Source organism: Pseudomonas sp. MF6396 (assembly GCF_002018915.1).
In the GTDB taxonomy this organism is placed as follows: domain Bacteria; phylum Pseudomonadota; class Gammaproteobacteria; order Pseudomonadales; family Pseudomonadaceae; genus Aquipseudomonas; species Aquipseudomonas palmensis.
Genome location: NZ_MVOK01000002.1, coordinates 1 through 115,343, shown reverse-complemented (window position 1 = coordinate 115,343; position 115,343 = coordinate 1). Strand labels below are relative to the sequence as shown.

92 protein-coding genes, 1 tRNA gene and 1 pseudogene (1 of these 94 running past the window's edge) are annotated in these 115,343 nt (G+C 64.5%); 41 read left to right on the top strand and 53 right to left on the bottom strand.

Going from position 1 to position 115,343, the window contains the following annotated elements; genetic code table 11:
* From topA to MF6396_RS02105, 5 genes are all read right to left on the bottom strand, one after another.
* On the bottom strand, positions 1–2,508 hold the 5' portion of the coding sequence (gene topA / locus MF6396_RS02125; protein WP_043864567.1) for a type I DNA topoisomerase. Its footprint begins 99 nt before the window's first position; 2,508 of the gene's 2,607 nt are visible here — the first part of the coding sequence; it begins with the start codon at positions 2,506–2,508; the stop codon falls past the left edge of the window.
* A 100-nt stretch (positions 2,509–2,608) separates the two neighbouring features.
* Positions 2,609–2,860, bottom strand: a complete 252-nt coding sequence (locus MF6396_RS02120) for a DUF1653 domain-containing protein (RefSeq protein WP_054916193.1) — start codon at positions 2,858–2,860, stop codon at positions 2,609–2,611.
* A 79-nt stretch (positions 2,861–2,939) separates the two neighbouring features.
* Complete coding sequence (gene fadA / locus MF6396_RS02115) at positions 2,940–4,115, bottom strand: acetyl-CoA C-acyltransferase FadA (RefSeq protein WP_043864569.1); 1,176 nt, start codon at positions 4,113–4,115, stop codon at positions 2,940–2,942.
* Between the two features lie 29 nt (positions 4,116–4,144).
* Complete coding sequence (gene fadB / locus MF6396_RS02110) at positions 4,145–6,292, bottom strand: fatty acid oxidation complex subunit alpha FadB (protein ID WP_043864570.1); 2,148 nt, start codon at positions 6,290–6,292, stop codon at positions 4,145–4,147.
* A 438-nt stretch (positions 6,293–6,730) separates the two neighbouring features.
* Positions 6,731–7,168, bottom strand: a complete 438-nt coding sequence (locus MF6396_RS02105) for a hypothetical protein (protein WP_043864571.1) — start codon at positions 7,166–7,168, stop codon at positions 6,731–6,733.
* Between the two features lie 108 nt (positions 7,169–7,276).
* Between MF6396_RS02105 and MF6396_RS02100 the strand changes: the two genes are divergently transcribed.
* Complete coding sequence (locus MF6396_RS02100; RefSeq protein WP_043864572.1) at positions 7,277–7,720, top strand: universal stress protein; 444 nt, start codon at positions 7,277–7,279, stop codon at positions 7,718–7,720.
* A gap of 42 nt (positions 7,721–7,762) precedes the next feature.
* Here MF6396_RS02100 and MF6396_RS02095 read toward each other — a convergent pair whose 3' ends face one another.
* On the bottom strand, positions 7,763–9,682 hold the full coding sequence (locus MF6396_RS02095) for an ATP-binding cassette domain-containing protein (protein ID WP_078479601.1): 1,920 nt from the start codon (positions 9,680–9,682) through the stop codon (positions 7,763–7,765).
* Positions 9,683–9,892: 210 nt separating this feature from the next.
* Here MF6396_RS02095 and MF6396_RS02090 point away from each other — a divergent pair, with 210 nt between their 5' ends.
* The gene (locus MF6396_RS02090) at positions 9,893–11,821 is read left to right on the top strand and encodes a transglycosylase SLT domain-containing protein (protein WP_043864574.1); all 1,929 of its coding nucleotides are present in this window, start codon (positions 9,893–9,895) and stop codon (positions 11,819–11,821) included.
* 97 nt (positions 11,822–11,918) lie between these two features.
* Here the strand turns inward: MF6396_RS02090 and MF6396_RS02085 are convergent, their stop codons facing one another.
* Together MF6396_RS02085 and MF6396_RS02080 are read right to left on the bottom strand one after the other, a co-directional pair.
* Positions 11,919–12,722: an MOSC domain-containing protein gene (locus tag MF6396_RS02085; RefSeq protein ID WP_078479600.1), complete on the bottom strand. Its 804-nt coding sequence runs from the start codon at positions 12,720–12,722 to the stop codon at positions 11,919–11,921.
* Between the two features lie 75 nt (positions 12,723–12,797).
* Entirely contained in the window at positions 12,798–13,733 is a 936-nt protein-coding gene (locus MF6396_RS02080; RefSeq protein WP_043864576.1) for a chemotaxis protein CheV, read from the bottom strand.
* A 397-nt stretch (positions 13,734–14,130) separates the two neighbouring features.
* Between MF6396_RS02080 and MF6396_RS02075 the strand changes: the two genes are divergently transcribed.
* From MF6396_RS02075 to MF6396_RS02065, 3 genes are all read left to right on the top strand, one after another.
* Positions 14,131–14,592 carry a hypothetical protein gene (locus MF6396_RS02075; RefSeq protein ID WP_043864577.1) on the top strand — a complete coding sequence of 154 codons (462 nt, stop codon included), beginning with the start codon at positions 14,131–14,133 and terminating at the stop codon, positions 14,590–14,592.
* Between the two features lie 459 nt (positions 14,593–15,051).
* Complete coding sequence (locus tag MF6396_RS02070; RefSeq protein WP_043864578.1) at positions 15,052–15,948, top strand: sensor histidine kinase; 897 nt, start codon at positions 15,052–15,054, stop codon at positions 15,946–15,948.
* Positions 15,938–16,597, top strand: a complete 660-nt coding sequence (locus MF6396_RS02065; RefSeq protein WP_043864579.1) for a response regulator — start codon at positions 15,938–15,940, stop codon at positions 16,595–16,597. Before MF6396_RS02070 ends, MF6396_RS02065 begins: the two co-directional genes overlap by 11 nt.
* On the opposite strand, the gene yegS is transcribed toward MF6396_RS02065, so the two are convergent.
* A complete protein-coding gene (gene yegS / locus MF6396_RS02060; RefSeq protein ID WP_078479599.1) occupies positions 16,581–17,480 on the bottom strand; it encodes a lipid kinase YegS in 900 nt (299 codons plus the stop codon). The two genes, MF6396_RS02065 and yegS, sit on opposite strands and share 17 nt — an antisense overlap.
* Positions 17,481–17,779: 299 nt before the next feature.
* Here yegS and MF6396_RS02055 point away from each other — a divergent pair, with 299 nt between their 5' ends.
* Entirely contained in the window at positions 17,780–19,234 is a 1,455-nt protein-coding gene (locus tag MF6396_RS02055; protein WP_078479598.1) for a mannose-1-phosphate guanylyltransferase/mannose-6-phosphate isomerase, read from the top strand.
* A 65-nt stretch (positions 19,235–19,299) separates the two neighbouring features.
* Positions 19,300–20,544: a glycosyltransferase family 4 protein gene (locus tag MF6396_RS02050; protein ID WP_043864582.1), complete on the top strand. Its 1,245-nt coding sequence runs from the start codon at positions 19,300–19,302 to the stop codon at positions 20,542–20,544.
* On the opposite strand, the gene MF6396_RS02045 is transcribed toward MF6396_RS02050, so the two are convergent.
* Both MF6396_RS02045 and moaB read right to left on the bottom strand, forming a co-directional pair.
* A complete protein-coding gene (locus tag MF6396_RS02045) occupies positions 20,533–21,759 on the bottom strand; it encodes a molybdopterin molybdotransferase MoeA (RefSeq protein ID WP_043864583.1) in 1,227 nt (408 codons plus the stop codon). The genes MF6396_RS02050 and MF6396_RS02045 overlap by 12 nt on opposite strands.
* Positions 21,743–22,282, bottom strand: coding sequence for a molybdenum cofactor biosynthesis protein B (gene moaB / locus MF6396_RS02040; RefSeq protein ID WP_043864584.1), 540 nt, complete (start codon positions 22,280–22,282; stop codon positions 21,743–21,745). Before moaB ends, MF6396_RS02045 begins: the two co-directional genes overlap by 17 nt.
* Before the next feature lie 200 nt (positions 22,283–22,482).
* On the opposite strand from moaB, the gene MF6396_RS02035 reads away from it, so the two are divergent.
* Together MF6396_RS02035 and MF6396_RS02030 are read left to right on the top strand one after the other, a co-directional pair.
* Positions 22,483–22,704 carry a YgdI/YgdR family lipoprotein gene (locus tag MF6396_RS02035; RefSeq protein ID WP_043864585.1) on the top strand — a complete coding sequence of 74 codons (222 nt, stop codon included), beginning with the start codon at positions 22,483–22,485 and terminating at the stop codon, positions 22,702–22,704.
* Between the two features lie 79 nt (positions 22,705–22,783).
* A tRNA-Pro gene (locus tag MF6396_RS02030) sits at positions 22,784–22,860 on the top strand.
* A gap of 142 nt (positions 22,861–23,002) precedes the next feature.
* Here the strand turns inward: MF6396_RS02030 and mqo are convergent.
* From mqo to MF6396_RS02015, 4 genes and pseudogenes are all read right to left on the bottom strand, one after another.
* The gene (gene mqo / locus MF6396_RS02025) at positions 23,003–24,589 is read right to left on the bottom strand and encodes a malate dehydrogenase (quinone) (RefSeq protein WP_054916197.1); all 1,587 of its coding nucleotides are present in this window, start codon (positions 24,587–24,589) and stop codon (positions 23,003–23,005) included.
* Between the two features lie 363 nt (positions 24,590–24,952).
* Positions 24,953–25,657 carry a methyl-accepting chemotaxis protein gene (locus MF6396_RS29370; RefSeq protein ID WP_373870438.1) on the bottom strand — a complete coding sequence of 235 codons (705 nt, stop codon included), beginning with the start codon at positions 25,655–25,657 and terminating at the stop codon, positions 24,953–24,955.
* 225 nt (positions 25,658–25,882) lie between these two features.
* Positions 25,883–25,996, bottom strand: a pseudogene (locus tag MF6396_RS29365) (hypothetical protein); the annotation flags it as partial.
* 792 nt (positions 25,997–26,788) lie between these two features.
* Positions 26,789–28,552 (bottom strand): ABC transporter transmembrane domain-containing protein, encoded by a 1,764-nt coding sequence (locus MF6396_RS02015; protein ID WP_043864588.1) that lies wholly within the window; start codon positions 28,550–28,552, stop codon positions 26,789–26,791.
* Positions 28,553–28,800: 248 nt separating this feature from the next.
* Between MF6396_RS02015 and MF6396_RS28755 the strand changes: the two genes are divergently transcribed.
* On the top strand, positions 28,801–28,971 hold the full coding sequence (locus MF6396_RS28755; RefSeq protein ID WP_167400204.1) for a PA1571 family protein: 171 nt from the start codon (positions 28,801–28,803) through the stop codon (positions 28,969–28,971).
* 119 nt (positions 28,972–29,090) lie between these two features.
* Here the strand turns inward: MF6396_RS28755 and pdxB are convergent, their stop codons facing one another.
* Entirely contained in the window at positions 29,091–30,233 is a 1,143-nt protein-coding gene (gene pdxB / locus MF6396_RS02010; RefSeq protein WP_078479596.1) for a 4-phosphoerythronate dehydrogenase PdxB, read from the bottom strand.
* Between the two features lie 145 nt (positions 30,234–30,378).
* Here pdxB and MF6396_RS02005 point away from each other — a divergent pair, with 145 nt between their 5' ends.
* Complete coding sequence (locus MF6396_RS02005; RefSeq protein ID WP_414602818.1) at positions 30,379–31,779, top strand: MATE family efflux transporter; 1,401 nt, start codon at positions 30,379–30,381, stop codon at positions 31,777–31,779.
* Here MF6396_RS02005 and tusA read toward each other — a convergent pair.
* Both tusA and rlmM read right to left on the bottom strand, forming a co-directional pair.
* Positions 31,776–32,018, bottom strand: a complete 243-nt coding sequence (gene tusA / locus MF6396_RS02000; RefSeq protein WP_043864590.1) for a sulfurtransferase TusA — start codon at positions 32,016–32,018, stop codon at positions 31,776–31,778. The genes MF6396_RS02005 and tusA overlap by 4 nt on opposite strands.
* Before the next feature lie 59 nt (positions 32,019–32,077).
* Positions 32,078–33,142, bottom strand: a complete 1,065-nt coding sequence (rlmM, locus tag MF6396_RS01995) for a 23S rRNA (cytidine(2498)-2'-O)-methyltransferase RlmM (RefSeq protein ID WP_043864591.1) — start codon at positions 33,140–33,142, stop codon at positions 32,078–32,080.
* A 251-nt stretch (positions 33,143–33,393) separates the two neighbouring features.
* On the opposite strand from rlmM, the gene acnA reads away from it, so the two are divergent.
* Both acnA and MF6396_RS01985 read left to right on the top strand, forming a co-directional pair.
* Positions 33,394–36,135, top strand: coding sequence for an aconitate hydratase AcnA (acnA, locus tag MF6396_RS01990; RefSeq protein WP_078479595.1), 2,742 nt, complete (start codon positions 33,394–33,396; stop codon positions 36,133–36,135).
* Between the two features lie 312 nt (positions 36,136–36,447).
* Positions 36,448–38,013, top strand: a complete 1,566-nt coding sequence (locus tag MF6396_RS01985) for a methyl-accepting chemotaxis protein (protein ID WP_043864593.1) — start codon at positions 36,448–36,450, stop codon at positions 38,011–38,013.
* A 40-nt stretch (positions 38,014–38,053) separates the two neighbouring features.
* Here the strand turns inward: MF6396_RS01985 and MF6396_RS01980 are convergent, their stop codons facing one another.
* The 4 genes from MF6396_RS01980 to MF6396_RS01965 all read right to left on the bottom strand — a co-directional run bounded on the left by MF6396_RS01980 (position 38,054) and on the right by MF6396_RS01965 (position 40,165).
* Positions 38,054–38,938 (bottom strand): pseudouridine synthase, encoded by an 885-nt coding sequence (locus tag MF6396_RS01980; RefSeq protein WP_043864664.1) that lies wholly within the window; start codon positions 38,936–38,938, stop codon positions 38,054–38,056.
* A gap of 50 nt (positions 38,939–38,988) precedes the next feature.
* The gene (locus tag MF6396_RS01975) at positions 38,989–39,300 is read right to left on the bottom strand and encodes a transcriptional regulator (protein WP_078479594.1); all 312 of its coding nucleotides are present in this window, start codon (positions 39,298–39,300) and stop codon (positions 38,989–38,991) included.
* Positions 39,301–39,370: 70 nt separating this feature from the next.
* A complete protein-coding gene (locus MF6396_RS01970) occupies positions 39,371–39,802 on the bottom strand; it encodes a D-Ala-D-Ala carboxypeptidase family metallohydrolase (protein WP_078479593.1) in 432 nt (143 codons plus the stop codon).
* A 126-nt stretch (positions 39,803–39,928) separates the two neighbouring features.
* The gene (locus MF6396_RS01965) at positions 39,929–40,165 is read right to left on the bottom strand and encodes a glutaredoxin family protein (RefSeq protein WP_043864595.1); all 237 of its coding nucleotides are present in this window, start codon (positions 40,163–40,165) and stop codon (positions 39,929–39,931) included.
* 160 nt (positions 40,166–40,325) lie between these two features.
* On the opposite strand from MF6396_RS01965, the gene MF6396_RS01960 reads away from it, so the two are divergent.
* The 8 genes from MF6396_RS01960 to MF6396_RS01925 all read left to right on the top strand — a co-directional run bounded on the left by MF6396_RS01960 (position 40,326) and on the right by MF6396_RS01925 (position 50,743).
* A complete protein-coding gene (locus MF6396_RS01960) occupies positions 40,326–42,284 on the top strand; it encodes a monovalent cation:proton antiporter family protein (protein ID WP_043864596.1) in 1,959 nt (652 codons plus the stop codon).
* Between the two features lie 261 nt (positions 42,285–42,545).
* Positions 42,546–42,851, top strand: coding sequence for a DUF883 family protein (locus MF6396_RS01955; RefSeq protein WP_078479592.1), 306 nt, complete (start codon positions 42,546–42,548; stop codon positions 42,849–42,851).
* Positions 42,852–42,861: 10 nt separating this feature from the next.
* Complete coding sequence (locus tag MF6396_RS01950; protein ID WP_043864598.1) at positions 42,862–43,230, top strand: phage holin family protein; 369 nt, start codon at positions 42,862–42,864, stop codon at positions 43,228–43,230.
* The gene (locus tag MF6396_RS01945; protein ID WP_043864599.1) at positions 43,227–43,562 is read left to right on the top strand and encodes a hypothetical protein; all 336 of its coding nucleotides are present in this window, start codon (positions 43,227–43,229) and stop codon (positions 43,560–43,562) included. Before MF6396_RS01950 ends, MF6396_RS01945 begins: the two co-directional genes overlap by 4 nt.
* A 97-nt stretch (positions 43,563–43,659) precedes the next feature.
* Entirely contained in the window at positions 43,660–44,823 is a 1,164-nt protein-coding gene (locus MF6396_RS01940) for an EAL domain-containing protein (protein WP_078479591.1), read from the top strand.
* Positions 44,824–44,885: 62 nt separating this feature from the next.
* On the top strand, positions 44,886–46,217 hold the full coding sequence (locus MF6396_RS01935; protein WP_078479590.1) for a deoxyguanosinetriphosphate triphosphohydrolase: 1,332 nt from the start codon (positions 44,886–44,888) through the stop codon (positions 46,215–46,217).
* A gap of 237 nt (positions 46,218–46,454) precedes the next feature.
* On the top strand, positions 46,455–47,081 hold the full coding sequence (locus MF6396_RS01930; protein WP_043864602.1) for a response regulator transcription factor: 627 nt from the start codon (positions 46,455–46,457) through the stop codon (positions 47,079–47,081).
* An 8-nt stretch (positions 47,082–47,089) separates the two neighbouring features.
* Complete coding sequence (locus MF6396_RS01925; protein WP_078479589.1) at positions 47,090–50,743, top strand: transporter substrate-binding domain-containing protein; 3,654 nt, start codon at positions 47,090–47,092, stop codon at positions 50,741–50,743.
* A 42-nt stretch (positions 50,744–50,785) separates the two neighbouring features.
* Here MF6396_RS01925 and MF6396_RS01920 read toward each other — a convergent pair whose 3' ends face one another.
* Entirely contained in the window at positions 50,786–51,130 is a 345-nt protein-coding gene (locus MF6396_RS01920; RefSeq protein ID WP_043864604.1) for a YggL family protein, read from the bottom strand.
* Between the two features lie 215 nt (positions 51,131–51,345).
* Between MF6396_RS01920 and dacB the strand changes: the two genes are divergently transcribed.
* Positions 51,346–52,809: a D-alanyl-D-alanine carboxypeptidase/D-alanyl-D-alanine endopeptidase gene (gene dacB, locus MF6396_RS01915; protein ID WP_043864605.1), complete on the top strand. Its 1,464-nt coding sequence runs from the start codon at positions 51,346–51,348 to the stop codon at positions 52,807–52,809.
* 85 nt (positions 52,810–52,894) lie between these two features.
* Here the strand turns inward: dacB and rlmKL are convergent, their stop codons facing one another.
* Positions 52,895–55,093, bottom strand: a complete 2,199-nt coding sequence (gene rlmKL / locus MF6396_RS01910; protein ID WP_078479588.1) for a bifunctional 23S rRNA (guanine(2069)-N(7))-methyltransferase RlmK/23S rRNA (guanine(2445)-N(2))-methyltransferase RlmL — start codon at positions 55,091–55,093, stop codon at positions 52,895–52,897.
* A gap of 540 nt (positions 55,094–55,633) precedes the next feature.
* Here rlmKL and rmf point away from each other — a divergent pair.
* A complete protein-coding gene (gene rmf / locus MF6396_RS01905) occupies positions 55,634–55,849 on the top strand; it encodes a ribosome modulation factor (RefSeq protein WP_078479587.1) in 216 nt (71 codons plus the stop codon).
* A 94-nt stretch (positions 55,850–55,943) separates the two neighbouring features.
* Here the strand turns inward: rmf and MF6396_RS01900 are convergent, their stop codons facing one another.
* From MF6396_RS01900 to ppsA, 9 genes are all read right to left on the bottom strand, one after another.
* Positions 55,944–56,969, bottom strand: a complete 1,026-nt coding sequence (locus tag MF6396_RS01900) for a quinone-dependent dihydroorotate dehydrogenase (RefSeq protein ID WP_043864607.1) — start codon at positions 56,967–56,969, stop codon at positions 55,944–55,946.
* A gap of 154 nt (positions 56,970–57,123) precedes the next feature.
* Positions 57,124–58,167 (bottom strand): OmpA family protein, encoded by a 1,044-nt coding sequence (locus tag MF6396_RS01895; RefSeq protein ID WP_043864608.1) that lies wholly within the window; start codon positions 58,165–58,167, stop codon positions 57,124–57,126.
* A gap of 109 nt (positions 58,168–58,276) precedes the next feature.
* On the bottom strand, positions 58,277–58,843 hold the full coding sequence (sigX, locus tag MF6396_RS01890; protein WP_010223317.1) for an RNA polymerase sigma factor SigX: 567 nt from the start codon (positions 58,841–58,843) through the stop codon (positions 58,277–58,279).
* Between the two features lie 112 nt (positions 58,844–58,955).
* Positions 58,956–59,780 carry a mechanosensitive ion channel family protein gene (locus tag MF6396_RS01885; protein ID WP_043864609.1) on the bottom strand — a complete coding sequence of 275 codons (825 nt, stop codon included), beginning with the start codon at positions 59,778–59,780 and terminating at the stop codon, positions 58,956–58,958.
* Between the two features lie 2 nt (positions 59,781–59,782).
* The gene (locus MF6396_RS01880) at positions 59,783–60,031 is read right to left on the bottom strand and encodes a hypothetical protein (protein ID WP_043864610.1); all 249 of its coding nucleotides are present in this window, start codon (positions 60,029–60,031) and stop codon (positions 59,783–59,785) included.
* Positions 60,032–60,129: 98 nt separating this feature from the next.
* Complete coding sequence (locus MF6396_RS01875) at positions 60,130–61,125, bottom strand: zinc transporter ZntB (RefSeq protein ID WP_043864611.1); 996 nt, start codon at positions 61,123–61,125, stop codon at positions 60,130–60,132.
* A 27-nt stretch (positions 61,126–61,152) separates the two neighbouring features.
* Positions 61,153–61,641 carry a ribonuclease E activity regulator RraA gene (gene rraA, locus MF6396_RS01870; protein ID WP_043864612.1) on the bottom strand — a complete coding sequence of 163 codons (489 nt, stop codon included), beginning with the start codon at positions 61,639–61,641 and terminating at the stop codon, positions 61,153–61,155.
* Between the two features lie 91 nt (positions 61,642–61,732).
* A complete protein-coding gene (locus tag MF6396_RS01865) occupies positions 61,733–62,725 on the bottom strand; it encodes an alpha/beta fold hydrolase (RefSeq protein ID WP_078479586.1) in 993 nt (330 codons plus the stop codon).
* Positions 62,726–62,833: 108 nt separating this feature from the next.
* Complete coding sequence (gene ppsA, locus MF6396_RS01860) at positions 62,834–65,209, bottom strand: phosphoenolpyruvate synthase (protein WP_078479585.1); 2,376 nt, start codon at positions 65,207–65,209, stop codon at positions 62,834–62,836.
* Positions 65,210–65,386: 177 nt separating this feature from the next.
* Here ppsA and ppsR point away from each other — a divergent pair, with 177 nt between their 5' ends.
* Positions 65,387–66,205 (top strand): posphoenolpyruvate synthetase regulatory kinase/phosphorylase PpsR, encoded by an 819-nt coding sequence (gene ppsR, locus MF6396_RS01855; protein WP_043864615.1) that lies wholly within the window; start codon positions 65,387–65,389, stop codon positions 66,203–66,205.
* Between the two features lie 90 nt (positions 66,206–66,295).
* Here ppsR and MF6396_RS01850 read toward each other — a convergent pair whose 3' ends face one another.
* Positions 66,296–71,161: an NAD-glutamate dehydrogenase gene (locus MF6396_RS01850; RefSeq protein WP_054916210.1), complete on the bottom strand. Its 4,866-nt coding sequence runs from the start codon at positions 71,159–71,161 to the stop codon at positions 66,296–66,298.
* A 248-nt stretch (positions 71,162–71,409) separates the two neighbouring features.
* Here MF6396_RS01850 and MF6396_RS01845 point away from each other — a divergent pair, with 248 nt between their 5' ends.
* The 14 genes from MF6396_RS01845 (at position 71,410) to MF6396_RS01780 (ending at position 88,596) form a co-directional block, all read left to right on the top strand.
* Positions 71,410–71,763 (top strand): hypothetical protein, encoded by a 354-nt coding sequence (locus MF6396_RS01845; protein WP_043864617.1) that lies wholly within the window; start codon positions 71,410–71,412, stop codon positions 71,761–71,763.
* Positions 71,764–71,781: 18 nt separating this feature from the next.
* Complete coding sequence (locus MF6396_RS01840) at positions 71,782–72,549, top strand: amidohydrolase family protein (RefSeq protein ID WP_054916211.1); 768 nt, start codon at positions 71,782–71,784, stop codon at positions 72,547–72,549.
* A gap of 56 nt (positions 72,550–72,605) precedes the next feature.
* Positions 72,606–73,316, top strand: coding sequence for a FadR/GntR family transcriptional regulator (locus MF6396_RS01835; protein WP_078479584.1), 711 nt, complete (start codon positions 72,606–72,608; stop codon positions 73,314–73,316).
* Positions 73,317–73,413: 97 nt separating this feature from the next.
* Positions 73,414–74,607: an L-2-hydroxyglutarate oxidase gene (gene lhgO, locus MF6396_RS01830; RefSeq protein WP_054916212.1), complete on the top strand. Its 1,194-nt coding sequence runs from the start codon at positions 73,414–73,416 to the stop codon at positions 74,605–74,607.
* 69 nt (positions 74,608–74,676) lie between these two features.
* Positions 74,677–76,005, top strand: a complete 1,329-nt coding sequence (locus MF6396_RS01825; protein ID WP_043864621.1) for an MFS transporter — start codon at positions 74,677–74,679, stop codon at positions 76,003–76,005.
* Positions 76,006–76,225: 220 nt separating this feature from the next.
* A complete protein-coding gene (locus MF6396_RS01820; RefSeq protein ID WP_078479583.1) occupies positions 76,226–77,185 on the top strand; it encodes an AAA family ATPase in 960 nt (319 codons plus the stop codon).
* A gap of 4 nt (positions 77,186–77,189) precedes the next feature.
* Complete coding sequence (locus MF6396_RS01815) at positions 77,190–78,134, top strand: DUF58 domain-containing protein (RefSeq protein ID WP_078479582.1); 945 nt, start codon at positions 77,190–77,192, stop codon at positions 78,132–78,134.
* Entirely contained in the window at positions 78,131–78,625 is a 495-nt protein-coding gene (locus MF6396_RS01810) for a DUF4381 domain-containing protein (protein WP_078479581.1), read from the top strand. The genes MF6396_RS01815 and MF6396_RS01810 overlap by 4 nt, the downstream gene beginning before the upstream one ends.
* Positions 78,618–79,694 (top strand): vWA domain-containing protein, encoded by a 1,077-nt coding sequence (locus MF6396_RS01805; RefSeq protein WP_078479580.1) that lies wholly within the window; start codon positions 78,618–78,620, stop codon positions 79,692–79,694. The genes MF6396_RS01810 and MF6396_RS01805 overlap by 8 nt, the downstream gene beginning before the upstream one ends.
* Positions 79,691–81,409, top strand: a complete 1,719-nt coding sequence (locus MF6396_RS01800; protein WP_078479579.1) for a vWA domain-containing protein — start codon at positions 79,691–79,693, stop codon at positions 81,407–81,409. The genes MF6396_RS01805 and MF6396_RS01800 overlap by 4 nt, the downstream gene beginning before the upstream one ends.
* Positions 81,406–83,028 carry a BatD family protein gene (locus MF6396_RS01795; protein ID WP_078479578.1) on the top strand — a complete coding sequence of 541 codons (1,623 nt, stop codon included), beginning with the start codon at positions 81,406–81,408 and terminating at the stop codon, positions 83,026–83,028. The genes MF6396_RS01800 and MF6396_RS01795 overlap by 4 nt, the downstream gene beginning before the upstream one ends.
* Positions 83,029–83,120: 92 nt before the next feature.
* Positions 83,121–84,362, top strand: a complete 1,242-nt coding sequence (locus MF6396_RS01790) for an exonuclease SbcCD subunit D C-terminal domain-containing protein (protein ID WP_078479577.1) — start codon at positions 83,121–83,123, stop codon at positions 84,360–84,362.
* Complete coding sequence (locus MF6396_RS01785) at positions 84,359–88,006, top strand: AAA family ATPase (protein WP_078479576.1); 3,648 nt, start codon at positions 84,359–84,361, stop codon at positions 88,004–88,006. The genes MF6396_RS01790 and MF6396_RS01785 overlap by 4 nt, the downstream gene beginning before the upstream one ends.
* Entirely contained in the window at positions 88,003–88,596 is a 594-nt protein-coding gene (locus MF6396_RS01780) for a glutathione S-transferase (protein ID WP_078479575.1), read from the top strand. Before MF6396_RS01785 ends, MF6396_RS01780 begins: the two co-directional genes overlap by 4 nt.
* A gap of 48 nt (positions 88,597–88,644) precedes the next feature.
* Here MF6396_RS01780 and MF6396_RS01775 read toward each other — a convergent pair whose 3' ends face one another.
* The 11 genes from MF6396_RS01775 to MF6396_RS01725 form a co-directional block, all read right to left on the bottom strand.
* Positions 88,645–88,824 carry a hypothetical protein gene (locus MF6396_RS01775; RefSeq protein WP_078479574.1) on the bottom strand — a complete coding sequence of 60 codons (180 nt, stop codon included), beginning with the start codon at positions 88,822–88,824 and terminating at the stop codon, positions 88,645–88,647.
* 121 nt (positions 88,825–88,945) lie between these two features.
* Positions 88,946–90,064, bottom strand: a complete 1,119-nt coding sequence (locus MF6396_RS01770) for a lactonase family protein (protein WP_078479573.1) — start codon at positions 90,062–90,064, stop codon at positions 88,946–88,948.
* On the bottom strand, positions 90,030–90,320 hold the full coding sequence (locus tag MF6396_RS01765) for a DUF5629 family protein (RefSeq protein WP_058541348.1): 291 nt from the start codon (positions 90,318–90,320) through the stop codon (positions 90,030–90,032). Before MF6396_RS01765 ends, MF6396_RS01770 begins: the two co-directional genes overlap by 35 nt.
* A gap of 132 nt (positions 90,321–90,452) precedes the next feature.
* Positions 90,453–92,849: an efflux RND transporter permease subunit gene (locus MF6396_RS01760; RefSeq protein WP_043864634.1), complete on the bottom strand. Its 2,397-nt coding sequence runs from the start codon at positions 92,847–92,849 to the stop codon at positions 90,453–90,455.
* Positions 92,846–93,853, bottom strand: a complete 1,008-nt coding sequence (locus MF6396_RS01755; protein WP_229590342.1) for a WD40/YVTN/BNR-like repeat-containing protein — start codon at positions 93,851–93,853, stop codon at positions 92,846–92,848. Before MF6396_RS01755 ends, MF6396_RS01760 begins: the two co-directional genes overlap by 4 nt.
* A 241-nt stretch (positions 93,854–94,094) precedes the next feature.
* Positions 94,095–96,752, bottom strand: a complete 2,658-nt coding sequence (pepN, locus tag MF6396_RS01750) for an aminopeptidase N (protein WP_078479572.1) — start codon at positions 96,750–96,752, stop codon at positions 94,095–94,097.
* A 12-nt stretch (positions 96,753–96,764) separates the two neighbouring features.
* A complete protein-coding gene (locus MF6396_RS01745; protein WP_058541350.1) occupies positions 96,765–97,595 on the bottom strand; it encodes a DUF2797 domain-containing protein in 831 nt (276 codons plus the stop codon).
* The gene (locus tag MF6396_RS01740; protein WP_054916681.1) at positions 97,592–97,852 is read right to left on the bottom strand and encodes a YeaC family protein; all 261 of its coding nucleotides are present in this window, start codon (positions 97,850–97,852) and stop codon (positions 97,592–97,594) included. The genes MF6396_RS01745 and MF6396_RS01740 overlap by 4 nt, the downstream gene beginning before the upstream one ends.
* 14 nt (positions 97,853–97,866) lie before the next feature.
* Entirely contained in the window at positions 97,867–98,739 is an 873-nt protein-coding gene (locus MF6396_RS01735; protein ID WP_078479571.1) for a rhomboid family intramembrane serine protease, read from the bottom strand.
* Complete coding sequence (locus tag MF6396_RS01730; protein ID WP_078479570.1) at positions 98,736–99,707, bottom strand: metallophosphoesterase; 972 nt, start codon at positions 99,705–99,707, stop codon at positions 98,736–98,738. The genes MF6396_RS01735 and MF6396_RS01730 overlap by 4 nt, the downstream gene beginning before the upstream one ends.
* Positions 99,707–100,597, bottom strand: coding sequence for an NAD(+) kinase (locus tag MF6396_RS01725; RefSeq protein WP_043864641.1), 891 nt, complete (start codon positions 100,595–100,597; stop codon positions 99,707–99,709). Before MF6396_RS01725 ends, MF6396_RS01730 begins: the two co-directional genes overlap by 1 nt.
* 134 nt (positions 100,598–100,731) lie before the next feature.
* On the opposite strand from MF6396_RS01725, the gene MF6396_RS01720 reads away from it, so the two are divergent.
* From MF6396_RS01720 to cybB, 3 genes are all read left to right on the top strand, one after another.
* Positions 100,732–101,676, top strand: coding sequence for a DUF1853 family protein (locus MF6396_RS01720; RefSeq protein ID WP_043864665.1), 945 nt, complete (start codon positions 100,732–100,734; stop codon positions 101,674–101,676).
* 136 nt (positions 101,677–101,812) lie between these two features.
* A complete protein-coding gene (locus tag MF6396_RS01715; protein WP_078479569.1) occupies positions 101,813–102,676 on the top strand; it encodes a hypothetical protein in 864 nt (287 codons plus the stop codon).
* Between the two features lie 113 nt (positions 102,677–102,789).
* Positions 102,790–103,341, top strand: a complete 552-nt coding sequence (gene cybB, locus MF6396_RS01710) for a cytochrome b561 (RefSeq protein WP_058541353.1) — start codon at positions 102,790–102,792, stop codon at positions 103,339–103,341.
* Here cybB and MF6396_RS01705 read toward each other — a convergent pair whose 3' ends face one another.
* The 8 genes from MF6396_RS01705 to MF6396_RS01675 all read right to left on the bottom strand — a co-directional run.
* Entirely contained in the window at positions 103,342–104,238 is an 897-nt protein-coding gene (locus tag MF6396_RS01705) for a 1-aminocyclopropane-1-carboxylate deaminase/D-cysteine desulfhydrase (protein ID WP_078479568.1), read from the bottom strand.
* A gap of 57 nt (positions 104,239–104,295) precedes the next feature.
* Positions 104,296–106,332 carry an NADPH-dependent 2,4-dienoyl-CoA reductase gene (locus tag MF6396_RS01700; protein ID WP_054916686.1) on the bottom strand — a complete coding sequence of 679 codons (2,037 nt, stop codon included), beginning with the start codon at positions 106,330–106,332 and terminating at the stop codon, positions 104,296–104,298.
* Between the two features lie 165 nt (positions 106,333–106,497).
* Positions 106,498–106,998: a DUF2199 domain-containing protein gene (locus MF6396_RS01695; RefSeq protein ID WP_043864646.1), complete on the bottom strand. Its 501-nt coding sequence runs from the start codon at positions 106,996–106,998 to the stop codon at positions 106,498–106,500.
* A gap of 64 nt (positions 106,999–107,062) precedes the next feature.
* Positions 107,063–107,836 (bottom strand): alpha/beta fold hydrolase, encoded by a 774-nt coding sequence (locus MF6396_RS01690; protein ID WP_058541356.1) that lies wholly within the window; start codon positions 107,834–107,836, stop codon positions 107,063–107,065.
* 110 nt (positions 107,837–107,946) lie between these two features.
* Positions 107,947–108,246, bottom strand: coding sequence for a hypothetical protein (locus tag MF6396_RS01685; RefSeq protein ID WP_078479567.1), 300 nt, complete (start codon positions 108,244–108,246; stop codon positions 107,947–107,949).
* Between the two features lie 301 nt (positions 108,247–108,547).
* On the bottom strand, positions 108,548–108,832 hold the full coding sequence (locus tag MF6396_RS28350) for a hypothetical protein (RefSeq protein WP_153046055.1): 285 nt from the start codon (positions 108,830–108,832) through the stop codon (positions 108,548–108,550).
* A 21-nt stretch (positions 108,833–108,853) separates the two neighbouring features.
* Positions 108,854–113,620 carry an RHS repeat-associated core domain-containing protein gene (locus MF6396_RS01680; protein ID WP_078479566.1) on the bottom strand — a complete coding sequence of 1,589 codons (4,767 nt, stop codon included), beginning with the start codon at positions 113,618–113,620 and terminating at the stop codon, positions 108,854–108,856.
* Positions 113,617–115,343, bottom strand: a 1,727-nt coding sequence (locus MF6396_RS01675) for a DUF2345 domain-containing protein (protein ID WP_153046054.1), incomplete at its 5' end; no start/stop codon positions are given. The genes MF6396_RS01675 and MF6396_RS01680, both read right to left, overlap by 4 nt.

Sequence of the window (115,343 nt, the reverse complement as noted above, 5' to 3'; positions counted from 1 at the left end):
CTTGCGGCTGTAGCGGATCACCGTCGGGCGACCGTCCGGGTCCTTCTTCGGCGCTTCACAGAGGAAGTGATACTTCGGATCGATCTCGTCCTTGTGCGGCACGATCTCCATCACCAGGGGGGCGCGGGTCTCGCGGTTCTTCGGGAACTGGCTGGCGGCCAGGAACAGACCCGAAGCCCCGTCACGCAGCACATAGGTGTCGTTGACCTTCTCGCACTTGAGCTCGGGCATCTTCACCGCGTCCATCTTCGGCGGCGCCGCCTCGCCGCTCTTGAGCAGCTTGCGGGTGTTCTTGCACTCCGGGTTGGTACAGCCGAAGAACTTGCCGAAACGACCGGTCTTGAGCTGCATCTCGCTGCCGCACTTGTCACACTCAAGGCTCGGGCCCTCGTAGCCCTTGATGCGGTAGCTGCCTTCCTCGATCTCGTAGCCCGTGCAATCGGGGTTGTTGCCGCAGATGTGCAGCTTGTGTTTCTCGTCGAGCAGGTAGGCGTCCATCGCCGTGGCGCAGATCGGGCAGCGGTGCTTGCCCAACAGCACGCGCGACTCGGACTCGCCCTCGTCGTCGGCGGCAATCTCGTCACCTGGCACCAGGTTCACGGTGGCCTTGCAACGCTCTTTGGGCGGCAGGCTGTAGCCCGAGCAACCGAGGAACACACCCGTGGAGGCTGTGCGGATCATCATGTGCCTGCCGCATTCCTTGCAGGCAATGTTGGTCGGGGTCGGCTGGTTGGCACGCATGCCCTTTTCGGCATCTTCAGCCAGTTGCAGCTTCTTGCTGAAGTCGCCATAGAACTCGTCCAGCACGTTTTTCCAGTCGCGCTCGCCCTGGGCCACATCGTCGAGGTTCTCTTCCATGCCGGCGGTGAAGCCGTAGTCCATCAGGTTGGAAAAGCTCTCGGACAGACGCTCGGTCACGATGTCGCCCATCTTCTCGGAGTAGAAGCGGCGGTTGTGCAGGGTCACATAGCCACGGTCCTGGATGGTGGAGATGATCGCCGCGTAGGTCGATGGACGACCGATACCGCGTTTTTCCATTTCCTTGACCAGGCTCGCTTCCGAGAAACGTGCCGGCGGCTTGGTGAAGTGCTGGCTCGGATCGAGCTTGATGAGCTTGAGCACTTCGCCCTGGTTCATTTCCGGCAGTACATCGTCATCGCCCGGCTTGCTCTGCTGCGGCAACACACGGGTGTAACCGTCGAACTTGAGGATACGGCCCTTGGCACGCAACTCGAACTCGCCCGCCGTGACGCTGACGGTGGTCGACAGGTACTGCGCCGGCGGCATCTGGCAGGCCAGGAACTGGCGCCAGATCAGCTCGTACAGGCGCTCGGCATCACGTTCCATGCCGCTGAGCTTGGTCGGGTGCGTGGCCACGTCCGAAGGTCGGATCGCTTCGTGCGCTTCCTGTGCGCCTTCCTTGCTGCCGTAGACGATCGGCGCTTCTGGCAGGTACTTCTTGCCGAACTCGCTTTCGATGTAGCTGCGCGCCATTTCCACCGCATCGACCGAAAGGTTGGTCGAGTCGGTACGCATGTAGGTGATGTAGCCGGCTTCGTACAGGCGCTGGGCCATCATCATGGTCTTCTTCACGCCGAAGCCGAGGCGATTGCTCGCCGCCTGCTGCAGGGTCGAAGTGATGAACGGCGCCGAGGGCTTGCTGCTGGTCGGGCGGTCTTCACGCTTGGCAATGGTGTAGCTGGAAGCCTTGAGCTTCTCCAGCGCGGCCATGGCCTGGGCTTCGTTGAGCGGCTTGAAGGCCTCGCCGTTCTGGCGAGCCACCTCGAAGCGCACCTTGGCGTCCTTGGCAGTACCCAGGTCGGCGTGCACTTCCCAGTACTCTTCGGGGATGAATGCGCGAATCTCGCGCTCACGCTCCACCACCAGCTTCACGGCCACCGACTGCACCCGGCCGGCCGACAGGCCACGGGCGATCTTCTGCCACAGCAGTGGCGAGACCATGTAGCCCACCACGCGGTCGAGGAAGCGACGCGCCTGCTGTGCATTGACACGGTCGATGTCCAGCTCGCCCGGCTGGGAGAAGGCCTCCTGGATGGCCTTCTTGGTGATTTCGTTGAACACCACGCGCTTGTAGCGGCTGTCATCCCCACCGATGGCTTCGCGCAGGTGCCAGGCAATGGCTTCCCCCTCGCGATCCAAGTCGGTTGCGAGATAGATGGTGTCGGCATCCTTGGCCAGGCGGCGCAACTCCTCGATGACCTTTTCCTTGCCCGGAAGGATCTCGTACTTGGCCTTCCAGCCGTGGTCCGGGTCGACGCCCATGCGCGCCACCAGTTGCTTGCGCGCCTTTTCTTTCGGCGACAGCGCGGGTGCCTCGCCGGCAGCAGCCTTGCCGCGCTTGGCAGCAGGCTCCTTGCTGGCGGAACCGCTGGTGGGCAGGTCTCGGATATGGCCGATACTCGACTTCACCACGTACTGGTTGCCCAGGTACTTGTTGATGGTCTTGGCCTTAGCCGGGGATTCCACAATGACCAGCGATTTGCCCATGGATCGGAAAATTCCTGAATAACGAAAATAAAAACACGGCAGGTACCTGACGTGGCACCGCTATATATAGTGGCAACAGAGTGAGGTCAAGCGCCGAAGGTTAGCCCACTTGCGCATCGGCACGCGAAAACAGCTCGGGTTCGGCCTCGACCAAAGCAAAGCGCGGCACGTGCTCGCCGTCAACCTCGACCGACTCGGTGAACATCGAAAGCGGCCGTACCCACAGGCCGAAATCGCCGTACAGGGCCTGGTAGAACACCACCCACTCCTCGGTCTCGGAATGGCGCGCGGCACCGAATACACGATACTCAGGCCCTTTGTAATGCCGGTATACGCCTGGTTGTATCTGCATGCTGCCAACCCTCTTGAAAAAAAATCTGCAAAAAGCAAAAAACCGGGGCACAAGGCCCCGGCTTCCGACAACGAAACGCTTAGATGCGTTCGAAGACGGTGGTGATCCCCTGACCAAGGCCGACGCACATGGTCGAAACACCCAGGGTACCGCCATTCTGCTTCATGACATTGAGCAGAGTGCCGGAAATCCGCGCACCGGAGCAACCGAAAGGGTGACCCAGGGCGATTGCGCCGCCGTGCAGGTTAACCTTCTCATCCATCTTGTCGAGCACTTTCAGATCCTTGAGCACTGGCAGGGCCTGTGCAGCGAAGGCTTCGTTGAGCTCGAAGAAGTCGATATCGGCAATGCTCAGGCCCGCACGCTTGAGGGCTTTCTGGGTTGCCGGCACCGGGCCGTAGCCCATGATCGCAGGGTCCACGCCGGCCACCGCCATCGAGCGGATCACCGCCAGCGGCTGGATGCCCAGGTCCTGGGCACGCTGGGCCGACATCACGATCATGCACGAGGCGCCGTCGGTGATCTGCGAGGAGGTACCCGCTGTCACGGTGCCGCCCTTGGGGTTGAACGCCGGCTTCAACGCCGCCAGGCTTTCCAGGGTAGTGTCCGGGCGAATGGTTTCGTCGTAGTCGAAGACCTTGAGGAAGCCGTTCTCGTCATAGCCCTGCATCGGGATGATTTCGTCCTTGAACTTGCCTTCGACCGTCGCCTTGTGGGCGAGCTGGTGCGAACGCAGACCGAAGGCGTCCTGCTGCTCACGGCTGATGCCATGCATCTTGCCCAGCATCTCGGCGGTCAGGCCCATCATGCCCGAGGCCTTGGCCGCATACAGCGACATGTGCGGGTTGGGGTCCACGCCGTGCATCATGCTCACGTGGCCCATGTGCTCGACACCGCCGACCACGAACACATCGCCGTTGCCGGTCATGATCGCCTGGGCGGCCGTGTGCAGCGCGCTCATCGACGAACCGCACAGGCGGCTGACAGTCTGGCCGGCCGCAGTGTGCGGGATCTGGGTCATCAGCGAAGCCATGCGCGCGATGTTCCAGCCCTGCTCCAGGGTCTGGTTCACGCAGCCCCAGATCACGTCCTCGACTTCACTCGGGTCGACCTTGACGTTGCGCTCCAGCAGCTTGCTGATCAGGTGCGCCGACATGTCTTCGGCGCGGGTGTTGCGGTGCATGCCGCCCTTGGAGCGGCCCATCGGCGTACGACCGAAGTCGACGATCACGACGTCTCTTGGATTCAAGCTCATACAATATTCTCGCTCTAGTCGTTGGGCGCTTAACCGAAGAAGCTCTGGCCGTTCTTGGCCATCTCGCGCAGCTTCTCGGTGGGGTGGTACAGCGCGCCCAGGTCGGCGTACTGGTCAGCCAGGGCAACGAACGCAGCCACACCGATCGAATCGATGTAGCGCAGTGCACCGCCACGGAACGGAGGGAAACCGATGCCGTAGACCAGGCCCATGTCGGCCTCGGCCGCCGTCTCGACGATGCCGTCTTCCAGGCAGCGCACGGTCTCCAGGCACAGCGGGATCATCATCCAGTTGATGATGTCCTCGTCGCTGACTTCACGCTGCTCGTAGACGATCGGCTTGAGCACTTCGAGCACCGACGGGTCGGCAACCTTCTTCTGCTTGCCGCGCTTGTCGGCCTCGTAGGCATAGAAACCCTTGCCGTTCTTCTGGCCCAGGCGCTTGGCTTCGTAGAGCACGTCGATGGCCGAGCGACGGTCATCCTTCATGCGGTCCGGGAAGCCCTCGGCCATCACGTCGCGGCCGTGGTGGCCGGTGTCGATGCCGACCACGTCCATCAGGTACGCCGGGCCCATCGGCCAGCCGAATTTTTCCATGATCTTGTCGATGCGCACGAAGTCCACACCGGCGCTCACCAGCTTGGCGAAACCGCCGAAGTACGGGAACAGCACGCGGTTGACCAGAAAGCCCGGGCAGTCGTTGACCACGATCGGGTTCTTGCCCATCTTCTTGGCATAGGCAACGGTAGTGGCCACCGCCAGTTCGCTGGACTTCTCGCCACGGATCACTTCCACCAGCGGCATCATGTGCACCGGGTTGAAGAAGTGCATGCCGACGAAATTTTCCGGACGCTTGAGGGCCTTGGCCAGCAGGCTGATGGAAATGGTCGAGGTGTTGGAAGCCAGGATGGTGTCCGCCTTGACCTGGTCTTCGACCTCGGCCAGCACGGCCTGCTTGACCTTGGGGTTTTCGACCACGGCTTCCACCACCAGGTCCACATGACCGAAGTCGCCGTAGGACAGGGTCGGACGGATGCCGTTGAGCACTTCAGCCATTTTCGCGGCGGTCATGCGACCCTTGTCGACGCGGCTGACCAGCAGCTTGGCGGCTTCGGCCAGGCCCTGCTCGATACCGTGCTCGTTGATGTCCTTCATCAGGATCGGCGTGCCTTTGGAGGCCGACTGATAGGCGATGCCGCCACCCATGATGCCGGCACCGAGTACGGCGGCCTGCTTCACGTCCTGGGCGATCTCGTCGTAGGCCTTGGCCTTTTTCTTCAGTTCCTGATCGTTCAGGAACAGGCCGATCAGGCTCTGGGCTGCCGAGGTCTTGGCCAGCTTGACGAAGCCGGCGGCTTCGACTTCCAGTGCCTTGTCACGCCCGAAGTTGGCGGCTTTCTGAATGGTCTTGATGGCTTCGACCGGCGCCGGATAGTTCGGGCCTGCCTGACCTGCCACGAAACCCTTGGCGGTCTCGAAGGCCATCATCTGCTCGATGGCGTTGAGCTTGAGCTTTTCCAGCTTCGGCTGGCGCTTGGCCTTGTGGTCGAGCTCGCCGCTGATGGCGCGCTTGATCAGTTCCAGGGCAGCTTCCTGAAGTTTCTCCGGGACCACCACTGCATCGACGGCACCGACTTTCAGTGCGTCTTCAGGACGGTTCTCCTTGCCGGCGGCAATCCATTCGATGGCATTGTCGGCGCCGATCAGGCGCGGCAGGCGTACGGTACCGCCGAAGCCCGGGTAGATACCCAGCTTGACTTCAGGCAGGCCGATCTTGGCCTTGGTCGACATGACGCGGAAGTCGGCCGCCAGGCACATTTCCAGGCCGCCGCCCAGCGCGATGCCGTTGATGGCGGCAACAGTCGGTACATCGAGATCTTCGAAATCGCTGAAGATTCTGTTGGCTTCGAGGTTGCCTGCAACCAGCTCCGCATCCGGCAGCTTGAAGTTGTCGACGAATTCGGTGATGTCGGCGCCGACAATGAACACGTCCTTGCCGCTGCTGACGATCACACCTTTGATCGACGCATCTGCCTTGATGGTGTCTACGGCCTGACGCAATTCATTCAGGGTAAGACGGTTGAACTTGTTGACGGACTCACCCTTGAGGTCGAACTTCAGTTCGACGATGCCGCTTTCAAGAGCCTTAACCGTGATGGCTTTACCTTCGTAAATCATCAACTGATCTCCACGATATGGAAGCTGAACTGTACACGCCGAACGCTGGCACGAAATTCGGCACCAGGCACACCCGTCAGCGCGATAGTCGGGATTCTGCGAGCGTCATGTGACATACAAACGCTCAATTCATACGCCCGTTTGATTTGGGTACGGACACATTCACCGAAAAGCCTGCCGTTGTCAAATACCCAAAAGCACGAGCAAAACGCGACTTTACGGTCATTTTGAGCGAAGGGGTGCGGGTTCAGCCTGTAGGTGATTGGCCATCATTCATGCAGGTGATCGGCCATGGATACGCACGAGAGAGGCGGCGAAGGGATAAAGCGCAGCTACACTGAGGGCATCGAAGAAGTTTCCGGCCTGCCTGGCCTTTTTTATTCAGTTGCCGGCCCCGCCATGGGGCTGGCGCTGGCGTTCAATCACACGACTCACGGGTCACGCCAGCGCCTTGAGCAACCGGGCAATGTCCTGCAACGCTGCGGCATCCCCCTTCTCTCCCCAGCACAACGCGATCATCTGCGGGTTGGCCTCGACCTTGTAGACACTCGCCGGCAGGCGCGACAGGTGCTCGAGCACGCGCGCATCTTCGCAGGGCTCGCGCCACTGGTTGAGCCACACCCCTGGTGTCACCTGCCAGTAGCTCCAGCTGTCGGCATGCCCGCGACGGCGCGCGCAATGATACTGCGCGCAGGTATGCGGCGGCTCTTCGGGCAGCCAGTGCGGCCAGGTCTGCGGGGTGAGCTGCATGGCCAGCCCCATGCGCCGCGCCTCCAGGCGCAGGGCCATGCGCCCGCTGGTGCGACGCGAGGGCAACAGCCAGACCATGGGGCTGAGCATCAGCGCAAGGATTGACACTACTACCCAGAACGTCATATCTGTTATTCCTATAAAGACTTTGCAAATGAGCTGGTTAGCCGACATCGATGCGATCAGCCTGAAACCGACCATACTTTAACTATCGCGATTGTCAGGAGAGCCCTCATGCCCTACGAACACATTCTGGTCGCCGTCGACCTGACCGAAGAATGCGACCCGGTGATCAAGCGCGCTCGCGAGCTGGCCACGCCCAACGGCACCAAGGTTTCCCTGGTACATATCGTCGAGCCCATGGCCATGGCCTTCGGCGGCGACGTGCCGATGGACCTGTCGCAACTGCAGCAGCAACAGTTCGACCAGGCCAAGGAGCGCATGGACCGCCTGTTCAACAAGTATCCGGAGATCAACCGCGGCGATTCCCACCTGACCTACGGCCAGCCTCGCCAGGAGATCCACCAGTTGGCCAAGGACCAGAAGTGCGACCTGATCGTGGTCGGCAGCCATGGCCGCCACGGCCTGGCGCTGCTGCTGGGCTCCACCGCCAATGACGTGCTGCACGGCGCACCGTGCGATGTGCTGGCGGTACGCCTGCAGAAGAAGGCCGACTGATACCAGAAGGCCCGCTGTTGGACACAGCGGGCCTTCTTCATATCAGCTGTCGAGCTCGGCCCAACGCTCCACCAGTGTGTCCAGCTCGCCCTGCAGCTTCTCGAGGCTGGCCAGCACGGCGGTGGTCTGGTCGATTGGCCGCTGATAGAAGCCTGCATCGGAAATCTCCGCCTGCACCGCAGCCATCTTCTGCTCCAGGGCATCGATCTGCCCCGGCAGCGCCTCCAGCTCGCGCTGCAGCTTGTAGCTGAGCTTCTTCTTGCCTTCATTGACCACCGGCGCTGCCGCAGGCTCGGGTGCAACGGCCTCGACCACCGCACTGTTGAGCTCGGACTTGCCCGACTTGCTTTCGGTCACGCCGAGCAGCTTGGGCGAACCGCCCTGGCGAATCCAATCCTGATAGCCGCCCACGTACTCACGCACCTTGCCCTCGCCTTCGAACACCAGGGTGCTGGTGACCACGTTGTCGAGGAACGCCCGGTCGTGACTGACCATCAGCACGGTGCCCTTGAAACCCGCCAGCACCTCTTCGAGCAGCTCCAGGGTTTCCACGTCCAGGTCGTTGGTCGGCTCGTCGAGCACCAGCAGGTTGGCCGGCTTGCTGAACAGCTTGGCCAGCAGCAGGCGCGCACGCTCGCCACCGGACAACGCCTTGACCGGCGTGCGTGCACGCTGGGGGCTGAACAGGAAGTCGCCCAGGTAGCTCAGTACGTGACGGTTCTGCCCATCGATCTCGATGAAGTCACGGCCTTCGGCCATGTTCTCGATCACGGTCTTTTCCAGGTCAAGCTGATGGCGCAACTGGTCGAAGTAGGCCACTTCGAGACGCGTGCCCGACTCCACCTTGCCCGAGCTTGGCTCCAGGTCGCCCAGCATCAGCTTGAGCAGCGTGGTCTTGCCGGTACCGTTGGCACCCAGCAGGCCGATACGGTCCTCGCGCTGCAGGACCATCGAGAAATCCTCGACCAGGTAAGGGCCATCGGGGTGGGCGAAGCTGACGTTTTCCAGCACCATCACCTGCTTGCCGGACTTTTCCGCCACGTCGAGCAGGATGTTGGCCTTGCCCTGGCGCTCGCGACGCTCGCTGCGTTCCACACGCAGTGCCTTGAGGGCGCGCACGCGGCCTTCGTTGCGGGTACGCCGGGCCTTGATGCCCTGGCGGATCCACACCTCTTCCTGGGCCAGTTTCTTGTCGAACAGCGCGTTGGCAGTCTCTTCGGCAGCCAGCGCAGCTTCCTTGTGCACCAGGAAGCTGGCGTAGTCGCCGTTCCAGTCGATCAACCCGCCTCGGTCCAGTTCGAGGATGCGCGTGGCCAGGTTCTGCAGGAAGGAACGGTCGTGGGTAATGAACAGCACGGCGCCGCCAAAACCGCTCAGGGCATCTTCAAGCCAGGCGATGGCACCGATGTCCAGGTGGTTGGTCGGTTCGTCGAGCAGCAGCAGGTCGGGCTCGGACACCAGCGCCTGGGCCAGCAGCACACGCCGACGCCAACCACCGGACAGCTCGGCCAGGGTCTTGTCGGCCGGCAGCTGCAGGCGGCTCAGGGTGCTGTCGACCAGTTGCTGCAAGCGCCAGCCATCGCGCGCCTCAAGGTCGCTCTGCACGTGCATGAGCTTTTCCAGGTCGGCGTCGGTGTGAATGTTCTGGCTCAGGTGGTGATACTCGGCGAGCAATGCACCGACACCGTCCAGGCCTTCGGCAACCACATCGAACACGGTGCGCCCGTCGGCCACCGGCAGTTCCTGCGGCAGCTCGCCGATCTTCAGGCCCGGGGCACGCCACACATCGCCTTCGTCGGGCTTCTGGTCGCCCTTGACCAGGCGCAGCATGCTCGACTTGCCCGTGCCGTTGCGGCCGATGATGCAGACCCGCTCACCACGGGCGATCTGCCAGGACACCTTGTCCAGCAACGGCATGGCGCCGAACGCAAGGGACACATCGCTTAATTTGAGCAGGGTCATGATCTTCTCCAAAAACCGGGGGCGCATTCTACCTGAGTTGCGCCTGCTTCACATTAAGCGCGACCGGCGTGCCGACCGCAGTCCTGCATTACATGCCGATACAAGCACAATGCTTTCTTCCGCCCCCGGCAAACGGCTAAGCTTAAGCACGTAATCCCACCAGTGCTGGCGCCGCCGACACTCGTTTTGGTCAAACTGTCCGGAAGTATCATGCGCCGCAGCCTGCTCAGCCTCGTATCCTGTCTGCTTTTTTCCGCCACCGCGGCCAGCACCGTCCAGGCCGCCGATCTCACCCAGCAACGCCAGTACTACGATGAAGCCAAGCGTGCCCTGGCCAAGGGCGACAGCGGCCCTTACCGCCGTTACGAACAGGCCCTGCGTGATTATCCGCTGGAGCCCTACCTGGCCTACGACGAACTGACGGCGCGCCTCAAGAGCGCCAGCAACGCCGAGATCGAGAAGTTTCTTGCCGAGCATGGCGACCTGCCCCAGGCCAACTGGATGAAACTGCGCTGGTTGCGCTGGCTGGCAGAGCGCGGCGACTGGCAACCCTTCGTCAAGTACTACGACCCCAAGCTGAACTTCACCGAGCTCGACTGCCTCAACGGCCAGTATCAGCTCAGCCACAACCTGCGCGCCGAGGGCTATGCCACCGCCGACAAGCTGTGGCTGGTGGGCAAGTCGCAGCCGGCGGCCTGTGACGTGCTGTTCGACCGCTGGGCCGCCGAGGGCCAGCTGACCGAACAGAAGCGCTGGGAGCGCATCAAGCTCGCGGCCCAGGCGCGCAACTACGCCCTGGCCAACACCCTGATCAAAGGCCTGAACACCCTGGGCCCGCAAGGCCGCCTGCTGGTGGATGTGGCGCAGAAGCCCGAACTGCTCAACAACCCCGGGCGCTTCACCCCGGTCAACGAAGCGATGTCCGACGTGGTCAGCCTGGGCCTGCGCCGCCTGGCGCGCCAGGACCCGGAGCGGGCCATGGCGCTGCTCGACGACTACGCCAATCGCATGCATTTCTCCCGCGACGAGAAGGTGGCGATCGCCCGCGAAATCGGCCTTACCCTGGCACGGCGCTACGACCCCCGCGCCCTGGGCTTGATGACCCAGTACGACCCCGAGCTGCGCGACAACACCGTGACCGAATGGCGCCTGCGCCTGCTGCTGCGCCTGGGCCGCTGGGAAGATGCCTACGAGCTGACCAAACGCCTGCCCCAGGACCTGGCCACCACCAACCGCTGGCGCTACTGGCAGGCGCGCAGCCTGGAGCTGGCGCAGCCGAAGAACCCGCAGATTCCACTGCTGTACAAGACGGTAGCGCGAGAGCGCGACTTCTACGGGTTCCTGGCCGCCGATCGTGCACAGACCCCCTACCAGCTCAACAACAAGCCGTTGGTGCTCAGCCAGCAACTGATCAACAAGGTACGCAACACCCCCGGCGTGCGGCGCGCGCTGGAATTCCATGCCCGCGGCCAGATCGTTGACGGGCGCCGCGAGTGGTACCACGTCAGCCGTCATTTCAGCCGCGACGAGATGGTCGCCCAGGCGCGCCTGGCCTATGAAATGCGCTGGTACTTCCCGGCCATCCGCACCATCAGCCAGGCCCAGTACTGGGACGACCTGGATATCCGCTTCCCGATGGCCCACCGCGATACCCTGGTACGCGAAGCCAAGGTACGCGGCCTGCACTCGAGCTGGGTATTCGCGATCACCCGCCAGGAAAGCGCCTTCATGGACGACGCCCGCTCCCACGTGGGTGCCAGCGGCCTGATGCAGCTGATGCCGGCCACCGCCAAGGAGACGGCGCGCAAGTTCAACATCCCGCTGGCTTCGCCGGCGCAGGTACTGAACCCGGACAAGAACATCCAGCTGGGCGCCGCCTACCTGAGCCAGGTGCACGGCCAGTTCAACGGCAACCGGGTGCTGGCCTCGGCCGCCTACAACGCCGGCCCCGGACGCGTGCGCCAGTGGCTGCGCGGCGCCGATCACCTGAGCTTCGACGTATGGGTGGAGTCGATTCCGTTCGACGAGACCCGCCAGTACGTGCAGAACGTGCTGTCGTATTCGGTGATCTACGGGCAGAAACTCAATTCACCGCAGCCACTGGTGGATTGGCACGAGCGGTTTTTCGACGATCAGTAAGCGGTAATCAGCGCTTCGCCGGCAACGTCGAAGCGCAACCTTGTGGAGGCGACGGTGCGTGTGCAGGGGCCAGCCTTGCTGGCGAAGCGGCCCGTCGCTATTCCAGCACCTCGACCGCCATGCCCACCTCCAGCATGCCCTCGCCGTCGGCCACCAGGTTCTGGCCGAACAGCACATCCCCCTCCTTCTGCCGATAGGTCTTGAGCGTGGTCAAGGGTTCGCGATCGGGGCTGCGCTCGCCGGTCTGCGGGTCGAGGGTGGTGAGGATGCAGCGCGTGCACGGGGAAAGCACCCGAAAGGTCTGCTGGCCAATGCGAATGCGCTTCCAGCCATCCTCGGCATATGCCGCACTGCCCTCGACCACCAGATTGGGCCGAAAGCGCAGCATCTCCAAGGGGCGCCCAACCCGCTGTACCAGGTCGTCGAGCGACGCCTGGCCGATCAGCAGCAAGGGGAAACCATCGGCGAAGGCCACACGGTCGCTGTTCTCACCGTAGCCGGCCGGCAGATAGCGGGTACGCGGCTCGGGCACATGCACCAGGCGCACCGGCTTGCCGATGAAGCGACTCAACCAGTCGGCCGCCGCATCGCCTGCATCCGGTACGCGCAGGGTGTCGCGCCAGATGGTCGCCCCACGCAGATTGGCGTCCGCTTGCGGCACCGCCACCTGCAAGGGGTCAAAACCCGGGGCACTGAGCACCAGACCGCCATCGGCGTCGTACAGCGCCGATAACTGGCTCATCTGCGGGTAGGCGCGCTGGGTCAGGAAACGTCCGTTGTCCTGCTCCACCAGCATCCAGCGCCGGTCACCCAGCAAGCCCAGCAGGCCGCACGGCGACTGGCCCATGGCTTGCGCCTGGGCCGACTTGAGTGGGTAACGATACAACGCGCTCAGACGCATGGGCCGGCTCCGGATGATAAAGGCGCAAGCTTACACCGAAGGCCGGGCAACCGCTGCCCGGCCCTTGGTGCCGGCTCAGACGGTCGCTTCGTCCAGCATCAGGCGCTGGCGCACCACATCCACCAGCTTGTCGGGCTGGAACTTGGACAAAAAGTTGTCACAACCGACCTTCTTCACCATCGACTCGTTGAAGCTGCCCGACAAGGACGTGTGCAGTACCACGTACAGGCTGCGCAGGCGCGGGTCGTTGCGGATCTCGGTGGTCAGGCGGTAGCCGTCCATTTCCGGCATTTCGGCATCGGTGAAGACCATCAGCAACTTCGAGCACACGTCCTCACCGGCATCCGCCCAGCCTTTGAGCAGGTTGAGTGCCTTGAGGCCATCGCTGGCCACATGCATCTTCACCCCCAGCTGGCTCAGGGTTTCACGCAACTGCGCCAGGGCCACGGTGGAGTCGTCCACCAGCAGCACCTCCCGCCCTCGCGCCTGCGCCAGTACCGGGTCTTCCAGCTTGTCGCGGGACACCTTGGCGTTGTACGGCACGATTTCGGCCAGTACTTTCTCCACGTCGATGATTTCTACCAGTTGCTCGTCGACCTTGCTGATGGCCGTCAGGTAATGCTGACGCCCGGCACTGGTGGGCGGCGGCATGATCGCCTCCCAGTTCATGTTGACGATACGGTCCACGCCTCCCACCAGGAACGCCTGCACCGAACGGTTGTACTCGGTGACGATGATGGTGCTGTTGGGCCCCGGCTCCAGTGGGCGCATGCCGATGGCCTGGGACAGGTCGATCACCGGCAGGGTCTGCCCACGCAGGTTGACCACGCCGCACACATACGCATGGCGTTGCGGCATCAGGGTCAACTTGGGCATCTGCAGCACTTCCTGCACCTTGAACACGTTGATCGCGAACAGTTGGCGCCCGGCCAGGCGAAACATGAGGATTTCCAGACGGTTCTCGCCTACCAGCTGCGTCCTTTGGTCTACCGTGTCGAGAATGCCAGCCATTAAACAACCCCCAGGCGTGTCGCAAAAATTGAATTATCAACCGTGTATCGGCCGCGTTCGTCTTGGCTTGACCCCCCAAAATAAAATGCTGCGGGGGGCATTGATGTCACTTTAGCATCATGGTTTACTGCGCTGACAGTTTTGCAGTCGCGGCAGGTCATCAGCGATCACACCAAGCCAATGCCATCAGGGAAACCCCTAGCCACAATCGGGCGAGACCTGATGTTCGCAATATCCTTTAGCCATTAATGTGACGCCATTCTCATTGCATGAATGGAGTCAGGCTTTTGCTCGCTACTGCCTTGTTGTCCACAACCAATGCTAGCGTCTTGCCAAAACACCGGCTCCAGGGCGTTTCAGCCCCCATCCGCAGTCTGCGCCTGGCAGGAAACGACTGATGTCCGACACCACTGCGGACATCAGCGCCCTACACGACTTTCAGGTCGATGCCCACGTACTGCTGACCCGCGCTCAGGAGTGCCTGTCGCACCTTGACCTGATCGGCCACGATACCGACGCGTGCGACTGCCTGCTGAACACCCTCGGCACACTGGCCGAGCGTGCCCACCTGCAGGCCCAGACGCAGATCGCCGACTTCTGTCGCCAACTCTGTCATGTGCTCGAACCGCAGCAATGCCGCGCGCGCCTTCACGCTGCACTGCCCAAGCTGAAAGCCTGCCTGAGCCTGCTGGCCTGGCAGCTTGAACTGATCGACCCGCACACCGGCCAATTGAACCTCGACCCCCAGGAGCAACTGGCCTTGCTGGAGGAACTGGAACAGACCTTCCGGCAGTTGCACGCAGAACCGGCCAAGGCGACCGCCACACCCGCCGCCCCTGCACCCGCCCTGGGCGCATGAAGTTGCACAACTAACCGGCGTGGGAAATTTCCCCGCCGCACATCATTTCAAAGCACTTTCCCACAACACTAAGCATTAACTTACGCGTGGGCGGCGAGTTTCTGTCAGCTGTATACAAAAACAATATCAGCGCATATAGGACAAGTTGTGTATCGCCACCAGTGATAGCAAAGTGCTAGACTTTGCGTCATCCGGAACGACCGTACCAGCCCGTAAAACTGACAGTTCGGACATCTTTCACGCCCCGCGACCATTTCCAAGCGAAGTGATACTATGCCCGACGCAAATTGCACACCGACAATGCACGGTGCTGAAGTTTGGCGTTTTCAGCACACTTGAAATCGTCTGATTCCAGTGTTGGCAAAACTGCACAAAGTTAAATCCAGGCGTTGCCCCAAACGCCTGTTGGGCGATATTCGACCGGCTTTCAACAGCGATACTTCAGTGGCTTCATTCCCTATGCTCTCAAGCCTCAAGACACTCAAGCGCGGCCCTCCGGGCGCTTCTCTGCTGCATTGGCTGAGCGCCCTGCTGTGCCTGGTGTCGGCGGCGGCCAACCTGTACCTGTACCTGCGTGCGGCACCGATGCCCGGCAGCCTGCTGGCACTGCAGCTGGCCGCCCTGCTCGGAATTGGCTGGCAATTGCGCCAGGCCGCGCGCTCGATCGCCATGCGCCCCCAGGAGCTGGCCCACCGCCTGCTCGAGGTGCAGGAGAGCGAACGCCAGCGTCTGAGCCGCGAACTGCATGACGATATCGGCCAACTGCTGACAGCCGCCAAGCTGCAGGCAGACTGGCTGCAACGGCGCATGCCGGCCGACCTGCAGGAACACTGCGCCACATTGCGCAGCACCCTGGACGACACCCTGGCCAACGTGCGTGATGTGTCGGCGATCCTCAACCCACGCCAACTGGCCAGCCTGGGGCTTGAAGCGAGCCTGCGCGCGCACCTGCTGCGCACCCTGGAAAACACCGACGTGCACTGGAGCCTGGAGTGCAGGCAGCGCCTGGGTGGTATTCCGGAAGACATGGCCATCGCTGCCTTTCGCATTACCCAGGAAGCCGTCACCAACATTCTGCGACACGCCCGGGCACGCAACCTGAGCGTGCGCATCGAGCGCACCCCCGAAGGCCTGGCGCTATCGATCAGCGACGACGGCCAGGGCTTCACGCCTGCTGCCGCCCCCGGCGAGGAGGGCCAGCGCGGCATGGCCGGCATGAGTGAACGGGTCAACCTGCTCAATGGCCGGCTGAGCGTGAACAGCCAACCCGGCCAGGGCACCCACATCGACGTACTGTTCCCCTGGCCACCGCGTGCCCGTGAACGCGCCAATACAAGTAAACCCCATGATCTGTAATCTGTTGCTGGTGGATGACCACTCCCTGATTCGCGCCGGCGTACGCGCCCTGGTCGCCGACATACCCGGCTACGCCGTGGTAGGCGAGGCCAACGACGGTAGCCAACTGCTCGAACTGGTGCAGCGCCTGGACCCGGATATCGTGCTGCTGGACATCTCGATGCGCTCGACCGGGGGCCTGGAGGCCCTGGGCCGCCTGAAGGCTGCCGGCTGTCGCAGCAAGGTGCTGATCCTGTCGATGCACACCGACCCCGAGCTGATCATGCGCGCACTGGAAATCGGCGCCCATGGCTACCTGCTCAAGGACACCACCGCCACCGAACTGGAGCAGGCACTGGCCGCGCTGCGCAGCGACGAGCGCTACCTGAGCCCGGCCATCGCGCATACCGTGATCAACCAGGCGTTACTGCGCGCCCAGAGCAGCAAGCCCGAGGCCGTCGAGAACCACAACCTCACGGCGCGCCAGCTGGAAATCCTGCGCCTGATCGTGCGCGGCAAATCCACCCGTGAAATCGCCAACGGCCTGGGCCTGAGCATCAAAACCGTCGAGACCCACCGCTCGCAGATCATGAAACGCCTGCAGATCTACGACGTGGCGGGCCTGGTGCTGTTCGCCGTGCGCGAACAGATCATCAGCCTGGACGACTGAGCAGCGGAGACTCGGCGGGCCGGTGCACGCGCAACGCCCCCGGCAGCGCACTGAAGCGCCAGCTGTCGCCTTGCAGCGGCTCGCCATCGAGGTTGATATCCAGGCCTTCGGCGCTCTTGATCTCGACCCACGGCAGGCGCGCGCGAACGAACAGATTGTCCAGCCCCAGGCCCTCGCTCAGCAGGTCACGCAAAGTGCCGACCACCTCCTGCGGCGCCGGCAGGATGCTGATATCGAGCAGCCCGTCGTCCACCTGCGCCTGCGGGCACAGCACATGCCCGCCGCCGGCCTGGCGGCCGTTGCCGATTCCCAGGGCCAGCAACTGACCTTGCCAGTGAAAATCCGGACCTTGCAGCTCCACCGAGGCCGCACGCAGCTCGCTGAAACGCGACAGCCCGGTGAACAGATAGGCCGCGGCACCGATCACCTTCTTCAGGTCCTCGGAAGTGCTGGCCGTGACCTGGCTGCCGAAACCGCCGGTGGCCATGTTGAGGAACACCTGCCCGCCCACCTCGCCCAGGTCGATCGCCCGCGCCGGCAACTCCAGCAGGTTCAGAGCCTGGTCCGGCTCCAGCGGCACACCGGCAGCCCGTGCGAAATCGTTGGCGGTACCCAGCGGCAATAGCGCCAGGCTGGCATCACCCCGGGCCTGGGCCAGCGCCTCTGCCACATCGCGCAGGGTACCGTCGCCACCACCGGCCACCAGATGCGGGTACCCCGCCGCCAGCGCCTCGTGCACCAGGCGCTGGGCATCGCCCCCCTCCCAGGTGAGTCGAACATCGAGCTGCCAGCCGCGCTCGCGCAAGCCCATTACCGCCGCGCGCACCTCGTCGTTCATGGCCTGCTTGCCATGCAGAATCAACAATGCCCTGCGCTCACCCATAACTGCTCCCCCGCATTGATCACCGCCGACGGCGGTGCCGCGTCAGATGACGCCCGTGTATATCGACCGATTACAACACGGTTCCGTTGCATGCGGACCACGTCAAAAACAGCGCTTTCACACAATTGCCATTGAAAGATTCTCAATCGATGTGCATCATTCGACAAATATTTGGCCTTCACGGACGATGCCAGTGATAAAAGTCACTTTTTTGACTCATTGAGCAAAGCGCCTGCCAGGTTCACCTTTTCCCTGTTATCACACCGCCTAGCGGTGCCCAGAACACGAGGCTGAGTGAAATGAGCACACTGATCCCTTGCATCATTGCCGGTGGAGCCGGCACCCGATTGTGGCCGGTTTCACGCGAGGCCATGCCCAAGCCCTTCATGCGCATGCCCGATGGCCAGAGCCTGCTGCAGAAAACCTTCCTGCGTGCCTGCGCACTCAAGGATGTGGCCCGCGTACTCACCGTCACCAATCGCGAAGTGTTCTTCCGCACCCAGGATGAATACCGCCAGCTCAAACAGCCCGGCATCGCGCTGGACTTCATTCTCGAGCCCTGCGGGCGCAACACGGCCCCGGCGATTGCCGCCGCCGCCCTGCACTGCGCCCGTGAATACGGCGAAGACGCCCACCTGCTGGTGCTGCCCGCCGACCACCTGATCACCGACCAGGCAGCCTTCGAAGAGGCCGTGGAGCGCGCCCGCGCCCTGGCCGAGCAAGGCTGGCTGACCACCTTCGGCCTGGTGCCCACTCAACCGGAAACCGGCTTCGGCTACATCGAGAAGGGCCAGGCCCTGGATGCCCATGGCTATCGCGTGGAGCGCTTCGTCGAAAAGCCGAACGCAGAGACCGCCCAGCGCTATGTCGAGGGCGGCCAGCACCTGTGGAACGCCGGCATGTTCTGCATGCGTGCAGATGCCATCCTGCGCGAACTGCAGCAGCACGCACCGCAGGTTCTGGATGCGGTCGGCGAATGCCTGGGGCTGAGCCAGAGCAAACAGGGCAGCAACAGCCTGCAACTGGAACTGGATGCCACCAGCTTCGCGCAGGTTGCCGACATCTCCATCGACTACGCCGTGATGGAGCGTTCCACCCAGGTGGCAGTGCTGCCCAGCCAGTTGGGCTGGAGTGACATCGGCTGCTGGCGGGCGGTGCGCAGCCTGGCCCAGGGCGATGCCCAGGGCAACCAGTGCAACGGCGAGACCGTGCTGCACGACGTGAGCAACTGCTACATCGATTCGCCTCGCCGCCTGGTGGGCGCCATCGGCCTGGACAACCTGATCATCATCGACACCCCCGACGCCCTGCTGATCGCCGACGCGAACCGCAGCCAGGAGGTCAAGCTGATTGCCCAGCAGCTCAAGCGCCAGGACCACGACGCCTATCGCCTGCACCGCACCGTGACGCGCCCCTGGGGCACCTACACCGTGCTCGAGGAAGGCCCGCGCTTCAAGATCAAGCGCATCATGGTACGCCCGCAGGCCTGCCTGTCCCTGCAGATGCACCATCACCGCAGCGAACACTGGATCGTGGTCAGCGGCATGGCCTGCGTGACCAACGGCGAAGAGGAATTTCTGCTCGACACCAACGAGTCGACCTTCATCAAGCCGGGGCGCGAGCATCGCCTGAGCAACCCCGGGGTGATCGATCTGGTAATGATCGAGGTGCAAAGCGGCGAATACCTGGGCGAGGACGACATCGTGCGCTTTACTGATATCTATGGACGCGCCCCGGCAGCAGCGATCGGCTGAGGCCCGCCAGGCGCGTTTTCGCATTCAGCCTGTCGACGCCCCTGCGGCAAGAGAGGAAGTGGGTCATGCGCGTACTCTGGACACTGCCTTACCTGCCCTGGCCCACCACCAGCGGCAGCAAGGCCCGGCAATACCACCTGTTGCGTGGCCTGGCTGAACGCGGGCACAGGATCACGCTGCTGGTGCACTCGAAAGTTCCGCTTGGCGAGGCAGCCCGACAGGCACTGGAGCCACTGCTCGAGCGCCTGATCGTGTTGCCGCGAAGGCCTTTGCGCAGCCCGCTCAACCTGCTGGCGGCGCTGTACGTCGGCTACCCGATGCGGGCCAGCACCAACGGCCTGGCCCCCCACCTGCGCCACTGCTTCGAAACGTTGCTGCGCGAGCAGTGGGATGTGATCCAGATCGAGCACAGCTACAGTTTCCAACCCTTCGAAAAGGCCCTGCAAGCCAGCGGCCTGCCTTTCATGGTCAGCGAGCATCATGTGGAGTCGGACACCGGCGCGGTGTGCCAGGACCGCCTGCCCCTGTGGCTGCGACCGTTCAACAGCTTCGACCGCTGGCGCTACCGGCGCTGGGAGTCGCGGGTGCTGCGCCAGGCCAGCGAAGTGGTGGCCGTCAACCCGCGCGATGCCGAACAGATCCGCCAGTTCACCGGCCGCCCTGCCGAGGTGGTGATCAACGGCGTGGACTACGAGTACTACCAGCACATCAGCGCCTGCCCGCACAGCCAGCGCCTGCTGCTGGTGGGCAACTTCGAATACGGCGCCAACCTGGAGGCGCTGGAGTGGGCGCTGGAGGAGATCCTGCCGCAGGTATGGCTGAGCAACCCGGCCGTGCGCCTGGCGGTGGTCGGACATGCCCTGCCCACCCAGTGGAAGCTGCGCTGGAACGACCCGCGCATCGAATGGATCGGCTACCTGCCCGACCTGCGTGAGCTGCAACGCCACTCGGCGCTGTTCTTTGCCCCGCTGCGCCATGCCGGCGGGTGCAAGATCAAGTTGCTCGAGGCCATGGCCGCAGGCCTGCCGGTGGTCACCACCACCCAGGGCGCAGCGGGGTTGGCAGTGCGCAACGGCGAGCATTACCTGGGTGGGGACGACACCGACACGCTGGCACTGATCATCACCCGCCTGCTGAGCCACCCGACGCGCATGCAGCAGTTGTCCGATGCCGCGCGCCAGTTCGTGCGCGAGCAGCATGACTGGAGCAGGGCCGCCGCGCAGCTGGAGAGCGTGTATGCGCGCCTCGCCGCGCAGGCCCCACTGGGCAACGACCGGGTTGCCCGGGGCCTGCTGCCGTCAGCCGAGTAGCTCGCTGAGGGGGATGAACTGCACGCTGTCGCCCTTGCCGGGCGCAGTGCCCTCGCGCACCTCCACCAGGCCCTCGGCCCACGCGGCGCTGCGCAGCACACCCGAGCTCTGGTTCTTGTAGATCAGCGCCTGGCCCTGCTCCATGCGCGCGCGCAGGTATTCGCGGCGATTGCCTGGCTTGGGCCAGTCGAAACCGGCAGGCACGCTGAACTGCAGCGGCGTCACGTCCTGCACACCCTGGCGGCGCAACAGGTACGGCCGGGTGAGCAGGCCGAAGGTGACCAGGGTCGACGCCGGGTTGCCTGGCAGGCCGATCACCGGCACCCCGCGAAAATGCCCGAAGGTCAGCGGCTTGCCGGGCTTGATCGCAAGCTTCCACAGCGACAGCTCACCTTCTTCGCGCAGGGCGATACCCAGGTAATCGGCCTCGCCCACCGATACACCACCGGTGGACAGAATCAGGTCGACGTCCTTGAGCTGGCCCAGGCGCTCACGGGTCAACGCCAGATCATCGGGCAGGATGCCGGCGTCCTTCACCTCGCAGCCCAGGCGCTGCAGCCAGCTGACCAGCAGGCGCCGGTTGCTGTTGTAGATCTGCCCGGGGCCCAGGGGCAGCCCCGGCTCGACCAGTTCGTCGCCGGTGGAAAGCACCGCCACCCGCACCTTGCGCACTACCGACAGCACCGCGCAGCCGAGCGAGGCAGCCAGGCCCAGCTCGACCGGCCCGAGGCGGGTCCCGGCGTCCAGCACGGTTTCACCTGCCCGGGTTTCCTGGCCCTGCGGGCGCACGTTGAGCCCGGCACTGAGCGGCTCGGTGAAACACACGCGTTGATCGGGCTGAACGTCGGCGTTCTCCTGCATCTCGACGCAGTCGGCCCCTGCCGGCAGCGGCGCACCGGTAAAGATGCGCGCACAGGTACCCGGCTCCAGAGGCGCAGGCGCCTGCCCGGCCTGAATGCGCTGGCTCACCACCAGCGGCGTGCCCTGCCAGTCGGCGTGGTGCAGTGCGTAGCCGTCCATGGCGCTGTTGGGCCAGGGTGGCAGGTCAAGGCCGGCGACCAGCGCCGTGGCCAGCACACGGCCCTCGGCAGCAGCCAGTGGCACCTCTTCGCAGTCTTCGATGCGCGCCGCTTCGGCCAGCGCCAGCAAGCGCTCCAGTGCCTGCTCCACGGGCAGCAGCGGCTTTGCCGCAACAGGCTCAGCCACGGCTTTCACACGGCGCCGCCTGCTTGAGGTGCGCGACGAAATTGCACGGGCGATGGCGTACATCCAGTTGCTCGGCAAGAATCCCGTCCCAGCCGGTGCGTACCGCGTTGGTCGAGCCGGGCAGGCAGCACACCAGCGTACCGTTGGCCAGCCCGGCCAGGGCGCGGGACTGCACGGTGGAGGTGCCGATATCGGCCAGGGAGATATGCCGGAACAGTTCACCGAAGCCGTCGACCTGCTTGTCGAGCAGGCAACCGACCGCCTCGGGGGTGCTGTCGCGGCCGGTGAAGCCGGTGCCGCCCGTGATCAGTACCACCTGCACCTGCTCGTCGGCGATCCAGGTGGCGACCTGCGCGCGAATCTTGTAGAGGTCGTCCTTGAGCAGTACACGGGCGGCCAGCGCGTGGCCGGCAGCAGTCAGGCGGTCGACGAACACCTGGCCAGAGGTATCGGTTTCCAGGGTGCGGGTATCGCTGACGGTCAGCACGGCAATGTTCAGCGGCACGAACGGTACATCAGCCTTGGCTTTCATGAGGAAGGTGAATCCATGACAGGGAAAGAATGCCGCCAGTTATATCACAGCCCTCCCCGCGCCCGCCCGCCAGAGGCCGATTGCATTGTTCCCGATCAATGACGCGGTTCAGCCGCTATGCTCAAGTTGCGAGGAACTTGCTGGGACGCGATGCGTCTCAATGACATGACCCGCAACTTCCCCCTCAATGGAGAAAGAATATGATTCAACGGACCCTCCCCGCTTTCCTGCTCGCCCTGGGCCTGGGCACCCTCGCCGGGTGTGCTTCGCCTACCGTGATCACGCTGAATGACGGACGTGAGATCCAGGCGGTCGACACCCCCAAGTACGATGAAGATTCGGGCTTCTATGAAATCGAACAGCTCGACGGCAAGAGCACCCGGATCAACAAGGACCAGGTCCGCACCGTGAAAGAGCTGTAAAAGGCAGTACAGACGGCAAGCTTCAGGCCCCTCGCCGGGGCTTGCCGGTCGCGTTTTTTTTTGAGTAGAATTTTGTCATCGGAGTGTAGCGCAGCCAGGTAGCGCGTCTCGTTCGGGACGAGAAGGCCGCAGGTTCGAATCCTGTCTCTCCGACCAGATCGGCAAAAACCACAAAGCCCGCTTTTGCGGGCTTTGTGGTTTCTGGCTGTACTGCATCCGCTGTGGCTCAAACCCGCCCCCACAAGGATGTCAATCATCCGGTGGGGGCGGGCTCGATCCGCGAAGCGTCAACCCGACGTTACTGCGCGGCCACCGCCGTCTCGTCCGGCAGCACCGGCACGAACAGCAGGTTCAGGCGCGAGCTGCTCCACTCACGGGTCTTGTTGGTCAGCTCGAGGTTGTTGTTGAGCTTCTGACCATAGGTCGGCACGATCTGCTTCAGCTTGGCCTGCCATTCAGGGGTCTTGATACGGTCCTTGAAGGTCTTTTCCAGCACGGTCAGCATGATCGGTGCGGCGGTGGAGGCACCTGGCGAGGCGCCCAGCAGCGCGGCGATGGTGCCGTCCTGCGAAGCCACCACCTCGGTACCGAACTGCAGGATGCCACCGTGCTCGGGATCCTTCTTGATCACCTGGACGCGCTGGCCGGCCTGCAGCAGTTTCCAGTCTTCGTTCCTGGCGTTGGGGAAGTACTCGCGCAGGGCATGCATGCGGTCTTCGAAGCTCAGCATCAACTGGCCCATCAGGTAGGTGCTCAGGTCGATGTTGTCGATACCGGCATGGGTCATCGGCATGATGTTGTGGGTGGTCAGTGCCGAGAACATGTCCAGCAGCGAACCGTTTTTCAGGAACTTGGTGGAGAAGGTCGCGAACGGGCCGAACAGCAGCACTTCCTTGCCATCGATGACACGGGTGTCCAGGTGCGGTACAGACATCGGCGGCGCACCGACCGACGCCTTGCCGTACAGCTTGGCCTTGTGGCGTTTGACGATGTCCTGGTTGTCGGTCATCAGGAACTGGCCGCCCACCGGGAAGCCGGCATAGCCGTCAGCTTCCGGGATGCCGGACTTCTGCAGCAGCTTGAGCGCGCCACCACCGGCACCGATGAACACGAACTTGGCCTTGACGCTGGTTTCGACGCCCTTGTTGGCGAGGTCGGCGACCACCACGGTCCAGGTGTTGTCGGCGTTGCGCACGATGTCGCGCACTTCGTGCGAGGTGTGCAGCTTGACGTTGTCATGCTGGGTCAGCGAAGCGAACAGCTGGCGGGTGATCTCGCCGAAGTTCACGTCGGTACCGATCGGCATGCGCGTTGCGGCAATCTTCTGGTCGGCGGCACGGCCTTCCATCACGATCGGCACCCACTTCTGGATCTGCGCGTGGTCTTCGGAGTACTCCATGCCACGGAACAGCGAACTGTGCTGCAGGGCCGCATGACGTTTCTTGAGGAACTCGACGTTCTTGTCGCCCCACACAAAGCTCATGTGCGGCACGTTGTTGATGAACGAGGTCGGGTTGTTCAGCACCTTCTGCTCGACCTGGTAGGCCCAGAACTGCTTGGAGATCTCGAACTGCTCGTTGACGCCCACCGCCTTGCTGATGTCCATCGAACCGTCAGCCGCTTCGCTGGTGTAGTTCAGCTCGCAGAACGCAGAGTGGCCGGTACCGGCGTTGTTCCAGGCGTTGGAGCTTTCCTCGGCCACCTTGTCCATGCGCTCGTACACGTCGATGGACCAATCCGGCTCCAACTCGTTGAGGTAGGTCCCCAGGCTTGCACTCATGATGCCGCCGCCGATCAGCAGCACGTCGACGGTCTTTTCCGGTTCACTGGGCTTGGAGCAACCCATGACGCTCAGGCACAGGAGCGTCAGCAGGATTTTTTTCATAGTTCAATCCAATTGAAGTGAAGTGATTGGCAATGACCATCACACCCGCAGTGCACGCCCGTCTCTTGTGGTTCTGCGCGCGCAGGCCATGGCTCAAGGCATGGCGTCCAGGCCTTCGAGGCTGGCTGGCGGCTGGGGTATCGAGGGTGCGGGGAACGGTCTGACGCCATGGCTGCCGTAGCAGCCCTGAATGTTTCGCAAGGCTTAAGCCTGGGTCGCCTTAAGCAGAAATCGGGCCAACTTGCACAAGACCAACGGCTAATAGCTAGGACCTGTGGTCGCACCCCATCGTTGATGGTTTTGCTGGCGACAATCCGCCACATTGCCCGACATAAAGGCCGGCAGGTGGCGGATTTCCCCCGGTCAGGCCCGCAGGCGCGCCGTCACCTCGCCCAACCGACCCGACAGGTCGTGCAAGTGCTGCCCGGCCTGCTCGGTCCGCTGCACCGCGCCCTGATTGGCGGTGGCGATGCGGGTGATCTCCACCAGGTTGCAGGACATGTCTTCGGCCACGCTGGTCTGTTCCTCGGCGGCGGTGGCGATCTGGCGGTTCATGTCGCGGATGGCCTCCACCGCCTGGGTGATGCGCTGCAACATGGCACCGGCACGCTGTACCTGTTCGGCCCCCTCCTCGCTGCGGGCCTGGCCGTTCTCGATGGCCTTGACCGCCTCCAGCGCGCCCGACTGCACGGCGCTGATGATCTGGTTGATCTCGGCGGTGGACGCCGCCGTGCGCTGGGCCAGGTTGCGCACCTCGTCGGCCACCACCGCGAACCCGCGCCCGGCCTGGCCGGCACGGGCCGCCTCGATGGCAGCATTGAGCGCCAGCAGGTTGGTCTGCTCGGCGATAGCGCGGATCACCTCCAGCACCTTGCCGATACGGGCGCTGTCCTGTTCCAGATGGCGAATCACCGCCGCCGTGCCGGCGATGTCCCGGTTGACCGCGTCGATGGTGGCAATGGTCGACTGCATCACCTGCTCGCCGGCCTGGGCACTGTGGTCGGCATCATCCGCGGCGCGGGCCGCGTCCGCTGCATGGCGGGCCACCTCCTGGGCAGTGGCGGACATTTCCTGCATGGCCGTGGCCACCTGGTCGGTCCGCTGGAACTGGTCTTCGGTGCCCCGCGCCATGCCGCCGGCCAGGCTGCGCAGCTCGCCGCTGGCGGACTCCAGCTCCCGGGCGTTGTCCTGCAGGCGCCCTACCGTGTCGGCCAGAAAATCGCGCAAGGTATTGGCAGCCACCGCCAGGCGCCCCAGCTCGTCATGGCGCCCGCAGGCCACGCGGGCATCGACGCGGCCCTGGCTCAGGTGTGCCACGTATTCGATCAGGCGTCGAATCGGCTCGATCAGGCTGCGATCAACCAGCCACAGGCTCAGCAGCGCAATCAGCAGCGCCGAGCCGAGCATCACCAGCAGCCCCAGCCACACCGTACGCTGCGCGCGGGCATCGATGGCCGCCGCCTGCACCTGGGCATCGGCACGCAACTGGCTTACCAGTTCGCTCATCTGTTCGCTGGCCGCGCGGTCCACGCCCTTCACTGACTGGTCCCCGACAGCGGGGTCGGCCCCTGCCGCGATGAACGCATCGCGACCGCGGGAATAGGCAGCACCCAGTTGCGCGTGGCTGTCCTTGAGCGCCTGCAGACGCGCTCTGAGCCCCGCATCGTCGGCGTTGGCCCGCACCAGCTGGGCCAGCAGCGCCTGCACCTGCTGTTCACGCGCCGAAAACTGCTGCCAGTACTTGTCCCGCTCGACCGGCTGCTTGCCGCGCAGCAATACGTTCTTCCATTCCTGCACCTGCACCTTGAACTGCAGGTTGGCTTCGTCGATCAGTTGCGAAGCCAGTATCGGCCCCTCCACCAGCTGGCCATAGCCACGCACGCTGGCCGACAGGAACTGAAAGCACACCAGGGCGATCAGCAACATCGCCAGCAGGCTGCCAGCCAGCAGGGCGAGAATTTGCAGCCGCAGGGATTTACGCACGAACATCGCAAGGGTCTCGGAACAAGAGGATAGGAAAGCTGGCGCGCCACCTGCCGCACCAGTCAAAGACGTCCTTGTCCTCGTTCACCGGGCAAAAAAAAGCTGCCATCGAGCGATGGCAGCAAACTGCATTGAGCATTACGCAACAGCTGATCCGATACTCTCAGGGGATTGCTACAGAAATGTTACAGACGTACAAAATCTGTAACATTTCCTTCATGCGCTGTTGAACTGCAAGGCGGCAAGCCGCGCATACAGCGGGTTCTCGGCAATCAGCTGGCGATGGGTGCCCACCGCGACCAGCCGGCCCTGGTCGATCACGGCGATACGGTCGGCGTGCTGCACCGTGGCCAGGCGATGGGCGATGACCAGCGTGGTGCGCCCGGCCATGAGGGCTGGCAAGGCCTGCTGGATCAGGTGCTCGCTTTGTGCGTCGAGGGCACTGGTGGCCTCGTCCAGCAGCAGGATCGGCGCGTCCACCAGCAGCGCCCGGGCAATGGCCAGGCGCTGGCGCTGACCACCGGAAAGCCCAAGCCCGGCATCGCCCAGGTGCGTCTGGTAGCCCTGCGGCAACTGCAGGATGAATTCATGGGCATGCGCGCTGCGCGCCGCTGCCTCGACCTCGGCACTGGTAGCCTCGGCACGCCCGTAGCGGATGTTGTCTTCGACCGTGCCGAAGAACAGCGCCGGGTTCTGCGCAACCAGTGCGAAATGCCGACGCAGGTCCTGCGGGTCGAGCCGGGTCAGTGGCTGGCCGTCGAGCAGTATCTGCCCCTGCTGCGGGTCGTAGAAGCGCAGCAGCAGGTCGAACAGCGTCGACTTGCCCGCCCCCGAAGGCCCGACCAGGGCCAGGGTCTCGCCAGGCACCACCGTCAGGCTCAGGCCGTCGATAGCCGCTGGGGTGGGCCGCGAGGGGTAGGCAAAATGCACCTCCTGCAGTTCGAGGCGGCCACTGACCCTGGGAGGCAGGCGCTCCAGCCCTTCGTCGGGGGCGTGGATCTCGCTGCGTGCCGCCAGCAGCTCGGCGATCCGCTCGGCTGCGCCCGCGGCCCGTTGCAGCTCGCCGATCACTTCGCTGAGGGTGCCGAAGGCGCTGCCGACGATCAGGCTGTAGAACACGAACGCCGCCAGCTCGCCGCCGGAAATACGCCCGGCGATCACGTCCATGCCACCGACCCACAGCATCACACCGACCGCCCCGAGCACCAGCACGATCACCAGGGTGATCAGCCAGGCGCGCTGCACGATTCGCTGGCGAGCGGTGGTAAAGGCAGCCTCCACGGTCAGGCCGAAACGCTGCTGGTCACGGGCCTGGTGGTTGTAGGCCTGCACGGTCTTGATCTGGCCGAGGGTTTCGGCCACGTAGCTGCCCACGTCGGCGATGCGATCCTGACTCTGGCGCGACAGGCCGCGCACCCGCCGGCCGAAGATCAGGATCGGCGCCAGCACCAGCGGCAAGGCCAGCACCACGATACTGGTGAGCTTGGGGTTGGTGACAAACAGCAGCACGATGCCGCCCAGCACCATCAGGGCATTGCGCAGGAACAGCGAGAGCGAAGAGCCGATCACCGATTGCAGCAGCGTGGTGTCGGTGGTCAGGCGCGACTGGATCTCCGAACTGCGGTTGCTTTCGAAAAAGCCCGGGTGCAGGTAAACCAGGTGGTCGAACACCTGCTGGCGTATATCCGCCACGCACCGCTCGCCGATCCACGACACCAGGTAGAAACGACTGAAGGTACCCACCGCCAGTGCCAGCACCAGCAACATGAACAGGCCGATGGACTGGTTGAGCAGGTGTGGCGACTGGGTCATGAAACCCTGGTCCACCAGCAGGCGAATGCCCTGGCCCATGGACAGCGTGATACCCGCAGTGACCACCAGCGCCAGCAGTGCGGCCATGGCCTGTTTGCGGTAAGGGCGAATGAAACGCCAGGCCAGGCGCAGGGCCTGGCGCTGGCGAGCAGAAAGAAGGCTGGGCATGAAGGTCTTCGTTTATCCGGAGTATGCAGGTCAGCCTACACCCGACCACCGGTCAGGCGCCAAGGAACTCTGCAGCGCGTGGGGCATCACTGACAAGACCAGGCAACAAGTTCACTAGAGCGTTTCGTTCTAAAGTGCCGCTGGAGATTTGTCTGACTTTCTGTTGGACTGGAGGTGTGACAGGGCTGTCATGGTGCGGTCATGTCGCGGATCTAGTCTGAGCTTGCAACCTGATGAGGAGACAGGAAATGAGCTTGCAAAACAGCAATACCCAAGCGCAACGCCCAAGCCATCCGAACCCGGCGTGCGGGTCGATCATCGATGCCCAGGGTCGGGAAATCGAGATCACCGAAGACATGATCAGAAAAGCCTGCGAGGACCTGGAGAAAAGCCGGGTAGAGCTCGCCAAGAAAGCCTGACCCCTATTCAAATCAACCCGGCCCTGGTGCCGGGTTTTTTATGCCTGGTGTAAAGCCCGCTTCGCCGGCAAGGCCGGCGCCTGCAGGGAGACCCGTTGCCGGCCGGCGAAAGCAGTACCTCACACCAACAGGCCACCCAACGCCTTGACCATCTGCTGCAACTGCGGCGCATCACCCTCGATGCGCACCATCAGCCCCTCGATCTCGCGCCGCGGCGGGTACTGTTTGCGCAACACATCGAAGGCCGCGCGCTGGGCCTGCGGGTCACGGTCAAGGCTGCGACGAAACTCCGCATCGTCGCGGCGCGGGTCGTACACCGCACGGCACAGTGTGGCCAGAGCCCAGGCCGGATCGGTTTCGGCCTGCAGGCTGAGCTGCGCCAGCCATGGGCGCGGCAGCAGGTCGGCCAGGCGCACCGTTTCGGCCTCGCCCCGCCAGGCGCAGAACGCCTGGTAGATCTGCGCCGTGCCGCGCTGCTTGCCATCCAGGCTGTAGCCGGCGATATGCGGGGTGGCAATCACGCACAGGTCGGCCAGCGCCTGATCGACCTGCGGCTCGCCCTCCCACACATCCAACACCGCCTGCACATCGTCACGCGCCTGCAGCAGGCTGCGCAATGCCGCATTGTCGACCACCGGGCCGCGGCTGGCGTTGATCAGCCAGGCGCCGGGGCGCAGTTGCGCCAAGCGCTCGGCATCCAGCAGGTGCCAGGTCGAATGCTCGCCGCCCTTGGTCAAGGGCGTGTGCAGGCTGATCACATCGCACTCGGCCAGCACCTGCTCCAGGCTCACGTAGTCACCCCCCTCCTGCGCCTGGCGCAACGGATCGCATACCCGCACCGCCCAGCCCAGCCCGCGTAGCACCTCCACCAGACGCCCGCCGACTTCACCGGCGCCAACCACCCCGTAGGTGCGCCGCGCCAGGTCTGCGCCATCCAGCTCGGCCAGGGTCAGCAGGCTGCCCAGCACATAATCCACCACGCCCCGCGCATTGCAGCCCGGCGCGCTGGACCACTGGATACCGGCCTGGGCAAAGTAGTCCAGGGCCAGGTGATCGGTGCCGATGGTGCAGGTGCCGACGAAGCGCACCTTGCTGCCTTCGAGCAGGGCCTGGTCGACGTTTGTCACCGAGCGCACCAGCAATACATCGGCGTCCTGCACGCAGGCGCGGTCGATGCTGCGGCCCGGGTAACGGCGGATCTCGCCGAAGCCTGCGAAGAAGGCATCGAGCAGCGGTATATTCTCGTCGGCAACAATCAGCATGGCGCTCTCCTGTAAGGGAGCGCAGTGTAGGCCCATACACCCGGCTCGATCCAGCCGAGATAAAGCCCGCCGGTGTATTTCCTGACCCGTGCGTCAAGGCGTAGACTAGGCGGTTTTCCGCGCCTTTATTGTGGACATCCGCCCCGTGACACAGTCGAACACCGCTACCACCCGCCTCTCCCGCCCAGCCAGGGTCGGCACTGAAGTACGCAGCCTGCTGCAGTTGGCCACGCCGATCATCATCGCCCAGCTGGCCACCACCGCCATGGGCTTCGTGGATGCCGTGATGGCTGGCCGGGTCGGCCCGCGCGACCTGGCAGCGGTTGCCCTGGGCAACTCGATCTGGGTACCGGTGTTTTTGCTGATGACCGGCATCCTGCTGGCCACCACGCCCAAGGTGGCGCAGCGCTTCGGTGCCGGTCAGCATGCCGAGATCGGCCCGCTGGTGCGCCAGGCCCTGTGGCTGGCCGGCGTGGTCGGCCTGGGCGGTTGCGGCCTGCTGCTCAGCGCCGAGCCGGTACTGCACCTGATGAAGGTCGACCCGGAACTGATCGCACCGTGCATGGGCTACCTGCAAGGCATCGCCTTCGGCCTGCCGGCGGTGGCGCTGTACTACGTGCTGCGCTGCAGCAGCGACGGCCTGGGCCGCACCCGGCCGAGCATGGTGATCGGGCTGAGCGGGCTGATGCTGAACATCCCGCTGAACTACGTGTTCATCTACGGCCACCTGGGCGTGCCAGCCATGGGCGGCGTGGGCTGCGGCTGGGCCAGCGGCATCGTGATGTGGTTCATGGCCCTGGCCATGGCGCTGTGGGTCGGCCGTGCAGCGGCCTATCGCCCGGCCCAGGTGTTCGCCCGTTTCGACTGGCCGCAATGGTCGGTGATCAAGCGCCTGCTCACGGTCGGCCTGCCGATCGGTATCGCGGTATTCGCCGAATCGAGCATCTTCGGCGTGATCGCCCTGTTGATCGGCAGCCTGGGCTCCACCGTGGTGGCCGGGCACCAGATCGCCCTGAACGTGAGTTCGCTGGTGTTCATGATCCCGTATTCGCTGGGCATGGCGGTAACCGTGCGGGTCGGCCAGGCCATCGGTGCCGGCGACCCGCGCCAGGCGCGCTTTGCCGCCGGGGTGGGCATGGGTACGGCGCTGGCCTACGCCTGCTTTTCGGCCAGCCTGATGCTGTTGCTGCGCGAGCCTATCGCCAGCATCTACACCACGGACCTGGCGGTGATCCAGATCGCCTCGATGCTGATCGTGTATTCGGCGCTGTTCCAGTTCTCGGACGCGATCCAGGTGACTGCGGCCGGCGCCTTGCGCGGCTATCAGGACACCCGCGTGACCATGATCCTGACCCTGTTCGCCTATTGGGGCATCGGCCTGCCGGTGGGCTACCTGCTGGGGCTTACCGACCACTTCGGGCCGGCCAGCGGCCCCAGCGGGCTATGGGAAGGCCTTATCGTGGGGCTGACCTGTGCGGCGCTGATGCTGTCGGTGCGCCTGGCGCGCAGCGCACGCAAGCGCATCCGCCAGCAGCGCCGGGGTTAGGCGAGCTTCTTGCGGATCCAGTACAGGTAGGTGCCGGCATCTTCCTGCTGCTGCACCAGTTCATGGTCCAGAAACACACAGAACTTGGGGATGTCGCGGCGGGTCGAGGGGTCGGTGGCAATCACCTTGAGCAGGCCGCCGGGCGCCAGGTCGCGGATGTGCTGGTGCAGCATCATGACCGGCTCGGGGCAGTTGAGGCCGGTGGCATCCAGGGTGGCGTCGGGGGTGAGGTCGGTCATCAGGTACTCCGGGGTCAGCGGTTGTTCGGTGTTGATTGAAGGCCTTGCCGGCGAGGGTCTCAACGCGGTTTCAGATCCAGACGACGCAGGTGACACGTCACCTCTTCACGGTCGTGATACAGCTGCTTGCAGCCGATCGACACCTTGACCTTGCGCGCCTTGAATCCGTCCTCGATACGCTCGAGCAGCCGCCGCACCTCGGCATAGCGCTGCTTCATCGGCAGCTTGAGGTTGACCACTGCCTCGCGGCACAGCCCTTCCCCCAGCCAGGTTTCCAGCAGCGCTGCGCTGCGCGCCGGCTTCTCGACAATGTCGCACACCATCCAGTCCACGGTCTGCCTGGGCTTGTAGGTAAACCCGTCGGCCATCAGGTGCTGCACCAGCCCGGTATCCATCAGGCTCTCGGCCATCGGCCCGTTGTCGATCGCGGTCACCAGCATGCCGCGCTTGACCAGCTGGTAGGTCCAGCCACCCGGCGCGGCGCCCAGGTCGACCCCGGTCATGTCGCCCGACAGGCGCTGCTCCCACTGCTCACGCGGGATGAAGTGGTGCCAGGCCTCCTCGAGCTTGAGGGTCGAACGGCTCGGCGCCTCGCGCGGAAACTTCAGGCGCGGGATGCCCATCGGCCACATCGCCGAGTTGTCCGCTGCGGCCAGCCCCACGAACACGCGCCGGCCACTGACGAAGGTCAGCAGCAGACGCGGCCTGGCCGGGTCGTCAACCAGCCGGCCAGCCTTGCTCAAGGCCTTGCACAACGGCGCCTCGAACTTGCGGCAGAAGGTCGACAGCTCTTTGCCGTCATTGGTGTCCATCACCTCCAGCCACACGCTGCCACACACCGGGTAGGCGGCCAGGTGCTCGAGCAGCACGCTGATACGGTCGGTTTCGGGCAACTCGACGAAGCTGCCGCGGGCCCACTGGCGCGGAAAGATCAGCTGCTTGAAACGCAGCTCGCGCATCAGGCGCTCGGCGCCCTCGGCGTCGTTGCACACGAACTCGGCACAGGCGCTCTGCGGCTTGCCCTTGGCATAACCGGCAACCCCCAGGCGTGCGGCATGCTCGGCGATCTCGGCGCACACTTCACCCTCGAAACCGGGCCGGCAATGCATAAACAGGGTATTCATCAACTACTCCAGAACGGCTGGCCTGCACGCCAACCCTGACCGGGCGCAACACCTGCACACGGCAAATCGGCGAATGATAAAGCAGTTTAGGAACTGGCGACACGCCCCGCCGGTCCAGTACATGGTCAGGTCCGCCAAACAGGGCTAACCTGACCGCTTAGCCAGGTCCGTGCCGTGCGGACCGTCACAGAGGCGGTGAACTGGCGACTGCAAGGATGATTGCCAGGCACCGACGCAGAAGGAGTTGGCAGATGCCCTCGCTCGACAGCCTGAAAACCCTCAAGACCCTGACGGTGGAGAACCGTGAATACCATTACTACAGCCTGACCGAGGCCGCCCGCAGCCTCGGCGACCTGCAGCGCCTGCCGATGTCGCTCAAGGTGCTGCTGGAAAACCTGCTGCGCTGGGAAGACGGCAAGACCGTCACCGGCCAGGACCTGCACGCCCTGGCCGAATGGCTGCAGCAGCGCCGCTCGGACCGCGAGATCCAGTACCGCCCGGCACGGGTGCTGATGCAAGACTTCACCGGCGTGCCCGCCGTGGTCGACCTGGCCGCCATGCGCGCCGCCATGGCCAAGGCCGGCGGCGATCCGCAGCGCATCAACCCGCTTTCCCCGGTCGACCTGGTGATCGACCACTCGGTGATGGTCGATCGCTACGCCACCGCGCAGGCCTTCGGCGAGAACGTCGACATCGAGATGCAACGCAACGGCGAACGCTATGCGTTCCTGCGCTGGGGCCAGAACGCCTTCGACAACTTCAGCGTAGTGCCGCCGGGCACTGGCATCTGTCACCAGGTCAACCTGGAGTACCTGGGCCGCACCGTGTGGACCCGCGAGGAAGACGGACGCACCTATGCCTTCCCCGACACCCTGGTCGGCACCGACTCGCACACCACCATGATCAACGGCCTGGGCGTGCTGGGCTGGGGCGTGGGCGGCATCGAGGCAGAGGCGGCCATGCTCGGCCAGCCGGTGTCGATGCTGATCCCCGAGGTGATCGGGTTCAAGCTGACCGGCAAGCTGCGCGAAGGCATCACCGCCACCGACCTGGTGCTGACGGTGACGCAGATGCTGCGCAAGAAGGGCGTGGTGGGCAAGTTCGTCGAGTTCTACGGCGACGGCCTAGCCCAGTTGCCCCTGGCCGACCGCGCGACCATTGCCAACATGGCGCCGGAGTACGGCGCCACGTGCGGTTTCTTCCCGGTGGACGACGTGACCCTGGACTACCTGCGCCTGTCCGGTCGCCCCGCCGCCACCGTGCAACTGGTGGAGGCCTACTGCAAGGCCCAGGGCCTGTGGCGCGAGGCGGGCCAGGAGCCGGTGTTCACCGACACCCTGGCACTGGACATGGACGAAGTCGAAGCCAGCCTGGCCGGGCCCAAGCGCCCGCAGGACCGTGTGGCGCTGTCCCAGGTGGCCCAGGCATTCAACAACTTCATCGGCTTGCAACTGAAGGTGTCGACCAAGGAGGTCGGGCGCCTGGAAAGTGAAGGGGGCGGCGGCGTCGCGGTGGGCAATGCCGACCAGGCCGGCGAAATCGAATACGAGCACGAGGGCGCCAATCACCTGCTCAAGGACGGTGCCGTGGTGATCGCCGCGATCACCTCCTGCACCAACACCTCCAACCCCAGCGTGATGATGGCTGCCGGGCTGGTGGCCAAGAAGGCCGTGGAAAAGGGCCTGCAGCGCAAGCCCTGGGTCAAGACCTCACTGGCCCCCGGCTCCAAGGTGGTGACCGACTACTACAAGGCGGCCGGGCTGACCCCTTATCGGGATGCCCTGGGCTTCGACCTGGTCGGCTACGGCTGCACCACCTGCATCGGCAACTCCGGCCCGCTGGCCGAGCCGATCGAAAAGGCCATCACCCAGGCCGACCTTACCGTCGCCTCGGTACTGTCGGGCAACCGCAACTTCGAAGGCCGGGTACACCCGCTGGTCAAGACCAACTGGCTGGCGTCGCCGCCGCTGGTGGTGGCCTACGCCCTGGCCGGCAGCGTGCGCGTCGACCTGTCCAGCGAGGCTCTGGGCCTGGGCAAGGACGGCAAGCCGGTGTACCTGCGCGACATCTGGCCCAGCCAGCAGGAAATCGCCGAAGCCGTGGCCAAGGTCGATACCGCGATGTTCCACAAGGAGTATGCCGAGGTATTTGCCGGCGACGCACAGTGGCAGGCCATCGAGGTGCCGCAGGCAGCGACCTATGTGTGGCAGGAGGACTCCACCTACATCCAGCATCCGCCCTTCTTCGACGACATCACCGGCCCGCTGCCGGTCATCGAAGACATCCACGGCGCCCGGATACTCGCGCTGCTGGGCGATTCGGTGACCACCGACCACATCTCGCCCGCCGGCAACATCAAGGCCGACAGCCCGGCCGGACGCTACCTGCGCGACAAGGGCGTGGAGCCGCGGGACTTCAACTCCTACGGCTCGCGTCGCGGCAACCATGAGGTCATGATGCGCGGCACCTTCGCCAACATCCGCATCCGCAACGAGATGCTCGGTGGCGAGGAAGGCGGCAACACGGTGCATGTGCCCAGCGCCGAGAAGCTGGCGATCTATGACGCGGCCATGCGCTACAAGGCCGAAGGGACACCACTGGTGGTGATCGCCGGGCAGGAGTACGGCACCGGTTCCAGCCGCGACTGGGCCGCCAAGGGCACCAACCTGCTGGGGGTCAAGGCGGTACTGGCCGAAAGCTTCGAGCGTATCCACCGCTCCAACCTGGTGGGCATGGGCGTGCTGCCCCTGCAGTTCGCCGAGGGCCAGACGCGCAAGACCCTGGGGCTGACCGGCCATGAGCGCATCGACATCCTCGGCCTCAGCCAGACCCAGGTGCAGCCACGCATGACGCTGACCCTGCACATCACCCGCGAAGACGCATCGACGCAGCAGATCCAGGTACTGTGCCGCATCGATACGCTCAACGAAGTGGAGTACTTCAAGGCTGGCGGCATTCTGCACTACGTGCTGCGCCAGTTGATCGCGAGCTAGCCTGAAGCAGGCCCGGCGCCGTTGCGCCGGGCCTGCACCGGCCCGCAGTGTGGCCACTGAGTTCGACCTGAACCGGAGGCACTGTGCGGCGTTGCCCGCCCGCTACCTGCCCCCGCGTGAACACCAGGTCACTAGCTGACTAACATGACAAATATATGAAAGAATGCAAACAAGTTGCTTGACTTTGCAGCCTTTCAACTACAACACGAACAGCTAAGGCACCTTGAGCCGGATCAATATTCTTTAAATATCCATTCAATAAAAACGCCTGTCTGCCGATACACCACGAAAGCCTTCCGGATAGAACAGCTTATGCGTAACAATCAGCCGATTACCCAGCGCGAACGGACTTTCCCTGCCCAACAACGTCTGATATCGACCACCGATGCCAAGGGTGTGATCACCTACTGCAACGATGCCTTCGTCGAGATCAGCGGCTTTTCGCGGGAGGAGCTCATTCGTGCGCCACACAACCTGGTCCGGCACCCGGATGTGCCGCCGGCTGTGTTTGCGCATATGTGGAGTACGCTCAAGCAGGGCCTGCCGTGGATGGGCATCGTCAAGAACCGCTGCAAGTCGGGTGATCATTACTGGGTCAACGCCTACGTCACCCCCATCTTCGAGAACAACCAGGTAGTCGGCTACGAGTCGGTGCGGGTCAAGCCCAGCGCCGAACAGATCCGTCGCGCCGAGGCGCTGTATCACCGCATCAATCAGGGCAAGCCACCCATTCCGCGCCGCGACCGCTGGCTGCCGGTACTGCAGGACTGGCTGCCGTTCATCCTGGTCAGCCAGGTCGGCTTCCTGATCGGCAGCTGGCTGGGCCACTCCTGGGGCTTCGCCGTGGCGGCCGCCCTGTCGGTACCGCTGGGGCTGCTGGGCCTGAGCTGGCAGCAGCGTGGCCTCAAGCGCCTGCTGCGCCTGGCCGAACAGACCACCTCCGACCCGCTGATCGCGCAGATGTACACCGACAGCCGCGGCGTGCAGGCTCGCCTGGAAATGGCCATGCTCAGCCAGGACGCGCGCCTCAAGACCTGCCTGACCCGCCTGCAGGACACCGCCGAGCACCTCAACGAGCAGGCGCGCCAGTCCGACACCCTGGCCCACAACAGCTCCTCGGGTCTGGAGCGCCAGCGCGTGGAGACCGAGCAGGTGGCCGCTGCCGTCAACCAGATGGCCGCCACCACCCAGGAAGTGGCCAACCACGTGCAGCGCACCGCCGATGCCACCCAGGAAGCCAACCGCCTGACCGGGCGCGGCCGCGACATCGCCGGCGAAACCCGCGATGCGATCCAGCGTCTGTCGGCTGCCGTGGGCGAAACCGGCCTGACCGTGACCCAGCTGGCCCGCGACAGCGACGAGATTGGTGGCGTGGTCGATGTGATCAAGGGCATTGCCGACCAGACCAACCTGCTGGCGCTCAACGCCGCCATCGAAGCGGCACGCGCCGGTGAAATGGGCCGCGGCTTCGCCGTGGTGGCCGACGAAGTGCGTCAGCTGGCGCAGCGCACCAGTGAATCGACCGGGCAGATCCACGGCCTGATCGCCAAGCTCCAGCAAACCGCCAGCAATGCCGTACAGACCATGGAAACCGGCCATCGCCAGGCCGAGGAAGGTGTGGCACGGGTGATGGAAGCCGACCAGGCGCTGGTGGGCATCAGCGAGGCGGTGGCCAACATCACCGACATGACCACGCAGATTGCCGCCGCTACAGAAGAGCAGACCGCAGTGGCCGATGAAATCAGCCGCAACATCAGCACCATCGCCCAGCTTGCCGACCAGACCTCCGAGCAGGCCCAGCATTCGGCGCTGCTCAGCGAGGAACTGACCCTCACCGCCACCACCCAGTATTCCCTGGTGGAGCGCTTCAACCGTTGACCCGGTGGCGCACAACCTCTGGTTGTGCGCCCACAGCGGTCTACCAGTCCAGTGTCAGCCGGCTTTCGAAATAGCGCTCCTGCCCATCGAGCGGGTCGTTGAAGCGCAGGTTGTGGGCCAGCAGCTTGAGTGGCCTTGCGTAGTCATCGGGGCCCTGCACGATCTGCGGGTAGAACGGATCATTGCAGATACTCGCCCCCAGCGCCGTCATGTGCACCCGCAACTGGTGGGTCTTGCCGGTGACCGGTGACAGGCCGTAGCGCCACCACTCGCCGTTTTTTTCCAGAACCCGGGCAATGGTTTCGCTGTTGCTGACGCCGGGCACCTCCTGCATGCGAAAGAACGGCTCGCCATTGACCAGCCGGCTCTTGTGCACCCGCGGGAACTCCAGCTGCGGCAAGGCGCGAGCAATGGCCTGGTAGTGCTTGTCGATCTGTCGGGTGGGAAACAGCTGCTGATAGGCCGAACGGCTTTGCGGGTTGGCCGAGAACAGCACCAGGCCCGCCGTGTGCCGGTCGATGCGGTGCAGTGGCACCAGGTGCGGGTTGTCGAGCCGGCGAATCAAACGGCGCAGCAACGTGTGTTCGACATATTCGCCAGTGGGCGTCACCGGCAGAAAGTGCGGTTTGTCGGCCACCACCAGGTGCTCGTCGACGTGCAGGATATGCTCCTGCACCGGGATCGGCTTTTCGTTGGGTACTTCGCGAAAATAGTGGATACGCAGGCCTGGCTTGTAGGCAAGGCCCACGTCAATCGGCGCGCCCTGGGCATCCAGCACCCGCCCACGGGCGATGCGATCGAGCCATTGTTCACGGCTGATCGCCTTGAAGTGGTCGCACAGGCAGTCGAGCACGGTGGCCCAACTGCCCGGTGGCAGGCAGACAGTGCTGGCCTGGTGCTGGGCCGGATCGAAAGGGACACTCATGGACATGCTCGCCAGTTGGGGGCCGTCCATTATCCGGCATGCCTGCCGGCTCAGCCAGCCCGGGTTGCCGCAGCCTCGGTAAACTCCTTGAGCCAGCGCAGCACATCCACCGCCTCCCAGCGGCCCGGATCGTACAACGCATACATCAGGCCCTTGTAACCGACCACATCCAGCGCCCGGTGGTAACCGGCGCGCTGGAACAATGCCTCGATCTCAGCAAAGCAGGTGTTGAAGTGGATCTTGCTGAAAGGGGTCTTGCCCTCGGTGACCAGGCCATCGAGGCGCAATTCGAGCACGGCCTCGCGCACCTGTTCGACAGCCATGCGGTTGACGCTGTATTTCAATTGTTCGACGTTGACCATCGTCCGGCCCCTCTGGCGCAAGCGCTCACCCGATTACTGTATTTGCATACAGTGTATGAATGAACAGTACTCACTGCAACCCCGGCAGGTAGCCGGTACCCTCGCGCACCGTCAGCACCTGCTTGCGCCCTGCCCCTTCGGCGATGGCCAGGTGAACCCAGCGGTCGAACTCCAGAATGAGCTGGTCGAACGCCAGACCGCTGTCCAGGATACGTTGCGCCACCACCAGGGGTGAAAGCGCCGCCACGCTGATATCGGCTGCCAGCCCGAGGGTATGCGCACTGCCGCTCACCCCGCCGACACGACGGTTGAGCTCGTTGCTGCGGTAGGCACTGTTGACGCGGATGGGATGCCCGAGCAGGCTGCGTACCTGCTCCAGGGTCTGGCTCAGACGGCACAGGTTGGCCAGGGCATCGGGGCCGGGCTGGTTGGTCAGGCCTTCACGTCGGGCAGTTTCGGAAGCAGTCAGTTCTTCCAGTGTGAAATGCGGACTCAGGTGCATGGTTCGCCACTCCTTGGCGGATGAGACTTCGTCACGGGTGTATGCTGCGCTGGCGATTCTCCAACAGCACCTGCGCCGTTGCATCACAGATTGTGCATCGGCATGTGAACACCCCGCTGGCGACGCTCAGCTCAGAAACGCGACCACCTGCTCGGTATCGAACGGCCAGAGCAGCTCGGCACCGGAGTCACAGCGACGCAGCACCGGAATCAGCAGGCCGTAGCGCTCGACATCGGCCGGATCATCGGCAATATCGACCAGCTCGACCAGCAGCCCGTGCTCGACAAGCGGCATCAGAATGGCCTCGGCCACCTCGCACAGGTGACAGCCCAGGGTGCCGAGCAGTTGAGTTTCAGGAAGCATGGGAAGTACCGTGAAACGTGAAAAGCGGACCCGTATTCTAGGCCCGTACACCTGGCGGGTCGAGACACCAACGACTGACCTGGGTCAGCCTGCGTGGCCTCGAGCGCTGTAAACTGACAAATTTTTTCGCGCCCGTCGGCATTGCAATGGAGTGTATTGAGTGTTTGCCAACCTGCTGATCATCCTGGCCTCGTCACTGGTGGTCATCGCCATTTTCCGGCGCCTGCAACTGCCCCCCGTGCTGGGCTACCTGTGCGTCGGCCTGTTCGTCGGCCCCACCGCCCTGGACTGGGTCAATGAAAGCGAAGAACTGCCCGACCTCGCCGAAATGGGCGTGGTGTTCCTGCTGTTTTCCCTGGGCCTTGAATTCTCCCTGAGCAAGATGCTCGCCCTGCGCCGCGTGGTCTTCGGCCTGGGCAGCCTGCAGGTGATCTGCTCGGCGCTGCTGCTGGCCGGCCTGCTGGGGCTGCTTGGCATGCCGGCCGGGGCAGCCCTGCTGCTGGGCGGCGGCCTGGCGCTGTCGTCCACCGCCATCGTCAGCAAGGAGCTCACCAGCCTCGGCGAAATCTTCAGCAGCCACGGCCAGAACGCCATTGGCGTGCTGCTGTTCCAGGACGTGATTGCGGTACTGCTGCTGACCCTGGTGCCGGTGTTCGCCGGCCAGGGCGGCCAGGCCTGGTACTGGGCGCTGCCGCTGACCCTGGGCAAGACCGTGATCCTGTTCATCGGCCTGCTGCTGGCCAACCGCTGGCTGCTGCCGCGCCTGTTCCACGAGGTGGCCCGCTCGCACTCGGCCGAGCTGTTCGTGCTGCTGGCACTGGTGATCGTGCTGCTGACCGCCTGGCTTACCCACCTGCTGGGCCTGTCTCCGGCACTGGGGGCGTTCCTCGCCGGGATGCTGCTGGGTGAAAGCAACTATCGCCACCAGATCGAGGCCGATATCCGCCCCTTCCGCGACATCCTGCTGGGGCTGTTCTTTGTCAGTATCGGCATGCTCATCGACCTGCAACTGTTTGCCAGCCACGGCCTGGAAATCCTCGGCCTGACCCTGGCCCTGCTGGCCATCAAGGGCGTGGTGGTGGCGGTGCTGGTCAAGCTGCGCGGCAGCGACAGCGAAACCGCCTGGCGCAGTGGCGTGGCCCTGGCCCAGGGCGGCGAGTTCTGCTTCGCACTGATGGCGCAGATGCAACAGACCCGCCTGCTGCCCGAAGACCTCGGGCACCTGCTGCTGGCCGCCACCTTCTGTTCGATGCTGGTCACCCCGCTGATGCTGCGCGGCGCTCCGGCGCTGGCCGCCCGCCTGCATCGCAAACCCAACCAGGAGGTGCAGCTCGAAGAGATCCAGGCACAAAGCGCCTCGCTCAGCGGGCACGTGCTGATCTGTGGTTATGGCCGGGTAGGCCAGTCCATCGGGCGCTTCCTGCGGCGCGAACAGCTGGCCTTCATTGCCCTGGACGACGACCCGGTCAGGGTGCAGGAGGCCGCCGCCGGCGAGCAGCGCGTGCACTACGGCGACTCGCGGCGCGGCGAACTGCTGGCGGCCATCGGCCTGGAGCGTGCCCGGCTGCTGGTGATCGCGGTGGACAAGACCGATGTCGCCATGAGCGTGCTCAAGGCCGCCCGTCACTTCAACACCCAGGTGCCGATCCTGGTGCGCACCCGCGACGACAGCCTGCGCGACGAACTGCGCGCCGCAGGTGCCACGGCGGTGGTACCGGAGTTGCTGGAGTCCAGCCTGATGCTCGCCTCCCATGCCCTGGTGATGCTCGGCGTACCCCAGGAGCGTGTACAGCAGCGTATCGACGAGGTGCGCCAGAGCCGCTATCGCCTGCTGCACGGGTTCTACCAGGGGGCACAGACCAGCCCGGTCGACAGCGAAGGCCTGCCAAAGGTCATGCTGCATGCGGTCAACCTGGGCGCCGATGCCTATGCCTGCGGTCGCCCGCTGACCGAGCTGGGCCTGGACCTGCTCGGGGTGGAAGTACAGGCCGTGCAGCGCGATGGCGAGGAAGTGGCCCTGGCCACCGATACCTGCCTGCATGCCGGTGACGCGGTGCTGCTGAGCGGCCCCTCCAACGCCATCGATGCCTGCCAGGCCCGCCTGCTGACCGGGCGCTAGCGGCTGCCGTGCGCACTACCCTGGCCCGCCATGGGGGGGCCGGGGGCGCGAATGCAGCGCTGACGTGGAGTTTTTTCCGGGGTTTGTCGTGGATTGGGTTATGGTTTATCGACCGGCCGTCGTTTCGCGCCCTGATCTGGCGCGGCCGCCCGGCCTGCTGCACCAAGGCAAGGCAAGTGCTGTACCACTGCCGATTGCACTGAACCTTACGCAGCGCTCGGCACTCGAAATGCCAGACGCCCACTTGACACGGAGAGACCCATGGCCCGCAAAACTGCAAAAGATATCCTTCAGGCAGACTTCGAAATCCTGGTACAGGATGCCGAAAAACTGCTGGAGCACTCCGCGACCCTGGCCGACGATCAGGCCGACGAGTTGCGCAGGCAGATCGAGGAAAGCGTGTCGCGTGCCCGCGAGACCCTCAAGCAGACCCAGGACTCGGTACGTGAACGCAGCCAGGCTGCACTCAGCGCCACCGAGGACTACGTGCAGTCCAACCCCTGGCAATCCGTCGGCATCGCCGCTGGCGTGGGCTTTCTGATCGGCCTGCTGGCCAGTCGTCGCTGAGGTACGGGGTATGGAAACCGAAACCACCGGCTCGTCTTCACGGCGCCTTGGCGCCGCCATCCTTGGTCTGCTGCACGGCCACGTCGAACTGTTCGGCATCGAACTGCAGGAACAGAAGGCGCGCACCCTGAGCCTGCTGCTGTTCGCCGGGCTGGCCCTGGTGTTCGCCCTGCTGTTGCTGACGGCCTTGTCGGCGCTGCTGCTGATTCTGCTGTGGGACAGTTATCGCCTGGCCGGCATCATCGGCCTGTGCGTGTTCTACAGCCTGGCGGCGGTATTCTGCGGACTGCGCCTCAAGGCAGCGGTGTTCGACGAGTCCTCGCCGTTCCATGCCACCCTCGAAGAACTTGCCAAGGACCGGGAGCGCCTGTTGCCATGAGCCTGCCTGAATTGCCGCAAACCACCGACCGCCGCGAACTGCGCAAGGCCCTGGTACGCCTGCGCCTGGAAATGCGTCGCCAGGAAATCCGCCACGAATCCGGGCAACTGCTCAAGCCGCTGACACGCCTGCGCGGGGTGGGCGACTCCCTGCAAGGCGGGCTGCAGGGCGGCCTGGGCATCAAGCACGCACCCCTCTGGGGTATCGGCGCCGTGGTGCTGCTGGGCTTTCTGACCGGCAAGGGCGCACGCAACGGCAGCCTGACACGGCTGGCCGGCGTGGGCAGCAGCCTGACGCCGCTGATACGCCTGTTCATGCAGTCAAGGCGCTGAACGCAAACTGGCTGCATTCTTGCAATACGAGGCGGCGGGCCGCAGGCTTGCCGTGCTGAGCATCCGGCCAGCCGTCTCGTAAAAACAAGGAGCCGCCGTGTACGACGGGCACCCGCTCGCCTGCTATCAACCCTTCATCGATACGGCCACTGGCCGCATCGCCGGTATCGAAGCCCTTGGCCGACTGGTTCAGGCCGACGGCCAGCTGCGCTCGGTCGGCCCGCTGTTCATTGACCCGCAAATGCCCACCGCAGCCCTGCGCACCCTCGATCGCACGCTGCGCGGCCAGGCCCTGGCAACCTTCAGCCAGGCACCGGGCGACTGGTTTCTGAGCCTGAACATCTCGCCCCGCTGGATCAGCGAGCTGACTGCCGACGAACCCTTGCCCAGCCTGATGCAGATACGTCAGCACGGCATCGATCCACGCCGGGTGGTCTTCGAGATCACCGAACAGGGCGGCGACCTGCAGCGCCTGGCCGATGTGGTCACGCGCTATCGCCAGGCCGGCGCGCGCATCGCCATCGATGATTTCGGCGCCGGCTACTCGCAGCTGGACCGGGTGCTGGCGCTGCAGCCAGACATTCTCAAGCTCGACATGCGCCTGTTCCAGGCCGCCGCCCGCGGCGGGCCCAGCAGCGAAGTGGTCAAGGCCCTGGCCCAGATGGCCGAGAAGACCGGGTGCTGGATCATTGCCGAAGGCGTCGAGAACGAGGCCGAGCTTGACTTCGCCCTGGAATGTGGCGCGCGTTACCTGCAGGGCCACCTGTTCGCCCAGGCCCAGGCCGGTTTTTTCGCCAGCGATGCATTCGTCACCCGCTTCGGCCACCTGCGCGAGCGCTACGTGCAGGGCAAGCTGGACGAGCGCGCACGGCTGATGCAGCGCCGCCAGCAACTGGCCGAACTGATGCCCCGGCTGCAGGCCTGGGCGCAGGCCCAGGCCTCGGTCGAACAGTTGCCGAACCTGCACGCCTACCCTTGGGTGCTGCGGTTTTTTCTGTGTGACCGGCACGGCACCCAACTCACCCCCAATCTGGAATGGCACGGCCAGCACTGGCACGTGAACAACGGCTACCAGGGCCACAACTGGTCATGGCGGCCCTACTTTTATCACCTGCTGGCCGAGGGCTGGGATGAGCGCCGGTTGATCCTGTCCAGCACCTACCGCGACGCCACCACCAACCAGTACTGCATGACCGCCGGCCAGTTCTTCGACGACGGGCGCCGCCTGCTGCTGATCGACCTGGATGCCGATGGCCTCTGAGGGTTGCGGCCACGTCCGGGACACGGGAAGCTAGGGGCCTGCCCCGCACTGGAGAACCGGCTTTGGACTGGCACACACTGCTTACCCGCGAACGCCTCGGCAAAACCCTGCACAGCCCCGAAGAACTCGGGCGCAGCCCCTTCCACAAGGACCACGACCGGATCATCTTCTCGGGTGCCTTTCGCCGCCTGGGGCGCAAGACCCAGGTACACCCGGTCACCAGCAACGATCACATCCACACGCGTCTGACCCACTCGCTGGAGGTCAGTTGCGTGGGCCGCTCGCTGGGCATGCGGGTGGGCGAGACACTGCGCGACAGCCTGCCGGACTGGTGCGCGCCCAGCGACCTGGGCATGGTGGTGCAGTCTGCCTGCCTGGCCCACGATATCGGCAACCCGCCGTTCGGCCACTCCGGCGAGGACGCAATCCGGCACTGGTTCCAGCAGGCCGCCGGACGCGGCTGGCTGGATGCGATGAGCGATGCCGAACGGGGCGACTTCCTCAATTTCGAAGGCAATGCCCAGGGCTTTCGCGTGTTGACCCAACTGGAGTATCACCAGTTCGATGGCGGCACGCGCCTCACCTACGCCACCCTGGGCACCTACCTCAAGTACCCCTGGAGCGCCCGCCACGCCGATGCCCTGGGCTACAAGAAGCACAAGTTCGGCTGCTACCAGAGCGGGCTGCCGCTGCTGGAGCAGATCGCACGCAAGCTGGGCATGCCGCAACTCGAGCCGCAACGCTGGGCCCGGCACCCGCTTGTGTACCTGATGGAGGCCGCCGACGATATCTGCTATGCGCTGATCGACCTGGAAGACGGCCTGGAAATGGAGCTGCTCGACTACGCCGAGGTAGAAGCGCTGCTGCTGGGGCTAGTGGGTGACGACCTGCCGCAAACCTACCGCCAGCTGGGCCCCGGGGATTCGCGCCGGCGCAAGCTGGCGATCCTGCGCGGCAAGGCGATCGAGCACCTGACCAACGCCGCCGCACGGGCATTCGTCGAGCAGCAGCAAGCCTTGCTGGCCGGCACCCTGCACGGCGACCTGGTCGAGCACATGCACGGCCCGGCCAAGCGCTGTGTGCTGCAGGCCAAGGACATGGCGCGCAAGAAGATCTTCCAGGACAAGCGCAAGACACTGCATGAAATCGGTGCCTACACCACGCTGGAGATTCTGCTCAATGCATTTTGCGGCGCAGCACTGGAACAGCACGGCGGACGCACGCCCTCGTTCAAGCACCGGCGCATCCTTGACCTGCTGGGCAACAATGCGCCCGACCCCAACAGCACATTGCACAGCGCCTTCCTTCGCATGATCGACTTCATTGCCGGCATGACCGACAGCTATGCCAGCGAAATGGCCCGCGAAATGACCGGGCGTTCAAGCCCGATCTGATGCAGTTGACTCGATCAATACGCTGCAACTTCCACGTATGTAACGTAGGCGATTGCAGCCGTATTGATTAGTGCGCAAAACGATATGGCGCGCTTGAAAATCAACTATTTGTAGCCTTGCGCCCAACTTATTGTAGGAATTTTCCCATATTAAGTTTGAGCGCAACTCTATTTACGTGCACGCCTTCCAACTGGGCTATGGTGCGGCTTCTTTATGGCCCCTACCTGGAAGGTGATTATGCACTCCGTATTTATTGTCGACGATCATCCCGTCATTCGCCTGGCTGTACGCATGTTGCTGGAGAACGAGGGTTATCGGGTCACCGGCGAATCCGACAATGGCGTTGACGCCATGCAGATGACCCGCGAAACCGTGCCCGACCTGATCATCCTCGACATCGGCATCCCCAAGCTGGATGGCCTGGAAGTGCTGTCACGCTTCAACAGCATGGCCGTGCCGATGAAGGTTCTGGTGCTGACTGCGCAATCACCCGTACTGTTTGCAACACGCTGCATGTTGTCGGGGGCTTGCGGTTATGTATGCAAGCAGGAGGACCTCAGCGAGTTGCTCAGTGCCATCAAGGCGGTACTTTCCGGTTACAACTATTTCCCCAGCCAGGCAATAAACCCACTTCGCCATCAGGACAGCGGCGACAGCGAGATGGAACTGTTCAAGACCGTCAATGATCGCGAACTGATGGTTTTGCAACTGTTTGCCCAGGGCAAGAGCAACAAGGAAATTGCGTCCGGCATGTTTCTCAGCAATAAAACCGTGAGCACCTATAAAAAACGCCTGATGCAGAAACTCAAGGCCAACTCGCTGGTGGAACTGATCGAGATGGCCAAACGCAACGCGCTGGTATGAGTGCGAGCATGGCCAAACGTCTTCTGTTGTTCTGCCTGCTGTTCGTCGGGGCCTGCCTCGCCTCTTCGCTCTGCGCCAACGAACCCGGCGAGCGCAACTACGAGCTGCTCAGCCGCAGCGGCCTGGCGGCCATGGCTGTAACCCCCACACCGGCCCAGGCCGACTGGCTCGACAAGCATGAGGTGCTGGTACTGGGCACTTCGGCACCGGACTACGCGCCGTTCGACATCACCGCCAGTGGCCGCGACTACGAGGGCCTGACCGCCGACTACGCCGGCCTGATCGGCAATACCTTGAACCGGCCCATTCGGGTAAAGCGCTTCGCCAACCGCGACAAGGCCCTGCAAGCCCTGATAGACGGGCACATCGACCTGCTGGGAAGTGCCAATGGCTACGATGCCGCCCTCCCCGAGGTGGCCCTGTCGCGCCCCTATGCCGAAGACCTGCCGGTGCTGGTCACCCGCGAAAATGAAACCCGGGCACTGGACAACGGCCTCAAGGGGCTGCGCCTGAGCGTGGTTGCCCATTACCTGCCATTGAGCGAGGTTCGCGCCACCTACCCCAACGCCACGGTGCAGACCTACAGCTCCTACCACAATGCCCTCAACGCGGTGGCCTTCGAACAGGCCGACGTGTTCCTGGGGGACGCCTTGTCGACCTATTACCAGATCAACCAGGGCTACCTGAAAAACCTCAAGATGGTGAACTTCGGCAAACACGAGCCTGTGGGCTTCAGCTTCGCCCTGCGCGCCGACAACCCGCTGCTGCTCGAGCTGGTCAATACCACCCTGGACGCGGTCACCAGCGCCATGCGCACCAGCATCTTCCAGCGCTGGAGCATCGGCGACGGCATGCTGCTGACTGATCGCAAGCTGCAACTTTCCCCACGCGAACAACGCTGGCTGGCGGCACACCCGGTGGTGCGCGTGGTGGTGGACGAAAACGCCGCGCCGCTGTCGTTCTACGACAGTGCCAACAACCTGCGAGGTATCGTTGCCGACCTGCTCGAGCTGATCCGTCTGCGCACCGGCCTGCGCTTCGAGATCCATCGCAGCGCCGGCATCAGCGACATGATCGACCAGTTGCACCAGGGTCGCGCCGACGTCATCGCCACCATCACGCCCAGCACACAGCGCGAAGCCACCCTGAACATCAGCCGGCCCTACCTGGAGAACGCCTACGTGCTGGTCACGCGCAAGGGCGAGGACGAACCTGCCTCGCTGCGCCAGCTGTATGGCAAGCGCCTGGCCGTGACCCGCGGCAGTACGCTCAACGACGGGCTGCGCATTCGCCATGGCGGCATCGAGCTGGTTGAAACGGAAAGCCCCGCAGCCTCCGCCGAACTGCTGTCGCGTCACCAGGTGGACGGCATGGTCACCGCGCTGATCAATGCCAATTTCAGGCTCACCACCCAAAAGCAGCTGATCATCCGCGCCAACATCGGCGACGAGCCGGCGACCTACTCCATGGCCACCGCCCAGGGCGCCGACGAACTGACCTCTATCCTCGACAAGGCCCTGCTTAGCATCCCGCCCCAGGAGCTGGGCGCAATCAATGGCCGCTGGCGCGATTTCAGCGGCGAACCCAGCTCCTACTGGCAAAGCCACCAGCGCTTCATCATTCAACTGGTGCTGGGCACTGGCCTGCTGCTGATCCTGTCGCTGGCCTGGAACGGCTGGATGCGTCGCCAGATCAAGAAGCGCGAGCAGATCGAGCGCGCCTTGGGCGACCAGCTCGAGTTCATGCGGGCGCTGGTCAACGGCACGCCGCACCCGATCTACGTGCGTGACCGCCAAGGCCTGCTCAAGAGCTGCAACGACAGCTACCTGCAGGCCGTTGAGGCGCGCGCCGAAGAGGTACTGGGCAAGTCCATCCACGATGCGCCGCTCACCGATGCCGACAATGCCAGTCAGTTTCAGGCGGACTACCAGCAGGTGATGAACGAAGGCCTGCCATTGATCGTCGACCGCCCCATGATGCTGAAGAACCGCGAGCTGACCATCTACCACTGGGTACTGCCGTACCGCGACTCGCTGGGCGAGGTACAGGGCATCATCGGCGGCTGGCTGGACATCAGCGACCGCCGCCAGCTGATCCAGGAACTGCGCCAGGCCAAGGAGCAGGCCGATAACGCCAACCGCGCAAAAAGCAAGTTCCTGGCCACCATGAGCCACGAGATCCGTACCCCCATGAACGCGGTGATCGGCATGCTCGAGCTGGCACTCAAGCGCGCCGATGCCGGGCACCTCGACCGTCCCGCCATCGAGGTGGCCTACAGCTCGGCCAGGGACCTGCTGTCGCTGATCGGCGATATCCTCGACATCGCGCGTATCGAGTCCGGCCACATGAGCCTGAGCCCCCAGCGCGTCAACCTGGGTGAGCTGGTGGAGTCGGTGGGTCGGGTGTTCGAGGCCCTGGCCCGGCAGAAGGACCTCAGCCTGAGCCTGGTCATCGACGAGAGCGCCTGCCGCGACGTGCTGCTCGACCCGCTGCGCTTCAAGCAGATCCTCTCGAACCTGGTCAGCAACGCGATCAAGTTCACCGACCAGGGCCAGGTACGCGTGGACCTGGCCCTGCAACCGGGCGCCGGGCCCGATACCCTGCAACTGCTGCTCTCGGTCAGCGACAGCGGTATCGGCATCAGCGCGACCGACCAGCAGTACCTGTTCCAGCCCTTCGCCCAGGTCGCCCCCGACAGCCCGCTGGCACGCAGCGGCACCGGCCTGGGCCTGGTCATCAGCCGCAGCCTGTGCGCCATGATGGGCGGCCAGCTGACGCTGCACAGCGAACCGGGCACCGGGACCGAGGTGAAGATCAGCATGCCGCTGACGGGGCTGGCAGCCTGCGAGAAGCTCGCCGACCCTGTGCCCCAGCCGACCTTGCCGGCGCCGGCGGTGAAGGTGCTGGTGGTCGACGACCACCCGGCCAACCTTCTGCTGATGGGCCAGCAGCTGGACTTTCTCGGCGTGCAGCACACCAATGCCGACAGCGGCCTGAGTGCGCTGCAGGCATGGCGCCTGGAGCCTTTCGACGTATTGATCGTGGACTGCAACATGCCGCAGATGGACGGCTACCAGTTGGCCCAGGCCGTACGCGAGGAAGAGCGCATACTCGGGCGCGCGCCCTGCACCATCCTGGCCTACACCGCCAATACCCAACCTGAAGTGCGTGATCGCTGCCACGCCGCGGGCATGAACGACTGCCTGCTCAAACCCATCACCCTGCATGAACTCAGCCAGCGCCTGAACGACGCTCCCCTGTCGGCAGGCCGCGCCCGTGGTGACATGCCCCTGATCGACCTGATGGGGCTGGGGCCGATCATCGGCAACGACCCAGGCGAACTGCGCCGCCTGCTCGAACAGTTGCTCAGTTGCGCCCCGATCGACCGTCAGCAGCTGCTCGACGCCGATACTCGCGGCTCGCCGGCAATACTCAGGGACGCTGCACACAAGGTGCTGGGGGTGGCGCGCATGGTGCAGTCCGAGGCGCTGATGCTGGCCTGCGAACGGCTGGAAGCGGCGTGCGAGGACGCTGCGCCAGAACCTGTGCTCAGGCGACGCACACGGCAGGTGCTAAGGGCGATGAACGAGGTGGATCAGGCGTTGCGCGATACGCTGGAGGCGCTGTCGCAGCCCACGGGAACGGGGCCGATGCAGGGGTAGAACGCAAGCGGCAGCCACCAGGGCTGCCGCTTTGACGAGGTATCAGCTAGCCGGGTTGACCGGCTTTTCCGGATACCAGGCATCCAGCAACGGGCTGACTTCGATCTTGGTCAGCTCGCTGCGGCCTTTGAGCCATGCCTGCACTGCAGCACGCTGCTCTTCGGTGACCGAGCCACGATCTGCCTTGCAGACCAGACCGAAGTCGTCGCCGCCGACGTAGTCCAGGCCGTTGGCATCCATGGCTTCATCCAGGAAGGCGTCGAGGAAAGCGTCAATGGCTTCGTCGGACAGGTCTTCCTTGAACTCCAGGTTCAGTTCGAAACCCAGCTCCTGGAACTCGTCTACACACAGTTTTTTACGCAGACGGCGGGAACGGTTGGTCGCCATGAAACAATCCTCTTAAGTAATAACGCGCGGCACTTTACCAGTTCCACCGCGAAACTGCCTGAATAAAACCCGAAAAATCGCCGCACTGACAGGCATTGTTAGGCACATGGGCAGCATGCGTGGTGCATAATGCGCGCTATATTTTTCCATACCGGGGCCGTCACCCTATTGCGCTCTGGTTTTTTTCACCCCTCGCCTGCAGGGTTTCAGTGCAAATGACCACATCTCTACGTTCACTGCTGTTCGCCGGCCTGCTGCTGCCACTGGCCATGCCGGCCCACGCCGCCCCCGTCAACACCACCCTTTCGCCCAAGGTGCAACAGGCCCTCAAGACCAACAAGCTCGACGGTTCCGCGCTGTCGCTGGTGATGCTGCCGCTCAATGGCCCGGGCACACCCACGGTGTTCAACGCCGATGTGTCGGTCAACCCGGCCTCGACCATGAAACTGGTCACCACTTATGCCGCGCTGGAAATGCTCGGCCCGACCCACCAGTGGAAAACCGAGTTCTACACCGACGGCACCCTGAGCAACGGCACCCTCAACGGCAACCTGTACCTCAAGGGCGGCGGCGACCCCAAGCTGAACATGGAAAAACTCTGGCTGCTGATGCGCGACCTGCGCGCCAACGGCGTACAGACCATCAATGGCGACCTGGTGCTGGACCGTAGCCACTTCGTGCAGCCCCAGCTTCCCCAGTTCAACGACGACGGCGGCGATGAAAACAAGCCGTTCCTGGTCAAGCCCGACTCCCTGCTGGTCAACCTCAAGGCCTTGCGCTTCGTGGCACGCAACGATGGCGGCAAGGTCCTGGTATCGGTAGAGCCGCCCATCGCCAGCATCCGCATCGACAACCAGGTCAAGGCGGTACCGGGCAACCAGTGCAAGGGCGAAGTGCGCTACAACCCGGTGACCCAGGCCGACGGCGTCAGCGTGGTGGTCAGCGGCCAGTTGGCTGACGGTTGCAACTCCCAGACCTACCTGGCACTGCTCGACCACCAGACCTACGCCGCCGGCGCGGTACGTGCCATCTGGAACGAACTGGGCGGGCGCATCATGGGGGCTGACCGGGTTGCCGAAGTTCCCAAGAGTGCACGCCTGCTGGCCCGCGCGTTCTCCCCGGACCTGGTGGAGGTGATCCGCGACATCAACAAGTACAGCAACAACACCATGGCCCAGCAACTGTTCCTGAGCCTGGGCGCGCAGTACCGCACCGATGCCGACGGCGACGATGCCCGTGCCGCACAGCGCGTGGTGCGCCAGTGGCTGGCGAAGAAAGGCATCACCGCGCCGCATCTGGTCATGGAGAACGGTTCAGGGCTGTCGCGTGCCGAGCGTGTCAGCGCCAGGGAAATGGCCACCCTGCTGCAGGCAGCCTGGAAGAGCCCCTACGCTGCCGAATTCATCAGCTCGATGCCGCTGACCGGCATGGACGGCACCATGCGCAAGCGCCTCAAGCGCACCGCCATGACCGGTGAAGCACACATCAAGACCGGCACCCTGAATACGGTGCGTGCCATCGCCGGCTTCAGCCGCGACAGCAACGGCAACACCTGGGCGGTGGTGGCAATTCTCAACGACCCCAAACCCTGGGGCGCCTCGGCAGTGCTCGACCAGGTGCTGCTGGACCTGTACCGCCAGCCAAAGCTCAACAGCAGTACCGCAGCGCTGCAACCCTGAGCCGGGCTCAGGGCTCCACCCGGGCGTGCGGGCGGTGGCTGCAAGGTAGCCACCCCCCACACGCCTGATCACATCCTGCGCGTCATCAGCGCGCCTGGATGCGCCATGCGCGGTGGATCTTGCTGTTGCGCGCGAAATCCGGGTCCAGGGTCTGGGCGGTGATCTCCTCGACCGCGTAACGCTCCTGCAGGTGTTCGTCGAGCTGGAACTTGCGGAAGTTGTTGGAGAAATACAGCACGCCACCCGGTGCCAGGCGCGCAACGGCCAGGTCAAGTAGCTCCACATGGTCACGCTGCACGTCGAATACCCCTTCCATGCGCTTGGAGTTGGAGAAGGTCGGCGGGTCGATGAAGATCAGCTCGTACTCCTCGCGGCAGGCCTGCAGCCACGCCATCACGTCGCCCTGCTCCAGGCGGTTCTTGTCCGAGAAGCCGTTGAGCGAGAAGTTGCGCCGTGCCCAATCCAGGTAGGTTTTCGACAGGTCGACACTGGTGGTGCTGCGCGCGCCACCCTTGGCCGCATGCACGCTGGCCGTGGCGGTATAGCAGAACAGGTTTAGGAAGCGTTTGCCGGCCGCCTCGCGCTGGATGCGCATGCGCATCGGGCGATGGTCGAGGAACAGCCCGGTATCGAGGTAGTCGGTCAGGTTGACCAGCAGCTTGACGCCGCCTTCGCTTACCTCGGTGAACTGCCCCTGGCTGCTCTGGCGCTCGTACTGCTTGGTGCCGGATTGCCGCTCGCGCCGCTTGATCACTACGCGGCTCTGGTCGATGTTCAGCGCCTGGGGGATCGCCGCCAGGGCATCGAACAGACGCGCCTGGGCTTTTTCCGGGTCGATCGAACGCGGCGCGGCGTACTCCTGAACATGCACCCAGTCATGGTAGAGGTCGATGGCCAGCGCGTATTCCGGCATGTCGGCATCGTAGACGCGATAGCAGGTTATGTTCTCGCGCTTGGCCCACTTGCCCAGCTGCTTGAGGTTCTTCTGCAGGCGGTTGGCGAACATCTGCCCGCCTTCGCTCAGACGCGCCGGCTCACTGGCGACTGAAACCACGGGCTCGCTCGGCTCGCTGCCCCGCTCGCGCTCTGGCTGACGACGCTCGCCGGTGACGAACTGATCGGGCTGCACCCTGATCAGCAGCAGCTTGCACGGCAGCGCGCCGTTCCAGAAGGCGTACTGCTTGTGGCTGCGAATACCCATGCGCTTGCCCAGATCGGGCGCGCCGGTGAATACCGCCGCCTCCCAGTTCAGGCAGGCCTGGCGCAGGCGTTCACCCAGGTTCTGGTAGAGATACAGCAGGCTGGCTTCATCACCCAGACGCTCACCGTAGGGCGGGTTGCAGATTACCAGGCCCTTCTGGTTCTGGTCGGGACGCGGCTCGAAGCTGCCCACTTCGCCCTGGTAGATCTTGATCCAGTCGCTCAGGCCCGCCCGCTCGACATTGTTGCGCCCTGGCTGGATCAGCCGCGGATCGGCCTCGTAGCCGCGGATCCACAGCGGCGGACGTGCCAGCCCGGCTTCGGCGCGCGCCTTGGCCTCGTCGTGCAGCTTGCGCCACAGCGCCGGCACGTGACCCAGCCAGGCGCTGAAGCCCCAGCGCTCGCGGCGCAGGTTCGGCGCGATATCGGCGGCAATCATCGCCGCCTCCACCAGGAAGGTACCCACACCGCACATCGGGTCGGCCAGCGCGCCGCCCTGGGCAGCAATACGCGGCCAGCCGGCACGGATCAGCACGGCAGCGGCAAGGTTTTCCTTCAGTGGCGCAGCCCCCTGCTGCAGACGGTAGCCTCGCTGGTGCAGGCTGTGGCCGGACAGGTCCAGGGACAGAATCGCCTCGCCGCGTTCCAGGCGCAGGTGCACACGCAGATCGGGGTTGAGCTTGTCTACCGAAGGCCGCTCGCCCGCCGCGTTGCGCAGCTTGTCGACGATGGCATCCTTGACCTTGAGCGCGCCGAAGTGGGTGTTGTCGATGCCCGAGCCGTGCCCGCTGAACTCCACAGCCAGGCTGCCAGTGGCTTCCAGGTGATCCTGCCAGTCGACGGCGTTGACCCCGTCATACAGGTCATCGGCGTTCTTCATGTTGAAGCGCTTGAGCACCAGCAGTACGCGGTTGCCCAGACGCGACCAGAGGCACAGGCGATAGGCGGTTTCCATGTCGGCTTCGCCGCGAATGGCCGAGGTGTGCTCTCGCACATCCTCCAGGCCCAGCCCACGGGCTTCTTCGGCAAGCAGGCCTTCCAGGCCCTTGGGGCAGGTGAGATAGAGTTCGAAACGGTCCGACATGAGTAATCCAAGCCTTGAGCAATAGGTGAAAAGGCAAGCGCATCGCCCCTTCGCTGTTTGATCGAACGCCTTCCAGCAGGCGTTCGAATGGCGCTGACATGGCGCCGGGCCGCCGGACAACGGCCATTTACCCCAGGGTAAAAAGGCTTTGATCGTCCGGCAGAATGAAAAATTCTAGTAAAACTGCGACTTTTTATGACCCTTCGTCGTTTTGAGCCCCTGCGTTGGAAGTGATTCTCAACGATGGCGTTCTGACCTGAGCCATGAGCAAAGCCTGATCATAGCTGGCTTTGCCTTCATTTCGCCGCTGAAGCAATTTTTTACTTATCCCCTGACCCTTGGAAAGGTTACGTCCTTATGACAAAACGATCATTCACACTGTGACCTGCATTGGTTAGAACTCGTATCAGGTTGTCCTGCAACGGGGCAACACTTCCAGCTCGCCACGCCGGCAGCGAGCGCATAACCGGCAGAACGACTCTGCCCGGCCTCAGCCGAGGCCGACGGGACATTACAGTCAACAAGTGAGGGCAACACCCTATGAGAAGACTTAAGCGTGATCCGTTGGAAAGAGCATTTTTACGTGGCTACCAATATGGGGTCACCGGCAAATCCCGCGAGCTTTGCCCTTTTACTCTACCGTCAGTACGCCAAGCCTGGGTCAACGGCTGGCGCGAGGGACGTGGCGACAACTGGGACGGTATGACCGGCACTGCGGGTATCCATAGACTCAACGAACTTCACGCCGTTGGCTGAACGAGGATCTGAATTCTAGTCACCATGCACGCTCTATCCGAGCGGCGGGCTGCGGCCCAGGGGCCCCTTTTGAGGGGCCCTTTTTTATGCCCGCTCAGCGTGGCCCCATGGCGGCGATGGCGTCCACCGACTCGCGAATCAGCGCAGGCCCCTTGTAGATGAACCCGGAGTAGATCTGCACTAGGCTTGCGCCGGCCGCGATCTTCTCGGCGGCGTGCTTGCCTTCGGTGATACCGCCTGCTGCGATGATCGGCAGCTTGCCACCCAGTTCGGCGGCCAGCATGCGCACCGTGTGGGTACTCTTGTCGCGTACCGGGGCGCCCGACAGCCCACCGGCCTCGTCAGCATGTGCCAGGCCTTCCACGCCTTCGCGGCTGAGGGTGGTGTTGGTCGCGATCACTGCGTCCATGCCAGTGGCCAGCAAAGCCGACGCCACCTGTGCGGTTTCCTCATCGCTCATGTCCGGGGCAATCTTGATGGCCAGTGGTACGCGCTTGGCATGGGTCAGGGCCAACGCCTCACGGCGCTCGGCCAGGGCCTGGAGCAGTTGCTTGAGCGAATCGCCAAACTGCAGGCTGCGCAGGCCCGGGGTGTTGGGCGAACTGACGTTGACGGTGACGTAGCTGGCGTGACCGTAGACCTTCTCCAGGCAGATCAGGTAATCGTCCACTGCCCGCTCCACCGGGGTATCGAAGTTCTTGCCGATATTGATGCCCAGCACGCCATGGTAATTGGCCGCACGCACACGCTCGAGCAGATGATCGACGCCCAGGTTGTTGAAGCCCATGCGGTTGATGATCGCCTCGGCTTCAGGCAAGCGGAACAGCCGTGGCTTGGGATTGCCTGGCTGCGGGCGCGGGGTGACGGTGCCGATCTCGACGAAACCGAAGCCCAGTTGAGCGAAGCCGTCGATGGCGGCACCGTTCTTGTCCAGCCCCGCTGCCAGCCCGACCGGGTTGGCGAACTGCAAGCCCATGACGGTTACCGGCAACTGCGCCGGCGCCTTGGTCAACAGCCCGTTGAGGCCCAGGCGCCCACCTGCACCGATCAGGTCCAGCGACAGGTCGTGGGAGGTTTCCGGGGACAGTTTGAACAGCAGCTGGCGGGCCAGGGTATACATGGGCAGGCTTAGCTCGAGGTGTGGGAAGGCAGCGATTATAGCGGTGCAGCCGCGACGAAGACAGGCCCGCGTACGCCTTGCACCCACCGCCCGATCAAATCGCAGGCAAAGAAAAGCCCGGCCGGAGCCGGGCTTTTCTCAAGCGTCAGACCAATTACTTGGCTTGGGCTTCTACTTGAGCTTCAACGCGACGGTTGACAGCGCGACCAGCTTCGGTGGCGTTGTCAGCTACCGGACGGGTCTCACCGTAGCCAACCGATTCAACGCGGTTCGACTCAACACCGTACTGGTTGGTCAGAACCTGCTTCACGGCGTTTGCACGACGCTCGGACAGCTTCTGGTTGTAAGCGTCAGGACCGACGGAGTCAGTGTGACCTTCAACAGTGGTGGTGGTGGATGGGTACTGCTTCATGAAGTCAGCCAGGTTCTTGATGTCGCCGTAGCTGTTTGGCTTGACGACCGACTTGTCGAAGTCGAACTTGACGTCCAGCTCTACACGAACGACTTCAGCAACAGCCGGGCAGCCATCAGCGTCAACGGTGACGTTGGCTGGGGTGTCAGGGCACTTGTCGACGTTGTCGCACACGCCATCGTTGTCGCTGTCGGAGCAGACTTCAGCTACTGGAGCTGGCGCAGGAGTCGGTGCAACCTTGCCACCGCTACCACCGAAGTTCAGACCCAGACCCAGGGATGGGCCCCACTCGGTGTTGCCGTTGTCGATGTTGTACATCGCTTCAACGCCAGCACGGGCGAACAGGTTGTCGGTGATGTACCACTTGGCGCCAGCGCCCAGGTTGGCGAAGGTGGAGTGATCGCGACCGTTACGGGTAGCTTGGCCCAGGCTCTCGTGAGCGAAACCAGCCGATACGTAAGGACGGATTGCGTCACCAACGGTACCCAGGTGGTAGGTGGCGTCCAGCTTGGCCTTGGAACCTTTGATGTCCTTGTTGAACACGTCGCCACGAGCGTTGTGAGTCTCGTTGTAGCCCAGGTCCAAGGACACGTCGTCGGTCAGGAAGTAACCGAGGCGAACACCAGGATTGGTGCCGTCGTTCTTGAAGTTACGCTCGCTGTCGTAGTACTGCTTGGTGACGTTGCCTTCAATTTCGACTGCGCCTTGGCCTTGTGCCAGAGCGCCGAAGGAAGTTGCGGCAACAAAAGAACCAATGGCCAAGCCCAAGGTGTTTTTCAATTTCATCCGTTAAATCCCCATCTGGTGATTGTTAAGTAGTCCCACCAAACCCGGGGGACAACTCGTCGACAAGTTTAGCAGACCTTGTCGATACGTTAGAGATATTTGCGACTCACTAAGTTTCGGTGAGGCCCGCAAATTTCTCGCGTAGCTTGTCGAGCGCACGCTTGTAGCGCATTTTCGTGGCGCTCAGGCCCATGTGCATGATGTCGGCGATCTCCTGGAACTCCAGCTCTGCGACAAATCGTAGCACCAGGATTTCGCGGTCGATCGGGTTCACATGAACCAGCCATTTATCCAGCCCGCCTTTCTCTTCCGGTTTGGGGGCCTTCTCTTCAGAGGCCTCCTCGAGCGGATCGAGACTTAGCGCATCCATCAAACGACGTTTGCGCCGCTCCTTGCGGTACTGGGTGATGCATTCGTTGTAGGTGATGCTGTAGAGCCAGGTCTTGAATTTCGACTTGCCTTCGAAATTCTTCAGGCCGTACAGCACCTTCAACATCACCTCCTGACAGACATCGTCAGCATCCCGATCGTTCCCCAGATAACGTGCACACACGTTAAAAAGGGTCCGCTGGTAGCGCCGCATGAGCTCTTCATAGGCGCGAGTAACATGAAAAAGCTCCTCATGCGAACGCGCCACCAACTCCTCATCAGTGAGCTCGCGGGGGTCGTAACGCATGGGCAGCGAGTGAACTTTATTCAAAACAAATCTGGCCGACAGTCAGGTCATTGTCGCCGCTCGCCCTGCCTGGGCGATTTTGCGGCGGAATACATTAGCAGGATTTGCCCGGTTAGCGGCTACTGACCCGCTGCTCCAGGAGGATCCGGTTCGACAGCGATACCAGTTCACCCTCGTCGGTGAGCACGGTCGTCTTGACCGTGCCGATCTCTTCGATCTGCCCCTCGACCTCGCCAATCTGGACCTGCTGGCCGACCTGATAGAGCTCACGTACGTAAATTCCAGCCAGGATCTGCCCGGCGATTTCACGGCTGCCCAGGCCCATGGCCAGCGCAACTGCCAGACCAACGGTAATCAACCCGATGACAATCACGTGGTTGAGCAGGTCGGTCTTGACCTCCAACTGGCTGATGGCCACCGAAATGCTGATGATGATGACCAGGCCCTGGGCGATACGCCCGACCCCTGCGGCGTATTCCAGGCCGATGCCCTCGGCGGCACCGCGCACCAGGCCGTTGACGATCTGGGCCAGCAGCACACCGGCCAGCAGCACCAGCGCACCGCCAAACACCTTGGGCAGGTACAGCGCCAGCATGTCCAGGGTCGCCGAAACACGTTCAAGCCCCAGGGATTCGGCGGCCGAAACCAGGAAGATCAGCAGCACGAACCAGTAGACGATCTTGCCGATCAGCGTCGAGATCGGCACCTGGATGCCCACCCGGCTGAGCATCTTGGTCAGGCCGGTGCCGCCCATCAGGCGATCCAGGCCAAGCTTGGCCAGCAGCTTGGACAACAGGGTATCGAGCAGCTTGGCAACCACAAAGCCCAGCAGCACCACCACCAGCGCCCCAAACAGGTTGGGGATGAAGTTGGCGACTTTGGTCCACAAGGCGGTCATCGCCGCCACCAGGCTCTGGGTCCAGAGATCAAGTTCCATAATCAATCAGCCTTATCAGCTTTACGGGCAGAAGCGTTACGACGCACCGGCGCGACATGCGCCGAGCCATTGTTCACGGCGATCATCAGCGCCTGGCTCCAACGGCCGAGCAGGCTGAACAGATCGCCCGCGCCTACCTGACGGTTGGCGGTCTTGAGGACCCGGCCCAGGCAGGCGTCGTCGTCGCGGTCTTTGCCGGACGGCGAGGCCTTGAGCAGGTCCCGCAGGGATTCTTCAAACGGATCGTGCATGGGCACCTCGCGCAATGTCTGTCAAAGACGAGACGCTCATAGGGCGGGTCACATGAACAATCTGCGCAAATGTTGTAGGAAATTTCAAGAAAGTGCCCCTATACCCAGCGAAGACGGCGAAACAGCCACCATTGGCCCAGGGCCAGCACGAGCACCAGCAAGCTGGCATAAAGGAAGCCATAGGGGTTTTCCGAACCCGGAATGCCCCCCACGTTGATGCCCAGCAAGCCGGTCAGAAAGCTCATGGGCAGGAAGATACAGGTGATGATTCCGAAGCGGTACATGGTCTTGTTCATGCGTTCGCTCAGGCGCCGGTCCTCGCTTTCAAGCACCAGCGCCACGCGCTCGCGGGTCAGTTCCAGCTCTTCGAGGTAGCGGATCAGGCTGTTGTTGAGCTCGTTCCAGTAGTCGGCATCGTCCGGCGCGAACCATGGCCATTTGTTGCGCGCCAGCTGCGCATAGATTTCCCGCTGCGGCGCCAGGAACCGACGCAGGCCGGCGGCGCGCCGCCGCATCTGCTGCAGGCTGCCGTGCTCAGGCGTATACCGTTCGTCGGATTCGAGTTTTTCTTCCTCTTCATCCACCACTTCGGACAGGTCCGACACCAGCGCCTGGACCTTTTCGGTCAGCAACTGGGCCAGGCTCAGCAACAGCTCGGAGGCCGTGGTCGGGCCACGCCCCTCGTCCAGTTGCTGAAGCAGCTCGTCGGTGGCCCGCAGCGGCCGCAGGCGCAGCGAAATCACCCGCTGCGCCTGGGCGAAGATACGCACCGACACCATGTCTTCGGGTTCGGCGCCCGGGTTGAGGTTGACCCCGCGCAGAAACAGCAACATCTGCGCATCCGGTAAAGGCACCAGGCGCGGCCGGGTGTTTTCCTCCAGCAGCAGGTCACAGGCGAAGGGGCTCAGGCCGCTGTCATGGCGCAGCCAGGTCTGGGTTTGCGGGTGGCTGCGATCCCAGTGCAGCCACAGGCTCTGCTCCGGCTGCAACTGCAGATCGTCCAGTTCGGTTCGAGCGATCGAACGCGCACCGCCCTTGCCATCGAGTACCAGGGCATGCACCAGCCCCCACTGCGCGTTTTCTTCCTCGAACATCCCTACCCCACGCACCGTCAGCGAAAATTACTCGGGCATCTTCAACGGGCTGGGCGACACGATGACACCGTTGTTGTCAGCGTACACGTACTCCCCCGGCCGGAAGGTCACACCAGCGAACGTGACCACCACATTCAGGTCACCAATGCCGCGCTTGTCGGTCTTCATCGGGTGGCTGGCCAGCGCCTGCACACCCAGATTGGTTTGCGCCAGCGCATCCACGTCACGCACGCAACCGTAGATCACCAGCCCTTCCCAGCCATTCTTGGCGGCCTTCTCGGCAATCATGTCACCCAGCAGCGCCCGGCGCAGCGAACCGCCGCCGTCGACCACCAGCACCTTGCCCTTGCCATCCAGGTCGGCTTGCGCCTTTACCAGCGAGTTGTCCTCGAAGCACTTGACGGTGACGATCTGACCGCCGAACGAATCGCGGCCGCCGAAGTTGCTGAACATCGGCTCCAGCACCTGCACCAGGTCCGGGTAGGCGTCACACAAGTCGGGGGTAAGGTAATGCATGGGAAACTCCTGTCGATGGCCAATTGAATGGAAAGCGGATTTCACACGTTCACTGAAAAGACGAAGCCGGCGCACCGGCGTTTAACCAAGGCTACACGCCGACGGGCTGCGGGTCACCTGTCTCGGCCGGGGCCAGCATGGCCTGCGGGTCGCTCAGCCAGCGCTCCACCAGCGGCCACACCTGGGCCTGGGCCGGTTTGCTGACCAGCATATCGACATGACCGAAATTGTCGAAGCCTTCCTCGCGCCCCAGCCGCACGAAACGCTTGTGCTCGCTGCCTATTTGCTCGAACAACTTGCGACAGGCCCACACCGGGTCCTGGTGATCTCCGGCCCCAGCCACCGCCAGCACCGGCACGCGCACCTCGGCAAGCCCGGCCCACCAGTCGCTCTGCTTGTCGCCAAAGCGTCCGAACAGGCCGAACCAGCGCATGCTTTCCAGCGCCAGGCCGATGGGCTCATCTTCGGGCCCGCGCTTGAGCCGCGAACCTGACAGGTGTGCAAAGCGCTTGAGCAGCAGGCGCCCGCCCCACTCCACCGGTGGGATTTTCAATGGCCAGTAGGTTCGGCTGACCTGGGTGCCGAAAAAGGCCGCACTGGCGACCTGCTCCTGGGCCAGGTAAGCCCCGCCCAGTGCTGCCGCCAGCGTGGTACCGCCCAGCGAGTGGCCAATCCAGTGCGGGGTGCGCCCGCTCACCTCGCACACGAACGCGGCAATTGCCGGCAGATCGTAACGGGCATAGTCCGCCACACGGTTGTGGCGGTAGTCGCGGTTGCGGGGTGACAGCCCATGGCCGCGCATTTCCGGTATCCACACGTCGAAACCGGCGCGTGCCAGGGTCGCGCCCAGGCCGATACCGCGCGGCGAGAACCAGAAGCGCCGGTTGGAAAAGCTGCCATGCAACAGGATGACCGGGGCACCGCGCACCTCGCTCTGGTCGGCCATGCCAAGGCGTGTCAGCGCCAGCTCGACCGTACGGTCGGGGCTGTTGCCGGCCTTGAGCCGATACACATCTTCGCTGAGGTCGCCGCGCCGCTCGGCACTGAGCAGGGCAACGGGAAAAAGAGTACTGCTGCTTTGCATAGGTTACTTGCACAAAAAAGGGCGAGCCCATCACTGGATCACGCCCTGAAAATCCGTTGAAGCGGCCGCCCGACGCCTCCTGGCTGGCGGCCGCTCCTCTTCAGCGCATCAGGCCTGGGCCTGGCCCTCGGCCAGGAAGAACCAGGTTTCGAGCACCGAGTCAGGGTTCAGCGAGACGCTTTCGATGCCCTGCTCCATCAGCCACTTGGCCAGGTCAGGGTGATCGGACGGGCCCTGGCCGCAGATACCGATGTACTTGCCGGCCTTGTTGCAGGCCTGGATGGCGTTGGCCAGCAGCTTCTTGACCGCAGGGTTACGCTCGTCGAACAGGTGCGCAATGATGCCGGAGTCGCGGTCCAGGCCCAGGGTCAGCTGGGTCAGGTCGTTGGACCCGATGGAGAACCCGTCGAAGTACTCGAGGAACTCATCGGCCAGGATCGCGTTGGAGGGCAGCTCGCACATCATGATCACACGCAGGCCGTTGACGCCACGGCCCAGGCCGTTCTCGGCCAGCAGGTCGACCACCTGGCTGGCTTCGCCCAGGGTCCGTACGAACGGCACCATGATCTCGACGTTGGTCAGGCCCATTTCGTCGCGCACGCGCTTGAGTGCACGGCACTCGAGCTCGAAGCAGTCACGGAACGATTCGCTGATGTAGCGCGAGGCGCCACGGAAGCCCAGCATCGGGTTTTCTTCTTCCGGCTCGTACAGCTTGCCGCCGATCAGGTTGGCGTACTCGTTGGACTTGAAGTCCGACAGGCGCACGATGACCTTCTTCGGCCAGAACGCTGCGGCCAGGGTGCTGATGCCCTCGACCAGCTTCTCGACGTAGAAACCGACCGGATCGCCGTAGCCGGCAATGCGCTTGTCGACGCTTTCCTTGAGCTCGGCCGGCAGGCCGGCATAGTTGAGCAGTGCCTTGGGGTGCACGCCGATCATGCGGTTGATGATGAATTCCAGGCGTGCCAGGCCGACACCGGCGTTGGGCAGCTGGGCAAAATCGAATGCGCGATCCGGGTTGCCGACGTTCATCATGATCTTGAACGGCAGGTCGGGCATGGCATCCACCGAGTTCTGGCGAATGTCGAAGCCCAGCTCGCCTTCGAAGATGAAGCCGGTATCGCCTTCGGCACACGACACGGTCACGCCCTGGCCATCCTTGAGAAGTTGGGTGGCGTTGCCGCACCCGACCACCGCCGGAATGCCCAGTTCACGGGCAATGATCGCGGCGTGGCAGGTACGCCCGCCACGGCTGGTGACGATGGCGCTGGCGCGCTTCATCACCGGTTCCCAGTCCGGGTCGGTCATGTCGGACACCAGCACGTCGCCGGGCTGGACCTTGTCCATCTCCGACACGTCCTTGATGATCCGCACCTTGCCGGCGCCGATGCGCTGGCCGATGGCACGGCCTTCCACCAGCACGGTGCCGGTTTCCTTGAGCAGGTAGCGCTCCATGACGTTGGCCTGGGCGCGGCTCTTCACGGTTTCAGGGCGCGCCTGCACGATGTACAGCTTGCCGTCGTCACCGTCCTTGGCCCACTCGATGTCCATCGGGCACTTGTAGTGCTGCTCGATGATCATGGCCTGCTTGGCCAGCTCGCTGACCTCTCCGTCGCTCAGGCAGAAACGGGTGCGGTCGGCCTTGTCGACATCGACGGTCTTGACCGAACGACCGGCCTTGGCCTCGTCGCCGTAGATCATCTTGATGGCCTTGCTGCCCAGGTTGCGGCGCAGGATGGCCGGGCGCCCGGCTTGCAGGGTGCCCTTGTGCACGTAGAATTCGTCGGGGTTGACTGCGCCCTGCACGACGGTTTCGCCCAGGCCGTAGGCGCCGGTGATGAACACCACGTCACGGAAACCCGACTCGGTGTCCAGGGTGAACATCACGCCGGCGGTGCCGGTTTCGGAACGCACCATGCGCTGCACGCCGGCCGACAGGGCCACCAGCTTGTGGTCGAAGCCCTGGTGCACGCGGTAGGAAATGGCGCGGTCGTTGAACAGCGAGGCGAACACTTCCTTGGCCGCGCGGATCACGTTGTCCACGCCGCGGATGTTCAGGAAGGTTTCCTGCTGCCCGGCAAACGAGGCGTCCGGCAGGTCTTCGGCAGTGGCCGAGGAACGCACGGCGACAGCCATGTTCGGGTTGCCCTGGGACATTTCGGCGAAGGCGGTACGGATTTCGGTGTTCAGCCGCTCGGGGAATTCGGCTTCCATGATCCACTGGCGGATCTGTGCGCCGGTGCGGGCCAGGGCATTGACGTCATCCACATCCAGCGCGTCGAGGGCGGCATGGATCTGGGCGTTCAGGCCGCTCTGCTCGAGAAAGTCACGATACGCCTGAGCCGTAGTGGCAAAGCCGCCGGGGACCGATACACCGGCGCCCGCGAGATTACTGATCATCTCTCCGAGGGATGCGTTCTTGCCCCCCACATGCTCTACATCATGGACGCCGAGCTTATCGAGGGAAACTACGTACTCTACCAAGGTGATCTCTCCACTAACTGTGTTGGAAAAGCTCATGACGCCGGTCAGTTCGCTGTGACCGTACCGGGCGTTTGTGGCCTGGACCTGGAAAATAAGTGAGAATGCCGACCAGGGATGTTCGGCAAACCGAACGTATCATATCCAAGAATCGTCACCAGCTTAAGGCCCAAGGCGCAAATGAAACGATCTGCTTTCTTTATTTCCGACGGCACCGGCATCACTGCCGAAACGCTGGGACAAAGCTTGTTGGCACAATTCGAGAGCATCGGGTTCAACAAGTTCACGCGACCGTACATCGACACCGTGGACAAAGCGCGCACCATGGTACAGCAAATCAATACCGCCGCAGAACGCGACGGCGTGCGCCCGATCATCTTCGACACCATCGTCAACCAGGATATTCGCGAGATCCTGGCTACCTCCAACGGCTTCATGATCGACATCTTCTCGACCTTCCTGGCGCCGCTGGAACAGGAGCTGACCGCCCATTCGTCGTATTCGGTGGGCAAATCGCACTCGATCGGCGGCAACTCCAACTACATGGAGCGCATCGAGGCGGTGAACTTCGCCCTGGACAACGACGACGGTGCGCGCACCCACTACTACGACAAGGCCGACCTGATCCTGGTGGGCGTATCGCGCTGCGGCAAGACCCCCACCTGCCTGTACATGGCCATGCAGTTCGGCATTCGCGCAGCCAACTACCCGCTGACCGAAGACGACATGGAGCGCCTGCAACTGCCACCGGCCTTGAAGAACCACCAGCACAAGCTGTTCGGCCTGACCATCGACCCCGACCGCCTCACTGCCATTCGCCACGAGCGCAAGCCCAACAGCCGCTACGCCAGCTTTGCCCAGTGCGAGTTCGAGGTGCGCGAAGTGGAGAACCTGTTCCGGCGCGAGAACATTCCCAACATCAACTCCACGCATTTTTCGGTGGAAGAGATATCCGCCAAGATCCTGGTGGAGAAAGGCGTGGAGCGGCGCTTCAAGTAAGGCGCCCGGCCGGCCTTGCCGGCGCAATGGCCCACCCCGCCAAAAGAAAGCCCCGGCACAGGCCGGGGCTTCTTTTTACCTGCTACACACTCACGACGGCACCGCCGCCGACTGCCCGCTCAGCGCCAGGTCAACCAGCTCGCGGTTGGCCACCGCGTACATGGCGTAATCGGTGCCGGTGGCCGCACGCAGCTCATCGAGCATCGCGCGCCAGCGCTCCACCATCACCGCATGCTGCGCCAGCCACAAGGCTACCCGCGCATCCATGTCGGCAGGCGCATCGACCATCTGCAACACGGAGATGGTGATGGCGCGCTGCTGCAGGTCGATGTCATCGCGAAACGCTTCACGTGCCAGTGCCTGCCAGTTGTTCTCCACCGGCAGATTGCTGATTTCCTGCAGGTACCAGGTCAGGTCCAGTGCGCTGCCCACGGCGAAGAACGCCTTGGCCACCTCGGCCGGGTCCTGGCCGGTCACATCGGAAGCCTCGATGATCGGCAACAGGGTGTACAGGTGCGTAGTGCCAGCCACCATGCGCGCCAGCAGCTCCGGCACGCCGGCTTCGACGAAGCCCTGGTAGCGGGTCATCCAGCGCTCGCGGGTCGGCCCCTCCAGCAGTTCGTCCAGCTTGAGCCCCAGCGCCGCGATCTTGGGCCCGAAGTGGGCCACGTCACGCCCGGCATCCTGCTCGTTGCGACGGCTGCGCAGGAACCAGCGGGTGGCCCGGCGGCCCAGGCGCATCAGCTCGTCCATCAGCGTCAGCTGCACTTCGGCGGGCACCAGGTAGTCCAGCGCCTCGATCTGGCGGAACCAGTGCGGCAGGTGGAAGATGTCGCGCACGATCACGTAGGCACCGGCCACGTTCGCCGGGCTCATGCCCGTGGACTCCTTGAGCCGCTGCACGAAGGTGATGCCCATGTTGTTGACCAGGTCGTTGGCGATCTGGGTGCTGACGATCTCGCGCTTGAGGCGATGGCGACGCATGGCCTCGGCGAACTTGTTCACCAGCGACGGCGGGAAGGCCGTCTCCATGTCGCGGGTCAGGTAGTCGTCATCCGGCACCAGCGACTGCAGCAGGGCTTCCTTGAGGTCGATCTTGCTGTACGAGATCAGCACCGACAGCTCGGCCCGGGTCAGGCCCTGGTTGGCCGCAATGCGCTCGGCCAGTTGCTCTTCGGTAGGCAGGAACTCGATGGCCCGGTCCAGCTTGCCGCGACTTTCCAGGTCGGCCATCAGGCGCTTGTACTCGGAAATCCGCTCACGCGCCCGGCGCGCCGCCAGCGACAGTGCCTGGGTCTGCTTGTAGTTGTTGCCCAGCACCAGCGCAGACACTTCGTCGGTCATGCTGCCCAGCAACTGGTTGCGCTGCTTCTCGGTCATGTCACCGGCCTGCACCACCTCGTTGAGCAGGATCTTGATGTTGACCTCGTGGTCGGAGCAGTCCACGCCACCGGCGTTGTCGATGAAGTCGGTGTTGGTCGCGCCGCCGTTGAGGCCGAACTCGACCCGACCCAGCTGGGTCATGCCCAGGTTGCCGCCCTCGCCCACCACCTTGCAGCGCAGCTCGTTGCCGTCCACGCGCAACGCGTCGTTGGCCTTGTCGCCCACATCGGCGTGGCTCTCTTCGCTGGACTTGACGTAGGTGCCGATGCCGCCGTTCCACAGCAGGTCGACCGGCGCCTTGAGCAGCGCATTGAGCAGCTCGGTCGGGGTCAGCTTGTCGGCCTCGATGGCAAAGCGTTCCTTCATCTGCGGGCTGATGGCGATGCTCTTGGCACTGCGCGAGAAGATCCCGCCACCTTCGGACATGATGCTGGTGTCGTAGTCGCTCCAGGCCGACCGCGGCAGGTCGAACAGGCGCTTGCGCTCGGCAAAGCTGCTGGCAGGCTCCGGGTTCGGGTCGATGAAGATATGCAGGTGGTTGAAGGCGGCCACCAGTTGCAGCTTGTCGGACATCAGCAGGCCGTTGCCGAACACGTCGCCGGCCATGTCGCCCACACCGACCACGGTGATCGGGTCCTGCTGCACGTTGATGCCACGCTCGCGGAAATGGCGCTGCACGCCAACCCACGCACCACGGGCGGTAATCCCCATCTTCTTGTGGTCGTAGCCGGCCGAACCGCCCGAGGCAAAGGCGTCGCCCAGCCAGAAGCCGTAGTCGATGGCGATGCCGTTGGCGATATCCGAGAAGGTCGCGGTGCCCTTGTCGGCCGCCACCACCAGGTACGGGTCGTCATCGTCGTGACGCACCACGTTGACCGGCGGCACCAGCACGCCGTCCTTGAGGTTGTCGGTAATGTCCAGCAGGCCGGAAATGAAGATGCGGTAGCAGGCGATGCCTTCGGCCTGGATATCGTCGCGGCTGCCGCCCAGCGGCAGCCGGCGCGGCAGGAAGCCACCCTTGGCACCTACCGGCACGATCACCGAGTTCTTCACCTGCTGCGCCTTCACCAGGCCCAGCACTTCGGTGCGGAAGTCCTCTTCGCGGTCCGACCAGCGCAGCCCGCCGCGTGCCACGTTGCCAAAGCGCAGGTGCACGCCCTCGACCCGCGGCGAATACACGAAGATCTCGAACTTGGGCACCGGTTTGGGCAGCTCGGGAATCAGCCTTGGGTTGAACTTGAAGCTGAAGTACGACTTGGCCTGTCCATTGGCGTCGGTCTGGTAGAAGTTGGTGCGCAGGGTGGCCTTGATCAGGTCCAGGTAGCGACGCAGGATGCGGTCTTCGTTGAGCACCTGCACGTCGTCCAGCGCGCTCAGGATCGCCTGTTCCAGGCGTTGCTGCTTGTCGTCCAGGTCATCCCCGGCCAGCTTGCGCGCCAGGTAGAAGCGGGTCTTGAACAGCCGGGTCAGCTCGCGGGCGATGTCGGTATGGTTGTTCAGGGTGCTGGCGATGTAGCCCAGGTCGAAGCCCAGGCGAATCTGCTTGAGGTAGCGGGCATAGGCGCGCAGCAGCGCCACGTCGCGCCACGGAAGGCCGGCGGTCAGCACCAGACGGTTGAACGCATCGTTTTCGGCGTCGCCGTTGACGATGTGCACGAAGGCATCCTGCAGGGTGTCGTTGAGCTGCTGGATATCCAGGTTCAGGCCTTCGCTGTAGGTGAAGGCAAAGTCATGAATCCAGAATTCGCGGCCATTGCTGTGGCGAAGGCGGTACGGGAACTCGCCCAGTACGCGCAGGCCCAGGTTTTCCAGGATCGGCAGCACGTCCGACAGCGCCAGCGGGGTGTCGGCGTGGTACAGCTTGCAGTGCAGCTGCTGTTTGCCGGCCTGGGTCAGCGGCTGGTAGAAGCTCATCACCAGCGGCTTGCTGTCGGACAGGGTCAGCAGGTGCTGCATGTCCACCACCGCCGAATGCGCGGCAAAGCGCTCGCGGTAGCCGGCCGGGAAGCCTTTGGGGAAGTCGGCCAGCACATTGGTGCCCTGGGCCTCGCCGAAGCTCTCGACGGTCAGGCTGGCATAGTCGTCCTGCCACGAACGGCAGGCCTGCACCACTTCGTTTTCCAGCTGCTGGGGGTCGATGTCGATGCGGTTTTTCGGATCGACCCGCAGAATCAGTTGCACGCGGGCCAGCACCGACTCGGAGAAGAAGGTCCAGAACTCGCAGTCGCTGGCCTTCAGGCGCTCCATCAGCACCTGCTGGATCTTCTGGCGCACCTCGGTGGAATAGATGTCGCGCGGCACATAGGCCAGGCAATAGCAGAAGCGCCCGTAGGGGTCCTTGCGCAGGAACACGCGAATCTTGTTGCGCTCCTGGATCTGCACGATCGACATCACGGTGCTGAACAGCTCATCCACCGGGGTCTGGAACAGGTCGTCGCGCGGCAGCACCTCGAGTACCTGGGCCAGCTCCTTGCCCAGGTGGGCCTTGGCGTCGAAGCCCGAACGGCGCTCCACTTCGGCGACCTTGCCGCGAATGTACGGGATCACCCGCACACTTTCGCCATACACCGACGAGGTGTACAGGCCCATGAAGCGGCATTCCTTGATCACCTTGCCGTCGGCGTCCAGCTGGCGGATCGACACGTAGTCCGGGTAGGCCGGGCGGTGCACGCGGCTGGGGTGCGCGGCCTTGGCGAACGACAGCAGCAGCGGCTCGTTGAGGTAATTGACGGCGTAGTCTTCGATGCGCAGGTCGTCGGCGCTTAGGCCGCTGCGCAGGCGGCGGGTCAGGCCGAGGAAGGACTGCTCGTCATACTCCAGCTGGCCGCCCTGGGCGTCGGCCTTGACCACGAACTCTTCGTAGCCCAGGAAGGTGAAATGGTTGCTCACCAGCCATTGCAGGAAGCTCTTGACCTCGTCCTTCTCGGCAGCGGCCGGGGCGTAGGCCGTGTGGTCGATCAGCTCGAGCAGCTCGCGCACCTTGGCCTTCATCGGCTCGAAATCGGCCACCACCACGCGCACTTCGGCCAGCACCTGCTCCAACTCGCGGGCCAGCAGGTTGAGCTCGGCGGCATTGGCGCAGCGGTCGATCTCCAGGTACATCAGCGATTCCTGCAGGATGCCCTCACCCTGGGTGCCCTTGGGCAGAATCTCCAGCAGCTCGCCCTTGGCCCCGCGACGCACGCTGAGCACGGTGGTCTGCAGGGTATGGATGCTGTAGCCGCGGCGGTTGAGCTCGGTACGCACCGAGTCGACCAGAAACGGCAGGTCATGGTGCAGCACTTCCACGGCCGTGTGGGTGGACTGCCAGCCGTGGCGTTCGTAATCGGGGTTGTAGACCCGAACCTGGGGTTCGGTGTGGTCGAAGCGTTCGATGATGCGCCAGGCCGAGAGGGTGCAGCCGGCCAGGTCGGAGAGGCGACGCTGGGTCAATTCGTCAAGAGAGATGATGCCAAAGAACTGCTCGGCAAACAGCGCCACTTGTGGCAGTGCCTGTTCCCCGATGTGCTGCGCCAGGGCCGCCTGCAGTTGATGCTGGAAGTCGGCTTTGCTGGCTGCGGTGAAAAACGCCATCTGTGGTACTCCGCTTGGGCTTGTTATTGAGTGAAGCGTCGCGCACATGCCGTCATGCTCGGATCAACCATAGCCAACCACACGCTGGGTGTCGTCGGGTTGTCCATCGACAGGGCAGCTTAACGACTGGCCGGTCACCCCTGCTTGCGATGCTGCGACATATTCGGTCAATCAGCGGCAGGCGGCGATTTATCCATTGACCGAAGACTGGCACACTCGCGTTTCACTTCTTGACCACCGAGCCGTCCATGCAACTGACCACCCCCCTGCTCTTCGCCACCCCCTGCGATGATGAAGAAGACAACATGGCCACCCTGTGCTGCCACAGCGACAAGGGCCAGATGTTCCTCATGACCCGCTACCCGGACGAAGACACGGTGGACATCACCCTGGATGACGAACCGAGCACACTGGACGGCATCAAGGTCACCCTCAGTGCCAGGCGCCTGCTGATCGAAGTGGCACCGGGAGACGCCGACGTGTTCAACGGCGCCGATCATCTGGAAATCACCCTCAGCAGCGACGGCACCGACCTCGCCGAAGTCGAGCAGACCCTGCAGAACATCCTCAAGGGCACCGGCACCTACGTCAGCGAGCTGTAACCCCGTCAAGGAGCCCCCATGCCCCAGCCGATCTTCGACGCCCACTGCCACATCATCGACCCGCGCTTCGCGCTGGTGCCCAACAACGGCTACCTGCCCGAGGCCTTCACCACCGAAGACTACCTGGCGGCCGTCACGCCGCTGGGCATCTGCGGCGGCGCGGTGGTGTCGGGCTCGTTCCAGGCCTTCGACCAGGGCTACCTGCTGGCCGCCTTGAAACAGCTGGGCCCAGGCTACGTGGGGGTGACCCAGGTGCCGGCCGGCATCAGCGATGCCGAGCTGCTCGCGCTGGATGCCGCCGGCGTGCGTGCGCTGCGCTTCAACCTCAAGCGCGGCGGCTCGGCGCAGGCCGATCAGCTCGAAGCCATGGCCCTGCGCGTGTTCGAACTGGCCGGCTGGCACGTCGAGCTGTACGTCGATTCGCGCGAGCTGGGCGAGCTGACCCCGCTGCTGCGCCGCTTGCCGGCGGTAAGCATCGATCACCTGGGCCTGCGCCGCGACGGCCTGCCGGCGCTGCTGCAACTGGCCGAGGCAGGTGTGCGCATCAAGGCCTGCGGCTTTGGCCGGGTCGATTTCGATGTGGCCGCTGCCTTGCGCGACATCGATGCCGCCAACCCCCACGCCCTGATGTTCGGCAGCGACCTGCCCTCCACCCGCGCACCGCGCCCGTTCGACCCGGCCGATATCCAGCTGATCCGCCACACGCTGGGCAGCGCCAGTGTCGAGCGCGTGCTGTGGGGTAACGCACGGGCGTTCTATCGCCTGCAACCCCAGGCACATTCTTGACAACATGCGGCTGTACGGGCATTGTCTGACAACCTGACCTACTGGCTTTATCCTTCATGCTCGAGCTTCAACGCCCCGACACCCTGGTGGAACGCGTCGTCAGCGCCATCCGCACCGAGATCGACTCGGGGCGCCTGGCTGCCGAAGCACGCCTGCCCACCGAGCAGCAACTGGCCGAACAGCTGAATGTCAGCCGCTCGGTGGTGCGCGAGGCGATCTCCCAGCTCAAGGCCGATGGCGTACTGATCGCCCGGCGCGGGCTGGGCTCGTACATTTCGCAGAATCCGACCGGCACGGTGTTCCGCTTCCCCAGCAACAACGGGCGCAGTGCCGACCTGGTGCAGATGTTCGAAGTGCGCCTGTGGATCGAAACCCAGGCCGCTTCGATTGCCGCCCAGCGCCGCGACCAGGCAGACCTGGCGCGCATGGCCAAGGCCCTGCAGGAAATGATCGACAAGCGCAGCCAGTTCGACGTGGCGGCGGCTGCCGACGTGGAGTTTCACCGCGCAATTGCCGAAGCCAGCAAGAACGACTACTTCGTCGCCTTCCATGACTTTCTGCGCGGCCAGCTGGCTGCCGCGCGCAAGACCGCGTGGGAGAACTCGGCGGCGCATTCGGTGGGCGGCTCGGCCGACGCCAATCGCGAACACCAGGCGCTGTACCAGGCGATTGCAGACGGTGACCGCCACCGCGCCGCGGCCTGCGCCGAAGCGCACCTGCGGGCCTCGGCCAAGCGCCTGAAGCTGGATCTGCCAGCCATGGAATGAACATCACGTGACGGGCGCTGCGGGTCAGCGCCTTTTTCTTCGCACTACTTAGTCTGACAACCTGATAACCAGATAAGAATACCAAGGTGACCCCTGCATGATTTACGACTACTGCATCATCGGCGGCGGCATCGTCGGCCTCGCCACCGCCATGGCGCTGCTCAAGCGCCAGCCTGGCGCCTCGCTGGTCATCCTGGAGAAGGAAACCACACTGGCCCGGCACCAGACCGGCCATAACAGCGGGGTCATCCACGCCGGCATCTACTACGCACCCGGCAGCCTCAAGGCCGACCTGTGCAAGCGCGGCGCCCAGGCCACCAAGGACTTCTGCGACACCCACGCCATCAAGTACGAGGTGTGCGGCAAGCTGCTGGTGGCGTCCAACCCGCTCGAGGTGCAACGCATGCAGGCGCTGTACGAGCGCTCGCAACAGAACGGGCTGAAGGTCGAGCGCCTGGATGCCGCCGAACTGCGCCGTCGTGAGCCGAACATCGTCGGCCTGGGCGGGCTGTTCCTCGATGCCACCGGCATCGTCGACTACAAGCAGGTGTGCCAGGCCATGGCCAAGGTCATCCAGGCCGCCGGCGGCGAGATCTGCCTGGACACCCGCGTGGCGGCGATCGCCGAAAGCGGCGACAGCGTCACCATCAGCAGCGAAGACCGCGTATGGCGCGCTAGGCAGCTGGTCGCCTGCGCCGGCCTGCAGTCGGACCGCCTGGCGGCGCTGGCCGGGGTCAGGATCGACCACCAGATCATCCCGTTTCGCGGCGAATACTTCCGCCTGCCAGCCACCAAGAACCAGATCGTCAATCACCTGATCTACCCGATCCCCGACCCGGAGCTGCCGTTTCTGGGCGTGCACCTCACCCGCATGATCGACGGCAGCGTCACTGTCGGGCCGAATGCGGTGCTGGGCCTGGGCCGCGAGAACTACGGCAAGTTCTCGATCAACTGGCGCGACGTGGCGCAGTACGCCCGCTTCCCCGGCTTCTGGAAAACCCTGTGGAACAACCTCGGTTCGGGCACCACCGAGATGAAGAACTCGCTATTCAAGCGCGGCTACCTGGAACAGTGCCGCAAATACTGCCCTTCGCTCGAGGTCGACGACCTGCTGCCCTACGAGGCAGGCATCCGCGCCCAGGCAGTGATGCGTGACGGCACCCTGGTGCACGACTTCCTGTTCGCCGAGACCCCGCGCATGGTCCACGTGTGCAACGCACCGTCGCCGGCAGCCACCTCGGCCATCCCGATCGGCGAAATGATCGCCGACCGCCTGCTCACACCACGCTGATCCGCATTGCTGCACGGGCGCCCGCCGCCCGCTTGAAAATAACTACAAAGACCAACAAGGAATCTCTCGATGTCGGTACATGAAGCGGTCACCACCGCAACCGAAACCCCGGAACAGAACAGGAAGCGCCTGCGCAAGGTCGCGGCGGCCACCATCTTCGGCTCGATGCTGGAGTGGTACGACTTCTACCTGTACGCCACCATGGCGGCCATCGTGTTCTCGAAGATCTTCTTCGACGCCAGCAACCCTCAGGTTGCCTCGCTGCTGGCCTTCTCCACCTTTGCCATCGGCTTTATCGCGCGCCCGTTCGGCGGCGTGCTGTTCGGCTACCTGGGCGACCGCTTCGGGCGCAAGCAGGTACTGGTGGTGACCTTCTGCATGATGGGCCTGTGCACCACGCTGATCGGCCTGATCCCCAGCTACGCCAGCATTGGCATCTGGGCGCCGATCATCCTGGTGCTGGTGCGCATCATCCAGGGCCTGGGCGCGGGCGCCGAGCTGTCCGCCGCGGCCGTGACCAGCTACGAACATGCCAGCGAAGGCAAGCGCGGCAGTCAGGGTGCCTGGCCTGCGCTGGGGCTCAACCTGGGCCTGCTGCTGTCGTCGCTGACCGTGTACCTGCTGACCATGAACGGCAACGACTTCCTGCTCTCGGGCGGCTGGCGCATCCCGTTCATCTGCAGCATCGTGCTGGTGGGCGTGGGCTTCTGGGTACGCCGCAGCATTCCGGAAACCCCGCAGTTCGCCGAACTCGAGCAGGCGCCGAAAAAAGCCAAGGTGTCGCCGCTCAAGGCGCTGTTCAAGAACGACCTCAAGGGCCTGGCCGTGGTGTTCTTCGTGGCCATCGGCTACAACGCCCTGAGCTATATCTTCAAGACCTTCTCGCTGGCCTACCTGACCCAGTTCAAGGGTGTGGAGGCCCACGTGACCTCGCTGTCGGTGACCATTGCCAGCCTGGTGGCGATCGTGGCGGTGCCATGCTTCGGCTGGTTGTGCGACAAATGGAGCAGCAAGGCGGTGCTGATCATGGGCGGTCTGTTCTCGGTACTGTTCGCGTACCCGTTCATGGCCCTGCTCAACACCGCCGAGCCGCTGATGATCTACATCGCCATCGCCATTGGTACCGGCCTGCTGGCGCCGATGATGTTCGCCCCGCAGGGTTCGTTCCTCAGCCGCCAGTTCCCCACGGCCACGCGCTCATCGGGCTTTGGCACCGGGCGCGAGATCGGCACCGCGGTGGCCGGTGGCCTGGCGCCACTGGGCGGCCTGGCACTGGTGGCCAGCTCGCCGACCCATTCGACCGACGGCGTGGTGGCGATCCTGGCGATTGCCGCAGTGTTCGTGGTGGTGTTCGCCCTGTGTGACCAGGGGCGCAAGCACTCCAGCTTCAAGAACTGACTCGCCTGGCTAATCATCGCGGGTCAAGCCCGCTCCCACAAGAACAGCGCCGACCTTGTGGGAGCGGGCTTGACCCGCGATGGCGGCACCGATGATTTGTGATCTGCGCTCAAATTTACCCACCCACCATTAGTCGCCACACCCCCGGATGGATTAAAGTATCAGCCCCTGCCCGGGCGTTGTTGCCCTCCCCCCGGGCGCACGCCCAGGAACCGTCCCGATGGAACATCGTGAAGCGCTCATCGCGCTGCGCACCTTTCTCTCCACCCAGATTCTTGGCCAGGAAAAACTGGTCGAGCGCCTGCTCATCGTGCTGCTCGCCGATGGTCATATGCTGGTGGAGGGTGCGCCGGGCCTGGCCAAGACCAAGGCCATCAAGGAACTCGCCGAAGGCGTCGAGGCGCAGTTCCACCGCATCCAGTTCACCCCCGACCTGCTGCCCGCCGACATCACCGGCACCGAAATCTATCGCCCTGAAACCGGCAGCTTCGTGTTCCAGCAGGGTCCGATCTTCCACAACCTGGTGCTGGCCGACGACATCAACCGCGCCCCGGCCAAGGTCCAGTCGGCCCTGCTCGAGGCCATGGCCGAGCGCCAGGTCAGCGTGGGGCGCAGCACCTACGAGCTGTCGCCCCTGTTCCTGGTGATGGCCACGCAGAACCCCATCGAGCAGGAAGGCACCTACCCGCTGCCCGAAGCCCAGCTCGACCGTTTCCTGATGCACGTGAAAATTGGCTTTCCCGATGCCGCCGTGGAGCGGCGCATCCTGCAGCAGGCGCGCGGCGAGGCGCTCAACGGCGAAACCAAGCCCGAACGCCGGGTCAGCCAGCAGGCGATCTTCGCCGCACGCAAGGAGATCCTCGGCCTGTACATGGCCGACGCAGTGGAGGAGTACCTGGTGCAACTGGTGATGGCCACCCGCACCGGTGCCAAGTACGACGCCGAACTCGGCGACTGGATCGCCTACGGCGCCAGCCCGCGCGGCTCCATTGCCCTGGACCGCTGCGCACGCGCCCACGCCTGGCTGGCCGGACGCGACTTCGTCAGCCCCGAAGACATCCAGGCGGTGCTGTTCGACGTGCTGCGCCACCGCATCATTCTTTCGTTCGAGGCCGAAGCGGCCGGTATCGACCAGGACCGGGTGATCCAGCGCATCCTCGACGTCGTCGCCGTGGCCTGAAGCCATGCCTCTTTCAGCGCAGGCCGAGCCCGGCATCCGCATCGGCCTTTCCGAACTGATCGAGATGCGTCATCGCGTGCGCGAGGTGCAGCTGTTCTCCGCCCCCGGGCAACGCAGCCCGCTGGTGGGTCTGCATCACTCGCGCCTGCGCGGGCGCGGCGTGGACTTCGACCAGGTGCGCGTTTACCAGGCCGGCGACGATGTGCGCAACATCGACTGGCGAGTCACCGCCCGCACCCAGGAACCCCACACCAAGCTGTTCCACGAAGAGCGCGAGCGGCCCATCTTCATTTTGGTCGAACAGAGCCGACGCCTGTTCTTCGGCTCCGGGCTGATGTTCAAGTCGGTACTTGCCGCCCAGGCCGCCGCCCTGATCGGCTGGGCCGCGCTGGGCCACAACGACCGCATCGGCGGCCTGGTGTTCGGCGACAACGAGCACTATGAAATCAAGCCACGGGGCAGCAAGCAGAGCCTGCTGCAACTGCTCAACCGCCTGGCGCGGGTCAACCAGTCGCTGCACACCGAGGCCCAGCCCCAGGGCGACAACCTCAACATCGCCCTGCGCCGCGCCCGCGAAGTGCTGCGCCCGGGCAGCCTGGCCATCGTGATCTGCGACGAACGCGCGCTCACCCCCGGGGTGGAGCAACAGATGAGCCTGCTGGCACGCCACTGCGACCTGCTGCTGCTGCCGGTGTCCGACCCACTCGACCACGCCCTGCCCGCCGCCGGCTTGTTGCGCTTTGCCCAGCGCGGCGCACAGCTGGAGCTCGATACCCTGGATGCCAACCTGCGCAAGAGCTATCGCCAGCAGAGCGAGGCACGCATCGAACGCTGGGAACTGCTGGCCCAGAAACTGCGCGTGGTGCTGATGCCCTTGAGCACCCAGAGCGAAATGATCGAGCAACTGCGCGAATACCTCGACCCGCAACGCTCGGGTAAAAGCCGATGAACCCACTGGACGCACTGCAACCGCTGATCGCCCCCGCCCCCATCGGCGCGTGGCCGCCCGCGCCGGGCTGGTGGGTGCTGCTGGCATTGCTGCCCGTGTTCGCCTGGGGCCTGTGGCGGCTGCGTCACTGGCGCCCGCGCAAGGCTCCGCTGCCACGCGCCGAACAACCGCTGGAACCGATCCGCATCGCCGCCCTGGCAGAGCTGGCGGCGCTGCCCAAGCCCTACGACGGCGCACCGGCCGGTGCCTGGCTGCAGCAGATCAACGCCCTGCTCAAACGCCTGTGCCGCAACCACTACCCCGACAGCCACAGTCACACCCTCAACGGGCGCAAGTGGTTGGCGTTTCTCGACAACCGCTGCCCGGCCGCCGGCCTGACCCGCTGGATGGTACTGGTGGAAGGCGCCTACAAGCCCGAGTGCCGGCTTGACGACAAGGCCATCGCCGGGCTCAACCAGGCGGTCGACACCTGGATTCGCAAACATGTTTGAACTGGCCTGGCCGTGGGTCTTCGCGCTGTTGCCGCTGCCGTGGCTGGCCCGTCTGCTGCTGCCGGCCGCCGACAGCGGCGAACCGGTGCTCAAGGTGAGCTTTCTGGACGAACTCGAAGGCCTGGCCGGGCGCCGCGCGCGGCTCAACCTGCCGACCTGGCGCCAGCAGGCGCCGTTCGTGCTGGTGTGGCTGCTGTTGCTGTGCGCCGCCGCGCGCCCGCAATGGCTGGGCGAGCCGCTGCCGGTGGCCGCCAGTGGGCGCGACCTGCTGGTGGCGGTGGATGTATCCGGCTCGATGGACTTCCCCGACATGCGCTGGGACGACGAGGACGTCAGCCGCCTGACCCTGGTCAAGCAACTGATGGGCGACTTTCTGCAAGCGCGTGAAGGCGACCGCGTGGGGCTCATCCTGTTCGGCAGCCAGGCCTACCTGCAGGCCCCGCTGACGTTCGACCGACGCACCGTGCGCAGCTTTCTCGACGAGGCGCAGATCGGTATCGCCGGCAAGAACACCGCCATTGGCGATGCCATCGGCCTGGCGGTCAAGCGCCTGCGCATGCGCCCTGCGCAAAGCCGCGTGCTGATTCTGCTGACCGATGGCGCCAACAACGGCGGGCAGATCCACCCGCTGACCGCCGCGCGCCTGGCCGCCCAGGAAAGCATCAGGATCTACACCATCGGCATCGGCGCCGACCCGGACGAAACCGGCACCGCCGGCATGCTCGGGCTCAACCCGAGCCTGGACCTGGACGAAGCCTCGCTCAGGGAGATCGCCGAGGTCACCCACGGCGCCTACTTCCGCGCCCGCGACGGCAACGAACTCAACGCCATCGGCCAGGCCCTCGACCGCCTCGAGCCGGTAGCCCAGCAACCGACCCAGGCGCGTACCGCGCATGCCCTGTACAGCTGGCCGCTGGCCCTGGCGCTGGGCCTGAGTGTACTGCTGGTGGTGCGCGATCGCTGGCCCGACAACCTGCTGCAACGCCTGCTGCGCCGGCCGCACTTTCTGCAGCCGCACCCCGAATGGCGCGAGCGCCTCAAGCGCCTGCGCCTGCGGAGGCGTCGATGATCGAGCTCTGGCCCCAATGGTTGCGCCCGGCCTGGCTGTTGCTGCTGCCGCTGCTCGGCTGGCTGCTGTGGAAGCTGTGGCACCGACAAAAGCGCGCCGGACGCTGGCAGATGATCCTGCCCGCGGCGTTCCATGCCGTGCTGCTGGGCGGCGGCAATGGCCGCGACAGCAAGCTGCCGTGGATCGCCCTGGGCCTGGCCTGGCTGCTGGCCGTGCTGGCCCTGGTCGGCCCCAGCTGGGAGCGCCTGGAAGAGACCCGCCAGCGCGCCGCCGACCCGCTGGTGGTCATGCTCGAACTGACCCCGCAGATGCTCGCCGACGACACCCCGCCCAACCGCCTGCAGCAGGCCAGACGCAAGCTGCTCGACCTGCTCGAACACCGCCGCGACAGCCAGACCGCGATCATCGTGTATGCCGGCAGCGCACACACCCTGGTGCCACTGTCCGACGACCTGGCCACCAGCCGCAACCTGCTCGACGCCCTGGACCCCGCCATCATGCCGCAACCTGGTCAGCGCGCCGACCTGGCGGTACGCAAGGCGCTGGCACTGCTGGCCCAGGGCGCGCTGGGCCAGGGGCGCCTGCTGCTGATCGGCTCCTCGCTCAGCCCGCAGGAACGTCAGGGCATCACCCAGGCACTGGGGCGTCATGGTCCCAAGCTGCTGATGCTGGGCGTGGGCACCCCCGAAGGCGCGCCGGTCAGGCAGACCAACGGCGAATACCTCAAGGACGTGGACGGGGCAATCCTGGTTCCGCGCCTGGACAGCGCCGAGCTCAAGGCCTTCATCAACAGTACCGGCGGGCGTTACCGCAAGGCGCGCATCGACGACCTCGACCTGCGCGGCCTGGGCCTGTTCGACAATCCCCAGGCGCTGCGCGCCGACGGCCAGACCCTGCAACTGGACAGCTGGGCCGACCAGGGCTACTGGCTGCTGATCCCGCTACTGCTGCTGGCCGCGTGCGCTGGCCGGCGTGGCTGGCTGTTCTGCCTGCCGCTGCTGCTCGGCCTGCTGCCGCAACCGAGCTACGCCTTCACCTTCAACGACCTGTGGCTGCGTCCCGACCAGCAGGGCCAGCGCCTGCTCGAACAGCAGCGTCCGGCCGAGGCCGCCCGCCACTTCGAAGACCCGCAATGGAAAGGCATGGCGCTGTACCAGGCTGGCGACTATGCTGGCGCCGCCCGTGAATTCGCACGGGCCAGCAGCGCCAGCGCCCATTACAATCGCGGCAATGCCCTGGCCCGCAGCGGCGAACTGGAGGCGGCCGTGGATGCCTGGGAGCAGGCCCTGGAGCTGGAGCCCGAGCTGGAAGCGGCCCAGGCCAACAAGGATCTGGTCGAGCAACTGCTGCGCCGCCAGCCCGAACAGCCCCAGCAACCGCCGGCCACCGAAGACCCGCCTCAGGGCCGGCCCGACCTGCCGACCGATTCGGCCAGCAACGGCCAGCAATCGAACAGCAGCGACAGCAGCCAGGGCGATGCCAAGGCCGGCGCCGGCGAAGACACCGCCACCGCGCCAGAGCACGCGCACAACGCCAGCGAGCCGCCGGACGAAGACACCACCCGGCCACCGCAGCGCCCCGTCGACAGCAGCCTGGATGCCGAGCAGCGCCAGGCCCTGGAACAATGGCTGCGCCAGATCCCGGACAACCCGTCCGAGCTGTTGCGCCGCAAGTTCTGGTACGAACAGCAACTGCATCAGGAAAGCCCCAAATGATCCGCGTCTGCGCCCTGGTTTTCAGCTTCTTGTTCGCCCTGCAGGTGCAGGCGGCGACGCTGCTCGCCAGCGTCGACCGCAGCCGCCTGATCGCGGGCGAAACCCTGGAGCTGACCCTGGAAATCGAAGACGTGACCCAGTTCGGCAAGCCCGACCTGACCCCGCTGCAGGCCGACTTCGAAGTGCGCGACACGCGCCAGGTCAACAGCCTCAAGAGCCTCGACGGCCAGACCCAGGCCAATACCCGCTGGATCATCACCCTGCGCCCGCGCCAGAGCGGCACGGTCCAGGTGCCGGTGCTGCACCTGGGCGAGGCGCAGAGCCAGCCGGTGACGTTGCAGGTACTGCCGGCCGAGGCGTCCAGCGACATCAGCCAGGCGCCGGTGAGCATCGATGCCAGCCTGGACGCAGACAGCGTGTACGTGCAGGCCCAGGCCGTACTGACCCTGCGCATCTACCACTCGGTGTCGCTTTACGATGACAGCAGCCTCAGCCCGCTGGTGATCGCCAATGCCCGGGTCGAACCGCTGGGCGAGTCGCGCACCTATGAAAAACTGATCAACGGCGTGCGCTTTGGCGTGATCGAGATGCGCTACGCGATCTTCCCCCAGCAAAGCGGCGCATTGAGCATACCCGCCCTGACCTTCAGCGCCACCAGCGCCGACGAGCCGGCCCAGGGCGACAGCGGCGCGGCACGTGGCAAGCAGGTACGGGTCAGTTCCACGCCGCTGCCCTTGCAGGTGCTGCCGATACCGGCCGAGTACCCCGCCGACCAGCCGTGGCTGCCGGCACGCAGCCTGAGCCTTGAGGAACGCTGGAGCCCGGACCCTGCGCAGACCCCGACCCAGATCGGCGACTCGCTGACGCGCAGCGTGATCCTCAGCGCCGACGGGCTGTCCAGTGCGCAACTGCCACCGCTGCCCGCCACCGAAGTCAACGGCCTGCGACGATACCCGGATCAGCCGCAACTGCGTGAAGAGGTCAGCGAACGCGGGCTGGTAGGCCTGCGCGAGGAACGCGAGGCGCTAGTGCCGACCCACAGTGGCGCACTGGAACTGCCGAGCCTCGAGGTGGTGTGGTGGAACACCCGCGAACAGCACGTGGAGCGCACCAGCCTGCCGGCGCGCGGGTTGAAGATCGAAGACAACCCTGCCCTCACGGCAGACACCCCGGCCAGCGTCGTCAACCTCGAGAACCGGCCGCTATGGCCGTGGCAACTGAGCACGCTGCTGCTGGCCCTGACCACCCTGCTCGGCTTCGCCCTGTGGTGGCGCGCACGCTCGCAGCCGGCGGTATTGCGTGCGGCGCAGAGCGGGCCGAGCCCGCGCACCCTGCTCGACGACCTCAAGCGTGCCTGTCAGGCCAACGACCCGCAGGCCACCCGCCAGGCGCTGGATGCCTGGGCCCGCCAGCAGCCCGAGACCCTGGCCGAGCTGGCGGCGCGCTTCGTGCCGCTGTCGGATGCGCTGGACGGGCTCAACGGCGCGCTGTACAGCGAGAGCGGGCAATACTGGCAGGGCGATGAACTGTGGCGGGCGATCGGCACCATTCCCGCAGCCGAGCAGGCGCAGCCGAGCGCCGCCGAGAACGGCAGCCTGCCGCCGCTCTATCCCAAATAACGCGGCGCCTGCGCAGGGGCTATCGCAGCCCCCAAAACCTGCCACCCGCGTTACCATAGCCGGCTACCGGCTCGACCTTCACGGGACTTCCAATGCGTCTGTTTCACACCTCCGACTGGCACCTGGGGCAAACCCTGCATGGCCAGGAGCGCGACTTCGAACATGCCTGCTTTCTCGACTGGCTGCTCGGCCAGCTCAAGCTGCGCCAGCCTGACGCGCTGCTGATCGCCGGCGACATCTTCGACACCGTCAACCCGCCGGTCAAAGCCCAGGAGCGCCTCTACGACTTCATCGTCCAGGCCCACGAACAGCAGCCCAGGCTGAACATCGTGATGATCGCCGGCAACCACGACTCCGGCTCGCGCATCGAATTGCCCGCACCGCTGATGCGCCGTCTCAGGACCTACGCCCTGGGTCGCGTGCACTGGCTCGACGACGGCCAGCTCGACAGCGAGCGCCTGCTGGTGCCGCTGACCAACGCCAAGGGCAAGGTGACCGCCTGGTGCCTGGCCCTGCCCTTCCTGCGCCCGGCCGAAGTCACCGGTGCGCACCTGGGTGACGACTACCTGCGCGGCATCGGCCAGGTGCACGAATGGCTGATCGAGGCCGCCCTCAAGCAACGCAAGCCTGGCCAGGCGCTGATCGCCGTGAGCCACGCACACATGGCCGGCGGCTCGGTATCGGAAGACTCCGAGCGCAGCCTGATCATCGGCAATGCCGAGGCCCTGCCCGCCAGCCTGTTCGGCAGCCAGATCAGCTACGTCGCCCTGGGCCACCTGCACAAGCCGCAGAAGGTCAACCGCGAAGACCGCATCCGCTACAGCGGCTCGCCGATTCCGCTGTCGTTCTCCGAAATCGGCTATCAGCACCAGATCCTCGAAGTCGAACTCGACGGCGCCACCCTGACCAGTGTCGAACCGCGCCTGATACCGCGTGCCGTGCCCCTGCAACGCCTGGGCCCGGCGCCGCTGGTGGAGATTCTCGAACAACTCGGGCAACTGCCCCAGGTCGACCTGCTCGACGACCCGCAGCGCCAGCCCTGGCTGGAGGTGCGGGTGCGCCTGGACGAACCGCAGCCCGACCTGCGCCAGCAGCTCGAAGCCTGCCTGCAAGGCAAGGCCGTGCGCCTGGTACGCATCGCCGCCGAATACGCCGGCACCGGCGCCAGCGACGGCGAGGACGACACCCGCCTGATCGAGCTGGGCCAGCTCAGCCCCCACGACCTGTTCAGCCGTGCCTGGGAACAGGCCTACGGCACCAGCGTCGACGAACAGACCCTGGCCGACTTCGCCCTGCTGTTGCAGGACGTGCAGCAGGAGGAGGAACAGCCATGAAGATTCTTGCCATTCGCCTGAAGAACCTCGCCTCCCTGGCCGGCCCGTTCGAGATCGACTTCACCTGCGAGCCGCTGGCCAGCGCCGGCCTGTTCGCCATCACCGGGCCGACCGGGGCCGGCAAGAGCACCCTGCTCGACGCCTTGTGCCTGGCGCTGTTCGGCGCGGTGCCGCGGCTGAACAACATCGGCCGCGAGACCAAGCTGCCCGAGGTCGACAGCGAAATACTCACCAGCGACCCGCGCACCCTGCTGCGCCGCGGCACGGGCAGCGGCTTTGCCGAAGTCGACTTCGTCGGCATCGACGGGCGCCATTACCGCGCCCGCTGGGAAGCCAACCGCGCCCGTGACAAACCCACCGGCAAGTTGCAGGGCAGCCGCCAGAGCCTGCACGACCTGGACAGCAACCAGTTGCTGAGCAACCAGAGCAAGCGCGAATACGAGCAGATGATCGAGGCCCGCCTGGGCCTGAACTTCGAACAGTTCACCCGCGCCGTGATGCTGGCGCAGAGCGAATTCAGCGCGTTCCTCAAGGCCGACGACAAGGAACGCAGCGAACTGCTCGAAAAGCTCACCAACACCGCCATCTACAGCCAGCTGGGCCGGCGCGCCTACAGCAAGAGCAAGGAGGCCGAAGAGACGCACAAGGCGCTTACCGACCAGGCCCAGGGCGTGATGCCGATGGCCGACGAGGCACGCGCCGAGCTCGACCAGCGCCTCGCCGAGGCGCAGCGCCAGCCCAAGGCCGAACAGGCCCGCCTGCGCCTGCTCGAACAGCAGCGCAGCTGGTTCGCCGAACTCAAGCAGCTGCAGGACCAGCAGGCCGCCGCCAGCGAGCAGTTGCACAGCGCCCAGCAGCAGTGGGCGCAGTTGCAGGGCGAACGCCTGAACCTGAGCCGCCTCGAACAACTCGCCCCGCAGCGCCATCAGTTCGCCCGCCAGCGGGCACTGGCCAGCCAGCCCAGCCCACTGGCAGCGAGCATCCAGCAGCAACGCCAGCAGCAGGCCGAGTTGCAGCAACGCCTGCAGCAGCTTGAACAGGCGCAGCAAGCCGCCGGTGAGCACCTGGCCACGGCCCTGGCCCGGCAGACCGAGTGCGCGCCGCTGCTGCGCCAGGCCTTCGCCGAGCAGCAGACGCTGGCGCGCCTGGAGCAGGAGCTTGACCAGCGCAACGTTCAATGTCAGCAGGCCGAGCAAGCCAGTCGCCAAGGCCAGCAGCAGATCCAGGCGCTGATCGAGCGCCAGCAACTCACCCACCAGCGCCTGGCGCAGATCGACGAGCAGTTGAGCCAGAGCGCTCACCTGGCCAGCATCGGTGATGCCTGGAACGCCTACCGCGCCCAGTTGCAGCAACTGATGCTGGTCGGCAACCGCCTCAGCCAGGGCCGCGAGGAACTGCCCGGCCTGCAGCAGCGCGCCGATGAGTGCGCACGCCAGTTGCAGGCACACCGTGAAAGCCTGGCCCTGCTCTACCACGAGGCCGGCGCCGAGCCCGAGGCGCTGGCCGAACAGATCGACCTGCTCGGCACCCTGCTGCAGGACAACCGCAAGCAGCAGCGCGCCGTCGAAGAGCTGTCCCGCCTGTGGGCCAGTCAGCAAGAGCTGACGCAACGCGCCCAGGCCCTGCGCGAGCGCCAGCAGGCAGCCCAGCAGCAGCGTGAAGGCCTGATCGCCGAAGGCCTGCAGGGCAAGACCGAGCTGACCGCCGCCGAACAGGCCCTGCAGGTCACCCGCCAGGTGCTCGAACGTCAGCGCCTGGCCCGCAGCGCCAGCGTCGAGGAACTGCGCGCGCAGTTGCAGGACGACCAGCCCTGCCCGGTGTGTGGCAGCCAGGAGCACCCCTATCACCAGCCCGAAGCCCTGCTGCAAAGCCTCGGCCGGCACGACCAGACTGAAGAGGCCGGCGCCCTGCAGGCGGTGGAGGCGCTCAAGCTCAAGCTCGACGAACTGCGCAGCACCCTGGGCGGCGTGAATGGCCAGATCAAGGAGTACCTGCACCAGCAGGAACAACTGGCCACCCAGCAGCAGGCACTGGCTCCTGGCCTGGAGGCGCACGCGCTGTATGCGCAACTCTCGGCACAGGATGTGGGCGAGCGCTCGGCCTGGCTGGAGCATCAGCTACGCCGCCTGAACGACGACATCGCCCGCGACGAGCAACGCCTCGCTACCCTGCTGACCCTGCAGAAAGACGCCGCCCGTGTGCAGCAGCAGGTGCAGGCGAGCGTCGAGGCGAACCAGCAGGCCGCGCAGCACCTGAGCCAGCAACAGCATGCGCTGCAGGCCGACGACGAACACCTGGAGCAGGCGCTGGCCGGCTTCGCCACGCTGCTGCCAGGCGACATTCTCGACGCCTTGCGCCAGGAGCCCGCCGCGACCTTCCTGCAACTGGACCAGCAACTGGCCCAGCGCCTGGAGCTGCTGGACCGGCAAAAGGACGAGCAGCAGGAGCACGCCGAGCGTCAGCAGCAGCTTGAAAAGACCCAGGTGCAGCAACAGGCGCTCGAACTCAGCCATCAGGCCGTGCAGCAGCAGGTCGATGCACTGCGCACCCAGCAGCAACAGGCCCGCGACGCCCTGACCGCGCTGATTGGCGAGCATGCCGGTGCCGAGCATTGGCAGCAGCACCTGGAACAGCAGGTCGAGGCAGCGCGCAGCGCGCAGGCAACGACCGGCCAGCAGTTGCAGCAGGCCCAGGCCCAGGCCATCGAGCGGGCTGCCGAACTCAAGGCAGACGAACAGCGTCTGGGCGCCCTGGAGCAGGAAAGCCAGCAGCTCGACCACGCCATCGGGCAATGGCGCCAGGGTCACCCGGAACTCGACGATGCCGGGCTGGACCAGCTGCTGGCGGTGGATGACGAGCAGGTCAGTCAACTGCGCCAGCGCCTGCAACAGACAGAAAAGGCCATCGAGCAGGCCGGCGTGCTCGTCGCAGAGCGCGAACAGCGCCTGCAGCAGCATCAGGCCCAGGCCAGCGGCGAGGTACCCGCCGAGCATCTGGAGCAGGCGCTGAGCGAGCTGCAGCAACACCTGGTGATCAGCGAACAGCAGTGCGCCGAACTGCGCGCCGGGCAGGCCGACGACCAGCGCCGGCAACTGGCCAACCAGGCCCTGGCCGAGCGCATCGCCCAGGCCTATGCCCAGTGGCAGCGCTGGGCACGCCTGAACGCGCTGATCGGCTCGGCCACCGGCGACGTGTTCCGCAAGATCGCCCAGGGCTACAACCTCGATCTGTTGGTGCACCACGCCAATGCCCAGTTGCGCCAGCTGGCGCGGCGCTACCGGCTCAAGCGTGGCGGCAGCGCGCTGGGGCTGCTGGTACTGGATACCGAGATGGGCGACGAACTGCGTTCGGTGCACTCGCTGTCCGGCGGCGAGACCTTCCTGGTGTCGCTGGCACTGGCGCTGGGCCTGGCCTCGATGGCCTCGAGCACCTTGCGCATCGAGTCGCTGTTCATCGACGAAGGCTTCGGCAGCCTCGACCCGGAGTCGCTGCAACTGGCCATGGACGCGCTGGACGGCCTGCAGGCCCAGGGCCGCAAGGTGGCGGTGATCTCCCACGTGCAGGAAATGCATGAGCGGATCCCGGTGCAGATCCAGGTGCGGCGCCAGGGCAATGGGTTGAGCACGGTGGAGGTCAGCGGATGATCCTGTATTCGTTCCGCCGCTGCCCCTACGCGATGCGTGCGCGCATGGCCTTGCGCTACGCCGGTTGCCCGGTGCAGATCTGCGAAGTGAGCCTGAAGGCCAAGCCGGCCGACATGCTGGCGCTGTCGCCCAAGGGCACGGTGCCGGTGTTGAGCGTGGACGGTGAGGTGCTGGAGGAAAGCCTGCAGATCATGCACTGGGCGCTGGCCCGGCATGATCCGCAAAACTGGGCGCTGCGGGACGACCCGAACGCAGCGCAGCAGGCCACGCAACTGATCGAGCGCAATGACACGCTGTTCAAGCAGCAGCTCAATCACTACAAGTATGCCGAGCGTTACCCGGAGCAGTCGCGCGAGACGTATCGTGCGCAGGCCGAGGCGTTACTGCTGGACCTGGAACAGCGCCTCGAGCGGCAGGCCTACCTGGTGGCGGCGCACCCGAGCATTGCGGACGTGGCGTTGATGCCATTCGTTCGCCAGTTTGCCGGGGTCGAGCCTGACTGGTTTGCCACAGCGCCCTACCCGCGCTTGCGCGTGTGGCTGCAGGGGTGGCTGGAGTCGGCGCTGTTCAAGGCGATCATGGCACGCTGACCAGCGAAGGGGCCGGTACTGACGCTACAAGGTCAGCACCGGAAACGATCAGTGCTGGACCTTGTGATCCAGCGCCGCATAGAAATTCGCGCTTTGCTGCAGGTACTTCTGGGTGTAGCTCGGGGTGGAGGATTTTTTCTCGCGGAGCTCGACCTGGGCGCCGGCAGGCAGCACCACGGAGGCAGAAATGGCCGAAGCCGCGATAACCGAAAAAAGATTGAAGTTCATGGCAATGCCCTCGAAAGCGTCAGGTTGAAGTGGCCGGTTGGGCCGTGGTTCAAACCTACGCCGCTGCCGGCGCACTGAAAAATTCATTGCGCCAGTAGCGAATATCAAGGCGATTGATAGTTCAGTCGACGAACTTGAGGTCCGAAGGCGATTGCAGTGCCAGCGTCTGCACCACCTCGCCCAGCAGGCCGGTCTGCGCATCGCGCCGGATCACCACGATCTGGTTGCTCTGCTGGTTGCCGACCAGCACGTAGCCCCCGGTCGGGTCCAGGGTGAACTCGCGCGGGTGATCACCCTCCACCGAACGGCGCTGCACCTGGCGCAGGCTGCCATCCTGACGGTCGATGGCGAACACGATCAGTTCGTTGCGGGTGCCGCGGTTGCTCACGTACACGAAGCGCCCGTCGGCGGACACATGCACCGCGCTGGCCGCCTTGGCCGCGGCATCGGCCTGTTCGGTCAACGGCAGGATCTGGCGCTGGCTCAGCGTGCCGTCGTGGTAGTCGAACACCACCAGCTGTGCACTCATTTCCAGGGTCAGGTAGGCATGCTTGCCGTTTGGACCGAACGCCAGGTGACGCGGCCCGCTGCCCGGCGGCAGGACGACCGGGGTTGCCGCGCCCAGTGGCCGGGTCGGGGTCTGGGGCTGGTAGCGGTAGCCGATCACCTGGTCGGCGCCAAGGTCGCTGGCAAACAGGTATCGCCCGTCCGGGGACGGCACCACCGAATGCACATGCGGCCCGGCCTGGCGCTCGGGGTTCACCCCGCTGGCCACATGGCGCATCTGCTGCACCGACGCCGACAAACGGCCATCGGCGGCAACCGGCAACACGCTGAGGCTGCCGCCCGGCTCAGGCTTGACGCCGTAGTTGGCCACGAACAGATAACGCCCATCCAGGCTCAGGCTCGAGTGGGTCGGTTCGTCACCGTCGCTGGACACCTGGCTCGACAGGCTCAGTTCACCGCTGTCATGCGCCCGGGCAAAGCTGCTGACCTGGCCCTGGCCGTCACCGTTCTCGTTCACCGCGAACACGGTGCGCCGGTCCGGCGACAGCGTCAGCCAGGACGGGTTGCTGCTTCTGAGCACTTGCAGGGGCGTGGGGTCGAGCTGGCCGCGCTGGCTGTCGAAGCGGTAGCGGTAGATCCCGTCATGGGTGCCCACCAGCAGTTCATGGCCGTGGGCGTTGAGCGTCAGCGCCATGGCACTAGCGGTCAGCAGGGACATCAGCTGGCGTTTCATCGTCGTCCTCTTCAGAAGCGCGCAAGGCACTCATGCAGACTAGTTGATGCTCGCCCGTGTCGTCGCTGAGCTGCCAGTGCTCGCCGGCAAGCGTCGCGTTGCCGATCTGCTCGGGGCTGAACTGCCATTTCTTCAACGCACGGCCGTCCATCAATTCGATGCGCAGGCCCGTATCGTCGAAGGTGAAGTCGAATGCGTGCAGGCCATCGATCAACAGCATGTCGCAGGATTCAAGGGCTTGGGCAAGGGTGGTCATGGGGGGGTATCCCTGATTAAACACGCATGATACCCCAACCTTAAAAGCATCGCGGGTCAAGCCCGCTCCCACAAGGACCGCGGTAGCCATTGTGGGAGCGGGCTTGACCCGCGATGAAAACGACGCAGTGTGTCAGTGCGCGAAAATCGACTTGCTCTGGGTGCCCGCCATCTTCTCCGGCTTGATCAGGAAGCGTGCCAGCGCCGGCAACAGCCACAGCGCGCCGAACATGTTCCACAGCAGCATGAAGGTCAGCATCAGGCCCATGTCGGCCTGGAACTTGATGGCCGAGAAGATCCAGGTGCACACCCCGATCGCCAGGCACAACCCGGTGAACAGCACCGCCTTGCCGGTGGAGCGCAGCGTCTGGTAGTAGGCCTCCTGCAACGGCAGGCCGGCGCGCAGGAAGCTCTCCAGGCGGCTGTAGATGTAGATCCCGTAGTCCACGCCGATGCCCACGCCCAGCGCCACCACCGGCAACGTCGCGACCTTGACGCCGATGCCCATGAACGCCATCAGCGCGTTGCCCAGCACCGAGGTCAGCACCAGCGGCAGCACGATGCACAGGGTGGCAGCAAACGAGCGGAAGGTGATCATGCACATCACCGCCACGCACAGGTACACCAGGATCAGGATGGTCAGCTCGGCCGACCGGATCACCTCGTTGGTGGCCGCCTCGATCCCCGCGTTGCCCGCCGCCAGCAGGAACTCCAGGCCCTCCTGGTCATGCTCGGCAGCGAACGCCTTGACCGCATCCACCACGCGGTCGAGGGTCTCGGCCTTGTGGTCGTTGAGGAACACCAGCACCGGCGCCAGCGAACAGTCGGCGTTGTACAGGCCCTCGGCACGCGACACCGAGGTGTTGAGGATGTCCGGGTTGCGCGACAGGCTCTCCCATTTCAGGTTGCCCTCGTTCATGCCCTTGATCATCTGCTTGGACACGGTCACCAGCGAGATCGCCGACTGCACCCCGGGGGTGTTCTCCATCTTCCACATCAGCTCGTCGACCGGCGCCATGGTCTTGTACACCGAGCAGCCTTCGGTCGGGGTCTTGACCATCACCACCAGCACGTCGGAGCTGGTGGAGTAGTTGTCGATGATGAAGGCGTTGTCCTTGTTGTAGCGCGAATCCGGACGCAGCTCCGGCGCACCCTGGTCGAGGTCGCCGATCTTCAGGTTCTGGCTGTACCACAGGCCGCCACCGAACATCGCCAGCGCCAGCAGCACCGACACCGGCGCCACCTTGGGGCTGGCGAAGCTGGACAGCAGGCGCCAGAACGGATGCTCGCGGGTCGCATCCTTCTTGCTGCGTTCGATGGCCTTCTTGCTGATGCCCACATAGGAGATCGCCACCGGCAGCAGGATCAGGTTGGTGAACACGATCACCGCCACGCCGATCGAGGCACCGATGGCCAGTTCACGGATGACCCCGATGTCGATGATCAGCAAGGTGATGAAGCCCACCGCATCGGCCAGGATGGCGATCATGCCCGGCAGGAACAGCTGGCGGAAGGTACGCCGCGCCGCAGTCAGCGCGTTCTCGGCCTCGCTGGACTGCAAGGCGATGCCGTTGATCTTCTGCACCCCGTGGGAGATGCCGATGGCAAAGATCAGGAACGGCACCAGCATCGAATACGGGTCGAGCCCGAAGCCCACCGCGTGCATCAGCCCCAGTTGCCACACCACCGCCACCAGGGTGGTGATGAGCACGGCAATGGTGCTGCGGATGCACCAGGTGAACCAGTACAGCAGCACCCAGGTGATCACCAGGGCGATGCCGAAGAACATCACCACCATCATCAGGCCGTCGATCAGGTCGCCGACCTTCTTGGCAAAGCCCACGATGTGGATCTTGACGTTGGGGTTCTGCGCCTCGAACTTGTTGCGGATCAGGTCTTCGAGCTGGTGCGAGAACGCCTGGTAGTCGAGCTTGATCTGGCGCCCCGGGTCGTTGGGGTCGGGGTAGGATTCGAGCAGCGGCACATCGACGATGCTCGACTTGAAGTTGTTGGCCACCAGCCGGCCGACCTGACCGGACTTGAGCACGTTGTTGCGCAGTTGCTCCAGGCTGTCGGGCGAACCGTCGTAGGTCTGCGGGATCACCTCGCCACCGGCGAAGCCCTCCTCGGTCACCTCGGTCCAGCGCACGCTGGGGCTCCACAGCGACTTGAGCGCCGAACGATCGACGCCAGGAATGTAGAACACCTCGTCGTGGATCTGGCGCAGGGTCTCCATGTACGCCTTGCTGAAGATGTCACCGTCCTTGGCCTCCACCGAGATCCGCACGGTATTGCCCAGGTTGGCCAGGTCGTTGCGGTGCTCGATCATGTTCTGGATGAACGGATGCTCCAGCGGGATCATCTTCTCGAAGCTGGTGGACGGGCGAATCAGCATGGCCTGCCAGAACAGGAACAGGCTCACCAGCACACAGATGCCGATCACCGCCGGGCGGTTGTTGAATATCAGGCGCTCGAGCAGGCTCGCCTTGTCCTGGTTGTGCTGCATGTTGAACGACTCCTGACTGCTCATGGTTGCGCCCTCGCGGCGCCGGTGGCGGTAGCCAGGCGTGCCCCGCCCTGGCCGACCAGGATCAGCTGCCCATCGGCCTGGCCGCTCACGCCCGAAAGGGCGATACGGTCGGGCCGGTTGAACACGCTGAAGCTCTGGCCGTCATCGGTGCTGCGCAACACGCTGCCGCCGTTGCCCACCAGCACCAGGCTGCCGTCTTCGAGTAGCGTAGCGCTTGCCAGGCCGAATTCGAGCGCACCGCGCTCGCCCTGGAGCGCGATGGCCTGCCAGGTGCTGCCGAAATCGCTGGAGCGGTACAGGTTGCCGCGCAGGCCGTAGACCAGCAGGGTATCGGCGCGGGCGGTACCGATGGCTCCGAACAGCGAGCCCTCGTAGGGGCCGTCGAGGTGTTCCCAGGTCTGCCCGGCATCGCGGGAGCGGAACATGCTGCCCTGCTCGCCCACGATGAACAGGCCCGCGTCCTTCACGGCAGCGATGCCATTGAGGTGGTACTGATCGGGGTTGTCGAGGCGCTCTGCGACGTCCTGCCAGTGCGCGCCGCCGTCGGTGGTTTCGAACAGGCTGCCATAGGCCCCCACGGCCAGCCCGTGCCGGGTGTCCTGGAACCAGACATCCAGCAGCGGGGATTCGCGGGACGGGTCTTCGAACTGTTTGCTCCAGGTGGCGCCGCCGTCGCTGCTGGCGAGGATCTGCGCATCATGGCCCACCGCCCAGCCGTGCTTGGCATCGGCGAAGTACACGGCAGTGAGCAGTTGGCGGCTGGGGACGCGGGCCTGGGTCCAGCTCTGGCCCTGGTCGTCGGAGAAGAGGATATGCCCGCGTTCGCCCACCGCCACCAGGCGCGGCCCGGCCTTGGCGATGTCGATCAGCAGGCTGTGGGAGGCCTTGTTCGAGGTCTGTGAATACACCGTCTGCGGTGTCGGGCCGTCATCGGCAGCCCCGGCGGTTGCGGCGAACAGCCCCAGGCCCAGGCTCAGCAAGACGCTGGCCGTGAATACATTCATAGTCCTCTCCCACATTATTGTTATTCGGTGCTACTGGCGGGGCTGGAAGCGGCAATCTAGAGCCCCGCGAATGCTGGCCTCAAGCTAGCAGGCTTTGGAAATGGATGACAACGTACAACGCGTTATGTTTTGTTAAGCGCGGCCTCTGGATCGTGGATGTCGCGTTGTCCGCCCGCACCTTCATCATAAAAAAGGGGGCTGCCCCGAAAAGGCCAGCCCCCTGTTCAACCTGCCCTCAACCTCAGGCCAGGCTCTTGCTCACCACCTCGAACACATCGCTGGACAGCCCGCCCGAGCCGCGGATGCGCTCCAGCTCGGCCTTCATCAGCGCCTGGCGCGCGGCATCGTACTTGCGCCAGCGGGTCAGCGGCGCCAGCTGGCGCGAGGCGATCTGCGGGTTGAAGCCGTTCAGTTCGATCACCAGGTCCGCCAGGAAGCGATAACCCGAGCCATCGGCTGCATGGAAGTTGACCAGGTTCTGCCCGGCGAACGCACCGATCAACGCGCGCACCTTGTTCGGGTTCTTCAAGGTGAACGCCGGGTGCTCCATCAACGCCCGCACTCGCGCCAGGCCGCCCGGCAACGGGCTGCCCGCCTGCACGCTGAACCACTGGTCCATCACCAGCGGGTTGTCCTTGAAGTGCTCGGCAAAGCTTTGCAGGGCCCTGGCGCGCTCTTCCTGGAACGGCGAATTGACCAGCACGGCCAGTGCGGTCAGGCGTTCGGTCATGTTGTCGCACGCCTCGAACTGCTCGAGCGTCGCCTCCAGCACCTGCGCCCGGCCCGTGAGCATCAGGTACGACAGCGCGATGTTCTGCAGGCTGCGCCGGGCAAAGTGCTCGGCCTCGGCCACATAGGCGGTTTCGCGCGAGACCGCACGGTTGGCCTGGTAGCGCGCCCACAGCCCGTCGAACAGCTGCTCGGCCAGTTGCTGGCGGGCAAAGTCGCGGGCCGCGTGAATCGCGTCCACATCGGCCACTTCGCTGATTTCGGTGAGGTAGGCCTCACTCGGCAGCGAGAGCATTTCGGCGACCATGGCCTGGTCGAGTGCCTCGTTGGCCAGCACGCTGCCCAGGGCAGTGACCAGGCGCTGATCGAGCACCAGGGCTTCACCGCGCTGATGCTGCGCGATCAGTTCCTGCAAGACCTGAACCGACAGTTGCTGGCCGGCTTCCCAGCGATTGAAGCCATCGCTGTCGTGCTGCATCAGGAACATGAGTTGGTCGCGGTCGTACGGGAAGCTCAGCTTGACCGGCGCACTGAAGCCGCGCAGCAGCGACGGCAACGGCCTGGCGGCCACGTCGACGAAGGTGAAGGTCTGCTCGGCCTCGGTCACCGACAGCACCCGCGTGGTCGCGCCCGCCTGCGTTTCGCCTTGCAGGCGCAGGGCAATGTCGTTGCCCTGGGCATCGAGCAGGCCCAGTTCGACCGGGATCACGAACGGCTGCTTCTCGACCTTGTCCGGGGTTGCCGGGCAGCTCTGGCTGAAGGTCAGGCTGTAGGTCTGGGCAGCGGCGTCGTAAGCCTCGCTGACGTTCAGGCGCGGCGTGCCGGCCTGGCTGTACCAGCGCTTGAACTGGGTCAGGTCGACGCCGTTGGCGTCTTCCATGGCCTTGATGAAGTCGTCGCAGGTCACGGCCTGGCCGTCATGGCGTTCGAAGTACAGGTCGCTGCCCTTGCGAAAGCCTTCGGCACCCAGCAGCGTGTGCACCATGCGTACCACTTCCGAGCCCTTCTCGTACACGGTCAGGGTGTAGAAGTTGGAAATCTCGATGAAGCTGTCCGGGCGCACGGCGTGGGCCATGGGGCCGGCGTCTTCGGCGAACTGGTGGGTACGCAGGTAGGCCACGTCCTCGATGCGCTTGACCGTGCGCGAGTTCATGTCGGCGCTGAACTCGGAATCGCGGAACACCGTGAAGCCTTCCTTGAGCGACAGCTGGAACCAGTCGCGGCAGGTCACGCGGTTGCCCGACCAGTTGTGGAAGTACTCGTGGGCCACCACCGCCTCGACCCGCTGGTGCGCGGCATCGGTGGCGGTCTCGGCACGCGCCAGCACGCAGCTGGAGTTGAAGATGTTGAGGCCCTTGTTCTCCATGGCGCCCATGTTGAAATCGTTGACCGCCACGATCATGAAGATGTCCAGGTCGTATTCGCGGCCATACACCTCTTCGTCCCAGCGCATGGACTTCTTCAGGCTGACCATGGCGTGCTGGCACTTGTCGATGTTCTCCGGCTCGACATAGATGCGCAGGGTCACGTCGCGCCCCGACTGGCGAGTGAAGGTGTCTTCGACGCACCACAGGTCGCCGGCCACCAGTGCGAACAGGTAGGCCGGTTTCTTGAACGGGTCTTCCCAGGTGGCCCAGTGCCGACCGTCCTGCTGCGGCCCGCTGCCGATGGGGTTGCCGTTGGACAGCAGGACCGGGTAGCGATGCTGCTCGGCGATCACCGTGGTGGTGAAGGTGCTCATCACGTCCGGGCGGTCGAGGTAGTAGGTGATCTTGCGAAAGCCCTCGGCCTCGCACTGGGTGCAGAACATGCCGCCGGACTTGTACAGGCCCTCGAGCGCGGTGTTGGTCTCGGGGTGGATCTTCACGCTGGTGTCCAGGGTGAAGCGCTCGGCAGTGGGCTGCAGGGTCAGGTGGCTGTCGTCGAGCTGGTAGTCGTCAGCGCCCAGCGGCTGGTCGTCCAGCGCCACGCTGAGCAGTTCCAGCTGCTGGCCGTCGAGCACCAGCGCCGGCAGGTCGGCACCGCGCGCCGGGTTGCGGCGCATGACCAGCTGCGCGTGGACCAGGCTGTGGTCCTCGAACAGTTCGAAGGTCAGGTGCGTCTCGTCGATCAGGTACTCGGGTGCCTGATAGTCCTTGAGGTAGATCACTTGCGGCTGTTCGGTACGCATGTGGCGGTCCTTTTACTGATGCACGGCCAGCTGGTAGGCCGTGTACTTGCGAATATTGATCACGCCGGTATCGAAAATCAGGTACTGGCCCTTGATCCCCAGCAGGGTGCCTTCGGCGACAGGGTTCTTGTCCAGGTTGAAGCTCACGATCTTGCTCGGGTACGCCTCTACCGGGTAGCGGATTTCAATCGGCTCGACGTCGGTCAGCGGCTGGATCGCCTGCAGGCCGAAGCGGTCCTGCAGGCCCTTGAAACCTTCACTGCAGCTGTCGAACAACTGCTCGCGCACGGCCACCAGGTCGACCGCCTCGGCGTTGCCCTTGAGCAGTGCGCGCCAGTTGGTGCGGTCGGCCACCTGGCTGCGGAACAGGTCCTCGACCAGCCCGGACTGCTGCCGGGTGGCCACCCGCACGATCGGCAGGGCCTGGCTGGCGCCCTGGTCGAGCCAGCGCGTGGGCAGCTGGGTGGCGCGGGTGATGCCGACCTTGATACCCGACGAGTTGGCCAGGTACACCACGTGGTCGGTCATGCAGAACTGCTCGCCCCAGGCCGGGTCACGGCAGGTACCGTGCTCGTAGTGGCAGCGCTCGGGGCTCATGATGCAGGTGTCGCATTGCGCCAGCCTGGTCATGCACGGGTAGCAGTAACCCTGGCTGAAGCTGGTCTTGGTCTTGCGCCCGCAGTGGGTACAGTGGATCGCGCCCAGGTATTCGAGACGCACGGTCTTGCCCAGCAGGGGGTTGACCGGCACTTCGACGTCGCCCAGGCGAAACGCGTATTGCACGACCGGCTGCTCGAGGCGCGCCGTCATCTTGCTGATGGAACCACGGCCGAGTTCGATCAATGGATCGCGTCCGACTTGAACAGGATGTTGGGCACCGGCGCGGACTTGGAGGCGCATTCCTGCGGGCCCATGTAGCCGGTACGCTGGTCTTCGGGCAGGTTCTGCATCTCCCAGGCGATCACGGCCTGCAACGACAGCTCCTTCTGCTCGGCGGTGAGCTTGCGCCCATCGGACCATTTGCCGATTTCCACGGCCAGTTTCAGGCTGGCGTAGATCTCCGGGGTGATGTTTTCGATCATTTGCGCAAAAGTGGACATAGCGTCTCCAAAAATCAAGCTGACAGTTTACGCCGGGCCAGTGCCCCGCCCAAGAGCCCGCTGAGGCAGCCGACCAACAGCCCACCCACGTGGGCGGCGTTGGCGATCGCGCCGAAGCCGAGCAGGGTGATCAGCCCGGACAGGCACAGCAGCAGCCATACCAGCATCATCACCAGCACGCCACGTGGCATGCGATACACCGGGTTCGGCGCCAGCCACTGATACAGCCAGATGTGCCCGAGCAGGCCGTACAGCACCCCGGACAAGCCGCCGAACAGGCTGGGCCCGCCGAACACGAACTGCGCCACGTTCGACACCAGGCTGAACAGCAGGGTCAGCGACAGCAAGGCCAGGGTGCCCTGACGCAGCTCGATGCGCCGCCCCAGCTCCCAGTACCACAGGCCGTTCATGGCCAGGTGCAGGATGCCGAAGTGCACCAGCATCGGGCTGAACAAGCGCCACCACTGGCCTGCATCGAGGCTGGTCAGCAACGGGGTGAAATACAGGTAGTCGCCCTGCACGCGAAAATCCAGGAAGGTCAGCCAGCTCAAGGTGGCGAAGTTGTCGCCCAGGCCGGTCAGTGCCGCCACCACCACGCACAGCAGCAACACCGCTGCAGTGGCCTTGCAGGCCTTCGCCTGCGCGGCCAGGCTCGGGCGCGGTTGGGCCGGGGGCTGCGCCAGGGGCGGCAGTTGCACATCGGCATTGCCCTCCGGAAAGCGCTGGTACAGCTGGCGAACATCTTCCACCAGGTAGTCGGCGGTCCACAGTACCTGCTCCTCGCCCTCCTCCGAGACCCGGTGCGGCACCTGCAGGCGCTTGAGCAGCTCGACAAAGCCGCTGAGGTCGACGCTCAGGGGCAGACGCATCACCATTGCCGCACTCATTGACTGGCCTCCGGCCGTTCGACATCCACCCATACGAACTTGTGCGGGTCGATGCGGGTTTCATCATCCAGCCGATAGGCCACCAGCTTCCCGTAGAGCACCGCACTGTAGTCCAGGCACGCCAGGTTGGCGCGGATGGGTGCGGGCCGGCCGCTGCGCCAGTAATGGCCGACGAACAGCAGCGGCTCGTCGTCACCGTAGCGCAGCAGCGCGTTCTTCTGGCTGCGACTGAGCGGCGCATTGGCCACTTCGGCCGGCAGCGCATCGGGCTGGAACACGATATCGCCGTAGGTCTGCGGGTCTTCCTCCCAGAACTTGGTGCGAAAGAATGCGCGGGTCAGGCCGTCGCCGCCGGTCAGGGTGAGGCCGTCGGGCAGGCGCATGTCGGTGCCGCGCAGCAGCCGGTTACACACGGTGTGGGCAAAGCTGCCGGCCACGGCCGAGGCCTGCACGAAATGCTGGTCGATGCGCCCGTCCGGATGCTGCTGGCGCAGCGGCTCGATCAGGCGCGCGTCCCAGCAGGCGTGTACCACGCGAAAGCGTCCGGCATCGATGAACAGCGGCAGCTCGTAGAACCAGCCGAGAAAGTCGTGCCAGTCGTGGGGGTGGTCGGCGAACTGGGTCAGTGTCTCTTCGATCAGCCGCGCATGGCGCGGGTTGTGCTCGCGCACGAACTGCTTGCCGCTGCCCGGCAGCGCCGGCGTGGTCCAGCCCAGTGCGCTGAATTCGTGGTTGCCCATGATGCAGTGGGCCTGACCGGCTTCGACCATGTCGTGCACGATGTGCAGGGCCTCGCGAATGCGCGGGCCGCGGTCGATGATGTCGCCAAGGAAGATCGCCTGACGCTGCGCATGTCGCCACACCCCGCTCTGACGCTTGTACCCCATGGCGTCGAGCAGACGCTCCAGGGTGTGGGCACAGCCGTGGACATCGCCGATCAGGTCGTAACTGCGCGCGGGATCGAGCATCAGTCGCCTCCACCACCCAGACGGCTGCCCCAGCCGAGCTTGGTCCGGCAGACCTCGTAGTAGTTGTGGTCCAGCGGGTGGATCAGGCGCAGCTTCTGCGGCTTCTTGTTCACCGTGATGGTGTCGCCGGGGGCACAGGTGAAATGGTTCTGGCCATCGCACGAGACTTGCGGGTACAGCTGCAGGTCACGCGATACCACGATCTTCAGCTCGCTGTTGCCATCGACCACGATCGGGCGTCCCGACAGCGTGTGCGGGTACATGGGCACGATCACGATGGCGTCGAGCTTGGGGTGCATGATCGGTCCGCCGGCCGACAGCGCGTAGGCGGTCGAGCCGGTCGGTGTGGCGACGATCAGGCCGTCGGCCTTCTGGCTGCACACGAACTGGCCGTCGATGTAGATCTCGAACTCGATCATGCGGTTGGACTTGCCAGGGTGCAGCACCACGTCGTTGAGCGCGTCGCCCTGGCCGATGGCCTCGCCGTGGCGGCGGACTTCGGCCTGCAGCAGGAAGCGGTTTTCCACCAGGTAGTGGCCGTCGAGCACTTCGGCCACCTTGACCTCGAGCTCGTCGGGGCGAATGTCGGTGAGAAACCCCAGGCTGCCGCGGTTGATGCCCAGTACCGGGATGTTGTGGCGCGCCAGTGCGCGGGCGGCGCCCAGCAGGCTGCCGTCGCCGCCGACCACGATGACCATGTCGCACACCTCGCCCAGCAGCTTGCGCGAGGAGGTCTGCAGGCCGTGGCCGGGCAGCACGTCGGCGATTGTGTCCTCGAGGATCACGTGCAGGTGCCGCTCGAGCAGGAATTTTTTCAGTCGGCGAATGGTATCGAGCACCTGCGAACTGCCAAGGCGGCCGATGATACCGATATTGCGAAATTGCTCCATGGGGCTCCTGCGGGGCACTGCGGCGTTGAATGGGCCGGTTGGCCAAAGCGTTGATTATGGGCGAAAGCGCCGGGCAGCGGCAAACGCCGCAGTTTTTTGCACAAGGCGCCGGGGCGGGCGGCTATGCTCGCAGGATGATGCCCTTTACCGACCTTTGCGACCTGCCCAACCGCCTGCGCCAGCCCCCGGTGCGGGACCTGGCGTGGGTAATCCTTGCGCCCCCCATGCTCGCAGTGACGCCCTGGCCGCAACGCCACCCGTTGGCCGGCAGCGACTGGGTGGCCGCACCGGCGCTGCTGCGCGACTGGCTGCTGGCGCTGGACCACGACAGCCGTGACCTGCAGGCCTGGCTGGCACAGGCCGCCAGCCGGCGCCTGGGGTTGTATTACGAGCGGCTGTGGCAGTTCGCGTTGCGCCATGCTCCGGGGGTGGAGCTGCTGGCGGCCAACCTGCCGATCCGCGACGGCGGGCACACCCTGGGCGAGCTGGACATCCTGCTGCGTGACCGCGACGGGGTGCATCACCTGGAGCTGGCCATCAAGCTGTACCTGGGCCCGCAGCACGGTGACGGGCGTAACCCGGCGCAGTGGCTTGGGCCGGGCTGCCATGACCGGCTGGACCGCAAGCTGGCGCACCTGAACGACCATCAACTGCCGATTTCGGCGCGGGCCGAGGGGCGCGAGGCGCTGGCGGCGCTGCACATAGACAGCTTCACGGCTCAGCTTTGGCTGGGCGGGTATCTGCTGTATCCATGGCCGGGGACGGCGCAGCCTCCGGCGGGTGCGCACCCGCAGCACTTGCGCGGGCGCTGGCTGCATCAGCGCGACTGGGCCCGGTTTGCGGCGCAGGCCGACCCCGGGCGCTGGCAGCCGTTGCCGCGCCAGGCATGGCTGGCGCCAGCGCGGTACACGCAGGAACAGGCCTGGGGCACGGAACAGTTCCAGGCCTGGCTGCAAGCGCTGGACCCGATGGCCCCCGCGCAGTTGCTGGTGCGGCTGGTGCCAGGGGATAGCGGGGATTGGGTAGAGGCCCAACGCTTGTTTCTGGTGGCCGATGCCTGGCCGAACCTGGCGGGTTAGCATGCACTGGCTGGGCCGGCCCCAACATGAACGTACGCCCCCGTGGGAGCCGGCCTTGCCGGCGAAGGGGCCAGCGCTGACAACATTCTGCTAACCTCGCCCCCCCTCACCCAGCACCCGCACAAGGAACCCACCCGTGCCCGGCAATCTTCTCGCCCTGGCGCTCGCCGTCACCCTGGCCTGGCCCGCAAGTGCCAGCGCAGCGCCTGCCCCAGGTCTGGACCAGGACAACGACCTCGCCCTGCTGAGCGACAGCTTCTGGCGCCAGGCGACGCCCACCGACCTGGACACGTGGCTGGCCCCGCGCAGCCAACCCGGCGAGTATCCCCCCGGTGTGGCCACCCGCAACACCACGGCCTTTCACCTCGCACTCGAAAACAACGCCTCGCTGGCCATGCTGCAACACCTGCGTGCCGCGCTACCGGCCATGGTCGGGCTCGGCGACTACCCCGAATCGCTACTGTCCACGGCCATCAAGCACAACCACCCCACTGCCACCATCGAATGGCTGCTGGCCCAGGGCGCGCCGGTGGAAGCCGGCGACTACCACAACCCACGCCCGCTGCTGCTGGCCATCGCCCAGGGCGCCGATGCCTCGCTGATCGACGCCCTGGTCAAGGCCGGCGCCGACACCTCCTACTTCACGCGCAGCGACAGCAACATGGACGCCTTCGACGCCGCAGTGCTGACCGAGCACAGCGCCACGCGCCGGGCCGTCGCCCGCCATCTGCCACTGCCCGAGGCCGGCAGCGAAACCATGGAAGCGATCCTGGTCGAGCTTTCGCGCCAGGGTCGCGACGGGCCCGACGCCCCGCACGTGAGCTACGACATCCTCAGCGTGCTGCTCGAGCGCGGCATGAGCAGCACCGGCACCTACTGCGACCCGCACAAACCCTACTGCCTGGCCGACGACAGGAGCGACCTGATGGACCTGGCCATCCGTATCGAGGACCCGCAACTGGTCGACTACCTGCTCGGCAAGGGTCTGAAGGCCCGCTAGCACACTTTTTTGCCCCAGCGCAGGTGCAGGGCACGCGCAAGCGATTAGAGTTATCCGCACAGCGCCATCAAGAGCGCGGCCATTGACCTGATTGACCGATATGAGGAACCACCATGACCCTGACCAATACGCAGGCACGCTACGGCAGCCTGTCGATCGCCCTGCACTGGCTGATGCTGATTCTGCTGGCGGTGGTATACGCCTGCATCGAACTGCGCGGCATCTTCCCCAAGGACAGCGCCGAGCGCGACCTGATGAAAAGCCTGCACTTCATGCTCGGCCTGAGCGTGTTCGTGCTGGTATGGCTGCGCCTGATCCTGAAGGTCACCCACCCCACCCCGCGCATCGAACCCAAGCCGCCGGCCTGGCAGACGGGCCTGGCGCACCTGATGCACTGGGCGCTGTACGCCCTGATGATCGGCCTGCCGCTGGCCGGCTGGGTGATCCTCAGCGCGGCCGGCAAGCCGATCCCGTTCTTCGGCCTGGAGTTGCCCGCCCTGGTAGCACCGGACACCGACCTGGCCAAGTTCGTCAAGGGCTGGCACGAGTGGTTCGGCGCACTGGGCTACTGGCTGATCGGCCTGCACGCACTGGCCGGCCTCTACCATCACTACGTGGTCCGCGATAACACCCTGCTGCGCATGCTGCCGCAAAAAGGTGACTGACTAGGCGAACCCGCGGCGGCCCTGCAAGCCGCCGGTGTGAACGAAGATCAGCCGCGTGCCGGCCACGAACGCGCCAGCCATCACACGCTCCTGCAGGGCCAACAACGCCTTGCCGGTGTACAGCGGTTCCAGTGGCAGGCCCGATTCGGCCTCGCTGGCCTGGATGAATGCCAGCAAGGCCGGGTCGACCTTGGCAAAGCCGCCCCGGCTGGCGTCGTGCAGGCGGTAAGTGCCCGGCGCCAGCACCTCGACCTCGCCTTCCACCCCATGCCCCGGCGGCACGGCCAGCGCGCCGTGCACCGGGTGGGCGCCCGCTTCGGCCTGGGCCAGCCCCACCAGCGTGGTACCGCTGCCCACCGCCAGCCACCAGGCGTCGTAATCGGCCCAGCCCACGGCCGCCAGCTGCGCCCGCGCCTGGGTCACGATCTGTGCGCAGCCTTCGGTGCCCAGTGGCCCCGCGCCGCCTTCGGGCACGCAATGCCATGCCGGGTAGAGGGCTTGCCAGGGCTGCCAGAAATCCGCCTGATGCCGCGCCCTGTATCCGGCGTACCCCAGCCAGTGCAGGTGCATGCCCAGTGCTTGCAGGTCGTGCACGGTGGGGTTGCTGTGCGGGTGCCCACGCAACAGCCCGGCCGTGGCAAAGCCGAAGCGCTTGCCGGCCGCCGCCAGGGCATGCAGGTGGTTGGAATAGGCGCCGCCCAGGCTGATCACCCCCGGGGCACCACGGGCATGGGCAAGGCGCAGGTGCCCCTGCAGCTTGAACCATTTGTTGCCGCTGATCAGCGGGTCGATGAGGTCCAGACGCAGCACTGCCACCTCGACCCCGGCGCGCGCCAGCCAGCCTAGGGCCAGCGGTTGCAGGGGTGCCAGTGGCAGGTCATCGAAAGCGGCAGACATCGAACAGGCTCGGCAGAACGGGAGCGCGCAGTCTACCAGCGCGCCCCCGCCACCGCTTTACAGCTCGGCCGCCAGGCGTGAACCCTGGTTGATCGCGCGCTTGGCGTCCAGCTCGGCGGCGACGTCCGCGCCGCCGATCAGGTGTACCGACTGCCCGGCGGCCAGCAGGCCATCCTGCAGCTCGCGCAGCGGGTCCTGGCCGGCGCAGATCACCACGTTGTCCACCGCCAGTACCTGCGGCTCGCCTTCGGCGATACGGATATGCAGGCCGGCGTCGTCGATCTTCAGGTAGTCGACGCTGTTGAGCATCTGCACCCGCTTGTTCTTCAGGCCTGTGCGGTGGATCCAGCCGGTGGTCTTGCCCAGCCCGTCGCCAACCTTGGTCTTCTTGCGCTGCAACAGGTACACCTGGCGCGCCGGAGCATGGGGCTCGGCCTGGATGCCCGCCACGCCGCCGCGCGCTTCGAGCCGGGTGTCGATGCCCCACTCCCTCCAGAACGCCTCGCGGTCCTGGCTGGTGGCAACGCCCTGGTGCACCAGGAACTCCGACACATCGAAGCCGATGCCGCCGGCACCGATCACCGCGACCTTCTGCCCCACCGGCTTGCGCGCCAGCAGCACGTCCAGGTAGCTCAGCACCTTGGCGTGATCGATACCGTCGATGGCCGGCAGGCGAGGCGCGATGCCGGTCGCAAGGATGATCTCGTCGTAGCCGCCCTCCACCAGTTGCTCGACATTGACGCGGGTGTTCAGACACAGCTCCACGCCGGTGGTCTGCAGCTTGCGCTTGAAGTAGCGCAGGGTCTCGAAGAACTCCTCCTTGCCCGGCACGCGCTTGGCCACGTTGAACTGCCCGCCGATCTCGCTGGCCGAGTCGAACAGGGTCACCTGGTGGCCACGCTCGGCGGCCACGGTAGCGGCGGCCAGGCCGGCCGGGCCGGCGCCGACCACGGCAATGCGCTTGGGCTGGGCCACCGGCAGGTAGTTGAGTTCGGTTTCATGGCAGGCCCGCGGGTTGACCAGGCAACTGGTCAGCTTGCCGCCGAAGGTGTGGTCCAGGCAGGCCTGGTTGCAGCCGATGCAGGTGTTGATCTCGTCGCCGCGCCCGGCGGCGGCCTTGTTGACGAAGTCCGGGTCGGCCAGGAACGGGCGTGCCATCGACACCATGTCGGCGTCGCCTTCGGCAAGGATCTGCTCGGCGACTTCCGGGGTGTTGATGCGGTTGGTGGTGATCAGCGGGATCTGCACCGCGCCGCGCAACTTGGCGGTGACCTTGCTGAACGCGGCACGCGGCACCTTGGTGGCGATGGTCGGGATACGCGCCTCGTGCCAACCGATGCCGGTGTTGATCAGCGTGGCGCCGGCCTGCTCGATGGCCTGGGCCAGCTGCACGATCTCCTGCCAGTTGCTGCCGCCTTCGACCAGGTCGAGCATCGACAGGCGGAAGATGATGATGAAGTTCGGGCCGACCGCTTCGCGCACCCGGCGCACGATCTCCACGGCCAGGCGCATGCGGTTCTCGTAGCTGCCCCCCCAGCGGTCGGTGCGATGGTTGGTGTGGGCGGCCAGGAACTGGTTGATGAAGTAGCCTTCGGACCCCATGATCTCGACGCCGTCGTACTCGGCGCTCTGGGCCAGCGTGGCGCAGGTGACGAAGTCCTGGATCTGCTTCTCGATGCCCTCTTCGTCCAGCTCGCGGGGCTTGAACGGGTTGATCGGCGCCTGGATCGCGCTGGGGGCCACCTGCTTGGGGCTGTAGGCGTAGCGCCCGGCGTGGAGGATCTGCATGCAGATCTTGCCGCCAGCCTCGTGCACCGCCTGGGTAACGATACGGTGCTTCTGCGCTTCTTCGGCCGTTGTCAGCTTGGCCGCGCCGGAGTATACCCCGCCCTCTTCGTTGGGCCCGATGCCGCCGGTGACCATCAGGCCGACGCCACCACGGGCGCGCTCGGCAAAGTATGCCGCCATGCGCTCGAAACCGCCGGGTTTCTCCTCCAGGCCGGTGTGCATCGAGCCCATCAGGGTGCGGTTGCGCAGGGTGGTGAAGCCCAGGTCCAGCGGGGCAAGCAGGTGCGGGTATTGAGCGGCGGTCATGGTGAACTCCACAGCGAACTGATCACGGAATGCGGGCGCCTCGCTGCGTGCAGCGGGGCCCGTCGGTTATCTGTGAGGGACAGTAATGCGCCTGGAAGTGAGGCTCAATGACCGAAAGTTACAAGTTAATGACCGTAACTGACAGTGCGTGAGGCGCTGGCCTGTTCACGGATGCAGGCAGCGTTCGGCCAGTTGCCGAGCCTGATCGTGGGTGATGCCGGTGTTTTGCTGCAGGGCGAGCGGGTGATCGCCCGCGTCCACGAACACCAGCGGGCGGTCGCCCAGGGCCTGGGTCTGAAGCGTAGCCTTGAGGTTGAGGGTCGAAACCTCATAGGGGAACTCGCTTTGCACACGTGCCGCATACGGTGGTTCGCGCTCGCGACCTGGGGTTTCCCACAGTTCGCTGGTGCGGTAGAAATCCGCCTCGCTGACCGTCACCCAGGTCAGCCACACGAACGGCTCGGGTGAGCCGATGATCGGGATTTCCAGGCGCCCGAGCACGAAGTGGTGGGTGTCATCGATGATGCACTGATCGCTGGACAGTGGCGCACGCTGCTCGCGCTCTGCCTCCGGCAGGTCATACCAGGCGGCAGGGGCTGGCGCGCCGAAGGTGGTGGGCAGATCGTCGTGATACTCGCCACAGGTGGCGCAATGGAAGCCTTGCATGGTGGGTGCTCCTTGACACTTAAGGCCGGATCAAGCCGCGCGGCGCGCAAACGGCAGCGTCATGTTACAGGCCCAGCAGTGCCTTGAGCGCAGGCATTACCCACTGGGGGTGAGCCTCGTGCGGCGAATGCCCGGTAAACGGGATGTTCAGCAGTTGCGCATTCGCCACCCGATCGGCCAGCTCGCAGGCGTTGGCCCGCGTTACCAGGCGGTCTTCATCGCCATGAATCACCAGCAAATCGGCGGTGATGCCGCACACCGCTTCATTCGGGTAGCCCTGCTCGCCTGAATCCAGCCACAGCTCGCGCAACGCCACGGCCAGGCGGTCGAAATCGGGTTCGGGGTTCAACTGCAGGTAGCGCTCGTAGCTGTGCGGGAACAGCTCACGCCAGCGCGCGCCGGTCACGCGGCTGTACATGCCGCGCACGGGATCATCCGCTTTCAGTTGCCAGTGGGCACCGATCGTCACCAGTTTGTCGATGCCAGCACTCCCGGCAGCCGCGATGCGCAGCGCTGCAATGCCGCCATCGCTGTGGCCGACGAGGCTGAAGCGCTCAAGCCCCAACTGCCGGGCAACCGCCTCCACATCCAGTTGCAAGCGCTGGTAGGTCAGCGGCAGGTGCCCCAGGGTCGATTTGCCCTGGCCGCGGCTGTCGATGCCGATCAGGCGATAACGTTCGGCCAGGGCTGGCGTGATGGCATTGAAGGTTTCGATGTCGCCAAAACCACCGTGCAGAAAAACCAGTGCCGGGCCCTGTGGGTTGCCTTGCTGTTCACAATAGAGGCGTGCCCCGGCAACTTCGACGTACTGGCCGTCCTGGTGAGTGAATGTCGTCATTTGAGGGTCCCTTGTTTGTGTCGCGGTGGCAATTGTCGGCGGCAGTTTAATGCGTTGCGCCTTCGACGCGGTACCCCGATGCCCTCATTGCCAGGTATGAAGTCCTTTGCTTAACGCATCGTCCTGTCATTGATCGGAAAGACACAACCCTGGCTTTGGCCCCAATGCGTTAGTATGAGGATGACGATTGCCAGTACCGCACCTCCATAGGCTGATGTCAGCAACATGATTGAAAGCTTTTTATTTTCGAATCTGAAAACCATACCCCACATTTCAAGCATGCCCAAAAAAGTGTTCATATTGATACCCTTTTTCTTGCTGCAGCGATTTGCGTATATCACCGAAACCGTCAAAAACAACCATCCCACAAAAAACAGAAAAATACGGAAAAACTGGATCGTATCGCACATGAATTTATTCTGACCACGCTGATGGCACAAGACTAAAGATAGAACGCTGACCACAAAGCGAACTGAGCTACATCACCGCATGGCAGTACTGAAATATGGCCCACCCCACCAAACCGCCCATCAACTACAAAACACAGCCTTTCGACCGTCCCCAATAAAACAATAAACACCAAGCAAAATACAAATTTCCTGTAAAAAATCAAGACATCACAGTTGCGACTTAAAACACACTTCTTCGGCGCTAAACACGCACCAGTAAAATCTTGCCGAGCCATACCTCAGCTCTTGCCTCTCCTTTCACTCACCCTAAATTAACCACTACATCAAGCGCACACCCCTGAGATCGCGCGTAAAACACCAAAGAAGCCAACCCGACTCCTGCGGCCGCTCCGCCGTAAACAGTTGTAAGAACCACCCACGAAAGCATCTTATTTTTAAATGAAAAAACATGCCTATACATCTCAAAAAGCCCTGCAAAGGTATTCATATTTATGCCATTACGCTTGCAGTATGCATTTGCATAAAAAACCGTTAAAAAAACCACCCCAAACAAAAACCAGAAAATCATCTCAATCAATAAAGCCATCCAAAAGCACACAATACGCCCTCAATCTTTCAGTGGAATAATTACAGTTGGATTTACCGGAACCTTAATCTCAGGGCCTGCACCCGGACCCAGCCCAAAGTATAGTTCTGGCCAAGTGGAAGTTTGCGCCATTTCTATAGTTAACAAACCAAAGCTCATGCCAACTCCTGCGCCAACGGCCAACGCCTTCGAGTCCGGATCCGAAATTTTGAATCCACAGCTTGCAACCGCACGTAGACCAACACTTGAAACTGGCACTCCTAGCTGTTTGGAAAACCCCGATACTTCGTTTGCGCTTGCCCCAATAGACAACCCTGCCCCAACTGCGGCAGTGCCAGACGTCCTGCATTCTCCCGTCATAATAGGTTTGGCCGGCGGCGGCGCCATCGCTCGGGAAACCTCATCCGGTGTCGCACCATTCTGCAACATCCAACTTCCCAGTGAAGCGCGCTCCGCGACGCCGGGCATGTTCAGGTCGAACAGCCCCAACGGGTCAGCCCGCATAACAGGCGTGTTACTCACATAGCTGTACACGTTCAACCCACCCAGCATCCCGATCGGGTCTCTCGACACATAGCGCGCCATGCGGGGTTCGTAGTAACGGAATCGGTTGTAATGCAGCCCCGTTTCAGGGTCGTGGTATTGCCCCTGAAAACGAATCGGATTGCCCACGCCATGCTGCGCGGCCCACGACGAGCGCTCTTCACGAACCTCACCCCACACCTTGTACTGCCCCGTCCAGGCAACATTGCCGTTGTGGTCGGTGATTTCCATTGGTGTGCCCAGGTGGTCGCAGTGGTACCAGGCAATGACGTCGAACGCTGGCGCAGTGGGCAGTGTCTGCCAGAGTGGGTCCTGGTCGATGTCGTATTGACGGCCCTGCCAGTCGGGTTGCCTGAGCAGGCGTATCGAGCGCTTGTGCAACGCTTGAGCCACCGGCACGAAGCGGCCCGGTTCGTAGAGGTAGTGAACGGTACGGCCTGTGTCGCCCTCGTCGAGGGGCAATGCGCTTTCCCAGGCCAGGGTTTCGCCGTCCCATCCGTACAGCGTGAAACCGCAGTGCAGCTCGCGCTGACGCTTGCTGCGCTGCATTGCATTCCAGCCGGTGCCGGCCTCGGGCTTGTCCTTGTAATGGGCGACGGCATGCTTGTGCAACCGCCGACCAAGGGCGTCATAGCTGTATTCCACACTGAGCCTGTCGTCGCTGTAGCGCACCAGGCGATTGAACAAGTCCCAGCTGAAGTGCGCAGGCACACCGTTGTGCAAGCGTTGCACAAGGTTACCGCGCTCGTCATACGTGTAGTGGCTGCCCGCGTATTCGCGCAGCACGTTGTCCATCACCTTGTGGGAGCTGGCATCGTTATCCAGCGGGCGATGCAGTTGCCGCGCCTTGTCCGTCAGGTTGCCGGCCGGGTCGAAGGCAAAGGTTTCTTCACCCAGGCGGCTGTTGGCCTGCAGCAGGCGGCCTAGCGGATCGTACTGGTAGGCCAGGTGACCACGACGGGTATCGAGGATGTCTGTCAGTTGACCGGTCGGGTCGTATTGATACTCGCGCTTGCACAGAATGGATTGGCCGTCATGACTGGTGAGCAACTGTTCTTGCGGACGCCCTAGCGCGTCCCATACCTGCGTTTGCGTCAGTTTGTTGCCCTGATGGCGGGCGACTTCGCGATGCAGATCGTCGCGCTCATAAGCCAGTATTTCGTGCTGGTCAAGTCGCATGCCCAAGAGATGGCCGCTGCCGTAAGTCAGCCAGCTGACCTTGTGGCCATCCGGGCGCGTGGTGGCGATTCGCTGGTTGAGTGCGTCGTACTCGTGCAGCCACACCGCTACCATCGGCGTACCCGTTGCCAGGTAATGCTGGTGCTCACGGGTCAGGTTGCCCGCGTCGTCATAGAACCATTGCAGTGTGCTGGAGTCGTTGATCGCCTGCAGCACCTTGCCATTGCCGTCGTAGGCAAAGCGCTCTGTTTGGCGCTGATCGCCAAGGTGCGCTGTGCGCTCGATCAACCGGCCCATGCGGTCGTGGTGCAAATCGATGCGGCGCTGCCCCACCTGGCTGCTCGCCAGGCGCCCAGTGCAGGGGTCGTACCGATAACGGACGGTCACACCATCGAAGCCGGTTTCTGCCACTCGACGTCCCATGGGATCGTACTGGTAAAACGCGCACTGCTCGTTCTGGTTCTCCAGGCTGAGCAACCGCCCCAGCCTGTCCCACTGGTAGCGCAACGTGTGCTCCTTCGCATCCACCCGTTCAGCCAACAGACCGGCAGCCGTATAGGACCAGGTAGTACAGCGATCCAGCGCATCCAGGTGCGCGAGCAAGCGCCCTTCGGCGTCACGCTCGAAGCGCTCTTCGGTTTTGTCTGGATGAATCACCTTGGCCAACTGCCCCGCCTTGTATTCGTACTGCGTCTTGTCGCCCGCCGCATTCGCGGTTTCCACCAGTTGCCCGAATTCGTTGTAGAGCCACTGGCTGGTCTTGCCCGAACAGTCGGTGTATTCGAGCATCTGCCCGGCCTCGTTGTACCCGAGTTTTTTCTCGTTGCCGTGAGCATCCTTGATTGCCTTGACCTGGCCTGTGGCGGTGTAGGCAATCTCGGTCTTGTTGCCCAGCGGGTCGACCGTCTCTACCAGGTTGCCGCGCTCGTCGTAGTCCCGTCGCCACAGCCCACCTTCAGCATCCCGAACCTTGATCAGCTGATCATCGTCGCTGTACGCGTAATGCACCACGCTATGGTCGGCACGAATGTGTTGCAGTCGGTTGCTTCGCTCGTCGTAGGCAAAACGATCCTGGCTGCCGTCGGCATGAAGGTGGCGAATCAGGTTCTTGCGCTGGTCGCGAAACAGCCACTCCGAGCGCCCATCCGGGTACTCGATACGATAGGTGTAGCCCTGCGCATCGTAATAGTGACGGGTCTGCTGGCCATACGCGTCAGTCACCGTCGTCAGGCGAATGTGTTCATCCCAGGTGAGACGAGTCTCGAAGCTGCCGTCGTCTGCCCATTCGTGCACGGCCCTGGCGCGAGGGCCGCTGCCGTCCCAGCGCAAGTTGAGACCACGACCGGTACGGTCGGTATAGCGCGTGATCAGGTGGTGCTGGTACGCGTACTGCCAGGCAGCGCCATGCTCGTCCTGGGCGCTTACCAGGTCGCCAAGCCGGTCGTGGTGATAAGCGCAGAGCTGGCGCAGCGGCTTGCCATCGACCACCTGCCAGAGCCCCTGGATACGGCCATGCCCGTCAAGCACGGTGCCGAGTTGCAGGTGTACCTTGGCAGGGTCATTCTCCTGGTAGGTGTTGATGTCCGAGAGTACCGGGCGCCCCTGATGACGATGCTCGTAATGCAGCATGGCTCCTGCGCCACTGCGCAGCACGATATGCGTGAGGAGGAAGCGCCCCCCTGCCCGCTCATAGGTTTCCTTGCGCCCCAGCCCGCGCATGAGAATCAGCTGACTGTCGGTGGTGCGTACCAGGGCGTTGTACTCCACCGGGTCATAGTGCGACATACCGATCTTGGGCAGCGGGTAGGCATGGCTGCGGCCATCCACGTCGTGGAACAGCACGCCGTCATCCAGCACATCGATGCACGTGGTGAATTCGGTGATCCAGCGTGCGCCCAGGCTGGCGCTGTCGAGGGCATCGAGGCGCGAATGATAGGTACGCGTCCACACGATCGGAAACGGCCCCGGCAGGCTGAAGTCGGTGTGTTGAAGCGTCTCGCTACCCGAGGCGAAGTTGATGCGGTTGCACGTGCTGGTGGGCGCGCCATTCTTGCACTGGTTGGCCTCCAGGCTCGCCGGGCTCTGCATCTTCTGCGTTTCGACCTTGCCGTCGGCAGCCTGGTGCTGGGCCGTGCTGATGGCCGCGGTCTTGACGTTGGCCACCACAACCTGGGGGTTGCGCGTGCGCCATTGCTCTACGCTGCTGGCCAGCTTCATGCGCAGGCCTTCAATGGAGCAAGGGCGGCCGGGATCGGAAAGTTCAAGGATTTCAGCACGTACCTTTGGCGCCAGTTCCCGCAGGCGCGCAATCTGCGCCAGTAGGCCAGCTTTGCCCTCGTCCCCCAGTGCAACGCTCACAGCAGCACTGGTCATGCCTTTGCCGGCCGCCTTGTAGGCATCAAAGGCTGCCCGGAGATAGTTGTCGATGCTCGCCGTCGGGTCGTGGACAAGCCGGCTTCCAGCTGGCGCCGAGACCGGGCTGGCCACACCCACAGCAGTGCCGGCAACCAAAGCACCGAGGCCTGAGGCGATGTCGAGAATGATCTGTTCGCCCAGGATTGCTGCCTGGGCCAACGCCTCCTTGAGATTGCCCTGGGACTGCTCGACGAAGTCATCCAGGCTACCGACGATGTCAGCATTCAAGTGGCCCGCCATCAGCTCTATCAGCGCATCACCCAGCGCCCGCTTGCCCTCCTGGCGCACGATGAACAGCATCGGGCGCAAGGCCATGCGTGCTGCGGTCATGCTCGCAGGGGAAGCCACCAGACCGATCAGGTTGAGCCCGAAGCTCGCGCAATCAAAGGGCTCAGGTACGTTGCTGCGCGCCAGCGCGACAACATCACCCAGCGCGTCGACCAAGGCAATGATATTGCCTGCCATGGGCACACTGCCGGCGACACCGCTGATGCGCTCAAGGGTGGCAAAACTGGCACTGACCTCACGTAGCCAGGCATCGAAGACCACGGCGCCACGACCAACGTCCTCTATCTGGATTTCGCGAAGCGGGGTGACGGCTACCTGCGAGGCGCGGGAGTGGTCGTCGCAAGCGTAGGTATGTTCAGTCATGAGATCAGTTCACCTGGCAGCAAATCGGTAACAGTGTTCAGGCTGTGAGCCTTGAGTTCAGCCAGCTTGGGTACTGGCAACCTTGGCAGGCCGGCCAGGCCCGCCGCACTCAGCGCGGCCGAGGCGGCAGGCAGCGTAGAACCGACGGCACTGGAAGCGCTGACCCGCTGTGCCAGCCCACCCATGCCGCCCTGCATTGCGCCCCGCATCTGCTGCATGCCTTGGAGCGCGCTTTGGCCGGTGTTGAGCAAGTCACTGCCGGCCTTTGCTGCATGCATGCCCTTGCCGGCGAGTTGCTTGGCCTCTTCGATCAGGCTGCCGCCAACATCAGGCTTGAGCTTGTCGAGCATCGCACCGAGCATCGACGGCGTGCCCTCTTCGAGGGCCGACAGGCTCGGCCAGGGCAGGCCCTTGGTAAAACTGCCAAGGCCCCAGGTGTTGACCGTATCGAGACCAAACCTGACCCACGCCGGCCCCGGCGCAACCCCCGACACGGCATTGAACCCCTGGCCATCGAGGCTGCCCTTGAGCACCGTGCCCAGCGCATCGGTCACTTCGTAATCGCCGGCCTGGATGCCCTTGGCATTGGCGTACAGGTTGAACAGCTCCAGGCTGCCCTTGCCCGGCTTGGGCGGCTCGGGGAAGGTCCCGGCCAGGCTCTTGGGCCCCACATGGGCGAAGTTCGCCGCGTGCGCGGTGTACGGCCCGGTGGTCACGTGGGTGATGCCACTGGCGTTGTAGGTGGTGGCACTGCCGCCGCCCTGCACCACCAGTTCGGTCTTGGCGGTGAGGGTGATGCGGTCGGCATTGGCGTTGATGTCGAGCTTGGCCAACAGGTTGATGCTGTCTTTCAGCGCTTTGATATCGATATCGCCCGACGCCGCCACCAACCGCCAGCCCATGTTCTGCACGAACAACCGCATGCCCTGGCTGGCACTGGCCAACAGCCGCTTGCCGATCGACAGGCTCGTATGCCCGGTGCTGCTCAACGCCAGGTGTTCACCGGTCGCGACATGCGTCGAGCGCGGCGTGGTCAGGGCGATGCCCGCCGGGCTGGCCAGCACCAGGTGCGGTTCGCTGAACTCGGGAAATTCGTTGGCGCTCTGGTTGGTCGGGCCGCTGCCGACGATGCCCTGGTGCTGCGCATGCAGGGCCTTGGCCACCTCGTCCTGGTCGCCCGCTTCCTGTGCCTGCACCTCGCGTGCCTGCTGGCCGAAGCCGTCCTGCTGCTCGCTGGCAGTAGCCAGGCGTTCGGCGGTCTCGGGCAGGTCCTTGTGGTGCTTGGCTTCGTGATGGCGCGGCTCGGTGGTCAGCAGCAGGCCCGCCGCCGCGCGCACTGCCCCATGCCGGTCGGTGCGCAGTTCGAAACCCTCCCCCCGCGGCTGGCCGCCCGAGGGGCGCGGATGGGTCAGGTAGCCCAGGTTGATCGCGCTGGCGCCGTGGTCGCTGCGCAACGCGATGCTGATCTCGCTGGTGGTGTCGTCGATGCGCAGCTCGTTGCTGCGGCTGCCCTTGTATTCCTTGCTCTTGACCGTGGCCAGGGTCTTGAAGTCGGGCAACCGGTACGGCGGCAGGTTGGCGCCGTGGTACAGGCACCCGGTGATCAGCGGCTGGTCGGGGTCGCCTTCCAGAAAGGTGATCAGCACCTCCATGCCCACACGCGGCAGCGAGATGGCGCCGAAGCTGCTCTGGCTGGCCCAGTTGGAGGCCACGCGCATCCAGC

Excerpts from the sequence above, each read along its gene's own strand:
- MF6396_RS02120 (WP_054916193.1), bottom strand. The coding sequence starts at position 2,860 with ATGCAGATACAACCAGGCGTATACCGGCATTACAAAGGGCCTGAGTAT.
- fadA (WP_043864569.1), bottom strand. The coding sequence starts at position 4,115 with ATGAGCTTGAATCCAAGAGACGTCGTGATCGTCGACTTCGGTCGTACG.
- fadB (WP_043864570.1), bottom strand. The coding sequence starts at position 6,292 with ATGATTTACGAAGGTAAAGCCATCACGGTTAAGGCTCTTGAAAGCGGC.
- MF6396_RS02105 (WP_043864571.1), bottom strand. The coding sequence starts at position 7,168 with ATGACGTTCTGGGTAGTAGTGTCAATCCTTGCGCTGATGCTCAGCCCC.
- MF6396_RS02100 (WP_043864572.1), top strand. The coding sequence starts at position 7,277 with ATGCCCTACGAACACATTCTGGTCGCCGTCGACCTGACCGAAGAATGC.
- MF6396_RS02095 (WP_078479601.1), bottom strand. The coding sequence starts at position 9,682 with ATGACCCTGCTCAAATTAAGCGATGTGTCCCTTGCGTTCGGCGCCATG.
- MF6396_RS02090 (WP_043864574.1), top strand. The coding sequence starts at position 9,893 with ATGCGCCGCAGCCTGCTCAGCCTCGTATCCTGTCTGCTTTTTTCCGCC.
- MF6396_RS02085 (WP_078479600.1), bottom strand. The coding sequence starts at position 12,722 with ATGCGTCTGAGCGCGTTGTATCGTTACCCACTCAAGTCGGCCCAGGCG.
- MF6396_RS02080 (WP_043864576.1), bottom strand. The coding sequence starts at position 13,733 with ATGGCTGGCATTCTCGACACGGTAGACCAAAGGACGCAGCTGGTAGGC.
- MF6396_RS02075 (WP_043864577.1), top strand. The coding sequence starts at position 14,131 with ATGTCCGACACCACTGCGGACATCAGCGCCCTACACGACTTTCAGGTC.
- MF6396_RS02070 (WP_043864578.1), top strand. The coding sequence starts at position 15,052 with ATGCTCTCAAGCCTCAAGACACTCAAGCGCGGCCCTCCGGGCGCTTCT.
- MF6396_RS02065 (WP_043864579.1), top strand. The coding sequence starts at position 15,938 with ATGATCTGTAATCTGTTGCTGGTGGATGACCACTCCCTGATTCGCGCC.
- yegS (WP_078479599.1), bottom strand. The coding sequence starts at position 17,480 with ATGGGTGAGCGCAGGGCATTGTTGATTCTGCATGGCAAGCAGGCCATG.
- MF6396_RS02055 (WP_078479598.1), top strand. The coding sequence starts at position 17,780 with ATGAGCACACTGATCCCTTGCATCATTGCCGGTGGAGCCGGCACCCGA.
- MF6396_RS02050 (WP_043864582.1), top strand. The coding sequence starts at position 19,300 with ATGCGCGTACTCTGGACACTGCCTTACCTGCCCTGGCCCACCACCAGC.
- moaB (WP_043864584.1), bottom strand. The coding sequence starts at position 22,282 with ATGAAAGCCAAGGCTGATGTACCGTTCGTGCCGCTGAACATTGCCGTG.
- MF6396_RS02035 (WP_043864585.1), top strand. The coding sequence starts at position 22,483 with ATGATTCAACGGACCCTCCCCGCTTTCCTGCTCGCCCTGGGCCTGGGC.
- mqo (WP_054916197.1), bottom strand. The coding sequence starts at position 24,589 with ATGAAAAAAATCCTGCTGACGCTCCTGTGCCTGAGCGTCATGGGTTGC.
- MF6396_RS29370 (WP_373870438.1), bottom strand. The coding sequence starts at position 25,657 with ATGTCCGCCACTGCCCAGGAGGTGGCCCGCCATGCAGCGGACGCGGCC.
- MF6396_RS02015 (WP_043864588.1), bottom strand. The coding sequence starts at position 28,552 with ATGCCCAGCCTTCTTTCTGCTCGCCAGCGCCAGGCCCTGCGCCTGGCC.
- MF6396_RS28755 (WP_167400204.1), top strand. The coding sequence starts at position 28,801 with ATGAGCTTGCAAAACAGCAATACCCAAGCGCAACGCCCAAGCCATCCG.
- pdxB (WP_078479596.1), bottom strand. The coding sequence starts at position 30,233 with ATGCTGATTGTTGCCGACGAGAATATACCGCTGCTCGATGCCTTCTTC.
- tusA (WP_043864590.1), bottom strand. The coding sequence starts at position 32,018 with ATGACCGACCTCACCCCCGACGCCACCCTGGATGCCACCGGCCTCAAC.
- rlmM (WP_043864591.1), bottom strand. The coding sequence starts at position 33,142 with ATGAATACCCTGTTTATGCATTGCCGGCCCGGTTTCGAGGGTGAAGTG.
- acnA (WP_078479595.1), top strand. The coding sequence starts at position 33,394 with ATGCCCTCGCTCGACAGCCTGAAAACCCTCAAGACCCTGACGGTGGAG.
- MF6396_RS01985 (WP_043864593.1), top strand. The coding sequence starts at position 36,448 with ATGCGTAACAATCAGCCGATTACCCAGCGCGAACGGACTTTCCCTGCC.
- MF6396_RS01980 (WP_043864664.1), bottom strand. The coding sequence starts at position 38,938 with ATGAGTGTCCCTTTCGATCCGGCCCAGCACCAGGCCAGCACTGTCTGC.
- MF6396_RS01975 (WP_078479594.1), bottom strand. The coding sequence starts at position 39,300 with ATGGTCAACGTCGAACAATTGAAATACAGCGTCAACCGCATGGCTGTC.
- MF6396_RS01970 (WP_078479593.1), bottom strand. The coding sequence starts at position 39,802 with ATGCACCTGAGTCCGCATTTCACACTGGAAGAACTGACTGCTTCCGAA.
- MF6396_RS01965 (WP_043864595.1), bottom strand. The coding sequence starts at position 40,165 with ATGCTTCCTGAAACTCAACTGCTCGGCACCCTGGGCTGTCACCTGTGC.
- MF6396_RS01955 (WP_078479592.1), top strand. The coding sequence starts at position 42,546 with ATGGCCCGCAAAACTGCAAAAGATATCCTTCAGGCAGACTTCGAAATC.
- MF6396_RS01950 (WP_043864598.1), top strand. The coding sequence starts at position 42,862 with ATGGAAACCGAAACCACCGGCTCGTCTTCACGGCGCCTTGGCGCCGCC.
- MF6396_RS01945 (WP_043864599.1), top strand. The coding sequence starts at position 43,227 with ATGAGCCTGCCTGAATTGCCGCAAACCACCGACCGCCGCGAACTGCGC.
- MF6396_RS01930 (WP_043864602.1), top strand. The coding sequence starts at position 46,455 with ATGCACTCCGTATTTATTGTCGACGATCATCCCGTCATTCGCCTGGCT.
- MF6396_RS01925 (WP_078479589.1), top strand. The coding sequence starts at position 47,090 with ATGGCCAAACGTCTTCTGTTGTTCTGCCTGCTGTTCGTCGGGGCCTGC.
- MF6396_RS01920 (WP_043864604.1), bottom strand. The coding sequence starts at position 51,130 with ATGGCGACCAACCGTTCCCGCCGTCTGCGTAAAAAACTGTGTGTAGAC.
- dacB (WP_043864605.1), top strand. The coding sequence starts at position 51,346 with ATGACCACATCTCTACGTTCACTGCTGTTCGCCGGCCTGCTGCTGCCA.
- rlmKL (WP_078479588.1), bottom strand. The coding sequence starts at position 55,093 with ATGTCGGACCGTTTCGAACTCTATCTCACCTGCCCCAAGGGCCTGGAA.
- rmf (WP_078479587.1), top strand. The coding sequence starts at position 55,634 with ATGAGAAGACTTAAGCGTGATCCGTTGGAAAGAGCATTTTTACGTGGC.
- MF6396_RS01900 (WP_043864607.1), bottom strand. The coding sequence starts at position 56,969 with ATGTATACCCTGGCCCGCCAGCTGCTGTTCAAACTGTCCCCGGAAACC.
- MF6396_RS01895 (WP_043864608.1), bottom strand. The coding sequence starts at position 58,167 with ATGAAATTGAAAAACACCTTGGGCTTGGCCATTGGTTCTTTTGTTGCC.
- sigX (WP_010223317.1), bottom strand. The coding sequence starts at position 58,843 with ATGCGTTACGACCCCCGCGAGCTCACTGATGAGGAGTTGGTGGCGCGT.
- MF6396_RS01885 (WP_043864609.1), bottom strand. The coding sequence starts at position 59,780 with ATGGAACTTGATCTCTGGACCCAGAGCCTGGTGGCGGCGATGACCGCC.
- MF6396_RS01880 (WP_043864610.1), bottom strand. The coding sequence starts at position 60,031 with ATGCACGATCCGTTTGAAGAATCCCTGCGGGACCTGCTCAAGGCCTCG.
- MF6396_RS01875 (WP_043864611.1), bottom strand. The coding sequence starts at position 61,125 with ATGTTCGAGGAAGAAAACGCGCAGTGGGGGCTGGTGCATGCCCTGGTA.
- rraA (WP_043864612.1), bottom strand. The coding sequence starts at position 61,641 with ATGCATTACCTTACCCCCGACTTGTGTGACGCCTACCCGGACCTGGTG.
- MF6396_RS01865 (WP_078479586.1), bottom strand. The coding sequence starts at position 62,725 with ATGCAAAGCAGCAGTACTCTTTTTCCCGTTGCCCTGCTCAGTGCCGAG.
- ppsR (WP_043864615.1), top strand. The coding sequence starts at position 65,387 with ATGAAACGATCTGCTTTCTTTATTTCCGACGGCACCGGCATCACTGCC.
- MF6396_RS01850 (WP_054916210.1), bottom strand. The coding sequence starts at position 71,161 with ATGGCGTTTTTCACCGCAGCCAGCAAAGCCGACTTCCAGCATCAACTG.
- MF6396_RS01845 (WP_043864617.1), top strand. The coding sequence starts at position 71,410 with ATGCAACTGACCACCCCCCTGCTCTTCGCCACCCCCTGCGATGATGAA.
- MF6396_RS01840 (WP_054916211.1), top strand. The coding sequence starts at position 71,782 with ATGCCCCAGCCGATCTTCGACGCCCACTGCCACATCATCGACCCGCGC.
- MF6396_RS01835 (WP_078479584.1), top strand. The coding sequence starts at position 72,606 with ATGCTCGAGCTTCAACGCCCCGACACCCTGGTGGAACGCGTCGTCAGC.
- lhgO (WP_054916212.1), top strand. The coding sequence starts at position 73,414 with ATGATTTACGACTACTGCATCATCGGCGGCGGCATCGTCGGCCTCGCC.
- MF6396_RS01825 (WP_043864621.1), top strand. The coding sequence starts at position 74,677 with ATGTCGGTACATGAAGCGGTCACCACCGCAACCGAAACCCCGGAACAG.
- MF6396_RS01820 (WP_078479583.1), top strand. The coding sequence starts at position 76,226 with ATGGAACATCGTGAAGCGCTCATCGCGCTGCGCACCTTTCTCTCCACC.
- MF6396_RS01815 (WP_078479582.1), top strand. The coding sequence starts at position 77,190 with ATGCCTCTTTCAGCGCAGGCCGAGCCCGGCATCCGCATCGGCCTTTCC.
- MF6396_RS01810 (WP_078479581.1), top strand. The coding sequence starts at position 78,131 with ATGAACCCACTGGACGCACTGCAACCGCTGATCGCCCCCGCCCCCATC.
- MF6396_RS01805 (WP_078479580.1), top strand. The coding sequence starts at position 78,618 with ATGTTTGAACTGGCCTGGCCGTGGGTCTTCGCGCTGTTGCCGCTGCCG.
- MF6396_RS01800 (WP_078479579.1), top strand. The coding sequence starts at position 79,691 with ATGATCGAGCTCTGGCCCCAATGGTTGCGCCCGGCCTGGCTGTTGCTG.
- MF6396_RS01795 (WP_078479578.1), top strand. The coding sequence starts at position 81,406 with ATGATCCGCGTCTGCGCCCTGGTTTTCAGCTTCTTGTTCGCCCTGCAG.
- MF6396_RS01790 (WP_078479577.1), top strand. The coding sequence starts at position 83,121 with ATGCGTCTGTTTCACACCTCCGACTGGCACCTGGGGCAAACCCTGCAT.
- MF6396_RS01785 (WP_078479576.1), top strand. The coding sequence starts at position 84,359 with ATGAAGATTCTTGCCATTCGCCTGAAGAACCTCGCCTCCCTGGCCGGC.
- MF6396_RS01780 (WP_078479575.1), top strand. The coding sequence starts at position 88,003 with ATGATCCTGTATTCGTTCCGCCGCTGCCCCTACGCGATGCGTGCGCGC.
- MF6396_RS01775 (WP_078479574.1), bottom strand. The coding sequence starts at position 88,824 with ATGAACTTCAATCTTTTTTCGGTTATCGCGGCTTCGGCCATTTCTGCC.
- MF6396_RS01770 (WP_078479573.1), bottom strand. The coding sequence starts at position 90,064 with ATGAAACGCCAGCTGATGTCCCTGCTGACCGCTAGTGCCATGGCGCTG.
- MF6396_RS01765 (WP_058541348.1), bottom strand. The coding sequence starts at position 90,320 with ATGACCACCCTTGCCCAAGCCCTTGAATCCTGCGACATGCTGTTGATC.
- MF6396_RS01760 (WP_043864634.1), bottom strand. The coding sequence starts at position 92,849 with ATGAGCAGTCAGGAGTCGTTCAACATGCAGCACAACCAGGACAAGGCG.
- MF6396_RS01755 (WP_229590342.1), bottom strand. The coding sequence starts at position 93,853 with ATGAATGTATTCACGGCCAGCGTCTTGCTGAGCCTGGGCCTGGGGCTG.
- pepN (WP_078479572.1), bottom strand. The coding sequence starts at position 96,752 with ATGCGTACCGAACAGCCGCAAGTGATCTACCTCAAGGACTATCAGGCA.
- MF6396_RS01740 (WP_054916681.1), bottom strand. The coding sequence starts at position 97,852 with ATGTCCACTTTTGCGCAAATGATCGAAAACATCACCCCGGAGATCTAC.
- MF6396_RS01735 (WP_078479571.1), bottom strand. The coding sequence starts at position 98,739 with ATGAGTGCGGCAATGGTGATGCGTCTGCCCCTGAGCGTCGACCTCAGC.
- MF6396_RS01730 (WP_078479570.1), bottom strand. The coding sequence starts at position 99,707 with ATGCTCGATCCCGCGCGCAGTTACGACCTGATCGGCGATGTCCACGGC.
- MF6396_RS01725 (WP_043864641.1), bottom strand. The coding sequence starts at position 100,597 with ATGGAGCAATTTCGCAATATCGGTATCATCGGCCGCCTTGGCAGTTCG.
- MF6396_RS01720 (WP_043864665.1), top strand. The coding sequence starts at position 100,732 with ATGATGCCCTTTACCGACCTTTGCGACCTGCCCAACCGCCTGCGCCAG.
- cybB (WP_058541353.1), top strand. The coding sequence starts at position 102,790 with ATGACCCTGACCAATACGCAGGCACGCTACGGCAGCCTGTCGATCGCC.
- MF6396_RS01705 (WP_078479568.1), bottom strand. The coding sequence starts at position 104,238 with ATGTCTGCCGCTTTCGATGACCTGCCACTGGCACCCCTGCAACCGCTG.
- MF6396_RS01700 (WP_054916686.1), bottom strand. The coding sequence starts at position 106,332 with ATGACCGCCGCTCAATACCCGCACCTGCTTGCCCCGCTGGACCTGGGC.
- MF6396_RS01695 (WP_043864646.1), bottom strand. The coding sequence starts at position 106,998 with ATGCAAGGCTTCCATTGCGCCACCTGTGGCGAGTATCACGACGATCTG.
- MF6396_RS01690 (WP_058541356.1), bottom strand. The coding sequence starts at position 107,836 with ATGACGACATTCACTCACCAGGACGGCCAGTACGTCGAAGTTGCCGGG.
- MF6396_RS01685 (WP_078479567.1), bottom strand. The coding sequence starts at position 108,246 with ATGTGCGATACGATCCAGTTTTTCCGTATTTTTCTGTTTTTTGTGGGA.
- MF6396_RS28350 (WP_153046055.1), bottom strand. The coding sequence starts at position 108,832 with ATGGCTTTATTGATTGAGATGATTTTCTGGTTTTTGTTTGGGGTGGTT.
- MF6396_RS01680 (WP_078479566.1), bottom strand. The coding sequence starts at position 113,620 with ATGACTGAACATACCTACGCTTGCGACGACCACTCCCGCGCCTCGCAG.